Consider the following 110,006-nt stretch of genomic DNA (forward strand, 5'->3'; position numbering starts at 1 on the left):
GCGCCCTGTACCAGCTCCAGCTCATCGCGCAGCTGCTGCGCCAGATCTTCGCCGACGGCCAGATCGAGATCCGGGTTATTCAACCCTTTCACGATCCGCACTTCCTGAATCGTGTGGCCCTTACCGGTCTGATAGAGATAGGTCTCATCTTTGTAGAGATGGTACACGCCCTTAAACAGCTTACCGCAGCCAATCGGCCAGGTGATCGGCGCGCAGGCAATACGCAGTTCGTTCTCCACCTCATCCAGCAGCTCCATCGGATCGCGGATATCACGGTCGAGTTTGTTCATGAACGTCAGGATCGGCGTATCGCGCAGACGGGTAACTTCCATCAGCTTACGGGTACGATCTTCAACGCCTTTTGCCGCATCGATGACCATCAGACAGCAGTCCACCGCCGTCAGGGTACGGTAGGTATCTTCGGAGAAGTCTTCGTGGCCCGGGGTATCCAGCAGGTTAACCAGGCTGTTGTGATACGGGAACTGCATCACCGACGTGGTAATGGAGATACCACGCTGTTTTTCCATCTCCATCCAGTCTGATTTTGCATGCTGGCTGGAACCACGGCCTTTAACGGTACCGGCGGTCTGAATCGCCTGTCCGAACAGTAATACCTTCTCGGTGATGGTCGTTTTACCGGCATCCGGGTGAGAGATAATGGCAAAAGTGCGGCGTTTGGCCACCTCTTGCAGATAAGGAGACAACGTCATAATTGATTCTTCTTAGTAAACGCGGCAACCGGCCACGCATGTGGAATACGAAAAATTGCGGCTATTTTACCCATCAATGGGGGGGAGGCAATCAGTGTTTACACAGGAGCTGCTCCAGGTCGCTTAAAGAGGTCACCGTCCAGTCGGGGTGAAGATCGGCAGGCAATTCACGCTGATGGGCATTCAGCCAGCAGGTGGCAAGGCCGGCATTCACCCCGCCGCGGATATCGGACTCTGCCGTATCGCCGACCATCAGCACGCGGGAACGATCGGGATGACCCGCCTGCGCCAGCGCGTATTCAAAAATGCGCGCGTCCGGCTTCGCCACGCCGACCTCTTCAGAAATAATCAATAAATCAAAGTGATCGCGTAAGCCGGTGCGTTCCAGACGAATCTGCTGCAGCGAGGTAAACCCGTTGGTGATGATCCCCATCTTCACCTTCCCCTGCAGCGCATTCAGCAGCGATATCGCCCCAGGCAGCGGCGAGCAGATCTCGGCCATCGCATTCATAAAGGCGTCGTTGAGTTCGCCCGGCGGCACGCTGAGGCGCTCCGCCCAGCTATTAAAACGCTGATGTTGCAGCTGCAGCGCAGTGATCGTGCCGTTTTGATAGTCCACCCACAGGGGTTTGTTCACGGCCTGATAGTCCTGAAAATCTTCAGCGCTAAAGGTCACGCTATAGTCGAGAAACATTCGCTGCAGACCGGTAAAAGAATCAAATGTAAACAGCGTTTCATCGGCATCAAAGAAAATCCAGTCCCACTTCATCATATCACCCTGTCATTGCCCGCCACACAGGCGTCTTGTTACAGCAGGTCTGAACAGCACAGCGTCAGACTTACCCTTAAAAAAGCCTGGCGAACAGGCCGTTACATACTGACTGGCAACGCCATTATGATCGCATCCTCACGCCCGTCGGCCGTGGGATAATAATTGCGACGAATGGTTGCCTCGTTAAAACCTAAGCTCTCGTAAAGTGCGATAGCGGCTACGTTCGACGCACGCACTTCCAGCCATAGCGTTGCGACCCCGCGTTTCTCGACCTCATCAATCACCTGCTCCAGCAGCGCTCGCCCAAGGCCACGCCGCTGAAAAGCCGGGTCGACGGCGATGTTAAACAGCGTCGCTTCATCGAGGATAATTTGCGTAATCGCGAAGGCCGCCATCTCGCCATCAACCGTTAGTTGAAGGTTGAGATAACGTTCCCCCTGATTGCTGGCAAAGGTTTGTTCGCTCCACGGAAAAGCGTGGGCGCGTTGTTCTATTTGCCAGGCACGGGGCAAATCAGCCGTGTTGAGGGTAGAAATCGTGTTCATGAGCGCAGATTTGTTGCCAGAGCGCCATACGGGCAGGCGCGCTGGTCTGGAGTTCATCAAAAGCGGGCGTCGAAACCTGCGCGCCCGCCAGCAGTAACGGTGCGTCAGTACCCAGCCGCCAGCTGTTGCAGCGGCTATCCTGCGGCAACATAGCCACGCGATCCGGCGTGAGCTGCAGTACCTGATCCGGCGACAGCGCCAAAGCACGTAGAATATCGCTGATGAGCGGTTCAGTCAGCGACGGCGGGTTTTCTGCCACCATCACCAAACGAATATGCCCTGGAAGCGAGATAGCGATTTCACCCTGTAACGCCCCGGGGCGACGCAGCGACCACCGGGTGATACCCAGCTGCTGTAATTGCCACTCTCGTCGGGAAGTCATAGCAAAACACTCCTGTTAATTAAGCGCGCAATATAGCAAATCCCGCTTATCTGCGCCAACAAACTACGAACGACGCGCCCGCCGCTCGCTCAGAGGTGAGGCGTATAGCGTTATCCGCGCGCAGGCGGCGCCAGCAGCGCCAACAAAGAGGCAGCATTCTGGATAACGTGTATAATCGGCGCCAGTCTTAATGAAGGAGTGTTTCATGTCTGCTTTTACCCCGGCAAGTGAAGTCTTGCTGCGCCACAGTGATGATTTCGAACCCGCACGCGTTCTGTTTGCCGGTGACCTGCAGGATGACCTGCCCGCACGTCTGGACACCGCGGCCAGCCGCGCCCACACCCAGCAGTTTCACCACTGGCAAGTCCTGAACGGCCAGATGGGCGAAAACGTACGTTTTAGTCTGGTCGCCGAAGCCAGCGACGTTGCCGATTGCGACACGCTGATTTACTACTGGCCCAAGAACAAACCGGAAGCGCAGTTTCAACTGATGAACCTGCTGTCGCTGCTACCGGTCGGCATTGACGTTTTCGTCGTCGGGGAAAACCGCAGCGGCGTTCGCAGCGCCGAACAGATGCTGGCCGAATATGTCCCTCTGACGAAAGTGGACAGCGCACGTCGCTGCGGGCTGTATCACGGGCGTCTGGAAAAACAGCCGACGTTCGATCCGCAGCAGTACTGGGGCGAATACCCGCTGGAAAATCTGACCATTAAAACGCTGCCAGGCGTATTCAGCCGTGACGGACTGGATATTGGCAGCCAGCTGCTGCTCTCAACGCTGACGCCGCACACCAAAGGTAAAGTGCTCGATGTCGGCTGCGGCGCAGGCGTGCTGGCGACCGTCCTGGCCAGCCACTCGCCGAAGGTCCGCCTGACGCTCTGCGACGTCAGCGCGCCGGCGGTCGAAGCGAGCCGCGCAACGCTCGCTGCCAACGGCATTGAAGGTGACGTGTTCGCCAGCAATGTGTTCTCCGAGGTGAACGGTCGTTTCGACATGATTATCTCCAACCCACCGTTCCACGATGGCCTGCAGACCAGCCAGGAAGCTGCGCAAACGCTGATTCGCGGCGCGATCCGTCATCTGAACAGCGGCGGGGAGCTGCGTATTGTCGCCAACGCCTTCCTGCCGTATCCGGATGTGCTGGATGAAGTCTTCGGCTTCCATGAAGTGATTGCCCAAACCGGTCGCTTTAAAGTTTACCGTACCGTCATGACCCGCCAGGCGAAAAAATAATTTTCATCTTCTCCGGCGGCAGGGCAACCCCGCCGCCGGTTCCCCCCCTCAAATTCGACCATTTTTGCAACAATCAATCCAGGCCACACAATTAACTATTGACGTATAGCTGAAAACCACTAGAATGCGCCTCCGTGGTAACGATACTTTCATAGTGTCGATGGTATGCGAAGGTGGCGGAATTGGTAGACGCGCTAGCTTCAGGTGTTAGTGTCCTTACGGACGTGGGGGTTCAAGTCCCCCCCCCTCGCACCATAAACCACGCAGATATCGCTCGCACTGTGCGAAGGTGGCGGAATTGGTAGACGCGCTAGCTTCAGGTGTTAGTGTTCTTACGGACGTGGGGGTTCAAGTCCCCCCCCTCGCACCAACGAGGCGATATCAAAAATTAAGAATACTGTGCGAAGGTGGCGGAATTGGTAGACGCGCTAGCTTCAGGTGTTAGTGTCCTTACGGACGTGGGGGTTCAAGTCCCCCCCCTCGCACCAATATTCTTACCCTTCTCTGTATTACCCCATCAGCTTCAAATTCAACGCCATCAGCATCATTCCACTGATTAACGCTACGCATGACGGCAACAGTACGAAATGCCGTAAACGCCGGTGCCAGATCATCAATGCCGTCATCAATAGACCGACCGCGATCAGCCCACGCCAGGCATCTACCGACAGGCCAGCCCCTCCCAGTACAGCAACCAGTATCCCAGGCAACAGCACTGCCCATCCACTGCCCAAAGCTCGCTGCAACATGTTCTCACCTTTCCAATCGATAATGATAACCAATATCATATGATAGCGTTTATCATTTGTCATGTTTTGCCCATCAGGATATTTCGTTCTTTACGTTCGGCCTGATGACATAGATTGGTGAAGGTGATAAATTAAACGCGCCGTAGTAATGTATTAAAATATTTGATTATTTCGCAAAAAACCGCACTGTGTGCAGTGCTTTTCATCGTTCATTTTTGGCAGCCATCATTTTGAAATTTAATGACTAATAACGACACGCCCAATATGACTGCACAATCCTGGCAAAAACATTATGATAAAAAATATCAATATTCCTTACGGCTCTTTTTGCTGCTGAATTTTATTTCTGCGGTTTTCTCGCTAATCAGTCCGCTCTATACCCCCGTCAGCTTTACCTTTCCCTGCGCCCTGATCGTTATACTCAGCGCCGCCCTGGCGCTATGGCACTGGAAATTTTCACGGCGTAAAATAAGTATTCCTTTTATTTCTCTGATATTTGGTGTGCTGTGGGCGTCGCATATAACGGAAAAAGCATTGTTACTGCCGGTGCCTCATTTTAACTTTCTGGTCATTGCGTTATTAAGCATATTGTTTATTGGCGCTATCGCATTCCCCAATAATATCATTGCCTTTACCCTGCACTCTTTACCCACGTTTATTGCCTGTCTGTTTCTTGCCGAAGGTGAACAGTGGTTACGTATGTTGTATTGCCTCACGCTCCCCATTGCCGGCATTATGTTGCAGAGCATCATTCAAAAACGCAGCGATGCCTTCACCCAGGGGCTGATGGATAAATTACTGCAGGAACGCAACACCCTGAACGATCTGAGTATGTTGGACCCTCTCACCGGTTTATATAACCGGCGCGGCCTGCAGAACCGCCTGGATACCCTTCTGGCGGTGAGTGACAGTGACCATCATGTGCTGCTGCTGGATATTGACCACTTTAAAGCCTACAACGACCACTATGGTCATATGATGGGCGATCAGGCATTGATTCAGGTCTCCGCTGCGATTCGCAATGCCGTACGATCGCGTGATATCGTCGCGCGCTTTGGCGGTGAAGAGTTTATGGTGCTGTTAACAAACAGCACGGCGGAAGCGGCTTCGCTGGCCGCCGAGCGTATCCGCCAGCAGGTTTACGATTTGAAAATTCCCCATATGTTTAATGAAAGCGTCGCCACCAATGTCACCATTAGTATTGGCATGACGCCCCTCATGGACTCCGATATTGATGGCGCCCTGAAAAGAGCCGATACGGCGCTCTATGAAGCAAAGGGCCAGGGACGCAACATTATCCTCGCCAGCTGATCCCGCCGCCGCGTGGTACAGCGCACGCGACGCAGACAAATATCTTGCCATCGCCCGGACAACTAACTAGTATCACTAATCATTATCATTTAGATTCATATCTGGCGATTTGATGGCTTACCGTTCTGTTTCATTCCGCAATGACATCATCTGGCAGGCTCCGTTGCTGCCGGCCGAAGATGCGTTGGCGAATGCGATTCGGGAAAAAATCACCACCCTTCGTCCCCATCTGCTGGATTTTCTTCGCCTTGATGAAGAGGCCCCGTCTTGCGCATTGACGCTCGCAGAATGGTCAACGCCCACGGTACTCAGCTCTCTGCTGGCAACCTGGTCCGATCATATCTATCGCAACCAGCCGACGATGCCACGTGAACAGAAACCGCTGCTCTCACTTTGGGCGCAATGGTATATCGGCCTGCTAGTGCCACCGCTGATGCTGGCGCTGCTGAGTGAAGAGACCGCCATCAGTGTTGCCCCGGAGCGTTTTCGCGTTGAATTTCATGAAACGGGCCGCGCGGCCTGCTTCTGGATCGATGTCAAAGCAGACTCCTCCGCCAGACCCCATTCGCCGCAAACGCGTATGGAAACGCTGGTGACCCACGCCCTGCTGCCGGTGGTACAGGCGCTGGAAGCGACCGGTGATATCAATGGCAAGCTTATCTGGAGTAATACCGGCTATCTGATCAACTGGTATCTGGGAGAAATGAAAGCGCTGCTGGGGGACGAACAGGTTGCCGCCCTGCGTCAACACTGCTTCTTTGAAAAGCAGTTTGCTGATGGCCAGGACAATCCGCTGTGGCGAACGGTGATTTTGCGGGAAGGATTGCTGGTGCGCCGCACCTGCTGTCAACGTAATCGTCTGCCAGACGTTCTTCAGTGCGGAGACTGCACGCTGAAATAATGCCATTCACGGCGGGCGGCATTCGGGCCGCCCGCCGGTTATCTTATGCTGTCTGCTGACTCTCTTCTTCCAGACGCTGAGCCTCTTCAGCCTCCTGCGCCAACAGCTGTTTCTCATACACCTTAAAGAACGGGAAGTAGATAATCGCGGAGACGCAGGCCAGAATAACCACCAGAATTGCCGCCCGGAAATCCCAGCCCAATGCCCACGCGCCGCCAATGGGCGCCGGAGCCGTCCACGGTACAACTGAAATCACTCGTCCAATCAGATCCAGCTTCATCGCCGCCCAGGCCAATACGGCGTTAACCATCGGTGCCAGCAGGAACGGAATAAAGAAGACCGGGTTCATGACGATAGGCGTGCCGAAAATAACCGGCTCGTTAATATTAAACAGGCTTGGCACGACGCTCAGCCGACCGATTGAACGCAGATGCGCCGACCGGCTGCGCAGATAGCAGAAGACCAGGCCCATTGTGGCGCCAGACCCCCCGATAACAATAAAGAAGGTCCAGAACGCCTCCATAAAGATATGCGGCAGCGGCGCGCCCTGAGCCAGCGCCTGCTGGTTCATCCCGAGGTTAGTCAGCCAGAACATTTGCAGCATGCCAGAGACAATCGCCGCGCCGTGGATCCCGGCGAACCACAGCAGATGGCCGATCAGCACCGCCAGTAAAATCGCCGGCAGCGAGTCCGCTGCGGATACCAGGGGTTTAAAGATGGCCATGATGGCCTGCGGAATAAGCATGTCAAAATGGTGCTGAATAAACAGGCTGAGCGGATAGAGCGTCAACACCACCACCAGCACCGGAATGAGCAGATCAAAGGAGTTTTTGATCATCGGCGGCACCTGATCCGGCAGGCGAATACCGATATTGTGCGCCTTCAGGAAACGCATCATTTCAACGCAGTACACGGCCACCAGAATCGCCGTAAAAATCCCCGTACCGCCGAGGCTATCGACCGGCAGGGTGCCGTTCGTTTTTGGCGCCGCCACCAGCAGAAAAGCCATAATGGACAACATGCTGCACATGAAGGGATCGAGCTGATGGGTCTTCTCATAATGCTTGCCGAGGTTATAAGAGATCGCGGCGCAAATGTAGATAGACATAATGCCCATCGTCATATCAAACGGCGTCAGAATCCGCCCTTCAAACTCTTTCGCCAAATCCAGCCAGGCGCGTGCAAACCCCCAGGTGGTATCAGGCGAAAACGGCGGGTAGGCAAAGACCAGCAGGAATGACCCGACAATCATAAACGGCATTGCCGAGATGAAACCGTCACGGATAGCCATCACGTGGCGCTGCGACGAGATTCGCCCGGCGACAGGGCTTATATAATTTTCTACAAAGCGAAATATCAGATTAAACGCAGCATGGTTAGCAGACATAGCAGCCCTCCTGACAGGCTTTAGATACTGGCCCAACAACGATTATTCTGCCGTTGTGATGAAAGATGTTCTGTGAACGGACAGCCACGCCGGCCATTCCATTCTCTATACTGTTCAAGTCAGCACGATTCATACACGGCTCTTTGTTATATGTGATACAGGGAAGTTACCCATCCAGTATTCATCTGAGCGAGCAGAACAGCAACCGGTTACAGTAACCGGTTACGGTGATTGTGAAGAAGATCCAGAAATTGGAATAATTCCTGATTCTCAATCAACAATATTTACACTCCTCCGGCCTTGTGACAGATTAAATCGGTCATTAATCAGGAGATCCCAATGAGCCTGCAGTCCGTGCGGCAGTTTTTTGCCGAACATGCCCCCGATATCGACATCATCGAGCTAAATCAAAGTACGGCTACCGTTGCCCTGGCAGCCGCCGCGCATCATGTCGAACCCGGGCAAATCGCCAAGACCCTTTCGTTAAAAGTGAAAGAACAGGTCATCCTTGTTGTCGCCAGCGGCAACGCCCGGCTGGATAATAAAAAACTGAAGGACGCATTTGGCGCGAAAGCGCGCATGCTCAGCAGTGATGAGGTCGTGATGTTGACCGGGCATCCGGTGGGCGGCGTGTGTCCTTTCGGGCTGGAAAATCCGCTGGCGATCTACTGCGATATTTCGCTAAAACAGTACCCGGAAGTCTTACCGGCAGCAGGCGCTATCCATAGCGCAGTGCGCATTTCACCGGACAGAATGGCGCAGTTGACCGAAGCGACCTGGATTGATGTTTGCCAGTAGCATACCTGGAGCACGGCTACGCTATCCCTTCCCCCGCAGCGTCCTGGCAGCATGGCGGCGGGAAATGAATCAGAATATCGGCTGCGCTCAGCAGCCCGAGATCGGAGCTGATACCCAGCCTGGCCATCGCATTGCACTTGTGGGCGCGAATGGTTTTGATATTCCGCTCCATCTGCACCGCTATCTCTGACAATGAATAGCCACAGGCTATATAGCGAAGAATTGTTTGCTCCATAGAACTGAGGCGATGACCGTAGAGCGCCTTGCGGCTGGCAGGTTCATTACGGGGGGCTATTTGTTGCTCAAGTAGCCGAAATAGCTGCTCCTGCAGCGTTTCACGGCCGCAGGCTTTATTTAAAACGCCGTGCAGCTGGAATGGCACCAGCTGAGTAATTAAGTCACGCTCTGCTCCGCTATTCGCCAGAATAATTCGCAGAATATTTGGATGGGTATAAGCAGCCTCCTGAAAAAAAAGCAAACTTTCCAGTCGCAGCTGACGATGACCGGAAAGCGAAAAAATAATCGCAGTGACCTGCCTGATATTCATCGTTTGCGTCAATGACTGAACATCTTTGAAAAAATGAATGCCACTATTTTCGTTATAACGATCGTTTAAGATAAAACGAAGCGCCGTCTCCGTCATTACGCACGGTTCGATGACAGCAATGCGTTGCGCTTCGCTACGCTTCTCCATTCCTGCAGCTCTCCATGTTCTGAGTATATATTCAACTCTTTCATCCCTTGTTCACTATTAATCCAGGCATACATCTGCGCATTGCCATTCAAAGATAAACGGCGCATAGCGCTATTTTTTTGCGCGCTAATCGTCTTATTACTTTTTTTCAATAACGAGGCTATTTGATTAATTCCCCAGCCCTTTGCCAGAAGCCGTAAAACCTTGCGCTCAGATAAAGTCAGCGTGCTTATCATCTCCGGGCTCATCGATACCGTATCGGTTGGCGTATTGAGAAAAGTCGCTTTATCATTCGTGACAGACACATCCTCCGGGCACCTCGCTTCTGCCGCGCATATCGCTGCGCCTAAACGTACCACCGGCGCCATGTCGGAAACTAATGTACTGTTATCACGGACTAAAAATATCTGGGCCGCGCGATCGCTGGCGCGCCCGACAATATAAACCCAGTGAATATCTTTATACTGACTCATTAAAAAACAATAATATTCACAAACTTCCTGAGGCTGGCTGAGGTCACCGGACAGGTCGACAATAACCTGCCGGGTTCGACCCAGTTCGGTTAGCGTGAGCTCCTCCGGCGAACGGCAGCAGCTGAATATATAGTCGGGGAGACATTCACTGGTGATGGTTTTTAAGCCGGACTGCATAACCGGTATTTTGCTGATGATGATGCCGCACTGATCATGTCCTGGTAACATAAACCCTCCGTTTTCTGTAGAAGATTCACGTCTGGCATAAAACAGATGGCCCCCCTGGCAACCATAATATTATTTTGCCAGGTGAATCCGTGTCACCCCTGGCGAACGTTTCGGCCTTACGCTCTGTACCAATTTTAGTGTGGGGAATTGCATTGCTGGCCTTAGCAATAAACGACATTAGCATACATAAAGAGCAACAATAAATTAGAAAAAATAAAAGCAGACTTTAGAAAGAATTACGCAAAACCTGTCACATCATATTTTATTTAATTTCATTCCTGAATGTTTTTGGCGATACGCCGCTATAGCGACGAAAAAAACGGGAAAAATAAGTCGCATCTGAAAACCCCAAATAATCAGAAAGTTGAGTCACAGTCATCGTGGTATATTGCAAATTACGCCGCGCCTCCAGCATCAGTCTTTGGTGCAAAACCCCTAAGGCACTGCAGCCATGAAATTCACGACACAAATAATTGAGGTGCGTCGCCGACATCCCAACCTGGCGGGCGTATTCCGCCAGCGGCAGATGTTCGCGGTAATGACTTTCAATAAGACGAGAGAAATGGCGCATGACGCTGCGCTTTCGTTCCGCTTTCCCTTCGGCGACCGACGTCGGGCGGCACTGCCGGTTCAGCCAAACCAGCAGCGCCCCTAAAAGCGAGTGCAGCATCATTTCCCGGGCATCCAGCTCTTCGCAATACTCTTCCCGTAATGCCGTAAACAGCGCACGGATATGCCCGCGGGAGTGCTTAACGGGCACGCACTGCGGCTGGCCGAGGACATCAAGCTGGCGGCCAAACTGGCGTTCAAAATGGCTGAGCAACGGCAGCGCCAGCGACAGAACATAGCCCTGCGTGCCGGGTGAAAAACGAAACCCATGAATGCACAACGCCGGCACCACCTGAATACAGGATTCGGTCATCACGGTGGTAGTCCCTTCAATTTCGATCTCCGCCCTGCCTTTATGCAAATAGAGCAGCTGCACCATCTCCGCATGCTGATGCATGCGGATATGCCACTCATACAGGCTGCTGCGCTGCAAAATCGACTCGCAGTGCAGGAGATCGGGCGTAGGCCAGTCGCGCTCTTCGCCATACAATTTAAAAACGGGAACGGTATTGGTGGCCTGCATGACAACTCCAGCTGTTGATTCCCTACGCCACACGCTCCATGGGCAAACCCACATAGTTTTCCGCTATGGTGGTCAACCCGGCGCGCGATCCGAGGTAATAGCGACGGTCCGCCGCCTGCATTTTTTTATCAAACTCGCTTTGCTGCGGAAAATCATGCAGCAGGCGGGTCATAAACCAGCTGAACCGTTCCCCCTTCCACACCCGATCAAGAGCAAAACGAGAATAGCTCGCCAGCAGATCGGTGCGACCGCGGTGATAATACTCCCGCAGAATGCGCCACAAATAGTTCACATCGGAAGCGGCCAGATTCAGCCCTTTTGCTCCGGTCGGCGGCACGATATGCGCCGCATCGCCCACCAGGAACAGCCGCCCGTACTGCATCGGCTCCACCACGTAGCTACGCAGCGGTGCAATGCTTTTCTCAAGTGAGTGACCAGTCACTAACTTGTCAGACAGCTCATCCGGCAGACGGCGTTTCAGCTCATCCCAGAAACGTTGGTCCGACCATGCCTCAACCTTGTCGCTCAGCGGGACCTGCAGATAGTAGCGGCTTCTTGTTAGTGAGCGCTGACTACACAAAACAAATCCCCGCTCATGGTGAGCATAAATCAGCTCCGGGTTGACCGGCGGCGTGTCCGACAGCAGCCCCAGCCAGCCAAACGGCCAGATGCTTTCATACTCTTTAAGAATGTCACGCGGGATGCTTTGTCGCGAGACACCGTGAAAACCATCGCAACCGGCAATAAAATCACACTCGAGGCGGCAGGTTTCCCCGCCGCTGACGAAGGAGACTGACGGCCGATCGCTCTTCGCATCCTGAATCGTCACGTCGCTGACGCCATAAATAACCGGCGCTCCACAGTCAGCACGCGCCGCCATTAAATCCCGGGTCACTTCGGTCTGGCCGTATACCATCACGCTTTTGCCACCGGTCAGCTCTGTCAGCGCAACCGGTACCCGCTGCCCCTCAAATAAAAACTCAACCCCATGATGCACCAGCCCCTCCGCATCCATGCGCTGCGATACTCCGGCCTCTCGCAGCAGGTCGACGGTACCGCTTTCCAGAATCCCCGCCCGGATGCGCCCCAGCACATATTCCGGCGTTTGCCGCTCGAGAATAACGGTTTCGATCCCGGCTCGATGCAACAGTTGTCCCAGCAGCAGCCCGGAGGGGCCCGCCCCGATAATCGCGACCTGTGTTTTCATAGAATTGCCTCACGCTCGATGGTTAATTATTTGTTTGTTTTTTGTTTAATAAAAGTTCTCTCCTGCATTTTTGATAACCCGGACGAGAAAAAGAAGGCAAAAATTCGTACAAAAAATGCACTTTTCAACAGTTTTAAGAAAGTGTGGCGGAGTTCAAATTCTATTTCGGCCGCCTGCGGCGACTTTTTGCACATTGTTTGATCCGGTCCCCCTCAGAGAAAGCGCGAGTTCAGGTTAAAGTAACAACAGACATGACGGCATCGGATGTGACGGACAGCGGGTATTTATGCAAGCAGATCGGGCAGTTCAGCGCACAATTACGCGACTATGTATTCAGTGTGGACTTTTCTTGTTACAGCATGGCGCAGAGAGCGCGCTGGTTGAGGAGCTCTCGACTCGTCTGGGGCGGGCGCTCGGCATGGACAGCGTTGAAAGCGCCATCTCCTCGAATGCGATTGTGCTCACCACGATTAAAGACGGCGAGTGCCTGACCTCTACGCGTAAAAACATCGATCGCGGCATTAACATGCACGTGGTGACGGAAGTGCAGCATATTGTGATTATGGCCGAGCATAAGCTGCTGGATTATAAAGATGTGGAGAAGCGCTTTACGCAGATTAAGCCGCTGCGCTATCCGCGCTGGCTGGTGGTTCTGATGGTGGGGCTCTCCTGCGCCTGTTTCTGCAAGCTCAACAACGGTGGCTGGGACGGTGCGCTGGTCACCTTCTGCGCCAGCACTATCGCCATGTATATTCGCCAGCTCCTGACCCATCGCTCGATGCATCCGCAGATAAACTTCTGTATCACCGCCTTTGTCGCCACCACCATCTCCGGGCTGATGCTGCGCCTTCCCGCCTTTACCAACACGTCAACGGTGGCGATGGCCGCCAGCGTACTGCTGCTGGTGCCCGGCTTCCCGCTGATTAACGCCGTTGCGGATATGTTTAAAGGGCATATCAATACCGGCCTGGCGCGCTGGGCGCTGGCCAGCCTGCTGACGCTGGCCACCTGCATTGGCGTGGTGATGGCAATGACCATGTGGGGGCTACGCGGATGGGCATAATCTCGTATCTGTGCGCGCTGCTTCAGGATATGGCGCTGTCGGCCATTCCGGCCGCCGGGTTTGCCATGGTGTTTAACGTACCGCAGCGCGCGCTGCGCTGGTGTGCGCTGCTGGGAGCGATCGGCCACGGTTCGCGTATGGTGATGATGACCGCAGGATTCAATATTGAATGGGCGACGTTCCTCGCCGCTCTGCTGGTTGGCAGCATCGGCATTCAATGGTCCCGCTGGTACCTGGCGCATCCCAAAATTTTCACCGTCGCAGCCGTGATCCCGATGTTCCCCGGTATTTCTGCCTATACGGCGATGATCTCGGCGGTGAAAATCAGCCATTTTGGCTACTCGGAAGAGATGATGATCATGCTGCTGAGTAATTTCCTCAAGGCTTCCTCCATCGTTGGCGCCCTCTCTATCGGTCTTTCCATTCCGGGTCTCTGGCTGTACCGTAAGCGCCCGCGGGTATAGCAGGGATTTGGCCCGACGCTGTGCTACTATAGCCAATGGATTTCAGTTTGCTTTACTGCGACAGCCGCGGGGATCCCGATACGCTGCCTGAAACCAGCGGGTCGGATTAACACCCGTAGTCAGCAATGAAGCACCTGAAAAACGACAGGTATCCGGGGGCGATTACCCCTCTCTATTGTTGTTCAGAATTGAGATAGTGTTATGTCTTCGCGAATATTAACCACCGATTTTAGCGGCCTGGATGATTTTATTCAGGACCATGCGGCCGTTCTCGCAAAATCGGCCAGCGGCGCGGTTGCCGTTTTTGCTAACAATGCCCCAGCGTTCTACGCGCTCACGCCGGAACGTCTGGCGCAGCTGCTGGAGCTGGAAGCAAAACTGGCTCGCCCCGGCAGCGATGTTGCGCTCGATACGCAGTTTTTCGACGAACCCGGCGCAGCGCCAACCGCTATCCCCGTGGGGAAATTCGCCATGTATGCCGACTGGCAGCCGGACGCTGATTTCCAGCGCATGGCCGCGCTGTGGGGCATCGCTCTCAGCCAACCGGTGACGCCGGAAGAGCTGGCGGCGTTTGTCGCCTACTGGCAGGCGGAAGGCAAAGTCTTTCATCATGTGCAATGGCAGCAAAAGCTGGCGCGCAGCGTACAGATCGGCCGGGCCAGCAACGGCGGCCAGCCGCGGCGCGATGTGAATACGGTCAGCGAACCAGATAGCCATATTCCACGAGGTTTCAGAGGATGAGCATGAAAAACGTTGGCGACCTGATGAAGCGTCTGCAAAAAATGATGCCAGCCCATGTCGAACCGGCGTTTAAAACCGGCGAAGAGCTGCTGGCCTGGCAAAAAGAGCAGGGCAAACTGCGTTCTGAAGCGCTGGAGCGCGAAAACCGCGCCATGAAAATGCAGCGGACGTTTAACCGCTCCGGCATCCGTCCGCTGCACCAGAACTGTTCGTTTGAAAATTATCGGGTCGAGTGCGAAGGCCAGATGAACGCGCTGTCCAGAGCACGCCAGTACGTTGAAGAGTTTGACGGCAACATCGCCAGTTTTATCTTTTCCGGCAAACCCGGCACCGGCAAAAACCATCTGGCTGCCGCCATTTGCAACGAGCTGCTGCTCCGCGGGAAATCGGTATTGATCATCACCGTCGCTGATATTATGTCGGCGATGAAAGAGACGTTTGGCAATCGGGAAACCAGCGAAGAACAGCTCCTTAACGATCTGAGCAAGGTCGATCTGCTGGTGATCGATGAGATCGGGATGCAGACGGAGTCGCGCTACGAGAAAGTGATCATCAACCAGATAGTCGATCGCCGCTCCTCATCAAAGCGCCCGACCGGGATGCTGACCAACAGCAACATGGACGAGATGAACAAGCTGCTCGGCGAGCGCGTCATGGATCGTATGCGTCTTGGCAACAGCCTGTGGGTCATCTTCAACTGGGACAGCTATCGTCATCGGGTCACCGGTAAAGAGTATTAAGATATTTCCGAACTCTGCCGGGGTTATACTGCAGAAATGCTTAAGTAACCATGATGAGTACACTGATGAAATCTGCAAAATTCTTATTCCGCACCGCCTTGATTGCCGGCGTTTTTTTTGCCGCCGGCGCCCACGCAGCCTCCTGGCAGGACTCTCTTTCCAGCGCCGCCAGCCAGCTTAGCAGCCAGAGCGGCTCTCAGGAAAGCGGCGCCCTGTCGATGTCTTCGCTGACCAGCCTGCTGAACGGTGGCAGTCAGTCCCTGACCGCCAGCAGCATGAACAATGCCGCCGGGATTATGTCCTACTGCGCCAAACAAAAACTGGCCTCGGTCACCAACACGGAAAACGTCAAAAATCAGGTTCTGGATAAACTCGGCCTCAGCACGCCGGAAAAACAGAAAGAGGACACCAGCTATCTGGAAGGGTTGCAGGGGCTTCTGAGCAATAATAGCGGTCAGCAGCTGAACCTCAACACGCTCGGCAGCAGCCCGCTGGCGGAGAAAGTGAAAACCAAAGCCTGCGATCTGGTCTTAAAACAGGGCGTTAACTTCCTCTCCTGATTTTTTTCACTGACGCCGCGTTTAACGCCTTAGCGCTGTTAACGCGGCTCCAGCCATGATTTTCGTCATTCTTCAGCACACGATCCTCGTTGTTCAGGGATGTGACCCCGATCAAAAACGACCATTTCTAAACCAATTCTGAACTACTGCACAGTTTCATGACTCTACAATTGCAGCCATATGGCACTGCAATTACAGTGTAGCGTGGAAAATAGTCTATCCTGCCAGCGGTCAACTGGCGCTAATGAGGATGAATTGTGTCAGAGTTGTTATCCATCGCCTTGTTCCTCACCTCGGTGGTGATTTATGCCTTAAAAGCCGGTCGTAACACCTGGTGGTTTGCCGCCACGTTAACGGTGCTGGGGCTGTTTGTGGTGCTTAATATTACCCTCTATGCCAGCGACTACTTCACCGGGGACGGTATTAACGACGCGGTCCTCTATACGTTGACCAACAGCCTGACCGGGGCTGGCGTCAGTAAATACATTCTTCCCGGCGTCGGGCTGGTAGCGGCGCTGGTGACCGTATTCAGCGCGCTGGGATGGGTGTTGCGCCGTCGCCGCCACCATCCTCATCATTTCGGCTACAGCCTGCTGGCGCTGGTTCTGGCGCTGGCCTCCGTGGATGCCAGCCCGGCGTTTCGTCAAATCAGCGAACTGGTCAAATCGCAGTCCCGCGACGGCGATCCCGATTTTATCGCCTATTACAAAGAGCCGGCGAAGAGCATTCCGAACCCGAAGCTGAACCTGGTCTATATCTACGGGGAAAGCCTCGAACGCACCTATTTTGATAACGACGCCTTTCCCGATCTGACGCCCGAACTCGGCAAACTAAAAAACGAAGGCCTCGATTTCAGCAACACCACCCAGCTTCCGGGTACCGATTACACCATCGCTGGCATGGTGGCTTCCCAGTGCGGTATTCCTCTGTTTGCGCCGTTTGAAGGCAACGCCTCCGCCTCGGTCTCCAGCTTCTTCCCGCAGAATATCTGCCTCGGCGACATTCTGAAAAACTCCGGCTATGAAAACTATTTCGTACAGGGCGCCAACCTGCGTTTCGCCGGCAAAGATGTGTTCCTGAAATCACACGGTTTTGACTACCTGTACGGCGCTGAAGAGCTGAAAACCACGGTTGCCGACCCCGCTTACCGCAATGACTGGGGCTTCTACGATGACACCGTTCTGGATGAAACCTGGAAAAAATTCGAAGAACTTTCTCAATCCGGCAAACGCTTCTCGCTCTTTGCGCTGACGGTCGACACCCATCATCCGGACGGTTTTATCTCCCGCACCTGCCAGCGTAAAAGCTATGACATCGGCGGGAAAAAGAATCTCTCCTTTAGCGCGGTCACCTGTAGTCAGGAGCATATCGCGGCATTGATTGAGAAAATCAAAGCCTCTCCGTATTTCAAAAATACGGTCATCGTGGTCTCTTCCGATCATCTGGCGATGAAAAACACCGCCTGGGACTATCTCAACAAACAGGATCGCAGCAACCTGTTCTTTGTTCTGCGCGGCGACCAGCCGCAGCAGGAGACGCTGGCCGTGAAGCGCAACACCATGGACAACGGCGCCACGGTGCTGGACATCCTTGGCGGCGATAACTTTATCGGTCTGGGCCGCAGCAGCCTGTCCGGGCAATCGCTGTCCGGTATTTTCATGAATATGAAAGAGAAAGTGCTGGCCTGGAAACCGGATATCATCCGCCTGTGGAACTTCCCGAAAGAGATGAAAAACTTCACCATCGACAGCCAAAAGAACACGATCTCATTCTCCGGCAGCCATTTCCGCCTCCCGCTGCTGCTGCGGGTATCCGATAAACGCGTTGAGCCGCTGCCGGAGAGTGAATATTCCGCCCCGCTGCGCTTCCAGCTGGCCGATTTTGCCCCACGGGATAACTTCGTGTGGATCGATCGCTGCTACAAAATGGGCCAGCTGTGGTCCTCTGAGCTGGCGCTCTCCACCGACTGGTGCGTTTCCCAGGGCCAGCTCGGCGGCGAACAGAAGGTGCAGCATGTTGATAAGCCCCGGTGGCAGGGAAAAACGGCGTTTAAAGATACCGTTATCGATATGCAGCGCTACAAAGGCAACGTCGATACCCTGAAGATCGTCGATAACGATATTCGTTACAAAGCCGACAGCTTTGTCTTTAACGTTGCCGGCGCGCCGGAAGAGGTCAGGCAGTTCAGCGGGATCTCCCGCCCGGAATCGTGGGGCCGCTGGTCTAACGCCCAGCTCGGCAGCGAGGTGAAGATTGAATATAAAGAGCCGCTACCGGAAAAATTCGATCTGGTGATTACCGCCAAAGCCTACGGGCCGAACGCCAATAAACCGATCCCGGTCCGCGTGGGCAACAGCGAACAAATCCTCACCCTGGCCAACGAGGTTTCCACCACCACTCTGCATTTCGACAATCCGTCGCGCAGCGATACGTTGATTATCGTTCCGCCGGATCCGCAGTCCACCAACGAAGGGAATATCCTTGGCCACGCGCCGCGTCAGCTGGGAATCGGCATGGTGGATCTTAAAGTGGTAAAAAGCGACGGTTAACGCTGCCGCGCCCCGGCTCATGACCTGAACCGGGGCGCCTTCACGCATTCGCTAGCATTCGGCAGGCGGTAACCCGCTGAACTCCACGCACATCTCATACTGCTTCAGCGCCAGGGTCGCATACCCTGCCGCGCTAAACAGCGGCGTAAATGATTCGGGAATGATCACCGAAGTACTCAGGCCGGGGAACTGGCGGGCCAGCGCCCTCAGCATCTCATGCGCCAGCCCGCGGCCGCGAACGGAGGGCTCAACCCACAAAAACTGTAGCTGCGGCGTGGAGGTTAAGGTTGCCAGCACGGCAAAAGCCTGCTGGTTCAGAGTGAGCGCCCGGCATGGCAGCGTGGCGAAGGTCAACGGATCCATCAGCCACGGCAGACGACCGTTGATCTCCGCTCCGGCTCTGCGCAACAGAGGGAGCACATCCCCCTCTTCCAGCGCCGCCGCGGTATCCTCTGCCCGGGTACTGACAAATCCGCACAGCCCATGATGTACAACAAAGCCTAAAGACTGGTACAGCGCCACCGCCGCATAGTTTTCGCGGATCACCTCCAGCCACATTCGCCGCACGCCCTGCTCCCGCAGCGAGGCCATGAGCGGCGTCATCAGCCGACGGCCCATGCCTTTGCCGCGCCAGGCCGGACGCACCGCAAAAGCCGCCAGTCTCGCCTCATCGCCGCGCCGGGCCACGATGGCGATTGCCGCCGGCGTCCCGCCATCCAGCCAGACGCAGGAGTCGAGCAGGCTCAGTCCCTCGGAACCGAAGCGCTGAACGAACACCGCCACCGGCAGTGAAACCGGCACCAGGTAATCTTCAAAACAGTCGCTGAGGATCGTGCTTAACTGCTCGCTGCTAAAACCGGTAGCTGGGACGGCTATCAATGCCATGCATTTCTCCCGAAAATTGCTATGCTGAAGCGATGAAAAATAACACTATAACCGCCGCAACGACTTTTCGCCTGACTCAGGAGAACGACATTCCTCTCCTGCCCGCGATTGAGCGCTCGGCGGCCCAGTCTTTTCGCCAGATTCCGGCGCTGGCCTGGCTGGCGGAAAGCGAAGTCATAAGCCCCGAGCGCCACCGCCTGTTTCTTGAAACTGACCATAGCCTGCTGGCCGTGGCCGATGAACGACCGATAGGCTTCCTGCTGACCGAACCGCTGGACGATGCCCTGTTTATCGTCGAGATCGCCGTTCATCAGGCGTGGCAGGGGCGAGGCATTGGCCGCATGATGCTGGAGCAGGTCATTGAGAGCGCCCGGCAGGCGGCGTATCCGGCGGTCACCCTCACCACCTTTCGCGACGTGCCGTGGAATGCGCCGTTTTATACGCGCCTGGGGTTTTCAATGCTGAGCGAGCTAAGGCTGCCGGCGGGACTGGCGGCAAAAAGGGCGCTGGAAACGGAGCACGGTCTGCCGCCGGAAACGCGCTGCGCCATGCGCCTGACGCTGTAAGTCGTCTCCGGCCAGGGCTGTGTTTATGGGGTGAATATGGTACAAAGTATCATGCTAACTTTACCGCCTGGTACTCCCTATGGCCTACTCGATCGATATCATTTCCTGCATCACCGATCGCTTTCTCGAACTGACCGTCACCGAAAAGCGCATCGCCCAGTTTATCCTCGATGATGTCGCCGCGGCGGCAGAGTTACCCATCGCCGAAATCGCCCGTTTGACCAACACCAGCCAGGCTTCGGTGACCCGTTTCGCCCGGGCGTTGGGGTGCAAAGATGTCCGTGAGCTGAAGATGAAGCTCGCGCAGTCTCTGGCTGTCGGTCAGCGCTTTATTCTCGATGTGCCGGATCTCGAAGGCGTGCAGGGCATTTACGAATCCATCATCGGCGTGCTGGAAACCAACCGCCGGGCGCTGGATATTGAGGCGCTGAAGCGCGCCGTCTCCTGGCTGAGCGACGCGCGGCAAATTCTGGCCATCGGCATGGGCGGCGGTTCAACCATCTGCGCCCAGGAGATCCAGTACCGCCTGTTCCGCCTCGGCCTGCCGGTCGTCAGTCAGAACGACGGCCTGCTGGTACGGATGATGAGCTCCGCCGTGACGCCAAAAGACGTGGTGATCGTCCTGTCGCTCGGAGGATATACCAAAGAGATGATTGAAAGCGCGGCTATCGCCAGGCAGTACGGCGCGAAAGTGATTGCGATTACGCCAGCGGGAACGCCGCTGGCCGATCAGGCGGACCTCGTCTTACCGCTGCTGGTACGCGAAAACGACTATATCTTCAAACCCAGCACGTCCCGTTATGCCATGCTGGCGATGGTGGATGTGCTGGCCACCGAACTGGCGATGGCCAACAAACCGCAGGCGAAAGATCGGCTGCGCCGTATCAAGCTGGCGCTCGACAGCCACCGCGGCGGCGTCGACCGTCAGCCGCTGGGTGATTAAACCAGGCTCGCAGCGATAAAGCGTCTGGCCTGCTCCCGGGTCTGTTCCGGCGGCTGCCCGGGGCGATAGAGATCGCTGCCTAATCCCGCCCCCGAACAGCCGGCCTGCACCCAGGTTGCCAGGTTTTCCGGCGTCACGCCGCCAACCGCCAGCACCGGCACGTCAGGCGGCAGCACCGCCTTAAGAGCACGAATATAGTCCGGGCCAAAGCTGGATGAAGGGAAAATCTTCAGCCACTGTGCCCCGGCCTCCAGCGCGCTAAAGGCCTCTGTCGCGGTGGCGCAGCCGGCACAAACCAGCATCCCCTGCTCGACCGCCCGGCGAATCACCGCCGGCTGCGTATTGGGCGTCACGATCAGCTTCGCCCCGGCCTGCGCCAGGATATCAACCTGCCCGACGTTAAGCACCGTCCCTGCGCCAATCACCGCCCGGGCGCCGAACTGCGCCACCATCTGCGGAATACTGCGCTGCCACTCCGGCGAGTTGAGCGGGATTTCGATATAGCGAAAGCCGGCGTCAATCAGCATCTCAATATGCTCCGCCGCCTCTTGCGGACCAATGCCGCGCAAAATCGCGACCAGTTTAAACGTGTTCATGGATAATCCTCGCGATGCCGCGCAGAAATGCCTCATCCCCGCGACAGCAGTTGACCGTCACTCCGTGGGCCGCCATCGCCCGACGATAGCGTTCATTTAGCGCCGGTTCCCCCACCAGCGTGATGTGCGTCGCGCGGTAGCGTTCGCGGAGCGCCGCCACCTCCGCGCCAATCAGGAGACCTGAGAGATAGTCGCTGACCGATGTCGGCGACAGCGCGCCCAGTATCCGCGCGGCGCGGGCGCCGAACAGGTCAACCACCAGCGACGGCGCCTCCCTCCCCTTTTCCAGCCCAAGGGTAAATGCCGCCTCATCCGCCTGCTGGTCGGGAAGCTGTTTACCGATCAGCGACTGGCTAAGCAGCAGATGATGCAGCTCTCCGGTCATCGCGGTGGCGAAGTGGCGCACCACGCCCCGTTCAACCTGCACCCATTTACAGTGCGTACCCGGCATCACGTAGCACGTCGCCGGCGCTATCTGCGATGCGCCAAGCAGCTGCGTCTCCTCCCCGCGCATCACGTTGTAATCCCCGCGCTGTTCTACCTTAAGGCCGGGAACAATCCACACGCCGTCAGCAACGGCAAACAGCTGACGCCCCGGTTCATCAATCGCCGCCGGGCAGGCCAGGTAGGGCACCGCCTGCCAGCCCGCATCGCTACCGATCATTCCGGCCATGACTACCGGTAGCTCCGCGGCTGCACGCCACGGCGTCAGATACCGGTGGAAAACCTCCGCCGGCGATTGTCCGTTGAGCCGCGAGACCCCGAGAGGAAGCTGCATTGTCTCCACGCATTTTCCGTCGCGAATCAGCCAGCCGCGCAGCTGTGTCGAGCCCCAGTCGACGGCAATATAGCTCTTCATTACGCCTCCCTTAGCTCTGCGACGGATGGCGTTTGCCAATCGGCAGCGGCGGTGCCGCCGGACGGCTTTCACGTTCGCGGGTGATCATCTCCAGCGCCTCTTCCCGGCTCATGCTGCTGGCCGGCGTGATCAACGTCACCACCACCGACGCGACCAGGCTGGTGAGTACCGACGGGATACACGGATTGCCCCAGAAGGCCAGCCAGTCGCTGTTCATCAGCACTGCCACCGATGCCCCAGCCCCACCAGCCAGAGCGGCTACCGCCCCCTGCCAGTTAAAGCGCGTCCAGAAACGGCCGAGCATGGTGCAGATGAACATGCCGGACATGATCATCGAGATCATTTTGGTGATGTAGCTGATGATGTCGTTAGAGGTCAGCGCAAACACCAGCGCCAGGGCAATAACCAGCACGAGGAACATTCGCGACAGACGAATCGCTTTCTCCGGCGCGGGCATATGGCCGGTCACAAGGGTATAGAGGTCGCGCAGCATAATAGACACCGCGGCAATCGCATCAGAGCTGCCGGAGGACATATTGGCCGACATCCCGGCAATCAGGATCGCCATCGCCAGCACCGGCGGCAGCACCTGAGTGGCAAACAGGAAGGCAAAACCGCTGTTTTCGAGGTTCGCATTCATGGTCCACACCGCCATGCCGATAATCGCCGGCAGGAAGGAGAAACCGAGGTATAGCAGTCCGGTGATGGTGAAGGACTGGCGCACGGAGGAGACGGTTTTCGCCGAGTAGATACGCTGACGATAGGACGGCGTCGCCAGGACGCCCACGCCAATGACGATCGCCAGCGAGAGCGCGGGCAGCACCCCGAGTTTATCGACGGCAAACAGGCTCTGTGCTGCCGGGTCGACGGCCTGCTGAATATGGCTCCAGCCGCCCACGTGCTGGACGGCAAAAATCGCCATCAAAATAAAACCCACGAACAGCACAATCGATTGAACCGTATCGATCCAGACGACCGCGGAATAGCCGCCAATACCGACATAAACCACAAATGCCAGCGCGATAATGACTTTGGCGACATTAATATCAATACCGCTGGCCCATGCCAGATAGAGCCCGCCACCTAATATATGCGCGCCAAGCCAGCCAATTGAGGCAATAAAAATAAGGATCGCTACCAGGTTTTTAATAATTTTACTGCCACCGGTATAATAGGACATCTCTTCGCTCATAGTCATAAAGCGAAATTTACGTACCGGCGCAAATAACCACGCGACCAGTAAAATGCCCACCGCGCCGCCGAGGCCATACAGCATCCCCGCCCAGCCGTTGCTGTAGCCAAAGCCCACGGCACCCACGCTCGAACCGGTGCCGACCATGGTGCCCACCGTCGAACCCAGCGTCAGAAACATCGGCAGAGAGCGGCCGCCCAGTAAAAAATCATCACCGTTTTTTTGCTTGCGAGAAACATACCAACCTAAGGTAATCATGGCGCAGGCATAAACAGAAAACCAAATCAGGAATGACATATTATTCATTGCTCACATCCAGGCGTAATAAATAATATTCGTACCGCTGAATATTATGAGTTAATCGTAACGATGCCAGAAAAAAGGCAAAGCAACCCTGCTCGCGCCGATTGATGGAGTCAATTTGGCACGATTGTCACATTTTTATGGGTCACTCCCCACCCGGCGGTGGGGAATTCTTATTTACACGCGAGCGACGTTATAGCAGGTCACATCCACTTCGACTTTACAATCCACCACCAGATCGGCAACGCAACAAATGCGTGCGGGGGGATTCTCAGCAAAGAACTCGCGGAACACTTTATTGAATGACTGGAAATAGCGTGAGTCGGTCAGAATCACTTTCACATGCACCACATCCGCCAGGCTGTAGCCTGCTTCGGTCATGATATCGACGCAGTTCTGAATCGCCAGCCGCGACTGCTCAACAATGCCGCCTTCTACCACTTCCCCGTTTTTCATCGGCGTCTGGCCGGAGACATACAGCCAGCCCCCGGCTTCAACCGCCCGCGCGAAGGGCAGATGCTGCCCGCCGGTTCCGGTCCCGCCTTCAACGCCATAACGTTTGATACTCATATTCCGCTCCTTAGTCCATCTGGCGACGCAGGAAACGCCCTGCGCGCCCGGTAATTTTTTTATCGCTACCGTAGCTCATGATGCCGTTCACCATCACCGCTTCGATCCCTTCCGCGGGCTGTTTCGGGTCGGAGAAGCTGGCCACATCACGCACCGTCAGCGGATCGAACAGCACCAGATCGGCAAAATAACCGACTTTCACCAGCCCGCGCTGCGCCAGCCGGAAGCGCGCTGCCGACAGGCCGGTCATTTTGTGAATCGCCGTGGTCAGCGGAAACAGCTGCTCATCACGGCTGTAATGGCCAAGCACCCGGGGAAAAGCGCCCCATAAACGCGGATGCGGCATCGGGTCGTTGGGCAACCCATCGGAGCCGATCATCGTGACGGGATAACGCATCACCCGCCGGACATCCTGCTCATCCATGTTGTAGTAGATAGCCCCGGCAGGCATCAGCTGCGCCGCCGCCTCATGCAGGCTCATCTGCCACGCATCGGCAATCTGCTTAAGCGTTTTTCCCGCCTGTTCCGGCCGGGATTCCGACCAGGTGATCACAATATCGAACTCATCGGTGACCTGTTTCATATCCAGCGTTGAGGAGCTGGCGGAATACGGGTAGCAGTCGCAGGCAATCTCCTGGCGCTGGCGCATCTCATCGAAGAAGGCCAGCGTCTCCCGCGTGCGTCCCCAGTTCTTTGCCCCGGCGCATTTATGATGTGAAACCACCACCGGGACGTTGCCGTGACGCCCGATGCGGAACGCTTCGTCGAGAGCATCCAGAATAGGTTCAAATTCAGAACGCAGATGGGTCGTATAAATGCCCTTCTCCGCCGCCAGCTCTTCCGCCAGCGCCATCACCTCTTCGGTGGTGGACTGGAAAGCGCTGGCATAGGCCAACCCGGTGCTCAGGCCAAGCGCTCCCTGGCGTAACGCATCGCGCAGCTGGACGCGCATCCCGGCAATCTCGCCCTCCGTTGCCGGACGGAACAGATCGTCCATATGGTTATTACGCAGCGCGGTATGACCAATCAGCGTCCCGACGTTGAGCGACGGCCGGGCCGCTTCCACAGCGTGCGCGTATGCTTCAACGGTGGGATAGATAAACTGCGCCTGTTCACCCAGCAGGTTCATCGGATCAGGAACATCGCCGCGCATTGTCGCCATCGCCGCGCTGATCCCGCAATTCCCGACAATAACCGTCGTCACGCCCTGGCTCAGTTTTGGCAGATACTCCGGAATACGAATGACGTTGATATCGTCATGGGTATGCACATCAATAAACCCCGGCGCCAGCACGCGCCCCTCGCCGTCAATCTCGCGGTCAGCCGCCACATTCAGCGCCGGCGCGATGTCGACAATACGATCGCCCTTCACCGCCACGTCGCCGCGATACTGCGGTCCGCCGCTTCCATCAATCACCGTGACGTTCTTGAAAAGCCAGTCAACCTTCATTTGCAATTACTCCCTTTCGACTATGCCGACAAGTTAACCATTTACAAGGTGAAAAAACAGTGGAAAACTACGCAAAACCCAGATCATTTTGTGATACTTTTATTCACAACGGATAATATTTAAGTATTAAAACAATTAATATCAACAAGTTATATATGATACCCATCTAAAACCCGTACCTGAACCTTGAAAGGATAGTGTTATGAAATACCACTCCGATACGCTTGTCCCGCATAAATCCGCCGTCATGGCCTGCCCGGCCAACCTGCTGGCTGAAGAGGTCTGCCTGCCCGCGGCGCTGGTGAAAAAAACAGCGCTGGAAAATAACATTGCCTGGATGCAGCGCTATGCCGATACCCGCGGCGTCTCGCTGGCGCCGCACGGGAAAACGACGATGACGCCATGGATTTTTCAGGCCCAGCAGCGGGCGGGAGCATGGGGTATCGGGGTGGGAAGCGCCTGGCAGGCCAGCGCAGCGATGGCCAGCGGAATTGAGCGCGTCTTAATGGTCAATCAGCTGGTCGGTCAGGCCAACATGCAGGTGGTTTCACAACTGAAGGCCCACTACCGGGCGGTGGATTTTCTCTGCTGCGTGGATAGCCTGGCGAATGCCCGCACTCTGTCGGCGTTCTTCAGCGCGCGCCAGCAAACGCTGGATGTTCTCATTGAGCTGGGCGTTCCCGGCGGGCGCTGCGGCTGCCGGAGCGTGGACGCGGCGCTGGCGCTGGCCCAGGAGGTCGCCACGCTACCGGGCCTGACGCTTCGCGGGCTGGAACTGTACGAAGGGGTGCTGCACGGCGACGATCCGCAGCCGCAGGTTGAAGCGCTGCTGCGTCAGGCCGCCGGGCTCGCCTGCCAGATGGCGCCGCTGGTTGAGGGTGAGTTTATTCTGACCGGCGCGGGGACCGTCTGGTATGACGTGGTGTGCAACGTGTGGCTGGCCGCACAGAAGCCGGATCGCTGCCGGGTGGTGATCCGACCGGGCTGTTACATCACTCATGATATGGGGATCTATGAGATTGCCCGGCAGGAACTGATCGCCCGCGATCCGATCGCCTGCGATCTCGGCGGCGACCTGACCTCTGCGCTGGAGCTGATGGCGATGGTGCAGTCGGTCCCGGAGGCGGATCGCGCGGTGGTCAATTTCGGCAAGCGCGACTGCGCCTTCGATGCCGGACTCCCACAGCCTGTCGCCCACTATCGCCACGGCAAAGCATTACCGCTGCAGGCCGACGAGATAGTCAGCGTCGGGATTATGGATCAGCACTGCATGCTGCGCCTGGCGCCGGGCTGCGATGTGCAGGTCGGCGATATTGTGCTGTTTGGCACCTCTCATCCGTGTCTGACCTTCGATAAGTGGAAAACCCTGCTGCTGGTGGATGACGAGTACAACGTGCTCGAGGAGCTGGACACCTTGTTCTGATGACGTTTACGGTTAGCGGCTGACGTCTTATTCGGTTGCCAGAAACCACCGCTCTCCTGTCGCCCAAGGCCCCGATAACTCCGCGGGCGGTTCAACTACTCGCTCAACGCGGAAATCTCATCAAACAACGAACGGCTAATGGTGACGCCCTGGCATTCACTCTCCTGGCGGCAGAGATAGCGCCGTTCGCCCGGGAGTCTCGCCCCTTGCGCCTGCATGCTGTTAAACAGCGTCTCCGCGCGAGCCAGATGTGCATCAGCCTCCGCACCGAGGAACCGCTGCGGATCCAGCGCCAGAATCAGCTCGCCGCCGTAGGGTAGCCCGCCCGCGCCACCGTCCCACGCCAGCGATTCCGCGCTGGTCATGTCGCCAATCAGCGGCCCGGCAAGCAGCTCGACCATCGCCGCCAGCGCCGATCCTTTATAGCCACCAAAGGTCAGCATCGCCCCGGCCAGCACCGCTCCGGCGTCCGTAGTCGGCTGGCCCTGACGATCAATCCCCCATCCTTTCGGCAACGCTTTCCCGGCACGTTGATGCAGTTGAATCTCGCCGCGCGCCGCCACGCTGGTGGCCATATCAAAAATAAACGGCGGCTTATCCCCCCGCGGCCAGCCAAAGGCGACAGGATTGGTGCCAAACAGCGGCAGGCTGCCGCCTGCAGGCGCCACCCATGCATGGCCCGGCGTGCAGGCCAGCCCGACCAGGCCGGCATCCGTCAACGGTTCGATATCGGCAAACAGCGCCGAAAAATGCACGCAGCGGTTGATGGCCAGCGCGGCGATACCGCTGCGGCGCGCCTTCTCCACCAGCAGCGGCAGTGCCCGCTCAAACGCCAGCAGCGAAAACGCGCCGCCGGCATCGACGCGCACAATCCCCGGCGCCCGATCGTCAATCTGCGGTTCGGCATCCGGGGAGACCTTACCTTTACGCAGGGTGTCCACGATCCCCAGTAGCCGCCACAGGCCGTGGGAAGCGCAGCCATCACGCTCCCCGCCGGTGACGTTGCGTGCTACCGCCGCCGCGTGATCCTCGCTGAATCCATTAGCGCTCAGCGCCCGCATCGCCAGCGCATAAGCTTCGGGTAACGACAGGGTTACCGTTTCCATGACCTTCTCCTCTACTCTTCTTCGTCTCCGCTAAAATTAGCCTGGGGGAGACAGCTGCGCGCGCCCCAGTAATAAATTCCCAGCGACATCACCGCTACCAGCACCGTATCCCAGGGGTGAGCTATCTCATTAGTACCACCAAAACTGCCCAACCAGGAAAAGAGCATGATCAGCGCATAGAAGACGATCAGCCACAGCGAGGATTTCACCTGTTGCGCCAGGCTGACGGTATGTACCGGCACTTTGCCTTTGCACAGGATGTAGACCACAAACATGACGATTTGCAGCCCCAGCAGCCAGGAGAGCGTGGTCCAGCCGGACCAGTAGACGATCAGCGCGGAGATCATAAACGACACCGGTCCAATAATCGCGAACGCCCGCACGCGGAAGGGACGCGGCAGATCCGGCGCGTTACGGCGCAGCCCTGCGGCGGTCACCGGCGCGATCGCATAGCTCAACACCAGCGCGGCCGAGACCACGCTGATCAGCTGCTCCCAGGAGGGGAACGGCAGCGTCCAGAAGATGGACAGACCGAAGGTCAACCACAGGGCCGGACGCGGAATGCCGGACTCTTTATCAATGTGGGTAAAGGCTTTAAAAAAGGTTCCGGCTTTCGCCCAACCGTAGATAACGCGCGGCGTGGCGTTCATGTAAATATTGCCGGTGCCGCTCGGGGAGATGATCGCGTCGCTAATCACCATAAAGGCCAGCCAGCCCATACCGAGAGTGATAGCGATATCGCGATACGGCAGCGAGAACTGTTTACTCACTTCCGCCCAGCCGCCGCTTAACATTTCCGTCGGAATGCTGCCGAGAAACGCCAGCTGCAGCAGCACATAGATAATGGTCGATAGCACCACCGACAGAATCAGCGCCACCGGGATCGTGCGCTGCGGATGCTGAACCTCGCTGGCAACGGAAATAATCGGCGTCAGCCCCAGATAGGCAAAGATAATCCCGCCGGCGCTGATCGCCGCTTCCACCCCGGACATCCCAAACGGCGCAATCCCCTGAGTATGCAGGTTTTCCGGCTTAAAGAAGGTGAACAGGGTAATCACTACCAGCAGCGGCACCAGAAACTTCAGCACGCTGATAAAGTTATTCGAGCGGGCAAAGGTTTTGACGCTGTAGTAGTTAAGCGCAAAGAAAAAGCACAGCAGCAGGAACTGCACCACCCAGCCCAGCAGAGTCGGCGAGCTGGATCCCGGCTGGGTCAGCGCCGGGAACCAGGCGGCGGCATACTGACGGGCGGCGACAATTTCGATAGAAATCAGGCTTGAGAAGGCAATCAGCGTAATAAAGCCGAGCAGATACCCCATCAGCTCACCGTGCGAAAAGACCGGATAACGGATAATCCCCCCTGCGCGCGGCAGCGCCGCCCCCAGTTCGCAGTAAACGATGCCCAGCAGCAAAACCGCAAAGCCGCCGATCACCCAGGAGGCGATCCCGGCGGGCCCGGCAATCGACGCGACGTGGCTGGCGGCAAAGAGCCAGCCGGAACCAAAAATCGCCCCCAGGCCAATAAACGTCAGATCGGTTAAGGTCAGCTGCTTTTTAAACTTACCCGACTCAGCAACGCGGGTTTGACTGTTATGCGTAGTGTGAATAGTCATCGTGATGCCCTTCCGTCAACATGAGGGGGAAATCGCTTCCCGGGTCCACTGGCCGTTCACCAGGCGCAGCAGGTTTAAAGGGTTAGCATCCTGCAAGGCCGGCGGCAGCAACGCGGCAGGGGCGTTCTGCAGACAAACCGGCCGCAGAAAACGTTCGATCGCCCGGGTCCCAACCGATGTGCCGCGCGCGTCGGTGGTGGCCGGCCAGGGGCCGCCGTGCACCATCGCATCGCACACTTCCACGCCGGTGGGATAGCCGTTGAACAGCACCCGTCCGGCTTTATCGCTGAGCAGCGGCAGCAGACGCGCCGCCAGGGGACGATCGTCCGCATCGGCATGCAGCGTCGCCGTCAGCTGTCCCTGCAGCGTACTGACCAGCGCCATCATCTGCGTCTCGTCCGCCACTTCCACCAGTACCGACAGCGGGCCAAACACCTCGGTTTGCAGCACGCTATCCGGCGCCATGAACGCCTCCGCCGTCGCCAGGTACAACAACGCCTGCGCCCGCGGGCCGCCGGCCGCTTCACCGCTGGCCAGCCGCTGCACACCCGGACAGGCGTCGAGCGTCTCGACACCGGCGCGATAGTGTTGCAGGGTCGGCGCATTGAGCAGAACCTGAGCGGGCGCGGCCTGAACCTGTTCACATAACGCGGCAGTAAAGCGCGTCAGCCCTTCGCCCTTGAGCGCCAGAATCAACCCTGGGCGAGTACAAAATTGCCCGCCGCCGAGGGTAAACGACGCCACCAGATCTTTGGCCAGCGACGCCGCGCGCGCGGCGAGCGCCTGGGGCAGAATAATCAGCGGATTAATCGCCGACATTTCCGCAAACAGCGGGATTGGCTGCGGGCGCTGCTGCGCCAGCTGGAGTAGCGCTTTCCCCCCCGTCAGCGAGCCGGTGAATCCCACCGCCTGAATCGCCGGATGGCGCACCAGTTCGGCCCCGATATCGGTACCAAAAATCATGTTGAACACCCCGCCGGGCAAGGCGCATTTCTCCACCGCCCGCACAATGGCCTGCGCCGTCTGCTCTGCAGTTGCCATATGTCCGGGATGAGCCTTAACCACCACCGGGCAACCGGCCGCCAGCGCCGAGGCGGTATCGCCGCCGGCGGTAGAAAAGGCCAACGGAAAGTTGCTGGCGCCGAATACCGCAACCGGGCCAAGCGCCACCTGATACTGGCGCAGATCCGCTCGCGGTAAGGGTTGACGCGCCGGCAGCGCCGTATCAATGCGCGCCCCCAGAACATCGCCGCGGCGTAACAGACCGGCAAACATCCGCAGCTGACCGCTGGTGCGTGCCCGCTCGCCCTGTAAACGCGCCAGCGGCAGCGCGGTCTCAGCATGGGCAATGGCAAAAAAGCTCTCGCCCAGCCCGTCCAGTTCATCGGCAATGGTCTCCAGAAAGCGCGCGCGCGTCTCTGGCGAGGTTCCGGAATAGGCGGCAAAAGCCTGCGCCGCCGCCTGCGCCGCCAGTGCGGCCTCCTCCCGGGAGGCCGGATAAAAACGGTGGCCGGTGGCCTCGCCGTCCGCAGCCTTCAGGCTGAGGAGCGTGGCTTCGCCGCTGGCGACGCGGCGCCCGGCGATAAACTGCCGACCCACCGTCATTTCTGTTTCGCTCATCGTCGCTCCCCGCCTCACAGGCCCACGTCCGGCAGCACAGGACGCGTCGCCAGCGCCTGTTCCACGATGTTCACCACCTGCTGACGGGTCTCCCCTTCCAGCGCCAGACGCGGCGGACGGGTGACGGCGCTGCCGCGTCCCAGCAGCTCTTCGCACAGCTTGATGCACTGCACCAGATCCGGACGCGCATCGAGGTGCAGCAGCGGCATAAACCAGCGATACAGCGCCATGGCTTCGTCATAGCGTTTCTGTGCGGCAAGACGGAACAGGGTTTCGCCTTCGCGCGGGAAAGCGTTCGACATGCCGGAAATCCACCCTTCCGCGCCCACGGCGATGCTCTCCACCACCACATCATCCAGCCCGGCAAACAGCACGAAGCGGTCGCCGACGGTGTTACGCAGATCGACGAAACGACGGGTGTCCCCGGATGAGTCTTTGAAGCAGACGATATTGTCGCAATCGGTGAGGGTGGCGAGGATATCTGGCGTGACATCGTTCTTGTAAATCGGCGGGTTGTTATAAACCATAATCGGCAGGTCGGTGGCGGTGGCCACGCTGCGGAAGTGGGCGGCGGTTTCGTGCGGCTTCGAGGAGTAGACCAGCGCCGGCATCACCATAATTCCGTCGACGCCAACGCGCTCGGCCTCTTTCGCCATCTTCTGCGCAAACGCGGTAGTGAACTCGGCGACCCCGGCGATCACCGGAATTTTGCCGCCCGCCGCATCCTTCGCCACTTCAATAATCTGCAGTTTTTCCTCGGTTGTCAGCGAGGTGTTTTCCCCGACGCTGCCGCACACCACCAGCCCGGAGACGCCGTCTCTGACCAGGTTTTTCATCACCGCATGGGTGGCATCTAAATCGAGGGAGTAATCTTGACGAAACTGCGTGCTGACTGCCGGAAATACGCCGCTCCAGTGAATCGCTTTTTTGCTCATGCTCGGTTCCTTGTCGTCATTTTGTTAAGTCAAAGTGAATGAATGGTGAATTTTCACTGACAGATTGACGTTTCATGGACCCGGCGGCTTGTCGGTTTTCTTCCAATACGATGACGAAATTAGCACAGTCGCAAAAAGTGTGAGCCGACGATTATCCCGCCAGCGTCAGGCGAAAATCGCGCGGCGTGGAGCCGGTCATCGCTTTAAATTGACGGCTGAAGGCGCTGTGATCGGTATAGCCGCACTGCAGCGCAATATCGGTAATCGGCGTCTCTCCCGCCAGCAGCTCGGTGGCTTTTTCGAGGCGGACCTTGTGGATCATTTGCCGCGGCGTGAGGTGAAAGATCCGTTTGCAATAGCGTTCGATCTGCGCCACGGACATGCCGCTTAACCCGGTCAGCTCTTCCATGGTGATCGGGCGATGGTAGTGGCGACGAATATGATCATCGACGATCGCCAGCCGCTGCCAGGCAGGATGTCGGGCATGCGCCTCCTGAAGATCGTGCGAGATCCCTGCCATGCCGATCACCTGGCCGTGAACATCGCGCAGCGCCAGCTTTTGCGTCAGACACCAGCCGCGTTCACGCCCGTTATAGAGGTGCATTTCGAGCTGGTCGCGCAGGGTCACCCCCTCTCTCAACACCCGCAGATCCTGTTCGGTATAGCCCTGCCCCAGCGCCGATGGAAAGACGTCGGCCGAGGTTTTGCCTAACAGCGAGGAGACGCTTTTAAAGCCGCAGCGACGAGCCAGCGTCAGGTTCGCCAGCAGGTAGCGCGCCTGGGCATCTTTGATAAAAAAAACCACATGGGGAATCGCGTTCAGCAGCGGCGCGATGAGCGCCAGCGCATTGAGCAACGATGGCATGTTTTCCGGGCGCTGGCGCGCCAGCCCTTCGCAAATCTGGCTCAGCTCATCCACGGCCAGATCCGTATCCTCAACCGGAGCGTGCTCCGAAGCAGCAGCAGTAACACAGAACATAAGGCTTCCTCATGGCGGGTGACGGGAGGATATTTATTCACCTTTTGGTAACACATCAAGCGGCAATACCGCGTTTTGCGATCCTGACTCCGGTTTATATTTTCCCCTGAGTACGCCGCTGGCGCGATCGCGACTTTCGGTTTACCACAGCAATAAGCGAATGATTAATAAGAAATAACTATGTCATTCATAAACAGGCGCCGCCGTTTATTGTGCCGATTTCGTCATTTTCTCTGGCGAAAGCGTTCAAGCCGGAGGCGGTCTGTTGCGCCAGCATGATGAAACAAATCATTAACCTCCGGAGATAGCCATGACTGCGCCACGTCACCCCATTGAACTCAGAGCCATTGATTCTCATACCGGCGGCGAACCGACCCGCCTGATTGTGGACGGTTTTCCGGATCTCGGTAACGGCAGCATGGCGGAGCGCCGCGAACGTTTCGCCCGCGAATTCGATCGCTGGCGCCAGGCGGTTATCCTGGAGCCGCGCGGCAACGATGTGCTGGTGGGGGCGCTGCTGTGCAAGCCGGTCTCACCGCAGGCAACCGCCGGGGTGATTTTCTTCAACAATGCCGGCTTTCTGAACATGTGTGGGCATGGCACCATCGGGCTTATCGCTTCGCTGGCATGGCTTGGTCGCATCAAGCCTGGCACCCATCTGATTGAAACGCCGGTGGGCAACGTCAGCGCAACGCTACATGAAGATGGCAGCATCTCGGTGGAGAATGTTCCGGCCCGGCGCGGTAAAAAACAGCTCAGCGTCAGCACATCGGTGGGAACCGTCACCGGTGATATTGCCTGGGGAGGCAACTGGTTTTTCCTCATCAACGATCATCCCTTCACCCTCGAACCCGCCCAAATTCCGCAGCTTACCGAGTATGCGTGGGCCGTACGTGCAGGGCTGGAAGCCGCCGGGATCCGCGGCGATGACGGCGGCGAAATCGACCATATCGAACTCTTTGCCGACGCCGCCGATGCCGACAGCCGCAGTTTCGTACTGTGCCCGGGGAAAGCCTGGGATCGCTCGCCGTGCGGCACCGGAACCAGCGCCAAACTGGCCTGTCTGGCCGAAGATGGCAAGCTGCAGCCCGGCGAACTCTGGCGCCAGGCCAGTATTATCGGCAGTCAGTTTACCGCCAGCTATACGCGCAGCGACGCCGGTATCATTCCGACGATCCGCGGCGAAGCCTGGGTTTGCGGCGATACCCGGCTGATCCTCAACCCGGACGATCCCTTCTGCTGGGGGATCGTGTCGTGAACCACGGCGATGTCATCGTGATCGGTGCCGGGATCGTCGGCGCCGCCTGCGCATGGCAGCTGGCGAAACGCGGGCAAAAAGTGATTTTGCTCGACGATCGCCAGCCGGGCGCCACTGCAGCCGGCATGGGCCATCTGGTGTGTATGGATGACGATCCCGCCGAACTCGCGCTCTCCGCCTGGTCACTGGCATGCTGGCGCACCCTCACGCCGCGGATGCCCGAGCGCTGCGCCTGGCGCGGCTGCGGCACTCTGTGGCTGGCGGAAACTCCCCAGGAGCTGGAGATTGCCCGGGAGAAGCAGCGGCGAATGGCCGCATATCAGGTCTCCAGCGAGATGCAGACCCCCACACAGTTGATGCAGCGAGAACCGCTGCTGCGTGCCGGCCTGCAGGGTGGGCTGTGGGTGCCCGGCGACGGTATCGTCTATGCCCCTGAAGTCGCGCGCTGGTTTATCGCCGACGCGGGAGACAACCTGACCTGTCTCAGCGAAGGCGCCACGGAAATCGCCGAGCCGGCGGTGACGCTGACCAGCGGAAAACGGCTGCGGGCGCCGGCTATCGTGGTCGCCTGCGGCCTCGGCGCCAATGGGCTGCTGGGGGAAAACTGGCTGCGGCCCAAGAAAGGTCAGCTGGCGATCACCGACCGCTACGGCCCGTTACTCCATCATCAGCTGGTCGAACTGGGCTACGGCGCCAGCGCCCACGGCGGCGGCACCTCGGTGGCGTTTAACGTGCAGCCGCGCCCCACCGGACAGCTGCTGATCGGCTCTTCGCGGCAGTTTGATCACTCAGAACGCCAGCTGGATTTGCCGCTGCTGGCACAGATGCTCGACCGTGCCCGGCACTTCCTGCCCCCCCCTCGCCGGGCTGAATATTATCCGCTGCTGGAGCGGCTTTCGCGCCGCATCAGAGGACGGAAATCCTCTGATTGGTCCCCACCCGTCACGTCCCGGTCTGTGGCTGGCGCTGGGTCATGAAGGGCTCGGCGTCACCACCGCCCCCGCCAGCGCGGCGCTACTCGTCGCCCAGCTATTGGGCGAACGCAGTCCGTTAGCCCCCGACGCGTGGCTCCCGGCCCGCCTGCTGAAAAAAGAGGCTATCGCATGAGCCAGACTATCCCGGTGATGATTGAAGGTGAAAAACGCGATGTGCCGGTGGGAATCAGCGTCGCGGCAGCGCTGTCATTGACGGCGAATCCCACCACACGCATAGCCGTCGGCGGCCAGCCCCGCGCCCCTTTTTGCGGCATGGGCATTTGCCAGGAGTGTCGGGTGACCGTCAACGGACGGCGGGTACTGGCCTGCCAGACGCTGTGCCAGCCCGGAATGACGATTGAAAGGAGCTGCCATGCAAACCCTGCGTTGTGACATTCTGATTCTCGGCTCCGGCCCGGCGGGTCTCGCCGCCGCGCTGGCGGCCGCATCCTGCGGTAAGCAGGTCGTGATCCTCGACGATAATCCGCGCCCCGGCGGGCAGATCTGGCGCGAGGGTCCGCAGGTGCAGCTCCCTGCTCTGGCACGCCGCTACCGGGAAGCCGTTGCCGCGGAGAAAAACATCACCTCGCTGAACGGCGCCCGGCTTATCGCCCGCCCTTCGGCACATCGCGTCCTGTTCGAAACCGCCGACGACAGCGGGGTTGTCGAATGGCAAAAACTGATCCTCTGCTGCGGCGCACGCGAACTCTCGCTGCCTTTCCCCGGCTGGACGCTGCCCGGCGTCACCGGCGCCGGGGGGTTACAGGCGCAAATTAAACACGGTCTGACGCTGCGGGGGCAAAAGGTGGTGATTGCCGGCAGCGGTCCGCTGCTGCTGGCGGTGGCCGCAACGGTGAAAAAAAGCGGAGGTGAAGTTCGACAAATTGTTGAGCAGGCCCCGCTCAGCGCCTTACTGCGTTTTGGCAGCAGCCTGTGGCGCTGGCCGGAAAAACTTCGCCAGCTGGCCACCCTCGCCCCGCGACGCTATCTCAGCGGTAGTCAGGTGATTCGCGCCCATGGCGAGACGCAGCTTGAAGCCATTACGCTGCGCGATGCTCGCGGCGTAGAGCGGACAATCGCCTGCCAGCGGCTGGCTATCGGTTACGGCCTGGTACCCAATATTGAAACCGCGCTGCACTTCGGCTGCACGATAGCTGACGAGGCAATAGCGGTGAATCGCTGGCAGCAGACCAGCGTCGCCAACATCTACGCCGCGGGCGAATGCACCGGCTTCGGTGGCAGCGAACTGGCGCTGGCAGAGGGTGAAATTGCCGGCTTTGCGGCAGCTGACGCCGAGGCTTGCGCCCAGGCCCACTTTGCCCGTCGCGAGCGCTGGCAGACATTTGCTCAGGCGGTCAACCGCACATTCACCCTGGCAGAGAGCCTGAAAAACGCCTCCACGCCGGATAGCCTGCTGTGCCGCTGTGAAGATGTGCGCTGCGGCGAAGTAGCCGATGCCGATAGCTGGCACCAGGCAAAACTGACCCGCCGCTGCGGAATGGGCGCCTGTCAGGGGAAAACCTGCGCGACCACCGCCCGCTGGCTGTACGGCTGGCCGCTACCGCAGCCGCGCGAACCGCTCTCTCCCGCCAGAACCGAAACCCTTATCGCGCTGGCCGACCCCCGAACGATGCGCTGATCTACTCTTCCTCATCACTTTCATCACTGCGCCCGGCGCCCTGACGGTTGCCGAGCGCAATAAACTCTTCCAGCAGCGCGGTCAGCTGCTGCATCTTTTCACTGGTGAACTGCGCTTCAATCAGGCGATAGGCCTCTTCCACCTGCGCCTGCGCGCTTTCATACAGCGTGTAGCCCGCCGGCGTCAGCGAAATATACAACTTGCGCTGATCGTTGACCGGCTTGAGACGCAGCACCAGACCGTCGCGCTCCATACGGGTCAGAATACCGGTCAGGCTGGGGCGCAGGATGCAGGCGCGGAACGCCAGATCGTGAAAGTCCATCGACGGATTTTCCGCAAGGATGCGCACAATACGCCACTGCTGCTCGGTGAGATTATGGCGTTTAACGATCGGTCGGAAATGGCCCATCGCCGCTTCCCGCGCCTGCAACAACGCAATGGTTAACGAATCATGCATCACATACCCTCAACATCGCACTCTTATGTTTATTAATAAGTTAATAATTAGCGCCTATCCTGCCATGACGCAACCGGTTTCTGCACCTGAAAAGTACCAGCCGAGACAACAAAAAACCATAACAAACTGATTAATAACATATAAAATTTTATACTGTAAATTTATTGTTAATCAGATCACAAAACATTCACTTCTGTTTGCCAAACCCCGCCACAAGGAATAAAAGATGATCATTAACATATTAATGAATATCCCTTAGCATCCGACATCAGTACCAGAGGAGTGGTGAATGAAAGGTACCATCTTCGCCGTTGCGCTCAACCATCGCAGCCAGCTTGACGCCTGGCGCGATGCGTTCCAACAGGCCCCTTACAAAACGCCGCCGAAAACCGCGGTCTGGTTTATCAAACCCCGCAATACCGTCATCGGTGCCGGCGAGGCAATTCCCTATCCGCAGGGTGAAACCGTGCAGAGCGGCGCAACCGTCGCGCTGATTGTCGGCAAAACCGCGCGTAAGGTTTCCGCCGACGCCGCCGCCTCTTTTATCGCCGGCTATGCGCTGGCCAATGACGTCAGCCTGCCGGAAGAGAGTTTTTACCGCCCGGCGATTAAGGCCAAATGCCGCGATGGCTTCTGCCCGATCGGTTCCCTCGCCCCGGTGGATAGCGTGGACAATCTGACCATCATCACTGAAATCAACGGCCGCGAGGCCGACAGCTGGAATACCGGCGATCTACAGCGCAATGCCGCCGAACTGTTAAGCGCGCTGAGCGAGTTTGCCACCCTGAATCCCGGCGATGCCATTCTGATCGGCACCCCTCACGCCCGCGTCACGCTGCAGCCCGGCGATCGCGTGCGGATCCTCGCCGAAGGTTTCCCGGCGCTGGAAAACCCGGTTGTTGCAGAAGGAGAGCTGGCATGAAACAGGCACGTATTGAATGGCAAGGCGCTCGCTACGACGTACAGGTCGATGAACGCGACCAGGTTCGCCTCGCCGATGGCACCCTGCTTCAAGCAGGCGACTTTCGCTGGCTGCCTCCCGCCGACGGAACGCTGTTCGCGCTGGGTCTGAACTATGCCGACCACGCCAGCGAGCTGGAGTTTAAGCCGCCGGAAGAGCCGCTGGTCTTTATCAAAGCGCCGAACACCTTTATCGGTCATGAACAAGAGTCGGTACGCCCGGACAACGTGGAGTACATGCATTACGAAGCCGAACTGGTGGTGGTGATAGGCAAAACCGCGCGCCGCGTCGCCGAAGCCGATGCCATGGACTATGTCGCCGGCTACACCGTCTGTAATGACTACGCCATTCGCGACTATCTGGAAAATTACTACCGGCCGAATCTGCGGGTAAAAAGCCGCGACACCCTGACCCCCATCGGGCCGTGGATCGTGAGCAAAGAGGCGATCCCGGATCCGCATAACCTGACTCTGCGCACCTGGGTCAACGGCGAGCTGCGCCAGCAGGGCACGACGGCCGATCTGATCTTCAGCATCCCGTTCCTGATCGCTTACCTGAGTGAATTCATGACCCTGCAACCGGGCGACATGATCGCCACCGGCACGCCGAAAGGGCTGTCCGACGTGGTGCCGGGTGACGAAGCGATCGTCGAAGTCGAAGGCGTCGGCCGCCTGGTCAACCGCATCATCAGCCAGCAAGCGTATGAGGAGAAGCTGTCATGAAAAAAATTAACCATTGGATCAACGGCAAAAACGTCGCGGGCGCAGAATATTTCCATACCACCAACCCGGCCACCGGCGAAGTGCTGGCGGAAGTCGCCTCCGGCGGTGAAGCCGAAGTGAATCAGGCCGTTGCCGCCGCGAAAGAAGCGTTCCCGAAATGGGCCAACCTGCCGATGAAAGAGCGCGCGCGCCTGATGCGCCGCCTGGGCGATCTGATTGACCAGAACGTCCCGGAGATCGCGGCGATGGAAACCGCCGATACCGGCCTGCCGATTCATCAGACCAAAAATGTGCTGATCCCGCGCGCTTCGCACAATTTCGAGTTTTTCGCCGAAGTGTGCCAGCAGATGAACGGCAAGACCTATCCGGTTGACGACAAGATGCTCAACTACACCCTCGTGCAGCCGGTCGGCGTATGCGCGCTGGTGTCGCCGTGGAACGTGCCGTTTATGACCGCCACCTGGAAGGTCGCGCCGTGCCTGGCGCTGGGCAATACCGCGGTGCTGAAGATGTCTGAGCTGTCGCCGTTGACCGCCGATCGTCTGGGCGAACTGGCGCTGGAAGCCGGTATTCCGGCCGGCGTACTCAACGTGGTGCAGGGCTACGGCGCCAGCGCCGGCGATGCCCTGGTGCGTCATCACGACGTCCGCGCAGTGTCGTTTACCGGTGGTACCGCCACCGGGCGCAACATCATGAAAAATGCCGGCCTGAAGAAGTACTCCATGGAGCTGGGCGGTAAATCACCGGTGCTGATTTTTGAAGATGCCGATATCGAGCGCGCGCTGGATGCCGCCCTGTTCACCATCTTCTCAATCAACGGCGAACGCTGTACCGCCGGGTCGCGCATCTTCATTCAGCAGAGCATCTACCCGGAATTCGTTAAACGCTTTGCCGAACGCGCTAACCGCCTGCGCGTCGGCGATCCGACCGATCTGAATACCCAGGTCGGGGCGCTGATCAGCAAGCAGCACTGGGAAAAAGTCTCCGGCTATATTCGCCTCGGCATCGAGGAAGGCGCCACCCTGCTGGCCGGCGGCCCGGACAAGCCGTCCGATCTGCCTGCGCATCTGCAAGGCGGCAACTTCCTGCGTCCGACGGTGCTGGCGGACGTCGATAACCGCATGCGCGTCGCGCAAGAAGAGATTTTTGGCCCGGTGGCCTGCCTGCTGCCGTTTAAAGACGAAGCGGAAGGGCTGCGCCTGGCGAACGACATCGAGTATGGCCTGGCGTCCTACATCTGGACCCAGGACATCAGCAAAGTGCTGCGTCTGGCGCGCGGTATTGAAGCCGGCATGGTGTTCGTCAATACCCAGAACGTCCGCGACCTGCGCCAGCCGTTTGGCGGCGTGAAAGCCTCCGGCACCGGCCGCGAAGGCGGCGAGTACAGCTTTGAAGTGTTCGCCGAAATGAAAAACGTCTGTATTTCCATGGGTGACCATCCGATCCCGAAATGGGGCGTATAACCGTCATCCGTCGAGCCGCACCCTGGCGGGTTGCGGCTCATACTATTCAGGTTATGTAAGGAGAACACCGCATGGGCAAATTAGCGTTAGCCGCCAAAATCACTCACGTGCCGTCAATGTATCTCTCTGAACTGCCGGGGAAAAATCATGGTTGTCGTCAGGCTGCCATCGACGGCCATAAAGAAATTGGCAAGCGCTGCCGAGAAATGGGCGTCGATACCATTATCGTTTTCGATACCCACTGGCTGGTCAACAGCGCCTACCACATTAACTGCGCCGACCATTTCAAAGGCGTCTATACCAGCAACGAACTGCCGCACTTTATCCGCGATATGACCTACGACTACGACGGCAACCCGGAGCTGGGTCAGATGATTGCCGACGAAGCGGTCAAACTGGGCGTGCGGGCGAAAGCGCACAACATCCCCAGCCTGAAGCTGGAGTACGGCACGCTGGTGCCGATGCGCTACATGAACAGCGATAAGCATTTCAAAGTGGTGTCGATTTCCGCGTTCTGCACGGTTCACGATTTTGCCGACAGCCGCAAGCTGGGCGAAGCCATCGTTAAAGCCATTGAAAAGTATGACGGTACCGTGGCGGTCTTCGCCAGCGGCTCACTGTCGCACCGCTTTATCGACGACCAGCGCGCCGAAGAGGGGATGAACAGCTACACCCGCGAGTTTGATCATCAGATGGATGAACGCGTGGTCAAGCTGTGGCGTGAAGGCAAGTTCAAAGAGTTCTGCACCATGCTGCCGGAATATGCCGACTACTGCTACGGCGAAGGCAATATGCACGACACGGTGATGCTGCTCGGCGTGCTCGGCTGGGATAAATATGACGGCAAGGTGGAGTTTATTACCGACCTGTTCGCCAGTTCCGGCACCGGCCAGGTCAACGCTGTGTTCCCGCTTCCGGCCCAGGCGTAAGGAGCCACCATGCCGCATTTTATCGCTGAGTGTACCGACAACATCCGCGAACAGGCTGATTTACCCGGCCTGTTCGCCCAGGTCAATCAGGCGCTGGCCGCTACCGGCATCTTCCCGCTGGGTGGCATCCGCAGCCGCGCCATCTGGCTGGACACCTGGCAGATGGCCGACGGCAGGCAGGATTACGCCTTCGTGCATATGACGCTGAAAATCGGCAGCGGGCGTAGCCTGGAGAGCCGTGAAGAGGTCGGCGAAATGCTGTTTGGGCTGATAAAAAGCCACTTCGCCGCTCTGATGGAGAGCCGCTATCTGGCGCTGTCATTTGAGATTGAAGAACTGCACCCGACGCTGAACTACAAACAGAATAATGTCCACGCCTTGTTTAAATAGCGCGCCACCGGGTCGACAACGGCCAGAACAATGTACCAACCGTAGGCCGGGTAAGCGTAGCGCCACCCGGCGCCGCGACACCGCGACACCGCGACACCGAACGAGGTAACAGGAAGCCACTATGCTCGATAAACAAACCCGCACCCTGATCGCCCAGCGACTGAATCAGGCCGAAAAACAACGTGAGCAGATCCGCGCGATCTCGCTGGATTATCCGTCGATCACCATTGAGGACGCCTACGCCGTCCAGCGCGAGTGGGTTGAGATGAAGATCGCCGAAGGGCGGGTGCTGAAGGGCCATAAGATCGGCCTGACCTCAAAAGCGATGCAGGCCAGTTCGCAAATTAGCGAGCCGGACTACGGCGCGCTGCTCGATGATATGTTTTTTCACGACGGTAGCGACATTCCGACCGACCGTTTTATCGTGCCGCGGATTGAAGTCGAGCTGGCTTTCGTGCTGGCGAAACCGCTGCGTGGTCCGAACTGCACCCTGTTCGACGTCTATAACGCCACCGACTATGTGATCCCGGCGCTGGAGCTGATCGACGCCCGCTGCCACAACATCGATCCGCAAACCCAGCGCCCGCGCAAAGTCTTCGACACCATCTCCGATAACGCCGCCAACGCCGGGGTGATCCTCGGCGGGCGGCCGATTAAGCCCGACGAGCTGGATCTGCGTTGGATCTCCGCCCTGCTGTACCGCAACGGGGTGATCGAAGAGACCGGCGTTGCCGCCGGGGTGCTCAACCATCCGGCAAACGGCGTCGCCTGGCTGGCGAATAAGCTGGCGCCATACGATGTCCAGCTGGAAGCCGGGCAGATCATCCTCGGCGGCTCGTTTACCCGCCCGGTACCGGCGCGTAAGGGTGATACCTTCCACGTCGATTACGGCAACATGGGCGCAATCAGCTGCCGCTTTGTGTAAGGGGAAGATGATGAATAACACGTTTAAAGAGGCGCTGCAGGCCGGACGGCCACAAATCGGCCTGTGGCTGGGGCTGTGCAGCAGCTACAGCGCCGAACTGCTGGCCGGCGCCGGGTTTGACTGGCTGCTGATTGACGGCGAACACGCGCCGAATAATGTACAAACGGTGTTGACCCAACTGCAGGCGATCGCCCCCTACTCCAGCCAGCCGGTGGTTCGCCCGTCGTGGAATGACCCGGTGCAGATTAAGCAATTGCTGGATATCGGCGCACAGACACTGCTGGTGCCGATGGTACAAAACGCCGAAGAAGCGCAGCTGGCGGTGAAAGCCACCCGCTATCCGCCGGCCGGTATTCGCGGCGTCGGCAGCGCCCTGGCGCGCGCTTCTCGCTGGAACCGCGTTCCGGACTATATCCATCAGGCCAACGATGCCATGTGCGTGCTGGTGCAGATTGAAACTCGCGAGGCGTTGAAAAATCTACCGCAGATTCTCGCGGTAGAAGGCGTCGACGGCGTGTTTATCGGCCCGGCGGATCTGAGCGCGGATATGGGCTTCGGCGGTAATCCGCAGCATCCTGAGGTGCAGGCGGCCATTGAAAGCGCCATCGTCCTGATTCGCGAGGCGGGTAAAGCCCCGGGCATTCTGATGGCCAATGAACAGCTGGCGAAACGCTACCTCGAGCTGGGGGCGCTGTTCGTCGCCGTCGGTGTCGATACCACCCTGCTGGCCCGCGGCGCAGAAGCGCTGGCAGCACGGTTTACCGACGCAATCACCACCACAACTGATAACAATAAATCCGTCTACTGAACGGATAATGTGGAGTGCATCATGACAACCTCTACCCTGCAACACAATGAAAATAAAGTCGTTGAAGTAGAAAACCGGGTGATCAAAAAGCTGTTCCGCCGCCTTATCACCTTCCTGTTCGTGCTTTTTGTTTTCTCATTTCTGGACCGCATTAATATCGGCTTCGCCGGGCTGACGATGGGCAAAGATCTCGGTCTGACCTCCACCATGTTTGGCCTGGCGGCGACGCTGTTTTACGTCACCTACGTGATGTGCGGGATCCCCAGCAATATCATGCTGGCGAAGGTCGGTGCCCGCCGCTGGATCGCCGGGATCATGGTGGTGTGGGGGATCGCGTCAACCTGTACGATGTTTGCCACCAACCCGCATACGCTGTATATCCTGCGCATGCTGGTTGGTATCGCTGAAGCCGGCTTCCTGCCAGGGATCCTGGTCTACCTGACCTGGTGGTTCCCGGCCTATCACCGCGCCCGCGCCAACGCCCTGTTTATGATAGCGATGCCGGTGACCATGATGCTTGGCTCTATCCTCTCCGGCTATATTCTGGCGCTTGATGGCCTGTGGAACCTGAAGGGCTGGCAGTGGCTGTTCCTGCTGGAAGGGCTGCCGTCGGTGGTGCTCGGCGTGGTGACCTGGTTCTTCCTCAACGATACCCCGGATCAGGCCAGCTGGCTGGATAAGGAGGAGAAGCAGGCGCTGAAAACGATGATTGCACGCGAGCGCGAAAGCGCCACCGTGATTCCAGCCTCCGGACGCTCTACCCTGCGGGAAGTGCTGACGCCGGCGGTGCTGATGTACACGCTCGCCTACTTCTGTCTGACCAATACCCTAAGCGCTATCAATATCTGGACTCCGCAGATCCTGCAAAGCTTCAACACCGGCAGTAGCAACATTGTGATCGGGATGCTGGCGGCGATTCCGCAGTTCTGTACGATTTTCGGGATGATCTGGTGGAGCCGGCGATCCGATCGGCGAAAAGAGCGCAAGATGCATACCATCCTGCCCTATCTGTTCGCCGCTGCCGGATGGCTGCTGGCCTCCGCCACCCACCACGCGCTGATCCAGCTGATCGGCATCATTATGGCCTCCGTGGGCTCTTTTACCGCCATGGCGATTTTCTGGACCACCCCGGATCGGGTGATCAGCCTGCAATCGCGGGCGGTGGCGCTGGCGGTCATCAACGCTATCGGCAATATCGGATCCGCCGTCAGCCCGCTGCTGATCGGTATTTTGCGTGATGCTACCGGTAGCTTTAGCTCCGGACTGTGGTTTGTCGCCGGACTGCTGGTCGTCGGCGCGCTGGTACTGACCCGAATTCCGATGAGTGCGCGGGAAGACGCCGCCGCTGAGGCAGGACTCGCCGCCCAGAAAAGTCATTAAGGAGTGCCCATGTGTCAGCCCTCAATCGCTAATATCGATATCAACAAAGATTACGATGAGAGTCTGGGGACCGAGGATGTGCACTATCAGTCGTTTGCCCGCATGGCGGCCTTTTTTGGCCGCGACATGCAGGCGCATCGACACGACCAGTACTTTCAGATGCACTTTCTCGATACCGGGCAGATTGAACTGCAGCTCGACGATCACCGCTATTCGGTGCAGGCGCCGCTGTTTGTCCTGACGCCGCCGTCGGTGCCGCACGCTTTTATCACCGAGTCCGACAGCGACGGGCACGTGTTGACCGTGCACGAAGATCTGATCTGGCCGCTGCTGGAGGTCCTCTATCCCGGAACGCGGGAAGCGTTCGGGCTGCCGGGTATGTGTCTGTCGCTGGCGGATAAACCCGATGAACTGACGGCGCTGGCGCACTACTGGCAGCTGATTAAACGCGAATCGACCGCGCAGCTGCCGGGGCGCGAACATACCCTGGCGCTGCTGGCGCAGGCGGTGTTCACTCTGCTGCTGCGTAACGCCAGGCTCGACGATCATGCCGCCAGCGGTATGCGCGGCGAGCTGAAGCTGTTTCAGCGCTTTAACCAGATGATCGACAGTCACTACCACCAGCACTGGGCGGTACCGGACTATGCCAACGAGCTGCACGTTACCGAATCACGGCTGACCGACATCTGCCGCCGCTTTGCCAACCGACCGCCGAAGCGGTTGATCTTCGACCGCCAGCTACGTGAGGCCAAACGGCTGCTGCTGTTTTCCGATAGCGCGGTCAACGAGATAGCCTGGCAATTGGGGTTTAAAGACCCCGCCTATTTCGCTCGTTTTTTTAATCGCCAGGTCGGCTGTTCGCCCAGCAGCTACCGTGCGCAAAAAGTACCGGTGTCTTAATTTCCCGCTGGCGCTACGCTTAGCGAAGCGACGGCCCGCAGGTCGGGTAAGCGCAGCGCCAGCGGCCGAAATACCGCCAGGGACATCACCCGGCCAGCGTAGCTACGCCGGGAAAAAGGCTGGCCTCTGCAGCGAAAACACCACCTCGATCACAGAACCACACTCCCCCTGAAAAGTACCTGCCGTTGTCGCAAACGTCCCTTCACGAATGACGCAATAACCGCTTCAATTGAACAACAAAAACAAAACATAAATTTAACATTAATGCCCGAAATCATTCGCAGGCAGCCACCAGACAGGCAGCCCGAAGCAGGACGGGATATTCCGATAAATACTGAAGAGGCCCCTATGAAACCTGAAGATTTCCGCACAGACGCGAAACGCCCGTTAACCGGTGAAGAGTACCTGAAAAGCCTGCAGGATGGCCGCGAGATTTACATCTACGGCGAACGCGTCAAAGACGTCACCACGCATCCGGCCTTCCGCAACGCCGCCGCCTCCGTCGCCCAGCTGTACGATGCGCTGCATAAACCGGAAATGCAGGACTCCCTGTGCTGGAACACCGATACCGGCAGCGGCGGCTATACCCATAAATTCTTCCGCGTGGCGAAAAGCGCCGACGATCTGCGCCAGCAGCGCGATGCGATTGCCGAGTGGTCGCGCCTGAGCTACGGCTGGATGGGCCGTACCCCGGATTACAAAGCCGCCTTCGGCTGCGCGCTGGGTGCGAACCCGGCTTTCTACGGCCAGTTCGAACAGAACGCCCGCAACTGGTACACCCGCATTCAGGAAACCGGCCTGTACTTTAACCACGCCATCGTCAACCCGCCGATTGACCGTCATAAACCGGCCGACGAAGTGAAAGACGTCTACATCAAGCTGGAAAAAGAGACCGATGCCGGGATCATCGTCAGCGGCGCGAAAGTTGTCGCCACCAACTCGGCGCTGACCCACTACAACATGATCGGTTTTGGTTCTGCGCAGGTGATGGGGGAAAACCCGGACTTCGCCCTGATGTTCGTCGCGCCAATGGATGCCGAAGGCGTCAAACTGATCTCCCGCGCCTCCTATGAGATGGTTGCCGGGGTCACCGGATCGCCGTACGACTATCCGCTCTCCAGCCGCTTTGATGAAAACGATGCGATCCTGGTGATGGATAAGGTACTGATTCCGTGGGAAAACGTATTGATCTATCGCGATTTCGATCGCTGTCGTCGCTGGACGATGGAAGGCGGCTTTGCGCGTATGTATCCGCTGCAGGCCTGCGTACGCCTGGCGGTCAAACTCGACTTCATCACCGCCCTGCTCAAACGCTCGCTGGAATGTACCGGCACCATGGAGTTCCGCGGTGTACAGGCCGATCTCGGCGAAGTGGTCGCCTGGCGCAATATGTTCTGGGCGCTGAGCGACTCCATGTGTTCCGAAGCGACGCCGTGGGTGAATGGCGCCTGGCTGCCGGATCACGCCGCGCTGCAGACCTACCGCGTGATGGCGCCGATGGCCTATGCCAAGATCAAAAATATTATCGAACGTAACGTGACCAGCGGCCTGATCTACCTGCCATCCAGCGCACGCGATTTGAACAACCCGCAGATCGACCAGTATCTGGCGAAATACGTTCGCGGCTCCAACGGCATGGACCACGTTGAACGTATCAAGATCCTCAAGCTGATGTGGGACGCGATCGGCAGCGAATTCGGCGGCCGCCACGAGCTGTATGAAATCAACTATTCCGGAAGCCAGGACGAAATCCGCCTGCAGTGTCTGCGTCAGGCGCAAAGCTCCGGCAACATGGACAAAATGATGGCGATGGTCGACCGCTGCCTGTCCGAGTACGACCAGAACGGCTGGACGGTGCCACACCTGCACAACAACTCTGATATCAATATGTTGGATAAGCTGCTGAAGTAATTCGCAGCGGGAGGTCACAATGCAATTAGATGAACAACGACTGCGTTTTCGCGATGCCATGTCCAGCCTGTCGGCTGCGGTCAACGTCATTACCACCGAGGGTGACGCCGGCCGCTGCGGCATCACCGCCACCGCCGTGTGCTCGGTCACCGATACGCCGCCGTCGGTCATGGTGTGTATCAATGCCAACAGCGCGATGAACCCGGTATTCCAGGGCAACGGCAAACTGTGCGTTAACGTGCTGAACCATGAGCAGGAAGTGATGGCCCGCCATTTCGCCGGCATGACCGGGATGGCTATGGAAGACCGCTTTAGCCTCTCCTGCTGGCAAAAAGGGGCCCTGGGACAGCCGGTTCTGAAAGGGTCGCTGGCCAGCCTTGAAGGGGAGATAAGCCAGGTACAGACCATCGGTAGCCACCTGGTCTATCTGGTCGAGATCAAGAACATCACTCTGAGCCAGGAAGGCCATGGGCTGATTTACTTTAAGCGCCGTTTCCATCCGGTGATGATGGAAATCGAGGTCGCGGTATAACGTTCTGCCACCTTCGCTTCTGACATTCTCTTTTCTGTGCCCTGTTCTCTGTTCTCCTCTCTTTTTCCTCTCCCCTGCGGGGAGGAAAAAGAGGTGGAAAAAAATCTTGTGATCTCAATCACATGTTTACCCGCTGCTCATTTCCTGCCCAACCGCTTATCCCGCCTGGCAACCGCTTAACCCCACATATAACCACTCACAGATTTACCCAACTTTACGCGCGCGGAGTTCTGGCAAGATCGTCTCCAGCATAGCTAACCAATACCTCCTCAAACCCTAACTTAAACCCAGACGGCTTCGGCCCATTATTCATCTTATTAACGCCAGGTTTTACTATGGATACTAAAAAGTTATTCAAGCACATACCCTGGGTGATTCTTGGAATCATCGGGGCATTTTGCCTCTCAGTCGTCGCTCTGCGCCGCGGTGAGCACGTCAGTGCGCTGTGGATCGTGGTGGCGTCAGTTTCCGTCTACCTCGTCGCCTACCGTTATTACAGCCTGTATATCGCGCAAAAGGTGATGAAGCTCGATCCTACGCGTTCTACGCCGGCGGTGATTAACAACGATGGTCTGAACTACGTCCCGACCAACCGCTACGTGCTGTTCGGCCACCACTTTGCCGCTATCGCCGGTGCCGGTCCGCTGGTGGGTCCGGTTCTCGCCGCGCAGATGGGCTACCTGCCGGGTACCCTGTGGCTGCTGGCGGGGGTGGTACTGGCCGGGGCGGTACAGGACTTTATGGTGCTGTTTATCTCCTCGCGTCGTAACGGTGCCTCGCTGGGTGAGATGATCAAGCAAGAGATGGGGCCGGTTCCGGGTTCCATTGCGCTATTCGGCTGCTTCCTGATTATGATCATCATCCTCGCGGTGCTGGCGCTGATCGTGGTAAAAGCGCTGGCAGAAAGCCCGTGGGGCGTCTTCACCGTCTGTTCGACCGTCCCGATCGCCCTGTTTATGGGGATCTATATGCGCTTCCTGCGCCCGGGTCGCGTGGGTGAAGTGTCGGTGATTGGTATCGTCCTGCTGGTGGCTTCCATTTACTTCGGCGGCATCATTGCCCACGACCCGTACTGGGGTCCGGCGCTGACCTTTAAAGACACCACCATCACCTTTACCCTGATCGGCTACGCGTTTATCTCCGCGCTGCTGCCGGTGTGGCTGATTCTGGCGCCGCGTGATTACCTCGCGACCTTCCTGAAAATCGGCGTTATCGTTGGCCTGGCGCTGGGCATCGTGATCCTCAACCCGGATCTGAAAATGCCGGCGGTCACCCAGTACATCGATGGTACCGGTCCGCTGTGGAAAGGTGCGCTGTTCCCGTTCCTGTTTATCACTATCGCCTGTGGCGCGGTATCTGGCTTCCACGCGCTGATCGCCTCCGGCACCACGCCGAAGCTGCTGGCTAATGAAACCGACGCCCGCTTTATCGGCTACGGCGCGATGCTGATGGAGTCCTTCGTGGCGGTGATGGCGCTGGTTGCGGCGTCGATCATCGAGCCGGGCCTCTACTTCGCGATGAACACCCCGCCGGCAGGCCTGGGCATCACCATGCCGAACCTGCACGAAATGGGCGGTGAAAACGCCGCGTTGATTGCCGCACAGCTGAAAGATGTGACCGTCCACGCCGCGGCGACCGTCAGCTCCTGGGGCTTTGTGATTTCACCTGAGCAGATCCTGCAAACGGCGAAAGATATCGGCGAGCCGTCGGTACTGAACCGCGCGGGCGGCGCGCCGACTCTGGCCGTTGGTATCGCTCACGTGTTCCACAAAATCATGCCGATGGCGGATATGGGCTTCTGGTACCACTTCGGTATTCTGTTTGAAGCGCTGTTTATCCTTACCGCGCTGGATGCCGGTACCCGTGCAGGCCGCTTTATGCTGCAGGATCTGCTGGGCAACTTCGTGCCGTTCCTCAAGAAAACCGACTCGCTGGTGGCCGGCATTATCGGTACCGCGGGCTGCGTCGGACTGTGGGGCTACCTGCTGTATCAGGGCGTGGTCGACCCACTGGGCGGCGTGAAGAGCCTGTGGCCGCTGTTCGGTATCTCTAACCAGATGCTGGCCGCCGTGGCGCTGGTGCTTGGTACCGTGGTACTGGTCAAAATGCAGCGTACTAAATACATCTGGGTTACGGTGATCCCGGCCGCATGGCTGCTGCTGTGCACCACCTGGGCGCTGGGTCTGAAACTGTTCAGCACCAACCCGCAGATGGAAGGCTTCTTCTTCATGGCTCAGCAGTATAAAGAGAAGATTGCTTCCGGCGGCGAACTGACCGCGCAGCAGATTGCTAACATGAACCATATCGTGGTGAACAACTACACTAACGCCGGTCTGAGTATTCTGTTCCTGGTGGTGGTTTACAGCATCATCTTCTACGGCATCAAAACGTGGCTCAACGTGCGTAACAACAAAGTCCGCACCGACAAAGAGACCCCGTACGTGCCGGTACCGGAAGGCGGCGTGAAAACCTCTTCCCATCACTAAGCCTTAATACCGGATAGCGCTACGTTTATCCGGTCTGCAAAGGTCCTGTAGGCCCGGTCAGCGTAGCGCCACCGGGCTTTTTCTATCTGGAACTCACGATGTTTGGTAACTTAGGCGAAGCAAAAAAATACCTGGGTCAGGCAGCCAAAATGCTGATTGGCATTCCGGACTACGACAATTACGTCGAGCATATGAAAGCCAACCATCCGGATAAGCCTTACATGACCTATAACGAATTCTTCCGCGAACGCCAGCAGGCCCGCTACGGCGGCGACGGCAAAGGCGGCGTACGCTGCTGTTAATGGAGGCAAACATGGCACCGATTGCAGTCACCCTGTTGACCGGGTTTCTTGGCGCGGGTAAAACCACCCTGCTGCGCCATATTCTTAACGAACAGCACGGCTTTAAAATCGCCGTTATCGAAAATGAATTTGGCGAAGTCGCCGTTGACGATCAGCTGATTGGCGACCGCGCCACGCAGATCAAAACCCTGACCAACGGCTGCATCTGCTGCACCCGTTCCAACGAGCTGGAAGACGCGCTGCTCGACCTGCTCGACAGCCGCGATCGCGGCGACATTGATTTTGACCGGCTGGTGATTGAGTGCACCGGCATGGCCGACCCTGGCCCGATTATTCAGACCTTCTTCTCTCATGAGATTCTCTGCGAACGCTATCTGCTCGACGGGGTGATTGCGCTGGTGGATGCGGTCCATGCCGACCAACAGATGAACCAGTTCACCATCGCCCAGTCGCAGGTGGGCTACGCCGATCGTATCCTGCTGACAAAAACGGACGTGGCGGGCGACAGCGACAAGCTGCGCGAACGGCTGGCACGGATCAACGCCCGGGCGCCGGTTTATACCGTAGTCCACGGTGATATCGACCTGAGCCAGCTGTTTAATACCAGCGGCTTTATGCTGGAAGAGAATGTCGTGAGCAGCGTGCCGCGCTTCCACTTTATCGCCGATAAGCAAAACGACGTCGCGTCTATCGTGGTCGAGCTGGATTACCCGGTCGATATCAGCGAAGTGTCGCGGGTGATGGAAAACCTGCTGCTCTCTTTCGCCGAACAGCTGATGCGCTACAAAGGGATGCTGTGGATTGACGGCGAGCCAAATCGCCTGCTGTTCCAGGGCGTCCAGCGCTTATACAGCGCCGACTGGGATCGCCCGTGGGGCGATGAAGCGCCTCACAGCACGCTGGTGTTTATCGGCATTAATTTGCCGGAAGAGGAGATTCGCGCGGCGTTTGCCGGCTTGCGCAAATAACGGTTTGGGCGTTCCCTCTTCCTGGGGGAGAGGGGCAACGCGAGGGCATCAGGCGGTACAAAATTCCTTTCGGGTATCACGATAAATAATGTTCCCTTCGGTGTACTTCCAGACGATGGCTTCATGATGCAATTCAGGCTTTCACTTAAGATATTAGAGTCAGTTTTAATCACAAAAATGTAAATTTAAGTATTTACTTATAACTATAGAAATATTTCTGGAAATTATTAGAAAGCAAATTAGTTCAGCCCCAATCAATATCTCCCCTCTGTTCAATTGCTGTTTAGGCAAAAAATTAAACTGACCCTAAACGGCAAAACGTTAATCGTTGACGCGGCGACAAGGTAACGCATTCACAACATCAAAAAAGTTTTTCAATAACATTTACGGTATAAAACATCGATTAACATCACATTTGCAGCCGTAAATATCACCTGTTAGGGTATCTGCAGATTAATTTGATGACGAGGCATAAACCATGAAAAAGCTCAATATCCTTATCCTTTCTGCGCTGACCGCAGTTTCCGGCTCCGCAATGGCGATGGGCTTTACCGTCGAGCAGGGGAAAAACTTTACCAACCTTAATATGGAACTGGGTAAATCCTCCTCCGGTCTTTATGCCGAAAGTCACTGGCTCAAAAATACCGACGATGGTACTCAGACCGGCGGCGTTGGCGCAGGTTATAACCTGGAAGTTGGCCCGGTGATGCTGAATGCCGGCGCGAAAGCCATCTACCTTGGGCCGAAAAAAGGCGATAACGGCGTGGCGTTCCCAATCGGTGGCGGCGTTAACGTTGCGCTGACCGACAGCATCCACGTATTTGGCGAAGGTTATGCCGCGCCGGAAGGCCTGAATAACAGCGTGAAAAACTACGTTGAAGCCAACGGCGGCGTGAGCTGGACTCCGATTACCCCGGTAACGCTGAAAGTGGGTTACCGTCACGTGAGCGTCGACGGGAAAGACGGCCGTCCAAACCACACCCTGATTGACGGCGCCTATATTGGCGGTGGTGTCACCTTCTGACCCGCCGATAAGCGTAAAAAAACCTGCCATCCGGCAGGTTTTTTCTTTTAGCATCCTAATCTTACCGGCGAATCACCACCAGCTTCTGGTTCACAAACTCTTTAATCCCCAGATCGGACAGCTCGCGGCCAAAGCCAGAGCGCTTCACGCCGCCGAACGGCAGCTCCGGCGCGGTATCGGTTAACCAGTTGATATAGACCATCCCGGTTTCGATCCGCGACGCCATCCGTTTCGCCCGTTCGATATCCTGGCTGAACACGGCGCCCCCCAGACCATAGTGCGAATCGTTCGCCAGCTTCACCGCCTCGTCGTCGTCCTTCACTACGTAGATTTGCGCCACCGGGCCGAAAAACTCTTCAAAGTACGCCGGGTTATCGCGAGTAATGCCGGTCAGTATGGTTGGCTCGAAAAAGCTGCCTTCCCGCGGCGCCGGTTTGCCGCCCAGATGCACTCTGGCGCCGTTTTTCACCGCCTCATCCACCTGTCTGGTCAGCGTTTCCAGCGCATCTTTCGAGGAGAGCGGACCCAGCGTCGTACTCTCGTCCAGCGGATCGCCGATTTTCACCTGGCGGAAGGCTTCAGTAAATTGGCTCAAGAACTGGTCGGCAATTTTTTCGTGCAGGATAAAACGTTTCGCCGCAGTGCACACCTGACCGGCATTGTTGAGCCGTGCCTGTACGCCAGTCTTCACCGCCTTCTCCAGACTGGCATCGTCCAGTACCACAAACACATCGTTGCCGCCCAGTTCGAGGGTTGCCTTTTTGATGTATTTTGCCGCCTGGGACGCCACCACGCTGCCGGCCTTTTCCGAACCGGTCAGCGCCGCCCCCTGGACGCGATCGTCGGCAATAATTTTCGCCACCTGCTCCTGGGAGATAAAGAGGTTGGTCCACGCGCCGTCCGGCGCTCCCGCCTCACGCACCAGATGGGCGAAGGTCTCCGCACAATGCGGAACGATGCTGGCATGTTTGGCGATAACCGGGTTCCCCGCCGCCAGATTTGGCGCCAGTACCCGCATCAGCTGGTAGTAAGGAAAGTTCCAGGGTTCCACGGCCATCAGCACGCCGATGGGATGGTGTTCAACCCAGGCCTCGCCGATGGCGGAAGGATATTTCACCGGAGCCAGAAACGATTTCGCATTATCGGCATAGTAGCGGGCGATTTGCGCACAGAGCTTCACCTCGCCGCGGCTTTGCGCAATCAGTTTCCCCATCTCCTGACTGGCGATTTTCTCCAGTTCTTCAACCCGGCTGTCGATCAGATCCGCCAGCCTGTGCAGAACGGGTAAACGCCGGTCGATATCCCCCTTCGACCACGCGGAATGGTAGAGCGCATCCGCCTTCTGCAGCGCCGCTTCGACGTCCGCATCGCTGTGCGCAGCATACTGTTTAATCAGCTGATTATTTGCAGGATTCACCGTCTGATAAGCCATATCGTATGTCTCCTTGTTATCGCTATTTACGTAGTCATAAAAACTACTCAGGGTATTAAGGTTAGTAGAGATGGCTGGGCATGAAGGTAAAGTTAGGTATTTACGGAGGATTCTGGCCGGAGATCGTCAGACGATATCCGGCGCGGAACAGGCTTAACGAGGAAGTCAGTAATAGCGGCCAGGCCGCCTGATCAGGCCATGTGGCGACACAATTAACGCTTAGCGGCGGTAATCTCCTCTTCTGACAGGCCGGTGATACGCAGCACCGTCTCCAGAGCGATGCCATTCGCCAGCATCGTACGGGCAATGCGTAGCCCTTCGGCTCGCTGGCCTTCGCGGCGCCCTTCAAGCTTACCTTTTCTACGCCCAACTTCCTGGAGTCTTTCCGCAATAGTCATCAGCCCCTCCTTATGATGCTGCGGCGCCCGCCGGGCAAGCTCACGAATAAACCTGCCAAAACGGGGGGCATCGCCGGAATATACCAGGTAATTAAACAACGTTTTTAGCTGGCCGTCATTAGTATATTCCTTAACCAAAATGACAATTAGCTGCTCAACCAGCCCCGTCAAATCGCGCTGGCGGATATGCTTTTGCATGAACTCCAGCAACGCTACGCGTCGGTGCTGGACGATCTCGTCATCCGGGATCACCGTAATATCCACCAGCGGAAAAGCGGTCGCATATAATCCGCGGGCATGAGCCGGGTGGGTAAAGCCATCCAGCCAGCACAACGAATAAGGGTAAGGCGTGGCGATACCGTGATAGAACAGCATGGGTATCACCAGCGGCAGGCGTTTATGTCCGGCATCCAGATGACGCTGCATCGCCGCAATGGCATAGCGCATCAGCCTGAAGGCCATATGGGCATCCGGCGAGCTTTGGTGCTCAATAACGACGTAAATATAGCCCTCGCCGGCGGTGGTTTTTAGCGACCAAAGCACATCGGAGTAGCAAGCACGCAGGTCCTCCTCAATAAAACTTGCGGATTCAAGCCGTAGCGTCTCCAGCTCGCAAAGCTGGCGTAGCGAGGACGGCAGATGGATATCCAAAAAATCTCGCGCGGTATCCGTATGCCGGAGAAACTTTTTGAAAACCGCATCATGCGGCGTCGACGTTGAGCCTTTTTGCATGGTCAATAGCCTGCGCGGAGGGACACTAAAACGACTCTACCCGCCGCTAGCCCAGCGCACACGCCGCCGCTTATCTCTTTGCGCGCCGGGACGGAAGATATTTTTATCCGGCGGTAACAACGACAATTTTTTTCCTGCCCGCTCGCAGAACGCCCCGCAGACAGGCGTCAGCGGGCGTGCTATAAACCCCTATCCCCTTCGCTAAGGAGTCTTTCGTGAACCATACGCGCGATATCCTACAAACCTTCTGGCGCGACGAGCAGCTGCCCTGGCTGGAACTACGCAGCACCCGGCAAAGCCGCCAGGCCTATAAACGGCACCGCCATTCGCAGCTCTCTGTGGGGGCGATTATCGAAGGGGAAACGTGCTGTCTGTGCAACGGGCGGGAATATCTGCTGCGTCCCGGCGATCTGATCATTATCCCCGCTCAAGCGCCGCACAGCTGTAACCCGCGCGATGGCCGGCCGCGCAGCTACCATATGCTGTACCTCGATATGACGTGGTGCCGGCAACAGCTGCCGCTTTTCCCGAGTCAGGCGCAGGTACACGCGCCGCAGCCCGTGATCCGCGATCCTGAGCTTTTCAAACGATATCAGCAGATTGTGGCGCTGATGGAGCGGCAGAAAACGGCAGCGCTCCCCGAACAGGTCGCGCAACTGCTGCGGGCGCTCCCGCTATCCGCCGCCCCGCCACTACCGCTGCGCGCGACCAGTTCACGGATCTTCAGTCGCCTGGCGGCCGATTTACAAGAACCGCCCTCTCTTGATGCGCTGGCCCACGAGTTCGCCCTGCGCAAAGAGACGTTGATTCGCACCTTTAAGCAGGACACTGGCCTGACGCCCGCCAGCTTTATGAATATGGCACGCATCGAATTTGCCAAAACGCGCCTGCGCGCCGGAGATGAGATCGCCGACGTCGGCTACCAGGCCGGGTTTGCCGACCAGAGTCATTTCCACAAAACCTTTGTCAGCTACACCGCCGCTACGCCGCGCCAGTATGCACTTGGCCGATCAATATCAGACAATAATTAGCGCCCCGCTTGCCATAGGCTGATCTCAGGTTCTTTGTGAGGTCGCTATGGACATGCTTACGTCGTTTTTCCCGCCCGCGTTTCCGGCGCTGGCGCTCTCCCACTTCGTTGCTCTGCTTAGCCCGGGGCCAGATTTCTTTTTACTGATGGGCTACGCCATTCGCTATCGCCTGCGCGGCAGCGTCGGCCTGTGCGTCGGTATTGCCGCCGGGAACGGGCTGTACATTATGCTGGCGATTATCGGCTGGGGCGTACTGCGTCAGGCGCCGCTGCTGTTCACCGTCGTCGAGCTGCTGGGCGCCGCATATCTGCTGTGGATTGGCAGCCTGCTGCTGAGAAGCCGCCCGACGACGCTGGATGTCCGCAGCGTCTCGGCTTCACGCCCGTCGCGGGTAAAACAGCTTCTTCTCGGGCTGGGTTCTTCGCTACTCAATCCTAAAAACGCCCTGTTTTATCTGGCGCTGATGACCTCGTTGCTGGGTCCGGACGTCACGTTGATGCAGCAGGCCGTCAGCGGAGTCTGGATGACCAGTATCGTGCTGCTGTGGGATCTCTTACTGGTGACGATGATTGCCCTGCCGGCGGTGCAGCGTCGCCTTTCCACCGTCGTCTGGCGCGTTGAGCGGGCGGCCGGCGGCGTACTGATGGCTTTTGGCTGCTGGATTGTGTGGCAGTTTTTGCACGAGTCCGCCGTCAGGCTATATGCTTAAGCCTATGGAAAAAATCGCTGAACTGAAACGCGCCAAACTGCTGGCGCTGTCGCTACTGCTGATTGCGGTCGCCATTTTTATCACCACCCTGCTGCTACCGCCGACGCCGTGGGTCAGCGCACTCAAAGCCATCTCCGAAGCGGCGATGGTCGGGGCGCTGGCCGACTGGTTCGCGGTGGTGGCTCTGTTTCGCCGTATCCCGCTGCCGTTTATCTCCCGACATACGGCGATTATTCCCCGCAATAAGGACAGGATCGCCGATAATCTTGGTTATTTCGTGCAGGAAAAATTTCTCGATACGCCCTCGCTGGTGGCGCTCATCCGTCGCTATGAACCTGCCCTGATGCTCGGCAACTGGTTCAGCCAGCCGGAAAACGCCCGCCGAGTGGGCCATCATCTGCTGCAGGTCATGAGCGGTTTTCTGGAACTGACCGACGACGCCCGTATCCAGCGTCTGCTGCGCCGGGCGGTACATAAGGCGATTGATAAGGTCGATCTGACGCAGACCAGCGCCATGATGCTGGAGGGATTAACCCGCAACAATCGCCATCAGAAGCTGCTGGACTCGCTCATTACCCAGCTCATTGCGTTGCTGCAGCGCGACAGTTCGCGCGCGTTTATTGCCCGCGGTATTGTCCACTGGCTGGAGACCGAGCATCCGCTGAAGGCCAAAATTCTGCCCACCGAATGGCTGGGCGAGCACAGCGCCGACATGGTGACCGACGCGGTGAATACGCTGCTCGACGAAGTCACCCAGGATCGCAGCCATCAGATCCGCCAGGCGTTCGATCGCGCCACCTTAAAACTGATCGATAACCTGAAAACCGATCCGCTGCTGGCGGAAAAAGCGGAGGGCATCAAGGCGTACCTGAAAAATGATGAGGCCTTTAACCGCTATCTCAGCGAGGTATGGGCCGACCTGCGGGCGTGGATCAAGAACGATGTCACCCGCGACGACTCGCGGATTCAACAGCGGATTGCCGATGCCGGGCAGTGGTTTGGCGAAACGCTGCTCCACGATGACGCGCTGCGCGAGTCGCTAAACGAACACCTGGAGCAGGCGGCCCATCGGGTGGCGCCAGAGTTTGCCGCCTTCCTGACTCGTCATATCAGCGATACGGTCAAAAGCTGGGATGCGCGGGATATGTCGCGGCAAATTGAACTCAATATCGGCAAAGACCTGCAGTTTATCCGTATCAACGGCACCCTGGTCGGCGGCTCTATCGGCCTGATACTGTGGCTGTTCTCGCAGATCCCGACCCTGTTTCTGCATTAAGCGAGCGCAAAACAGCGGCCCCGCGCGCTGGCGGGGCCCTGTGTTTAGCCGATGCGGGTAAACCCGGCCTCCAGATCGGCAATCAAATCGCCGACATCCTCCAGCCCGATATGTACCCTGACCAGCGTCCCGCTGAAATCCACCTCGCCGGCCGGACGAATACTGTTCAGCTCTTCCGGCTGGTTTGCCAGAATCAACGACTCGAACCCGCCCCACGAGTAGGCCATATGGAACAATGAGAAGTTATCGAGGAACGTCGACATTTGCTCATCCGTCAGGCGCTTTTTCAATACGAAGGAGAACAGGCCCGAGCTGCCGGTAAAATCCCGCTGAAAATATTCGTGGCCCGGACACTCTGCTAAAGCCGGATGATTCACCCGCGCCACTTCCGGCCTCGCCGACAGCCAGCGAGCAATGTGGATACTGCTCTCTTGATGCTGTCTGAGGCGCACCGCCAGCGTGCGCAGCCCGCGGCTGCCGTTATAGGCGGTATCCGCATCCAGCGTCTGGCCCATCAGATAGGAGTTTTCGCGCAGACGATCCCAGCTGCGGGCGTTGGAGACCGCCGTGCCCAGCATGGCGTCGGAATGGCCAATGGTGTACTTGGTGCCAGCCTGAATCGAAATATCCACCCCGTAGTCCAGCGCCTTAAACAGCACTCCCGCCGCCCAGGTGTTATCGATCATGATAACGATCTGCGGATTTACCGCGCGGATCGCGTTGACCATTCCCGGCACATCCTGGACTTCCATGGTGATTGAGCTGGGGGACTCGAGAAAGACCACTTTCGTCTCCGGGCGGATCAATTCGGTAATCCCGGCGCCGATCAGCGGATCGTAATAGGTGGTTTCAACGTTGAATTTGCTGAGGATCTTATTGCAGAAGTCCTGGGTTGGCTCATAGGCCGCGCCGGTCATCAGGATATGGTCGCCGCTTTGCACGAACGCCAGAATCGCATTGGTCACCGCCGCTGCCCCGCACGGATAGAGCGCGCAGCCCGCGCCGCCTTCCAGTTCACTCATCGCTTTCTGAAATGCGAAATGGGTGTAGGTCCCGCGGCGGCCATAGAACAGCTCGCCGTTGGCGCGATTGGCGGTAGCAAACTTTTTATCTTTTACCGTCTCAAAGACCAGCGAAGAGGCGCGCTGGATAACCGGGTTTACCGCCCCCTGAGTGTAGCGTTTGTCGCGTCCGGCGATAATTAACTGCGTGTCGAGCTTGAGTGAGTTCTTCATAACGTCTCCTGTAACATCCTTATATCCGTGCGAAAGCTTATACGGCGGCAGCCGTGGATTTCAGTTCAGCCTGTGCCGGCTTTTTTCCGGCGAAGCGTTCCACAATCTGCGCGGCGTTCAAATCATGAATCACGTTGATCAGGGTCGCCGGGGCATCGGTGATGGTGCCCAATACCACCAGCATCGGGATCGCCTCCATCGGCAGCCCCAGCGTGGTGACGATAAAAATTTCACCGAGGAATGCGCCGCCCGGTACGCCGCCGACGATAATGGCGGAGAGCACGGCGATCAGCATGGTCAGGAAGAAGGTCTCGGTGGTGAATTCCATCCCCAGCACCGAATAGATAAAAACAATCTTCAGTGCGGCGATCATGGCCACGCCGCCCTTATTCAGGTTAACCAGCAGCGGAATAGAGACATCGACGATTTCCGGGTTAATGCCCATCGCTTTACCGGCGCGCAGGGTGACGGGCAGCGTCCCTAATGAGGAGCAGGTCCCGAGCGCGGTCGCCGATGGTTCAACCGCATTACGCCAGAATGCTTTCACCGCCGGCATGCCGCCGCCGATCCAGGAATAGAGAATCGAACCGAAAATAAAATAGGCCAGCGTGGCAACCATAAACAGGCCGATCGCCCGGGCAAAGGTCAGCAGCAGCCCCGAGTCCTGGCTGGCCATCGTCGCGGCAAAATAGCAGCCCAGACCTATCGGCGCGACTTTCATAATGATCGAGACGATCTTCATGATGACGGTATTGGCATCTTCCAGCAGCGAGGCAATACGTTTACCCGCCTGTTCCGATTGCCCGATGGCCACACCGGCAATAATCGCCATCACGATCAGCGCCAGAATATTGGACTTCGAGAACAGCCCGAGAAAATCGCTGGTGGTGATCATACTGACAAAATCCATCTTCCCGCTGCCCGCCTGCACCGACTGCGACAGATCGATGGTGACCCCCTGCGCCGGGTTGTACCATAAGGCGAGCGCGACGATGCCGGCCGCGGGAATAAAGGCCATCGCAATCGAGACAATAAAGATAATCGCCATAATGCGTCCCAGCCTTTTCAGGTCGGTCATACTGGCGATCGATGACATCACGCTGATTCCCACCAGCGGGACAATAATCATGAATAGCAGGTTAAGGAATATCTGACCTATCGGCTGTAATTTACCCGCCAGTCCCGGGGCGTAAATACCTGTCAGGCCGCCGATCACCAGGGCAATTAATAAAATAATAGAGGATTTGTAGGGTTCGAGTCGTGACCACATAACCGGTACCTTTTAATTAAAATTATATTAAATGAGATTAAATTCACAATTTAATGACTTTATGCGACGCCTCCTTTTATTTTGTGATGCAACTCACTTAAGTTGTTATTTTTTCATTTTGCCAGCAAGTTGTTTCCTGTGATTCAATAGTTACATGTTTCAGATACGAATGTAACGGCTCATTCGTACCGTTTTTGCAAATCACTTGTGAATTAAAGGAAAAAATGAGCACGCCAATTTCACTCAAGCATCTGGAGTTTTTTATCAAAATTGTCGACTGCGGGGGATTATCTGAGGCCGCCGTACAGCTTAACGTCTCGCCCTCTGCGGTCAGTAAAAGCCTCTCGGCAATGGAAGATACGCTGGGCACAACATTAATTAAGCGTACCACCCGCAGTATTACGCTGACCGATGCCGGGCAATATCTCTTTAATCGCGCCAATAAGTTACTAAAAGAGTTTGATGATACGTTAAATACCACGTCCGGCTATTATCACAACCCGCAGGGTGAATTACGAATTACCTGCTCCATTGCCTTTGGCTACTCCCGGTTAGTCAACCTGGTGGATAAATATCGCCAGCAATACCCGGATGTGAATCTGTATATCGATTTGAACGATAATTTCGTCAACCTCAATGAAACCGACTTCGATATCGCTCTGCGTATCTCCACCGCACCGCCGCAAAACTACGCCATGCGCAAACTGGTTTCGATTCGCTGGGCCTATTGTGCATCCCCCGGCTATCTGGCTAAAAAAGGGATGCCGGTGCGGCGCAGCGATCTGGTGAATCATGATTGCCTGGTTTATCCCGGTTTAACGCCGGTGCTGAAGGTGACCGACGAACACGATCGCCCGCATCAGCTCAAGCTGCACATGCCTATCCAGGCCAACAGCAGCCTGGTGCTGTTAAAATCGGTGCTGGAAGATCAGGGCGTTGCCTACCTGCCGACCTACCTGATCGGCGATCATATTCAGAAAGAGGAGATCACGCCGCTGATTCTCGATGGGACGATCGCCTGCGAAACCCACGCACTGTATGCGCTCTATTTCCCCAGCAAATACAGCAATCCTAAAGTACGATCGTTTATCGATTTCCTGGTGGCAGAACTCGGCCCGGTGCCCACGTGGGATAGCTGGATCCCCAGCTAGCCTTATCTCCTCTGCCATTTGATTTATTCAGAGTCCATTTAAGGAGCAAAAATGGCTGATATTACCCTGACGACCGGCGAGCGCGATCTGCTGCGCGAAAAGCTATGCGCATACTGCGAACAGAATTTTGACTTTGAACTGGAGCAGTTTGACGCCGAGTTCTTTGTCGATTTTATCGCGAAAGAGCTCGGCCCTATGTTCTATAACGCCGGGATTGAGGAGGCGATCCGCACCCACGTGGCTTACAGCGAGCGCATTCAGGAAGAGATGGATTTGAAGAAGGTCTACTAACACCGCGGGATGGGTGGAAGATCAACAAATACACACAAACAACATGGTTATAATGGCGACTCTTTCATCATCTCCCGTGTACGGGGAAGGAAAATCATGTCGCTCATCACCGATCTACCCGCCATCTTCGACCAATTCTCGGACGCTCGTCAGAAGGGTTTTCTCACCGTCATGGACCTTAAAGAACAGAATGTGCCGCTAGTCGGCACCTACTGTACCTTTATGCCACAGGAGATAGCCATGGCGGCGGGCGCTGTCGTCGTCTCGCTGTGTTCCACTTCCGATGAGACCATTGAAGAGGCGGAGAAAGACCTGCCGCGCAACCTCTGCCCGCTGATTAAAAGCAGCTATGGCTTCGGCAAAACCGATAAATGCCCCTACTTTTATTTCTCTGACCTGGTGGTTGGCGAAACCACCTGCGATGGCAAAAAAAAGATGTACGAATACATGGCCGAGTTCAAGCCGGTGCACGTGATGCAGCTACCGAACAGCGCCAGCGACGCCGCCTCCCGGGCGTTGTGGAAAGCGGAGATCAAGCGTCTGCAGCAGGTGATTGAAACGCGTTTCGCAACACCAATCAGCGAAACGGCGCTGCGTGAAGCCATCGTGTTGAAAAATCGCGAACGCCGGGCGCTGGCCAATTTCTATCGCCTCGGGCAGTTAAATCCACCGGCGCTCAGCGGCGGCGAGATACTGAAAGTGGTTTACGGCGCGACCTTCCGTTTCGACAAAACCGCGCTGATTGATGAACTCAACGCGATGGCAGAACGTATCCATCAACAATGGCGGGAAGGTCAACGACTGGAGGCCCGCCCGCGTATTCTGATCACCGGCTGCCCGATCGGCGGAGCGGCGGAAAAAGTGGTCCGCGCCATCGAAGACAACGGCGGCTGGGTGGTGGGTTATGAGAACTGCACCGGCGCGAAAGCTACCGAGCACTGTGTGGCGGAAGATGGCGACGTCTACGATGCCTTAACCGATAAATATCTCGCTATTGGCTGCTCCTGCATTTCGCCCAACGATCGGCGCCTGCAGCTGCTGAGCCAGATGGTCGAGGAGTATCAGGCCGATGGCGTGGTCGACGTCATCCTGCAGGCCTGCCATACCTACGCCGTTGAATCGCTGGCGATTAAGCGTCACGTACGTCAGCGGCACGACATCCCCTATATCGCGATTGAAACCGACTATTCGACGGCAGATCTCGGCCAGCTCAGTACCCGCGTCGCCGCATTTATCGAAATGCTGTAAGGAGCGCGCGTGATCTACACGGTAGGTATTGACTCTGGTTCCACCGCGACAAAAGGCATCCTGCTGGCAGACGGCGTCATTACGCGCCGTTTCCTCTGCCCGACCCCTTTTCGCCCCGCCGACGCCATCAACGACGCCTGGGAGACCCTGCGCGCGGGCCTCGCGGACCCCCCTTTTTTAACCCTCACCGGCTATGGTCGCCAACTGGTTGATTTTGCCGATAAACAGGTGACGGAGATTTCCTGTCACGGGCTCGGCGCACGCCTGCTGGCGCCGGAAACCCGCACGGTTATTGATATCGGCGGCCAGGACAGCAAAGTCATCCAGCTGGATGCGCAGGGCAACCTCAGCGACTTTCTGATGAATGACAAATGCGCGGCCGGCACCGGTCGCTTTCTGGAGGTGATTTCGCGAACCCTCGGCACCAGCGTCGAGCAGCTGGACGCCATTACCGAAGGCGTTGAAGCGCACGCCATCACCAGCATGTGCACGGTATTCGCCGAATCGGAAGTTATCAGCCTGCGTTCAGCCGGAGTCGCGCCGGAGGCGATTCTGGCCGGGGTGATCAACGCCATGGCCCGGCGCAGCGCAAACTTTATCGGCCGCTTGTCCGCGCAGGGGCCATTGCTGTTTACCGGCGGCGTCAGCCACTGCGCCGCCTTCGCCCGCATGCTGGAGACGCATGTCGGTATGCCGGTCGCCACCCATCCCGACGCCCAGTTCGCCGGGGCGCTCGGCGCGGCGCTAATCGGCCAGCGTCTGCGGAGGCGCGAATGAGCAGTTGGCTGTATCTGTTTCATTCAACCGTTGGCGTGGTACAGACCCGCAAGGCGCTGCAGGCCGCCGGGGTTGCCTTTCAAATCAAAGATATTCCGCGCCAGCTGCGCAGCGGCTGCGGTCTGTGCGTGTTGATTGAGGGAACGGAAGACGCGGCGCGAAGCTGGATAATCGCGGGGCATACGGCGGCGCTGTATCAGCAGAGTGGGGAAGCGTGGCAGTGCATCGCCAGCTTCCCGCAGAAGGATTAATCGGTAATCACGAACCGCGTCGGCGCAAAACAGTTCAGAATCCGGTGCACGAGGAAAACCAGCGTCAGCGTGACGATAAGCGAGGTGGTCACCGAGGTAATCCGGTATAGATCGCTGAAGATCAGATCCTGGTCCGGATGCAGGTTCTGGCCGAACATGATCCCGATGGTGGTGATGCTGGCGAAACCCACCCCGGCGCCTACCTTTTCCATCACGTGCAGGCGAGCGCTAAAGGCCAGACCCAGGCCAATCAACGGCATCATCAATACCATATGATTGCTGAAATCGTAGATAAGCAGCTGCACCACCAGAATATACAGGCAGGACAGCACCACCCCCGCGACGCGCCACACCGAGCTTATCACCGCGCCGCGGTAGTGCATCGGGAACAGGATCAGGATCCCCGCCATCAGCGCCGAAAGGGAATCGCTGAGATCGCAGATCTGGAAGACCACGAAAATCAGGGTGGCAACGGTGCCGGAGAGCAGCGATTCATGCCGCACCCTGGCGGCGTCTTTCTCGATTCGCGGCGGCGGCTTACGCGGTTCGACGTCCGGAATCAGGTAATTCATTAACGCGCTGAGCGCCACCGCCATCACGCAGGCTTCCATATTAGAGAACAGCAGCGTGTGCCAGTTGCTGGTGGGATAGCTCATAAAGTTGAGCATCGTGCTCTGACAGACCACCCCCATCGATCCCAGCAGAAACAGCGGTCCCTGGCTCATGAAGCGAAAACGCATCACGTAGAGGCCAAAAACCACCAGCGTCATCACAATCGGCCATTGCGACAGATAGCCGACGATCAATACCATTTCAACGCAGTTTACTGCCGCACTAAAGATAAACTGCCTGGCGACGTGACGATTAAAAACCGGCACCAGCGACAGCAGCATCAGCGGATAGACCACAAAGAAGACGCCGTACTGCACATCGTAGAAGGTCGAGATACTCAGCGCTATCATCCCGGCAAAGGCGATCCGCAGCGTCTGACGAAAGTCATTCGCCGTGTAAACGATATTACCGTGCGGGGTGAAAACGCGAGCCAGCGTATTAATAGACATAGTGCAGCAGGCTCACCAGATGGATCTGCAGGCCGGCAAAGGTGCGGGCGAACGGACCCTCGCTGTTATAGAGCTGAACCGTGGCACGGGCGCCGGTCGGCAGCGGTTTGTCCAGCGGTTCATCAAGCGCGACGTGGATCCGCATCCGCTGGGCATCGCGCACCCAGCGGGTGGACTGCTCCGGCTGCGACAGCTGGCCGTTAACCTCTTCCTGGCCGGCTAAAATCCCGGCGTCGCTGCTGGTCACGTGCGCCGGAAATACTCTCCCCGGCAGCGCATCGAAAACCACCGCAGCGTCGGTATTCACCCCGGTGTGGCGCAGGCTCTTCTCACGAAAATCAGCGACGATATCGGTATGGTTGCTGACCAGCGCCAGCAGCGGCGTGGCGGCGGTAGCATACAGACCCGGATTGAGCTGCAGGTTGCTCACCATCCCGTCCGTTTCGGCATAGACTTTGCTCCAGCCAAGGTTGAGCTGCGCCTCTTCCAGCGCGTTGCGGTATTTTTGCAGCGTCACGTTACGGTTATCGTCGCGCTCTCCGCGCTGGATCAGCAGATTCTGGATGCTGGCATTCAGCGCGCTGACCGACTGTTCACTGGTCTGCCAGGTTGTGCGCACCTTATCGAGATCCGATTGCGAAACGTTCTGCATGGTGCTCAGCCGCTGATAGCGATCCAGAGTCACTTTATCGTTGCGGGCGGTGAACTGCGCGGTGCGCAGGTTGGCGCGTGCGGCGGCAAGCTGGGCATCAAGCTGCTGATTACTCAGTTTTGCTTGCTCATAGGCGATCTGCGCGGCCTGGACTTTGTTGATAAACGGCGTCGGATCCAGCTCATAGAGCAGATCCCCTTTCTTCACCTGGCTATTGTTGTGCACATAGACCTGCGACACATAGCCGGAGACACGTGGTGAAACGGGCGTCACGACCCGCATGACGGTCGAGTCCGGCGTCAGCGGGATCCAGATATCGGCAACGATAAACCAGGCGAATATCGTCAGGAACGCGACAATACTTACCCTTACCCAGCGGGCAAATTTTTGTTCAGGGGTCATCATAGTTTTTTAGATCTTGTTATCTTCTTCGCGGATTGTCCGCAAATTGCAGGCGATGTGATTTAAGGTGGCGCTGAAGGTGGCGAGATCCGCCGCAGGAATGGTCCGGGTGACGCGGGATTGATAGGTCTCAATCACACGATTCAGTTCTTCCAGTATCGACCGGCCTTCCGCCGTCAGCGTCAGCAGGCGTATGCGTTTGTCATATGGCGATGTGGAACGCACCAGATAGCCCTGGTTTTCCAGCTGCGTGAGGGTGCGCATCAGCGGCGGCAGTTCAATACCCTGCACCTCCGCCAGTTCGCTGACCGAGACGTTATCCCCCAGCTGATGCAGCTGCATCAGCACCGTCCAGCTTGACTGGGTCAGGCCGGTATCGGTGATAGCAGAGTCAATAGTCGCGCGCCACTGGCGTACCACCATCGCCATCCGCATTCCCATCGGGCGGCGGGCGAACAGTTCGTCTTCGGTCATGTTTCTTTCCTCAGTTAGCTGAGAAGAAAATAATACTTATCAGGATAAGTATCAAGAAACGGTGGACGCAGAAGCATTAATTGATAAATATTGTGAATGTAATAACCCTGGCGGACATTTCCCCGGTCGCGCTACCGCTTGCCGGGGCTATGGCCTCGTGCGGTTTTGTCGCCCGGACAGGTGCTCAGCAGCGCCTCCGGGAAAATCCCGGTCGCGCTGCGCTTACCGGGGCTATGAATTGGTCGCCCGGATAGCACGTTTACGCCGTCATCCGGGGAAAAGCGCATTTTTTAATTGAGCTGATCTCGCCTCAGCCCGACATCCTTGAGCTGTTCATCGCTCATTCGCTGCAAAATCCGTCGCGTTTGCTGCCGTAACCACCATTTTCTTATCATTCGGCCCAGTAATACGAAGCCGATAAACGGCTGTTTTGCCCGGTTCTCGTGAAATTCCATCCTCTACCTCCTCGCCTTGCCAGAGGCTTTATCTTCGCGGATCTGAAGCCCAACAATACAGATGCACAAAATACTTTTCTTTAACATACAGATTGATTAAAACGATATCTGCGTGGCTTTTTTTTCATCCATCTGTACTGGTTTATCTATCTGTATGGCGGCAATAAAGGATACAGCATGACGCGTTACCAACATCTGGCCAGTCTGCTGGCAGAACGTATTGAGCAAGGGCTGTATCGCGACGGCGAAAAACTGCCGTCGGTACGCAGCCTGAGTCAGGAGCACGGGGTGAGCATCAGCACCGTCCAGCAGGCCTACCAGACGCTGGAACAGCAGCGGCTGATCACCCCGCAGCCGCGTTCCGGCTATTTTGTCGCCCCGCGTAAAGCCCAGCCGCCGGTACCGCCGATGTCGCGCCCGGTTCAGCGCCCGGTGGAGATCACCCAGTGGGATCAGGTGCTGACCATGCTCGACGCGCGCAATGATAAAACCATCATCCCCTTCGGCGGCGGCTCGCCGGACGTCACTCAGCCCAGCCTGAAACCGTTGTGGCGTGAGCTTAGCCGGGTGATTCAGCATAACCTCAGCGAGGTGCTGAACTACGACGAGCTGGCCGGGCGCCGCGAACTGCGTGAACAAATTGCCCGCCTGATGCTCGACGGCGGTTCCGTGGTGACCGCCGATGATTTAGTGATCACCAGCGGCTGCCATAGCGCCCTGTCGCTGGCCCTGCTGTCGGTGTGCCAGCCCGGCGATATCGTTGCCGTCGAATCTCCGTCCTATTACGGTACCATGCAGCTGCTGCGCGGTCTGGGGATCAAAGCCATTGAGATCCCTACAGATCCGGACAGCGGGATCAGTATCGAAGCGCTGGAGCTGGCGCTGGAGCAGTGGCCGATCAAAGGCGTTATCCTGGTGCCGAACTGCAATAACCCGCAGGGTTTTATCATGCCGGATGCCCGCAAGCGCGCGGTGCTGACCCTCGCCCAGCGTCACGATATTGTCATTTTCGAAGATGATATTTACGGCGAGCTGGCCACCGACTACCCGCGTCCGCGCACCATTCACTCGTGGGATATCGACGGCCGGGTGATGCTCTGCAGCTCGTTTACCAAAACTATCGCGCCGGGCCTGCGCATCGGCTGGATCGCGCCAGGCCGCTACTACGATCGTCTGCTGCAGATGAAATACGCCGCCAGCGGGACCAACGTTCCTTCAACCCAGCTGGCCGCCTGTAACTTCATCCGCGAAGGCCACTACCATCGCCACGTGCGGCGGATGCGGCAGATCTACCAGCGCAATATGGAGATCTACACCTGCTGGCTGCGGGAATACTTCCCCTGCGGCATCTGCGTTACCCGGCCGAAGGGCGGCTATATGCTGTGGGTTGAGCTCCCCGAGCACGTCGATATGGTCTGCGTCGCGAAGCAGCTGTGCCGCCTGAAAATCCAGGTCGCGCCGGGCTCGCTGTTCTCGGCGTCCGGGAAATACCGCAACTGTTTAAGGATCAACTGCGCCCTGCCGCCGATCGACAAGCACCGGGAGGTGATGGTGAAGCTGGGGGAGGCGGTGAAGGTGGCGATGGAGTGAGTTTTTATTTCAACTAATTGGAACAATATATGCCCAGTAACCTAAAGTCATTCCTGATAAATGCATTAAGTATTATGCCAGGATATGATTTCCTTTCGGAAATGTATATATTCATTAAACACCCGGAGATATATGATGGCACTCATGAATATGCTCCACTGGTAAACTCTGGCGCTAATCTTTTCAAGTCAATACTAATTGTAGGATCCTTGATAGCGGCATTCAGTTTCCTTTCAATAAAAGTAGCCCCCATAGCTAGTTTTAAATTAATATTTAATCAACTATACTGGTACACTCTTTTGTTAATTCAACCTATAAAGTTTGGTGTATTTTTCTGGCTGTGTATGTCTACAGTAACCAGATTCAAAAAAAAAGTGTGGCACAGTGTTTACTTCTTTCAAGTAATTCAAACCTACGCGGTTATCAACATAATAGTTTTTTTCTTATTTTGCATCGCAATCAACAGGGTTTTCCTTACTGGACATTTTAACAAACCATCCGGAAATATTGATCTAGTCATAGGTTTTATACTGTCGATGCTTGCTCTTATACTTACATACAGATTATTAATAGTCCCATCATTCCATTACTTATCGATATACTACAAAAGACCAGCCAGTGCAGTTATCCTACTTTTATCACTAAGCATTTCTTATTATTTATCCAGTCAAATAAGATTGGTAGACGGAAAGGAAATAATAAACAAAAAAGAATTTTGCGAATTATCTTATCATTTAAAAACCAATCCATTACACATTAATGAAATCAATAAAAACTTATTCTTGAATGCGTGTATAAATATCTTCTCCCGGTATTGATAATTATGTAAAATCAGAAAGTTCCTGTTCACGTAAAGAGAGCACTATGGCCGACCTGAACCTGAGTACCCTGACGGAAGCAGACATCATCACCAAACGCGTTATACCCGCCATCCTCGATGCTGGCTGGAACGACACAACGCAAATCAGACAAGAAGTCAAACTCCGGGACGGCAAAGTCATCGTGCGCGGTAAGGTTGCAGCGCGTAGAACGGTGAAATCCGCCGATATCGTGTTGTATCACAAGCCGGGCATTCCGCTGGCAGTCATTGAAGCCAAAGCCAACAAGCACGAAATCGGCAAGGGGATGCAGCAGGGCATCGAGTACGCGCGCCTGCTGGACGTTCCTTTCGTCTTCGCCACCAACGGCGACGGTTTTATTTTCCGCGATGCCACGGCAGCCGAAGGCGAGCTGCTCGAAAAACATATTACTCTGGACGAGTTTCCGTCGCCAGATGAACTCTGGCATAAGCTCTGCGTCTGGAAAGGCTACACCGCAGCCCAGCTCCCGGTGATTACCCAGGACTACTACGACGACGGCAGCGGTAAATCGCCGCGTTATTACCAGCTACAGGCCGTCAATAAAACCATTGAAGCCGTCTCTGCCGGGCAAAACCGCGTTCTACTGGTGATGGCTACCGGGACGGGGAAAACCTATACCGCTTTCCAGATCATCTGGCGCTTATGGAAAGCGAAAAGTAAGAAGCGGATCCTGTTCCTCGCCGATCGCAACATTCTGGTCGATCAGACCAAAAATAACGACTTCCTGCCGTTTGGCGCGGCGATGACCAAAGTCACCGGGCGCACTATCGATCCGGCATTTGAAATTCACCTCGCACTATACCAGGCCATCACCGGCCCGGAAGAAGATCAAAAAGCCTTTAAACAAGTGGCGCCGGATTTCTTTGATCTGATTGTGATCGACGAATGCCATCGCGGCAGCGCCTCGGAAGACAGCGCCTGGCGCGAAATCCTCGACTACTTCAGCGCCGCCACGCAGGTTGGTTTAACCGCCACGCCGAAAGAGACTCATGAAGTCTCCAGCACCGATTACTTCGGTGATCCGGTGTATATCTATTCGCTTAAAGAAGGTATCGAAGACGGCTTCCTCGCCCCGTATAAAGTGGTGCGCGTCGATATCGACGTCGATCTTCAGGGCTGGCGTCCCACCAAAGGCCAGACGGATAAAAACGGCGAGCTGATCGACGACCGTATCTACAACCAGAAAGATTTTGACCGCACGATGGTGATTGATGAGCGCACCGAACTGGTGGCAAAAACCATCACGGATTACCTCAAGCGCACCAACCCGATGGATAAAACCATCATCTTCTGTAACGACATCGATCACGCGGAGCGCATGCGCCGTGCGCTGGTCAATCTCAACCCGGAACAGGTGAAAAAGAACGACAAGTACGTGATGAAAATCACCGGCGATGACGACATCGGCAAAGCCCAGTTGGATAACTTTATTAACCCTAAAAAAGCCTATCCGGTTATCGCCACCACCTCCGAGCTGATGACCACCGGCGTGGATGCCAAAACCTGCAAACTGGTAGTGCTGGACCAAAACATTCAGTCGATGACCAAATTCAAGCAGATCATCGGCCGCGGCACCCGTATCGATGAACGCTATGGCAAGCTGTGGTTCACCATCCTCGATTTCAAAAAGGCCACCGAACTGTTCGCCGATGAGCGCTTTGACGGCATCCCGGAAAAGGTGATGGAGACCACGCCGCAAGATATCGCCGACCCGGAGTCTGATTTTGAAGAGCAGTTCGACGAGCACGAGGAAGAGGCCGACGACGACATCACCGGTGCCGATGAAGATCCCGCGCCTTATACCACCACCGGTTCAGACGATGTCGGTCCGTTGCCAGAAGACGACGAGAACAAGGTACGCAAGTTCCACGTCAACGGCGTCGCCGTCGGCGTGATCGCCCAGCGCGTGCAGTATTACGACGCCGACGGCAAGCTGGTCACCGAATCCTTCAAAGACTACACCCGTAAAACGCTGCTCAAAGAGTACGCCTCGCTGGATGATTTCACCCGCAAATGGCAGGGCGCCGAGCGCAAACAGGCCATCATCAAGGAGCTGGAACAGCAGGGTATAATCTGGGAAGTGCTGGCGGAAGAGGTCGGTAAAGAGCTCGACCCGTTCGACATGCTGTGCCACGTGGTGTATGGTCAGCCGCCGTTAACCCGCAAAGAGCGGGCGGAGAACGTGCGTAAGCGCAACTACTTCACCAAATACTCCGACGCCGCGCAGGCGGTGCTGAATACGCTGCTGGATAAATACGCCGACACGGGCGTGCAGGAAATAGAGAGTATTCAGGTGTTGAAGCTCAAGCCGTTCGACAGCATGGGTACGCTGCCGGAGATCATTAAAAGCGGTTTCGGCGACCGTAACGGGTATAATCAGGCCATCAGCGAGCTGGAGAGCGAAATCTACCACCTACCGCCCCGCTCCGCGTAACCACTCCCCTTTTGTGCCTTCTGCTGCCACCGCGTAGCAGAAGGCCTTATTGTTAATGAAACATGGAACACATCATGTCGATCAGTTCAGTTATCAAATCATTACAGGACATTATGCGCAAAGACGCCGGCGTGGACGGCGATGCGCAGCGCCTCGGCCAGCTCTCCTGGCTGCTGTTTCTGAAAATCTTTGACGCCCAGGAAGAGGCGCTGGAGCTGGAACAAGATAACTACCAGTATCCGATCCCGCAGCGCTACCTGTGGCGCACCTGGGCGGCAAATGCCGAGGGCATTACCGGCGATTCCCTGCTGGAGTTCGTCAACGATGACCTGTTCCCGACGCTGAAAAACCTTACCGCGCCGATTGATAAGAACCCGCGCGGCTTTGTGGTCAGGCAGGCGTTCAGCGATGCCTATAACTACATGAAAAACGGCACCCTGCTGCGTCAGGTGATTAACAAGCTGAACGAAATCGACTTTACCAGCGCCAGCGAGCGCCACCTGTTCGGCGATATTTACGAACAGATCCTGAAAGATCTGCAATCGGCAGGCAATGCCGGTGAATTTTATACCCCGCGCGCCGTCACCCGCTTTATGGTCGATCGCGTCGATCCGAAGCTCGGTGAGTCGATTATGGATCCGGCCTGCGGCACCGGCGGCTTCCTCGCCTGCGCGTTCGATCACGTAAAAAATAACTACGTGCAGAACGTGGCCGATCACCAGACGCTGCAACAGCAGATCCACGGCGTGGAGAAAAAACAGCTCCCGCACCTGCTGGCAACCACCAATATGCTGCTGCACGGCATTGAAGTGCCGGTGCAAATTCGTCACGACAACACCCTCAACAAGCCGCTGTCGTCGTGGGATGAACAGCTGGATGTCATCGTCACCAACCCGCCGTTCGGCGGCACTGAAGAGGATGGCATCGAGAAGAACTTCCCGGCAGAAATGCAGACCCGTGAAACGGCGGATCTGTTTCTGCAGTTGATCATTGAAGTGCTGGCGAAAAACGGCCGCGCGGCGGTGGTGCTGCCGGACGGCACGCTGTTTGGCGAAGGGGTGAAAACCAAAATTAAAAAGCTGCTCACCGAGGAGTGCAACCTGCACACCATCGTGCGTCTGCCGAACGGCGTGTTTAACCCGTACACCGGGATTAAAACCAACCTGCTGTTCTTTACCAAAGGCCAGCCGACCAAAGAAATCTGGTTCTACGAGCACCCGTACCCGGCGGGCGTGAAGAACTACAGCAAAACCAAACCGATGAAGTTTGAGGAGTTCCAGGCCGAGATCGACTGGTGGGGTAACGAGGCCGACGGCTTCGCCAGCCGTGTCGAAAACGAGCAAGCGTGGAAGGTCAGCATCGACGAGGTGATTGGCCGCAACTTTAACCTCGATATCAAGAACCCGCATCAGGCGGAAACCGTCAGCCACGATCCGGACGAACTGCTGGCGCAGTACGCAAAGCAGCAGGAAGCGATCCAGACCCTGCGCCACCAATTGCGCGATATCCTCGGCGCGGCGCTCGCCGGTAAGGAGGCCAACTGATGGCGGTGGAAAAACTGATTGTCGACCATATTGATACCTGGACCACGGCGCTGCAAACTCGCTCTACGGCCGGGCGCGGCAGCTCCGGCAAGATCGATCTGTATGGGATTAAGAAGCTGCGCGAGCTGATTCTGGAACTGGCGGTGCGCGGCAAGCTGGTGCCGCAGGATCCGCACGACGAACCGGCGTCAGAGTTGCTGAAACGCATTGCAGCGGAAAAAGCCGAGCTGGTGAAGCTGGGGAAAATTAAAAAGCCCAAGCCGCTGCCGGAGATTAGCGAGGAAGAGAAGCCGTTTGAGCTGCCAGAGGGGTGGGAGTGGGTACGGCTGGGTGATTTTACCAATATTATTCGCGGTATAACTTTCCCTGGAAGTGAAAAAGCTCAAACTTATTCTCAAGGTAAAATAGCCTGTTTAAGAACAGCAAACGTTCAGGAACAAATTGATTGGGATGATTTAATATATATTTCAGACAGTTTTGTAAAAAGAGAAGATCAATTTCTTCAAGAAAACGACATCGTAATGTCTATGGCTAATAGTCGGGAATTAGTTGGTAAAGTTGCATTAGCTTCTCTGCCTAACCATAGCAAATTCACCTTCGGCGGTTTTCTGAGTGTGCTTAGACCATTATTTGTGAATGAGCAATACCTAATGGCTCTACTCAGATGCGAGACGTATAAATCACAACTAATTGAATCTGCTAGCCAAACTACAAATATTGCTAATATATCATTAGCAAAACTGAATCCCTTACTTGTATGTCTTCCCCCAGCTAACGAGCAAAATTGTATTGCCAAAAAACTGAGTGAACTCATGTCCCTCTGCGACCAACTGGAACAGCACTCCCTGACCAGCCTGGACGCCCATCAACAGCTGGTTGAAACCCTGCTAACCACGCTAACCAACAGCCAGAACGCCGATGAACTGGCCGAAAACTGGGCGCGTATCAGCGAGCATTTCGACACACTGTTTACCACCGAAGCCAGCATTGACGCCTTAAAACAAACCATTCTGCAACTGGCGGTGATGGGTAAACTGGTTCAAAGCACTGATGTTGTCGAATATAAAAAGCTAAAAACGTTTCTTTCTTTTGGCCCAAGAAATGGGTTTTCTCCTGTAGAATCAAAAAATAATACTCGGTTCAAAGCCTTAAAGCTTGGTGCAACTTCTTATGGAGAACTAAATATACAAGAATCCAAGTTTGTAGATATTGACATCGATAATAACAGCCATCTGTATATTAAAGAGGGTGACATTTTAATTCAAAGGGGAAACTCTGCAAATTTTGTTGGCTGTAATGTTTTGGTAAAAGAAAATCACAAAAATATCATTTATCCAGATCTAATGATGAAAATAAGAACAAATGAAGATCTCTTACCCGAATATGCTTCTATTTGGCTATCATCACCTTTAGCCAGGGGATTTATGTGGGACAGAATGACCGGAACATCGGGAACAATGCCTAAAATCAGCAAGAAAGTAGTCGAAGAAATTCCGATTATAGTTCCATCTATTGCTACCCAGCAAAAATGCATAGCATTCGTGAATCTGGCTACCAAGATTTGCTCTGATCTTAAAACTCGTCTGCAAACCAGCCAACAAACCCAGCTCCACCTGGCCGACGCCCTCACCGACGCCGCCATAAATTAACCCGCCCCCAGAAACCAATAAAGCGGCTAAATAGCCGCTTCGTTCCCATCACCAGAAATAATGCATCCCCGCATCCACACCATTATTTTCATTCATTTTCAGCTGGACTTTTCTTCTATTCCCTGATGATATGTACAGGTATTTATATCCGTCATACTTCAAGTTGCCTGTGCGTTGGCTGCGCTCGTTCACCCCAGTCACGTACTCATTTACGCTCCTGGGGATTCACTCCCTGGCCGCCTTCATGCAACTCGAATTATTTTGGGTATAACGCAAGACGCCCGTGCAGCAACACGAGCGTCCCGCTAATCACAATCACTATTTCTAGAGGAATAGCCATCATGACTACCCCGCATTCTATTGCAGAATTCACCGATCCAGAAGTCTCTCCAACGAATAACCGTCATTTAACCGTGAGCTATGCGACGCGTCATCCTGATTACCAGCGTATTCCGGCGTTGACCATGAAGGGTCAGTGGCTGGAGGCGGCGGGTTTTGCCACCGGCACCGAAGTGGATCTTAAGGTGATGAACGGCTGTATCGTCATTACCGCCAGGCAGCCGGAGCCGGAACTCACCGCCTCTCTGCGCCAGGTCAGCAAGCTGTCGGCACGCAAGCAGAAACAGGTGCAGGTGTTAATCGACGTGATCGTCGGGCAAAAACCTAAGCTGGCATAAGCTCAATCCCCGGGAGCACTGCGCTAGCCGGGGCTACAAGTTTACCACCATCTGCAGGTTCAGAATCCCTGACAGGTGCGCAACCCCACCTCAAGGAAGCCTGGTTTCCCTGGGCCCAAGCTCGTATATCCCTCCGCTGACACAACGAGCGCTTTTTCTTTTTTTCCTAAAGGGTATGCTTCGTATGATAAAAACCATTTGTAAAACGGATATCACTCGGGGAGAACGGAATGGAGTCACATCAGCAGACTTTGGCACTATTTTTTAAGTCACTGACTCAGAAAAATAGTGAGTTTGACCCCGAATGGGGGGCTGGATACCGGGACATAACCTCCCGGGTGCGGCGTGAAAATCCAGATTTTAGCCACCGGGCCATCCAGGATTTGTGGTACACCCGCGACAACAGAGTGGCCAGCCTAAAACAGGGTGGTATGTCTTATGAAGAATTTAATCAAGCACAGGACCAGCTTCGTGAATTAACAAAAATTATTGCCTCGGGCTGTACAGCGGAAAATTTTGATCGTGCCTATCAGTTTTTACAACAGCTAAAAGAATATGGCATCGTGAAGAAGTTTTATCGTGCGCTTCTTTGCCGCACCTTTTCCGCATTTTACCCTGACCAGTTAACCAGTATCATTAAGGAAGATGTTTTCTTCCGGGTTTATAATTACTGCAACAATAAATTCAGTCTCGGACTCCCGGAAGACTATAACTGGGATACGGCAACCTGGTTCAGGTTAAATCTGTTACTAAAAAAAGAGCTTCGGCAGCAGCTCCATGATGAGCAGGATGATATTGAGTTAAATATGTCTCTCTGGCATCTGTATAACCTGGAAATTGCCGAAGAAAGCAATGTTGCAATCGAAGCGAGTATTACAGAATCGACGACGGCAGAGCAAGATGATGAGCCAATCGATATTTTACCGCCAAAAAACTTAATCCTTTACGGCCCTCCGGGAACCGGTAAAACCTACAAGACCATTGAAATTGCGGTACGTGCCTGCGAACCTCAGGCATTCTCCCGTCTCGATGGTAAAGAAAGAACCGAACGTCGGGTAGAGCTCAAAAAACTCTACGATGCGCTGGTTGAAGAGAAGCGCATTCGCTTTATCACATTCCATCAAAGCTTTGGTTATGAAGAATTTATTGAAGGATTAAGAGCGGAAACCAGCGACGATGGCAGCGTGCGCTATGATATTAAACCGGGTGTGTTTAAGCAGATCTGTGAAGACGCTTCTTTCGGTGACTCTGGAATGCAGCTCGCGCTGGACGAAGCCGTAGAAAAGCTTAAAGAGCAATGCGCCGAGCAAAATGGCGTGACGCTCAAAACGACAAATGGCAGTATGTTCAAAGTGACCTACGCCAATAACAGCACCTTCCGTATCTTCCCTTCACAATCGAAGAACGACCGACTTGAAAGCGGCTACCCGGCGTCTATCGAGAATATTCGTCGCTTATATCATGGTGAGACCGAAAATATTTACAACATCTCCTACGTTCGCGGCATTCTTAATTATCTCATTCATCATTTCAATATTCCCGACACGCCACGGACAATAACAGAAAAGAAAAAACAAAACTACGTCCTCATTATTGATGAAATAAACCGCGGGAATATTTCTAAGATTTTCGGCGAGCTCATTACGCTGATTGAGACATCAAAGCGAGCGGGAGAAGCCGAAGCGCTGAGCGTAAGTCTCCCCTACTCCGCTAAACCGTTTTCTGTTCCTGGCAATCTCTTCATTGTTGGCACCATGAATACCGCAGACCGTTCTCTAACCGCTTTGGATACAGCGCTGCGTCGACGCTTTGAATTTGAAGCGCTGATGCCCGATGCCTCGGTGCTGAATGATACTCATATTCATGGTATCGACCTCAAAGCGCTGCTGATTACCCTGAACGCACGTATCCAGGCCCTCTACGACAGTGAACATACGCTAGGGCATGCCTTTTTCATTCCGGTGGTGCAGGCAAAAGATAATCCCGTCGAGGCGCTAAAAAGATTAAAACGCGTAATGAAAAATAAGGTTCTTCCGTTACTGGAAGAGTATTTCTACAACGACTGGCAGAAAATCCGTCTGGTCCTTGGCGATAATCAAAAAGCGGATCAGACGCTGCGCTTCATCCGTTCCGTCGCTAATCAGAACGACGTGTCAACGCTGTTTGGCCAGACGGCAATTGAGGACCTTGAAGAAGCCGGCGTGAGCTATCAGCTATGCAAGGATAATGATCCGGTATGGGATAACCCGCAGGCTTACCAGCAGATTTACCAACCGCAGGCTAAAGCCGCGGAGCAGCGCTGATGGCGGGCACCTCGTACTCCATTTTCGAATACGGCTATCTGGTTAATGAAGAGGACAGCGGCAAATTAACCGATTCGGTGTCTTTACCCGCATCGGCGTTTCATTGGCTGGAACAACGCTGCCTGAACGATGAAGACAGTGAGGATCGGCGTTTACTATCCTTACGCGCCCTGAACGGCATCAAAGTCATCCAGGTGAAGAATTATGTTGGCGTCATCGCACTCCCCCAGCAGAGAATGATTGAAGTTCTGCCGAAGGCGGATAAGAGACAGGAAAACGCATCGCACGCGCGTTCTCGACTGCTGATGATGCTGTCGACATTACAAAATTTTCGTCATATCGAGACCACGGCAGCGAGCATCATGACGTCGAAGATGACCTTAATGGATATCTTCGTTCAGCAATTTGTGACCAGTCTCGAAGCTATCGTCCGCAAAGGTCTCAAACACGATTATCTTCGTCAGCAGAACAATTTGCCGTGGCTGAAGGGAAAACTTCTGGTCAGCGAGCAGCTGAAAAAAAACAGCGTCCGCCGCGATCGTTTTTATGTCGAATATGATGAATACCGCGTCGAGCGGCTTGAAAACAGATTGCTAAAAACCGCGATCGATAAGGTGTATGGCTACACCAGTAGCCCCGCGCTGCTGCAGAAATTGAATCGTCTACAAGCGCTATTTGAACCCATCCCCGGGATCGGTAATGTTGATATGGCTTTCCGGCAGGTTCACCTCGATCGCCACATGCAGCATTATTCTCCGGCGCTGGAGTGGGCAAAGCTCATTCTAAAAGGTCATTCACCGCACTGTATGCAGGGGCATGCTCAGGCCATTTCACTTCTCTTTCCAATGGAGGCCGTGTTTGAATCCTTTGTCACTGCCTGGCTGCGCTATCGTTGCCATGCTCACTGGCAGGTGAAGCCGCAATCAAAGTCACATTATCTTGTCCACCAGGGTGAAACGCCCAGATTTCAGCTCCGGCCAGATGTATGGCTTATCCCGCGTAACGGCCCGGAGGTCTCTGCCGTCATTTGCGATATGAAATGGAAAATAGTGGATGCCACGCAAGATAAGCTTAACCTCGCGCAAAGCGATTTGTACCAGATGCTGGCATACGGGATAAATCATCTACGCGGCGAGGGGGATATGTTGCTGATCTACCCGCACCATAAAGGCTTCACGGCGCCGCCGATTCACCCGTATGAGTTCCGCCATTCCGAGAGTAAAACGCTACGGCTGTGGGTCGTTCCCTTTGAAACAGGAACCAGCCTGGATACCTCAATGCTGCATATGCCTGAAAACTTTACCCTTGCGGGCGTAAACTAACTCCGGCACCGCCGCGATTACCGGGGCACGCGGGTTGCTCGTCCGGATAAGGCGCGACAGGCTCAAGCGCCGGGAACGCGCAGGCATGGCCGGTAGAGGCTTATTTCTCACCCAGATCGCGGTTCATCGCTTCTCTTAAAATCGCGTTCAGCCGGGTTTGATAACCTTTTCCCGGGCGTTTAAGCCACTCCATCACATCAGCGTCGATGCGGACAGAGGCCTGGGTTTTCAACGGTCGGTAGAATTTACCGCGTACCGCGTCCGGCCACTGTTCATCACCTGAAGCGGGGATATCGCTGTAATCAATTTCGCCATCCGCTTTGTTCGCCAGCGCTCTGAGCTCGTCTTCACGCTGAGCGCTAAGCCCGGCCGGATTGTCGCGCTTATATTTAACTGTGCTCATAACGACTCCTCTCTTTGCCGTCCGCCTTCCGGGCGCTGATGATACGAATCACCTCAGCCCCGCTTTCAAAGCGGACCGAATGCACCACAAGAATAACGATAATTCCATGAACGAGGCCGATGGTTTGCCATCGATGCTCACCGTTTTCATAACGATCCTGGCGGGAAAGATGCTGCGGATCGTCAAAAACCAGTACCGCCTCCTCGAATCGAATCCCATGTTTTCTTAGATTGCTTGCTGCCTTGTTTGCATCCCATTCAAACTCCATTGGCATAGCATTTATCCCGATTGTATATACAAAAACGTATATACAATTATCAGGCAAGTATACGATCAATGCTGGAAAAAACCTCACATTTTCAGGGGCTGATTTGTAAAGGTTATGCCCTGTTCACTCGTCGAAAAACACCATCCCCCTATACGGCTGCTCGCGACACGCCGCCAGGCGCCGGGCGAGGCTGCCGACGTGCAGCTCCAGCTTGTGGCCGTCCGGGTCGAGGAAATAATACGACGCCCCTTCGCTGCGGTTCACCTTCCACACCGCCACGCCGGCCGTTTCCAGCCGCGCGCTGAACCCGGCGAAATCGGCCTCTGCGATGCTAAACGCGTAGTGGGTGTAGTCGCTCTCCTCCGGCGGGGTAATGCGCCGCTGCGGATCGAGGGACAGGCACAGCCACAGGTCGCCGCAGGAGAGATAGGCGCCGCTATCCCAGCGCGCGTGCAGCCTCATTCCCAGCAGCTGCTGATAAAACGCCACGCTCGGCGCCAGGCTGCTGACCGCCAGGGTCAGGTGATTCAATCCGCTTAACATGGCTCAATCCTCCAGTGAACTCACAATTTGCTGGCGCAGCCAGCGGTGCGCCGGGTCGCGGTGCCAGCGCTCGTGCCACAGCATCAGCATATCAAACCCGGCAATCGCCAGCGGCGGCTCGATAACCGTCAGCCCGCTCATCCCGCGCAGCAGCCGCTCCGGCAGCATGGCGACCAGATCGCTGCTGCGCAGCGTTTCCAGCATAAACAGGAAATGTGGCACCGAGAGGACAACCCGCCGCGAAAGCCCGAGGTTGGCCAGCGCGATATCGGTCGCCGCGCTGAAGCCGCCGCCGTCCGGGGAGACCATAACCTGATCCAGCTGGCAAAACTGCGCCAGGCTCAACGGCGCCCGCAGCGCCGGATGCCCCGCTCTGCCCGCCAGCACGTAGCGCTCGCTGAACAGCAGCCGCTGATGCAGCTCCGGCGGAGCGCCGTCTCGGGTATGAAAGAACAGATCGACCTCGTCGCGCTCCGCCTGCTGCACCAGGCGCGAAGGCTGGAGCTCAAAGACCGCCAGCCGGCTCGACGGGGACGCGCGGCGCAGGATATTCAGCGCCGGCAGCAGGATCGCCGAGGCCATATAGTCCGTCGCCGCTATGCGCCAGGTCTGCGCCGCCGTCAGCGGGTCGAAACTGTCGGCGGGGGCGACCGCCAGCTCCAGCGCCTGCAGGGCATCACGCAATGGCCCGCGTAGCGCATCGGCGCGGGCGGTGGGCAGCATCCCGCGCGGGCCGGGCAGCAGCAGCGGATCGGCAAAAATTTCCCGCAGGCGCGCCAGCTGGATGCTGACCGACGGCTGAGACAGGTTCAGCCGCTGCGCCGCTCGCGTAACGTTATGCTCACTCAGCAACACGTCGAGGGTGCGCAGCAGGTTGAGATCCAGACGATGTAAATTAATCACGGCTATACCTGAGATTTAAGTAATTAATTTCTACTATAACGGCCAGCCGCCTACTCTGCAGCTCTCCACGACTCAGAGGTGATTCTCATGAAAGTACTGCTGATTTACGCCCATCCGGAACCGCGCTCCCTGAACGGCACGCTAAAGGATTTTGCCGTCCAGCATCTGCACAATGCCGGCCACGAGGTGCAGGTTTCCGATCTCTACGCCATGCGCTGGAAAGCGGGCTTTGATGCCGACGACAGCAGCGCCCCGCCGGTCGGCGAGTTCTGGCGCTCGACCCTCGATTCAAAGCAGGCCTTTGAACAGGGAACCCAAAGCGCGGATATCGTTGCGGAACAGGAGAAGCTGCGGTGGGCGGATACGGTGATTTTCCAGTTTCCGCTGTGGTGGTTCTCGATGCCCGCCATTATGAAGGGCTGGATCGACCGGGTGTACGCCTACGGTTTCGCCTACGGCGTCGGGGAGCACAGCGACCGCCACTGGGGCGATCGCTACGGCGAAGGCACCCTGGCGGGCAAACGGGCGATGCTGGTTGTCACCACCGGCGGCTGGGAGGAGCACTACGCCCCGCGCGGCATTAACGGGCCGATTAACGATATCCTGTTTCCGATCCAGCACGGGATGCTGTTTTATCCCGGCTTCGAGGTGCTGCCGCCGCTGGTATTCTACCGCACCGAGAAAACGGACGAGCAGCGCTTTGCGCAGCAGTGCCGGGAACTCGGGCAACGGCTGGATACGCTGGCTAGCACCGCGCCAATCCCCTTCCGCCGGCAAAACCACGGCGACTATCTGATCCCGTCCCTGACGCTGCGCCCGGAGCTGGCGCCTGGCGAACGCGGGTTTGCGCTGCATCAGACGACAAAGTAATGCCTTTCCGGTGGTCGCTGAGATGCCGCAGATACCACCGGAATTCATATGACGAATTGTGACCCCCCGCGCAATAACGACAATTCACTGCGCGACACCGCCCCGCATCTTGATCGCTATCAAAAATAATCATACCGTCTGGTCGGTATGATTCGGGCCATGAATATGGAAGCCCAGCACCGAAAAAAAGATCCTGCACGCCTGCATCAGCAGCTGCTGGAGTCGGCGGCAATGATTGCCGGCCGGGATGGCATCGCGTCGCTCTCGCTGAATGCCGTCGCGCGTGAAGCAGGCGTCAGTAAAGGCGGGTTGCTGCACCATTTCCCCAACAAGCAGGCGCTCATTTTTGCGCTGTTCGCCCGTCTGCTGGCCATTATGGAAGAGGCCATCTCGGGGCTGATGGCGGCCGATAATGTCTCTTATGGCCGTTTTACCCGCGCCTACCTGCACTATCTCTCTGACCTGACGGATACCCACGAAAGCCGGCAGCTGATGGTGTTGTCCCTGGCGATGCCGGATGAGCCGGTGCTGAGAAAATGCTGGCGAGACTGGATGCTGGGGCATCTGGCACAGGGTGATGCGCTGGATAATAGCCATACCGGCACCCTGGTGCGCTATGCGGCGGACGGTATCTGGCTGTCGGAACTGACGGAGGGACGCACCATGGGCGCCGACCACCGCCGATCGCTGGTGCGCGATCTGACGCGGATGACGCTGCCGGCGTGATGCCGGAAAAGCCTGCCCCGTCAGGCGTTATGGATGGTTGCAGGCCGTCTGGAGCACCCGGGCATACGTGAAATACGTAGACGCTCCCTGGACCAGACTGACAAATAAAATAGCCTCATGTAGGCTCTTAGATTGAGGCCGCGATGCGCTACAACATCAATGCCCGTCTCATTTATGATGCAACGGACGGCACACTCACCCTACCGGGAAGCACCGAACCTGACAGCCAGCTGTCTATCACTGCCAGCGCGCTGCTCTACTATTTCCTGCGCCATACCGATGTTATCAGCCGCGATGAGGTACTAAAAAAAGTGTGGGATGACAACGGATTAACGTCATCCAACAGCAACCTCAACCAGTATCTGAGCATGCTGCGCAAAACCTTCCGTCATTACGACATCGAGAACATCATCGTCACGGTGTCGCGCGGTATGCTGCAGCTCAACCCCGAATTAACCATCGCCATTATTGACGACATAGCGGAGGCGCCGTCTGAGCCCGCGGCAGAAGTCGCGCCGATGCAGGAGTCCGGGGCCCCCTTCACCCGCGCCGAGGAAGATCCCGCCCCCTCCCGGCATGCGCGAGGCACCTGCTGGTATATGGCCGGCGCCAGTCTGCTGGCCATCGCGCTGCTGTTGCTGGCGTTTGCTTTCGTCGGCGGCGGCGAATCCCGTCCCATCACCCTGACGCAGATGACCCACAGCCAGTGCGAACTGCTGGCCAGTGACGAGATGCTGCGTTCGGTCTCCGCCACCGCCTACGCCAGGAATTTTGATGAGGTACGCCAGCGGCTGAAGCTGGAGTGCAAACCCGGCGAACGCTTCGTCTTCTTCTATGGCGACAGGCTGGAAACCAACGGGCTGGGCCGGGTGTTCCTCGCCCACTGCGCCATGCATGAAGACAACCCGTTCAGCTACTGCGATAACTATTTCTACTACTCCTGGAAGCCGCAATGAGACTCGCTCCTCGCCCCTTTTTCGCCCTCTCTACGCTGGTATTTATCGTCGCGGCCGGGGTCAGCGCCTGGAAACTGCTGCCCGTTGAAAAAGACGGGGTGATGAGCTGCTCGACCAAAGCCATCATGCGTTTTGAGAACATGGAGAAGGAGAACGTCAACGGTAATATTCATTTTAATTTTGCCGCCAACGGCAAGGGCTCGATGGTCGTCGAGGGCTATACCGACTCCGCGGCCGGCTGGCTCTATCTGCAGCGCTACGTCAAGTTTAACTGGACCAGCCAACGCATCTCATCGACCGAACGCCACTACCGCATCAGCAAGTGGGAATCCAGCGCCTCGTCAATCGATGAGTCACCGGACGTTATCTTTGCCTACTTTATGCGAGAAATGTCCGACAGCCATGATGGCCTGTTTCTCAACGCCCAGAAGCTCAACGAGAAAGCAATTCTGCTGAGCTCCATTAACTCCCCGCTCTATGTCTGCACCCTGAAATCCGGCAGTCAGTTCGATTAATCTCCCTCCCCTGCTTTCCCGGTATCGCCCTCGCCGCGAAAGCGCACTTTTTGCATTTATCTGGCGCTAAAAAACATGACCATACCCACATTTAAATGAGGGATATATTACCCCGCGTCCGCAATAAATTAGCACCCCGTTAACATTCCCCGCGGCGCGTCTCAACGCGCAAAAAACCGCGCGAGGTAACGCCAAATCCCTTACGTCACATCAGCACAAACAGATAAAAAAGCGGCAACAAAAGGCTAAATCACAGAGTAAAAACCTAAAAACAAACATTTCACGGATTTAAATTTCACTCCATCTTCATTTCCCTATAGTGGACGTCGAACGCCGCTGCCGCGTGTTGACGCCGTTACGCGGACGGTTTTCCCGAATCACAAAACCTGTTCTGGAGGAGATCACAATGGGTGATGCATTGGGGCTTATTGAAACCAAAGGCCTGGTGGCCTGCATTGAAGCAGCGGATGCCATGTGCAAATCCGCCAACGTCGAGCTGATTAGCTATGAAAACATCGGCTCCGGCCTGGTCACCGTCATGGTGAAAGGCGATGTCGGCGCGGTGAAAGCAGCGGTGGATTCCGGCGTGGAATCGGCGCAGCGCATCGGAGAAGTGGTGACCTCGCTGGTGATTGCACGTCCGCATAACGACATCAACAAAATCGTCATTAAACACAAGGCTTAAGGCCAGGAGAACGCAAATGGGTGATGCATTAGGTCTGATTGAAACCAAAGGTCTGGTGGCTTGTATCGAAGCGGCGGATGCGATGTGTAAAGCCGCCAACGTCGAGCTGATCGGCTATGAAAACGTCGGTTCCGGCCTGGTCACCGCGATGGTGAAAGGCGACGTCGGCGCGGTGAAAGCGGCGGTGGATTCCGGCGTGGAATCGGCACAACGCATTGGGGAAGTGGTGACCTCGCTGGTTATCGCCCGTCCGCATAACGACATCAACAAGATCGTCGCACATTACAAAGTGACGGAATAACGGGAGACAACATGATGAAAGAAGCGCTTGGTCTGATCGAAACCAAAGGTCTGGTGGCCTGTATTGAAGCCGCCGATGCGATGTGTAAAGCCGCCAACGTCGAGCTGATTGGCTATGAAAACGTCGGCTCCGGGCTGGTCACCGCGATGGTAAAAGGCGACGTCGGTGCGGTCAATGCGGCCGTTGACTCCGGCGTGGAGGCGGCAAAACGCATCGGTGAAGTGGTCACCTCTCGCGTCATTGCGCGTCCGCATAACGATATCGAAAAAATCGCGTCGCAGCATAAAGCATGACCTGACAGGGCGCGCCCCGTCTCCACTCTTTTAGTCTGATGAAGGATAGACTCATGATTGAACTGGATAACGATTTGCAGTCCCGCCAGAACGCGCGGGAACTGGTGCGCAGCGCCAAAAAGGCTCAGGCGATTCTGGCCACCTTTTCGCAGCAACAAATCGACGCCATCGTGAAAAACGTGGCCCAGGAAGCCGCGCACCACGCCGAAGCGCTGGCGAAAATGGCTGCGGAAGAGACCGGATTTGGCAACTGGCAGGATAAAGTGCTGAAGAACCGTTTCGCTTCGCTGCGCGTTTACGACGCCATCAAAGATATGAAGACCGTCGGCATCATTCATGACGATCCGCTAAAAAAAGTGATGGACGTGGGCGTGCCGCTGGGCGTGATTTGTGCGCTGGTCCCGTCAACAAACCCAACCTCTACCGTGATCTACAAAACGCTGATTGCCCTGAAAGCCGGCAACGCGATTATCTTCTCCCCGCATCCGGGCGCACGTCAGTGTAGCTGGAAGGCGATCGAGATCGTCAAGCGCGCCGCCGAAGCCGCAGGCGCACCGGCAGGCAGCGTTGACGCCATTAGCCAACTGACCCTCGAAGCCACTTCAGAACTGATGCACAGCAAAGACGTCTCGCTGATTCTGGCGACCGGCGGCGAAGGCATGGTTCGCGCGGCCTACGCTTCCGGCACCCCGACCATTAGCGGCGGCCCGGGAAACGGACCGGCCTTTATCGAGCGCAGCGCCGATATTCATCACGCGGTGAAAGATATTATCACCAGCAAAACCTTCGATAATGGCGTGATCTGTGCCTCCGAGCAGTCAATCATCGTCGAACGCTGCATTTATAACGATGTGCATCGTGAACTCGAAGCCCAGGGCGCCTACTTCATGAATGAAGGTGAAGCGGCCAAAATGGCGGCTCTGCTTCTGCGCCCGAACGGCACCATCAATCCGAAAGTGGTGGGTAAAACCGCACTGTATCTCAGCCAGCTTGCCGGTTTCAGCGTTCCGGCCAGCACCAAAGTGCTGATCGCCGAACAGACCACCGTCTCTCACCAGAACCCTTACTCCCGCGAAAAACTGTGTCCCATTCTCGGCCTGTACGTGGAAGAGGACTGGAAAGCGGCCTGTCACCGGGTGATGGAACTGCTGACCAACGAAGGCCTCGGCCATACGCTGGTTATCCATACCCGCAATCAGGATGTGATTCGCCAGTTCTGCCTCGAAAAACCGGTTAACCGCATTTTGATTAACACCCCGGCGGCGCTGGGAGGCATCGGAGCCACCACCAATATCACGCCGGCGCTGACGCTCGGCTGCGGCGCAGTTGGCGGCGGTTCCAGCTCCGATAACGTCGGACCGATGAACCTGCTCAACATCCGCCGGGTCGGCTACGGCATACGCTCCATCGATGAACTGCGCGCCCCGGGCAGCCGCCCTGAACCGCAGCCGACCATCGTCACGCCGACAGATAACCCGCAGCGCAGCATTCTCGACGACGTGCGCTTCACCTCTCCAGGCGCCGCGACCCCGGTCGCTACCGCCGGCGATACAGGGGCTGATAACCGCTTTGCTGTCGCCGCCGCCGTCGAAGCGGAAGGCGAGATCAACGAGCAGAACGTGGAACGCATCATCCGCCAGGTGCTTGAGCGCTTAGGCCAGCAATGCATTGAAATAAGGCGATAAAAACAATGATTCTCGCAAAGGTAGTCGGACATGTCGTCGCCACGCAGAAATGCGCAGAGCTACGCGGCAGTAACCTGCTGCTGATCGTCAAACTGGACGATGACCAGCAGCCCATGAAGGACCAGACCTGGGTCGCCGTCGATAGCGTCGGCGCCGGCATGCACGACATCGTCCTGGCTGAAGAGTATTTCGCGCTCAACGCCGAGCGCTACAAAGCCATGTCGGTGGTCGCCATTGTCGAGAACGTGTTTCGGGACGCTTAAGGAGTGAATAACCCAATGAGTGAATTTTTGCTGAAACCCCGGATCCGCTTTGGTCAGGACGCGCTAGCGGTTCTGGACGAGCTCCCCGCCCGCAACGTCCTGCTGGTGACCGACAAGGCGATGGTCAAATTTGGCCTCGCCGATCGCGTGACTGGCCCCTGGCGCCAGCGCGGCATCGCTTTCCAGGTCTGGGATGACGTGGTGGCGGATCCGGATATCGCCACCATCGTACGCGGGATGAAGTTGATGGATGCCAGCTATCCGGATCTGGTGGTGGCGCTGGGCGGCGGGTCGGTCATTGACGCGGCCAAAGCGGTTATTTTCGCCCTTGCGCAGACCCGTCCGCAGGCCGGGCGCCAGCGTCCCTGCTTCGTGGCGATCCCGACCACCAGCGGTACCGGCTCAGAAGTGACCGCCTTTTCGGTCGTCAAGGCCCATGCTGAAAAACTGGTGCTGGTGGATCCGACGCTGCTGCCGGATATCGCCATTCTCGACCCGGCGCTGGTGGCCTCGGTCCCGCCGTCCATCACCGCCGATACCGGGATGGACGTCCTGTGCCACGCGCTGGAAGCCTACGTCTCCCGCGCCGCCAGCGATTTTTCCGATGCGCTGGCGGAAAAAGTGGTGCAGCAGGTTTTCCGCTATCTGCCCACCTGCTGGCGCAGCGGCGACAACCTGCTGGCCCGCGAAAAGATGCACAACGCCTCCTGTATGGCGGGCATGGCGTTTACCAACGCTTCGCTGGGTATCACCCACAGCCTGGCCCATGCGCTTGGCGGCGTCTTTCGCGTCCCCCACGGCCGCGCGAACGCGCTGTTAATGGCCGAGGTGGTGGCCTGGAACGCCGATTATCACGGGCAGTGCGCGACCGATGCCGCGCGCAAATATGCGCGCTTAGCCCATCTGCTGGATCTGCCGGCGGCCAATACCCGCCAGGGCGTCGCCAGCTTACTGGTCGCGATTCAGACATTAAAAGACGAAATGACGATGCCGGCCGGCATTAGTGATACCGGCATTTCCAGCGCTGAGTTTGAACAACGCCTGGCGGAGATGGTTGGCCAGGCGCTACGCGACAGCTGTACACCGACCAACCCACGTACGCCGGACGCTCACGCTTTAAGCGAACTCTATCGCCGGGCGTGGACCGGTCACCTGGAATCGACCGGCGTCGCTCCGCTTGCGCGGGCCTGCGGGTAACAGATAACCGGTTGATCATTGAGTGATTTGTAGGCCGGGTCAGACGACAGCCGCCCCCCTGCAAGCAGGCGGACACAGCATCCACAGCCGGGTTGTTAATCAGCCGCGGAACAGAACATCTGGAGAATACTACATGGCACACTACAGCTTAACGCCGCGCGTCCACGTGCTGGCTGAACGTTTACTCTCACATAAAAGCACCCTGTGCACCGAGCATGCCGCCACGTTGAACGCCCTTGATGGCGATATCGCGGGCATTCCCGCCGCCGTCAAGCCGGCGCGTCGTTTCTATGAGTTGATGCGCCAGCTGCCGCTGTGCATCAGCCCCGATGAGCTCATTGTCGGCGACCAGACCCGCAAACCGCACGGGGCAATTTTTCACGATGAAAGCGCCGCGCAGCGTCCGTCGGCGTTCCGTTTCCTGAATCTCAGCAGCGACCTGGACTCCCCGGATTACCGGCTGATTGTTGAAAAAGGCGCGCTAGCGATTAAACACCAGCTGGAAGAGAAAACCCGCAGCCTGGGTAGCGCCGTCAGCCGCAGCGGTATGGATGAAGTCAACGGCTGCCGGGCCGCCATTTACGCCTGCGACGCCCTCCTCGCCCTGGCGCAGAATCTGGCCACCAGCGCCGAAACGCTCGCGGCGGCGGAAAGCAACCCGTACCGCCAGGCCGAGCTGCTGGAGAGCGCGGCGATTCTGCATCACGTTCCGGCCCACCCGGCACGTAACTTCAAAGAGGCCTGCCAGGCATTTTATCTGTTTCAGCTGGCGCTGCAGCTGGACAACGGCAGCTATGCGGTAAACCCGGAAGGTGCCGATAAGGCTCTGCTGCCGTGGTATCAGCGCGACATCGCCAACGGCACCCTGACGCCGCAACGGGCCTATGAAATCGTTGAGTGCCTGTGGTTCAAACTGGCACAGCTGAGCGAAGTCCGCGCCGCCTGCGCCATCGACGGCTACCCGATGTTCGACGCCCTGCGCCACGGCGCCAGCCTCGATGACCCCAGCACAATCATCAACGAACTTTCCGCACTGTTCCTCTGCGCACAGCGGAATCTGAGCGCGCTCAATCTGCCGGTGCGTCTGTTCCACGGCGAACAAAAGGTCTCCGCCGCGCCGTTTGCCGCCTGTAGCGAAACGACAACAGCAGAAGGGCTGACTCCGCGCATGCAGCGCCTGCGCAACCACTACCTGACGGTACGCCCGAGCGTCTCTATCTATCGCGCGCTGGCCTTTACCGAGGTGGTGAAAGCAAATCCGGGTATGCCGACCATTCTGCTGCGCGCCAAAGCTTTCCGTCACGCCTGCGAAACCGCGCCGATCCTGATTCAGGACGATGAGCTGATCGTCGGCCATCCGTGCGGCAAGCCGCGCGCCGGGGCCTTCTCGCCGGATATCGCCTGGCGCTGGGTGCGCGACGAACTCGATACCATGAGCACCCGACCGCAGGATCCGTTTGAGATCAGCGAAGAAGATAAGAAAACCATCCGCGAAGAGATCGTCCCGTTCTGGGAAGGCCGCTCGCTGGATGAGATCTGTGAAGCCCAGTACCGCGAAGCGGGCGTGTGGGCGTTCAGCGGCGAAACCTTCGTCAGCGACCTCTCCTACCATCAGATCAACGGCGGCGGCGATACCTGCCCGGGCTATGACGTGCTGCTGTTCACCAAAGGGATGAACGGCATTAAAGCCGACGCGGAGGCGCATCTTGCCAGCCTGAGCATGGAAAACCCGGAAGATATCGACCGCATCTACTACTACAAGGCGGCGATTGAAACCTGCGAAGGGGTGATTAACTATGCGCATCGCATCGCCGCGCGCGCCCGTGAGCTGGCCGCTATTGAGCAAAACGCCCAGCGTCGCGCCGAGCTGCTGACCATTGCCGAAGTGAACCAGAACGTCCCGGCGAACCCGCCGAAGACTCTGCAGGAAGCGCTGCAAAGTATCTGGACCGTGGAGTCGCTGTTTGAAATTGAAGAGAACCAGACCGGCCTGTCGCTGGGCCGCGTGGACCAGTACTGCTACCCGATGTTTGAAGCCGATATTCGCGAAGGCCGCCTGACTCACGAAGCTGCGCTGGAGCTGCTGCAGGCTTTTATTATCAAATGCGCCGAACTGATGTGGATGTCGAGCGAGCTGGGGGCGAAATACTTCGCCGGTTATCAGCCGTTTATCAACCTGACCGTTGGCGGTCAGAAACGCTCCGGCGGCGATGCCTGTAACGACCTGACTTATCTGATTATGGATGCCGTGCGCTTTGTGAAGGTTTACCAGCCGTCGTTGGCCTGCCGTATTCACAACCAGTCGCCGCAGAAGTACATGGAAAAAATCGTCGACGTCGTCAAGGCGGGGATGGGCTTCCCGGCCTGCCACTTCGATGACTCTCATATCAAGATGATGCTGCGTAAGGGCTTCGATTTCGAAGATGCCCGCGACTACTGCCTGATGGGCTGCGTCGAACCGCAGAAATCCGGCCGCATCTATCAGTGGACCTCCACCGGCTACACCCAGTGGCCTATCGCCATCGAGTTCGTCTTAAACCGCGGCCGGATGGTGCTGTTCGATAGCTATCAGGGGCTGGATACCGGCGACCTGCGTGAGCTGCGCACCTTCGAAGAGTTTGACGCGGCGGTGAAACAGCAGATTGCCCATATCGTCCGTCTGTCGGCAATTGGCACGGTGATCAGCCAGCGCGTGCACCGCGACGTGGCGCCGAAACCGCTGATGTCGCTGCTGGTGGAAGGCTGCATGGAGAGCGGCAAAGACGTCGCCGCCGGCGGCGCGATGATCAACCACGGCCCGGGGCTGATCTTCTCCGGTCTGGCGACCTACGTCGATTCGATGGCGGCGATTCGTAAGCTGGTGTTCGAAGATAAGAAGTACACCCTCGAACAGATGCGCGATGCGATGCTGGCGAACTTTGAAGGCTTTGAGGCCCTGCGCCGCGACTGCCTGAACGCGCCGAAATACGGTAACGACGATAACTACGTTGACCAGTACGCGCTGGATATTACCGAGTGGACCGAGCGCGAGTGCCGCAAGTACAAAATGCTCTACTCCACGCTGAGCCACGGCACCCTCTCTATCTCCAACAACACGCCGATTGGCGAGCTGACCAACGCCACGCCGAACGGCCGTCTGGCATGGATGCCGCTTTCCGATGGTATCAGCCCGACACAGGGGGCGGATAAGCAGGGTCCAACCGCCATCATCAAGTCAGTCAGCAAGATGAACGTGGAGACCATGAATATCGGCATGGTGCATAACTTCAAGTTCCTCAAAGGGTTGCTGGACACACCTGAGGGTCGCCATGGCCTGATTACCCTGCTGCGCACGGCATCGATTCTCGGCAACGGTCAGATGCAGTTCAGCTACGTCGATAACGAAGTGCTGAAAAAAGCCCAGCAGGAGCCGGAAAAATATCGCGACCTGATCGTCCGCGTCGCCGGCTACAGCGCCTACTTCGTTGAGCTGTGCAAAGAGGTACAGGACGAAATCATCAGCCGTACGGTGATTGAGAAGTTCTGATAAACACGGACGTTTTTGGACACGGATGTCCCGATCGTTTTACTGGAGGTATGTGTGAGCGCAAAACAAGAATTAACCGGACGAATATTCAATATTCAGAAATATTCGATCTACGACGGCGATGGCATTCGCACGCTGGTTTTTTTCAAAGGCTGCAATATACGCTGCCCATGGTGCGCTAACCCGGAGGGGCTGAATAGCCAGTTCCAGGTCATGTTCTCGCACGACAAATGCATTAACTGCGGCGACTGCGTCAATGTCTGCCCGGCCGGCATTCACTATCGGGCAGAAGAAAACGGCGAGATGAAGCATTTTGTCGACCGTAATAAAGACTGTATTGGCTGCCGCAAATGCGAAGAGATTTGTACCCAGAACGCGCTGGATATTATGGGTAAAGACGTCACCGTCAGCGAGCTGATGGACATCATCATGCAAGATTATGACTTCTACATTGCTTCCGGCGGCGGCGTGACCATCGGCGGCGGTGAAATGAGCCTGCAAACCGATTTTGCCGTGGCGCTGTTCAGCGAATGCAAAAAGATGATGCTCAATACCGCCATCGAAACCCAGGGCACGACCCCGCTGGCCAATTATCAAAAGCTGGCGCCGGTGACCGACACCTTCTTATTCGATATTAAGCAAATAAACAGCGAACACCATAAAGCGTTATTTGGCATCGGCAATGAAGGTATTCGCCGCAATCTGGAATGGCTGGTGGACTCCGGCGCTAACGTGATTATTCGCATGCCGCTGGTTCGCGGATATAACGACTCATTTGATGCCATTACCGGGGCTATTGATTACGTGCAGAAACTGGCGAAGCGCGGAAATATCCGCCGCATCGACATGCTGCCGTACCACCAGCTGGGCCGCAAAAAATACGAGCGCCTGGATATGCCCTACCCCATTACCCAGGACCCGTCTTATTCGTCCGAAGAGCTGAACCAGCTGGAGACGTTCTTCACGCAGTTTGATTTTGATATTCGCTTAGTCCGCCATTAACAGGAGCCGACAATGAAAAGTTTAGGCGTAATTGAAACGCGAGGGCTGGTCACCGCCATTCAGGCCGTAGACGCCGCCTGTAAAGCCGCAGGCGTGACCTGCATTGGCTATCGCAAAATCGGATCGGGGCTGGTCAGCGTCTGCTTCGAAGGCGAGATCAGCGCCATCCACACCGCCATTGAGCGCGGCGTCGAGGTGGCGGGCGCTGCGCAGCACGTCAAGTCGCTGGTCATCGCCCGTCCGGAACCCAGCGTGGTGGCGGCGCTGAGTCATCTGAAAGGCCGCCCGGAGGCAAAACCGGTCGCGAACCACGCCGACATGAAAAACGCAGTGCCGGCTGCGATGGAAAAAGTCGAGCCGCAGACGCCGCCTTCCCCGCCAGCGCCGGGGGAGCCGGAAGATAAAAATGCCGCGATGAAGAAAGGGAAGAAGGCATGATCGACACCCTGCTACATGAAAAAATCACCGCCCGACTGACGCGCTCCGCGCCCGATATCCCGGTCGGTATCTCTAACCGTCACGTTCATCTGTCTCAGCAGGATGTCGAGGCGCTGTTTGGCCAGGGTTATACGCTGACGCCGTTTAAACCCCTACGCCAGCCGGGGCAGTTTGCCGCCCAGGAGTGCGTGACCGTCGTCGGCCCGAAGGGCTCGCTCGCTCAGGTTCGCGTCCTCGGGCCAACCCGCCCGGTGACTCAACTGGAAATCTCCCGCGCCGACTGCTTTACCCTCGGCATCAAAGCGCCGGTTCGCGAATCTGGCCAGCTGGAGAACGCGGGTAACGCGCTGCTGATCGGCCCGGCCGGCCACGTCGAACTGCGCTCTCAGGTGATCTGCGCCTGGCGGCATATCCATATGTCGCCGCAGGATGCGCGGCAGTTGAATGTCGCCAATGGCCAGAAGGTGAGCGTCCGCAGCAACGGCGAACGCCAGCTGACCTTCGACGAAGTGGTGGTGCGGGTGCGCGATGACTTCGCGCTGGAGTTTCATATTGATACCGAAGAAGCCAACGCCGCCGGACTGAAAAACGGCGCGCAGGTCACGCTCATCGCTTAACGGAGGCCAGCCATGACCGACGAACAGATGGAATACCTGGTGGAACGCATTATCCAGCGTCTGCGGCCGCCGGTGCTGGTGATGGTTGGTCCGGCCGCGGGCTATCGCCAGGCCATCCGCAGCCGTCTGGCGGGATGCGGACAGCGTCTGCAGCTGGCGCTGGACGAAAGTGTGACGGATGCCGCGCTGTGGCAGGCGGTCGGTGAAACGCTGCCGTCCAACGCCTGGCAGGAAGCGCTGCCGTCGACAGCCTGGCGGGCCGTAGTGGTGCCGTTTCTCGACTATCCGCTGGCGGCCGATCTGGTTAACGGCACCTTGCAAAACCCGCAAGCCAGACGATTGCATGCTGCTCTGCTTACCGGCATGCCGGTAATGGCGCTGCGCTATCACTGCGATCCGGCCAGCGAGTTAAACCAGCTGCGCGGAGCAGATAGCACGACGCCCTACGCCGGACATATGCAGTCCACGTTGACCCGGCTGACGGCATGCGGTGTCACGCTGTGCACCATGAATGAGCTACTGGCGAAGCTGGCAGCAGGAACGGAGGCGCCCGCTCAGGCACCGACCGCCGGCGCGCGGCGTTATCTCACTGTCACAGACATCGTGAATAATCCGGCGCTGGCCTGTGCCCCCGCAGCGCAGTTAACCGATGCCGCTATCGATTTTTTGAAAAACAGAAAAAAAGAACCCTACCTTAATAAATAGATCCGGAGTTTATTATGTCTTCAAAAACAAAATGTTGGCTATGGATGCTGTTGGTTATCCTTTCGGAAACCTCGGCCACTTCCACCCTGAAAATGTTCGGTAGCAGCGAAGGGACCACCAAAATGCTGCTGCTCGGGCTGCTGGTGCTGCTGTACTGCACCTGCTACTACTCCCTTTCCCGCGCGGTGAAAGATATTCCCGTTGGCCTGGCGTACGCCACCTGGTCCGGTACCGGGATTCTGGTGGTTTCGACGCTGGGGATGGCATTTTACGGTCAGCATCCGGACACCGCGGCGATTATCGGCATGGCCGTTATCGCCAGCGGCATCGTTATCATGAATCTGTTTTCCAAAATGGGTAGCGAAGAGAGCGAAGATACGCCAGTTAAACCAGTTGCTTCACCCTCATCCCTGGACAAAAAAGTCGCCAACTAACGAAAAAGGAATCGCATATGTTTAATCTCGGATTTTTATGGTTGGCGCTGTCTATCGGCTCCGAAATCACCGGTACCTCGATGATCAAAAAGACCAACGGCTTTAGTAAACTGGCGCCGTCGGTACTGGTGGTCTGCGCCTACGGCCTGTGCTACTTCGCCCTCACTCGCGCGATGAGCACCATTCCGGTGGGCGTCGCCTACTCGCTATGGTGCGGCTTTGGCATCGTCGGCGTCACCATCTGCTCGATGATCCTCTACAAGCAAAAACCGGATCTGCCGGCGATCCTCGCCATGGTGCTGATTATTTCCGGCGGCATCATCATGAACGTCTTCTCCAGCATGTAAGTTTCGCCTGCGCCTTCATTGAGTTCGATGAGGGCGCAAAAACCGCACTCAATAACATGTTATTGCCGCAATAAAAAAAACAAAAAACCATCGCCTGCTAATCAAATAATCAATAACGCTAAAAACACGACCAACGTCAAATTTTGCTGCTCCGTTTAGCCATAAATAACTTTTTGTGATTTTAATCGTAGTTATTTTCTCATTTTGCCTTATTTTTATCACATCCCTTCACCTACAGAGGACGATGTAATGACGCAAAAATCGATTTATCGCCTCATTGCCCAGGGCGGCCTGGACGACTGGTATAATTTGGATCACCGTATCTCCAACGACTTCCCTCGTTAATTCTCCGCTGCTGTTTACCCTCTAAATAAAATTAATTTAGCACTGCGTTTAGTCGCTATTTGTTGCGCCTGTTATTTGTCGCCGAATAGCCAAACGCGGCACAGCATTCCCATGGAGAAAATAAATGAAACGCATCCCTGAGCCGTTCCGCATTAAAATGGTCGAAAACATTCGCATGACCACCTTTGACGATCGAGTCAAAGCCCTGGCAGAAGCAGGCTATAACCCGTTTTTGCTCAATAGTCAGGACGTTTATATCGACCTGCTGACCGACTCCGGCACCGGCGCGATGAGCGACCATCAGTGGGCCGGGCTGATGATGGGCGATGAGGCTTACGCCGGGTCGCGTAACTATCAGCACCTGTGCGAGAAGGTCAAAGAGATTATCGGCTATCCGTACACCATTCCGACCCACCAGGGGCGGGGCGCAGAGCAGATTCTGTTCCCGAGCCTGATTGCCCGCCGCAAGTCGGCGCATCCGGTGTTTATTTCTAACTTCCATTTCGATACCACCGCCGCCCACGTCGAACTCAACGGCGCGAAAGCGATTAACGTAGTGACGCCAAAAGCCTTCGACACCACGTCGTGGTACGACTGGAAGGGCAATTTCGACATTGATTTGCTGAAAGCGACCATCGCCGAACATGGCGCAGAAAATGTGGCGGCCATCATTACCACCGTCACCTGTAACAGCTCTGGCGGCCAGCCGGTATCGCTGGCGAATATGCGCGAGGTATATCAGATTGCCCGCCAGAATAATATTCCGGTGGTGATCGACTCCGCCCGCTTCTGCGAAAACGCCTGGTTTATCAAACAGCGCGAAGAGGGTTACGCCGATAAATCGGTGAAAGAGATTATTCTCGAGATGTACCAGTACGGCGATATGCTGACCATGTCTGCCAAGAAAGACCCGATGGTGAATATCGGCGGCCTGTGCTGTTTCCGCGATGACGAAGAGCTATTCAACGAAGTGCGTATTCGCTGCGTACCGATGGAAGGCTTTGTCACCTACGGTGGTCTGGCGGGACGCGATATGGAGGCGCTGGCTATTGGTCTGGAAGAAGGTACCAACGAGGATTACCTCGCTTATCGTATCAATCAGGTGGAATACCTTGGCGAACGCCTGCGCGAAGGCGGCATTCCGATTCAATATCCGACCGGCGGTCATGCGGTATTCGTTGATGCGAAACTGCTGCTGCCGCATATCCCGGCGGAGCAGTTCCCGGCGCACGCGTTAAACAACGAGCTGTATCTGGAGGCGGGTATCCGCAGCGTGGAAATCGGCTCCCTGCTGCTCGGCCGCGACCCGGAAACCGGCAAGCAGAAGGCCTCGCCGATGGAGCTGCTGCGCCTGACCATTCCGCGCCGCGTTTATACTAACGATCATATGGACTATATCGCTGATGCGCTGATTGCCGTTAAGGCCCGCGCCGCCACGATTAAGGGCCTGACCTTTACCTATGAGCCGCCGGTATTACGCCACTTCGTCGCCAGACTGAAACCGGTGAAATAACCCCCCGGGCGCTCTCGCAACGGGAGCGCCTTTAATTTCGCATACAGAAAAATAAGCTCAATCGCTCGGGTTGCGTCTCGGTAGCCGTTTTCCCGCAACCTGTTACTTAATATATAGCCACGTGAGGAATAACCTTATGGCTACATTATCGGTCGCAAAAGCGGTCTCAACAAATACGCCATCGCTTATTGGCGGGGCGATGATTATCGGCGGCACTATTATTGGCGCAGGCATGTTCTCATTACCAGTGGTCATGTCCGGCGCCTGGTTTTTCTGGTCTCTGCTGGCATTGGTATTTACCTGGTTTTGTATGTTGCATTCGGGGTTAATGATCCTCGAGGCGAATCTGAATTATCATATTGGCGCCAGCTTCGACACTATTACGAAAGATTTACTGGGCACCGGCTGGAATATTATTAACGGCCTGACCGTGGCCTTCGTATTATATATTTTAACCTATGCCTATATATCCGCCAGCGGTTCGGTTATTCAGCATACTTTTGCGCAAATGCATCTCGCGGTTCCCGCGCGCTCAGGCGGCCTGGCGTTCGCGCTGGTCGTCGCCTTTATCGTCTGGCTGAGCACTAAAGCGGTCAGCCGGATGACCACCATCGTACTGGGCGCCAAAATTCTCACCTTCTTTATGACCTTTGGCGGTCTGATGTGGCACGTGGAGCCCGCGATTCTGTTCAATCGCGCGGAAGCGAATGCGTCGTATCTGCCCTACGTGCTGATGACGCTGCCGTTCTGTCTGGCGTCCTTTGGCTATCACGGCAATGTCCCCAGCCTGATGAAGTACTACGGTAAAGACCCGCAGGTCATTCGCCGCTGCCTGCTGCTCGGCACGCTGATGGCACTGGTGCTGTATATTATCTGGCTGGTCGGTACGATGGGCAATATTCCGCGTCCGGCGTTTATCGATATCGCCGGGAAAGGCGGCAATATCGACGTGCTGGTGCAGACGCTAAGCGGCCTGCTGAACAGTTCAAGCCTGGATTTACTGCTAACCGTCTTTTCCAACTTCGCCGTCGCCAGTTCGTTCCTTGGCGTCACGCTTGGCCTGTTTGATTATCTGGCGGATCTGTTTAAGTTCGACGATAGCCGTCAGGGGCGCTTTAAAACCGCGCTGGTCACCTTCCTGCCGCCCATTGTCGGCGGGCTGCTGTGGCCCAACGGTTTTATCTATGCCATCGGTTTCGCCGGTCTCGCCGCCACCGTCTGGGCCGCTATTGTTCCCGCCCTGCTGGCGCGCGCCTCGCGCAGACGTTTTGGTAGCCCTGCCTATCGGGTCTGGGGCGGCAATACCATGATTATCCTGATTTTATGTTTCGGTGGCGCCAACGCGATCATTCATATTTTATCCAGCTTTAACCTGCTGCCGGTGTATCGCTAACTAAAAACCGCTTTCACTGCCGCCGCGTTTCGTGGCAGGATAGTCCGATGAACAGAATCGTCGTCATTGTCCGCCCATATCGTTGGTGGCTGCCTGCATAACAGGCGGCACGATTCACATATCCATTTTAAAGCCGCCGGAAGGCGGCTTTATCGTTTCTCAGCGACGTCTTTCGGCTTAACAGCATCGTAAGGAGTCTCTGATGAATACCAACCCGACCATTCTTACCGGCGATCGCCCCACCAGCCAGCTGCATCTCGGCCACTACGTGGGATCGCTCCGCCAGCGCGTACAGCTGCAGCACGATCATCAACAGTTTATCCTGATCGCCGATCTGCAGGGATTAACCGATAACGGCAGCGACCCGCAGAAAATCAGCAGCAATATCTTTGAAGTGATGGCCGATTATCTGGCGGTAGGTATCGATCCGCACAAAACCACGATTTGCCTGCAATCAGCGCTGCCTGCCCTGGCGGAACTGAGCGCGCTGTATATGAATATCGTCACCGTCGCCCGCGTCGAGCGTAACCCGACGGTCAAAAGTGAAATCGCCCAGAAGGGATTCTCCCGTTCACTACCGGTCGGTTTTCTGGCCTATCCCATTAGTCAGGCGGCCGATATCACCGCGTTTAAGGCCGGTCTGGTACCGGTTGGCGACGATCAGCTGCCGATGATCGAACAGACCAATGAGATCGTCCACAAAATGAATAGCCTGACCACGACGCCGGTACTGCAGCACTGCCGGGCGCTGCTCAGCGATGTCAGCCGCCTGCCGGGCATTGACGGCGGCGCCAAGATGTCAAAATCGCTGGGCAATACGCTCACGCTCTCGGCCAGTGAAGAGCAGATTCATCGTGCGGTCGGCGCCATGTATACCGACCCGACCCATCTGCGGGTCAGCGATCCAGGCCGAATCGAAGGCAATGTTGTCTTTACTTACCTCGATGCTTTCCATCCCAATCCTGCCTTTGTCACCGAGATGAAGGCGCATTATCAACGCGGCGGGCTGGGTGACCGACAGTGCAAAAACGCGCTGGAGGAGTGTCTGCAGACGCTGCTGGCGCCCATTCGCCAACGCCGGGCAACGTATATAGCGGATAAAGGAATGTTGCTGGAGCTGCTGCGTCAGGGGAGCGAGCGGGCGCATCGCCTCACGCAGCAAACGTTGCATGAGGTGATGCGCGGATTAGGATTGCCGGTTCTGTTCTGAGCGCCGGGGGGCGACGCTTTAATGCTGCGGGTCCTGCTCAACCTGGTGCATCTTCACGCAGTCGCGTCCGCTGCGCTTGGCCACGTACAGCGCACTGTCAGCGTCGCGCAGCAGCCGATTATAGTCCGGATGGCCGGTATGCACGGCGAAGCCGGCGCTGGTGGTAATGGCGATATTCGTCTCGCCGCCGACATTAAACGGGAGCTGGCTGATGCTTTTACGTAAGCGCTCAAGGAGCGCAAAAGCCTCGGCCGCGCCGGTTTCCACCAGAACCAGCAGAAACTCTTCGCCGCCGTAGCGAAAGATATAATCGCTGGAGCGGATGTTATTGCTGAGCAGATCGGCAACGTGCTTGATTGCCCGGTCGCCCACCATATGACCCCAGTTATCATTAATCTCTTTAAAATGATCGATATCGACAATCGCCACCGTCATCGGCAGTTCATGCTCCATGGCGAGCGTGACCTCATGCTTGAGGACGACCGGCAGATAGCGGCGGTTGAGCAGGCTGGTCAGGGAGTCTTTACCGTTCTGCATCTGCGACAGACTGCTGAAGATGACCCCGAGCTGGCTGCTGATTTTCTGGCAAAGGATGTGGATGCTCTGGAGCAAAGTTTGCGTATTTTTATATTCAGCGCCGCTGTCTGAGGATTTCCAGCCGATGATCAAATTGTCTACCTGCGTAATCAAGTCGGCGATCTCTTCCATCTGCGCGTTCTTGTTAAAATAACGCACGCATTTATGACGGAACCACAGGCCAAACTCAGATTCAGATAATAACGTCCCGTTAATATCGTTCTTATTTTCACTGACAATATTAAAAATCGCACTATTTTCCCAGCCGGAGAGCGAGGCCTGCTGTTTGCCATATTCCATTGGCACATTATCCATCAGGCTATACAGACGATAGGCTTCTTCATTTTTCGTCGCCCGATAGTGCGATAAGGTGTAGGCATGGCACATCATCTCGATCGCCATATTAATCGCCATCACCGCGTAGTGGATGGTCGCAAGGCCGGTCTGGTGGTCAATCTTATCGTTATCCCGCACATATTCAATCAGCCCGGCCTTAAGCTGGCGTGCGCCGCGCAGTACGGCCTCAGCGGGGATGCCGATGCGCGCATGAATACTGCCGATATGATATTGCCTTTCTGCCAGCGCCTGCAGCTGATCTTTCTCGCTGGTCAAAATGTCGTTGACCCACACGGCCAGTGAACGGCTAAGACGTTCCTGAACCAGATCGTAAGTCAGGTGGCGGGCGATATCGGGATCCTGAAAAATGAAGTCATAAAAACGAGCGGCCAGAGCTTCAGACTGCTCAGCGGCAATATTTTTAAGAATCGCCTTCACTTCCGGCTTCAGGCCGTCATACAACGGCAACCACTCCTTAAAAATAACTGAGATATATTTTTTGCTTTCATCGCTCATGAAATAAAGCACTCGCCGACATAGGTCTATTTTCAAGGCCGCAAATCATACAACAGTTCGCCCAGGTCAACCAGATTAAAAATGCAGCAGCCGGGCTTTCCCCTCTCCTGTCCGACCGTTTGCGGTGATTGGCGCTGCGACATCAATAACCCATGTTTATCGTATGGACATACTCACGGTAAATGCTAGTATCCCATAGACAGTAGCTATATTTATGCGTGTTTCATTTAAGGCCAGGATTGCTGATGATGACCACATTCGTAGCACATCTATTTCACCGGGTAGTCGCGCAGCTGGACGTGCGCGCCGGTCGGCCTTGCCCCTCCCCACCTCTGCCTTACAAAGGGATAACGCTCCGTACAACGGAGGGAAGAGACGCGCATCACTCAGCAATATGGAACAGAGCGAGTAGCGTATGGACAAAATCAAACAGCACTGGGCCTGGTGCCTTATCGGCCTGCTGGCGGTTATCGCCGCCCTGATATGGTGGGCATTACGTCCGCCGGGACTTCCGCAGGGCTTTGCCAGCAGCAACGGCAGAATAGAAGCCACTGAGGTGGATATCGCCACCAAAACTGCCGGACGCATCGACGCCATTCTGGTCAAAGAGGGGCAGTTTGTTCACAAGGGCGAGGTGCTGGCGCGGATGGATATTCGGGTGCTGAACGAACAGCGCCTCGAAGCGGCCGCCCAGATTAAAGAGGCGCAAAGCGCGGTCGCCGCCGCCAAAGCGCTGCTCGATCAGCGACAAAGCGAAATGCGCGCCACCGAAGCGGTGGTGAAACAGCGGCAGGCGGAGCTGAACTCCACCGCGAAACGCCACGTGCGCTCCAGCGCGCTGTCGCAGCGCGGCGCGGTGTCAGCCCAGCAGCTTGACGACGATCGGGCGGCAGCGGAAAGCGCCCGGGCAGCGCTCGAATCCGCCAGAGCCCAGGTCTCAGCGGCAAAAGCGGCAATTGAAGCCGCCCGTACCAGCATTATTCAGGCCCAGACCCGCGTTGATGCCGCTCAGGCAACCGAACGGCGCATCCTTGCCGATATTGACGATAGTGAACTCAAAGCGCCACGCGACGGCCGCATTCAGTATCGCGTCGCCGAACCGGGCGAAGTGCTGGCCGCCGGCGGTCGGGTGCTGAATATGGTTGACCTCTCCGATGTCTATATGACCTTCTTCCTGCCTACCGAGCAGGCAGGCTTGCTGGCACTGGGTAGCGAAGCACGCATCGTGCTCGACGCGGCCCCGGGCCTGGTGGTGCCTGCTCATATCAGCTTTGTCGCCAGCGTCGCGCAGTTTACGCCAAAGACGGTAGAAACCAGCGATGAACGCCTGAAGCTGATGTTCCGCGTGAAGGCCCGCATCCCGCCGGAGCTGCTGGAGCAGCATCTGGAGTATGTGAAAACCGGTCTGCCCGGCATGGCGTATGTTCGCCTGGATAGCCAGCGGGCGTGGCCCGATACGCTCACGGTGAGGTTACCGCAATGAGAGGCGTTCAGCAGGATACTCACCCACCGGTCGCCCTGCTGGAACACGTCGGCCAGCGCTTTGGTGCCACCGTCGCGCTGCGGGATATCACGCTAAGCATCCCCGCTCGTCAGATGGTCGGTCTGATCGGCCCTGATGGCGTCGGTAAATCCAGCTTACTGTCGCTGATTTCCGGTGCGCGGGTCATTGAACAGGGTAACGTGATGGTGCTCGGTGGCGATATGCGCGATGCGCGTCACCGCCGGGATGTTTGCCCCAAAATCGCCTGGATGCCGCAGGGGCTGGGCAAAAACCTCTATCACACTCTGTCGGTATATGAAAACGTCGATTTCTTTGCCCGTCTGTTTGGTCATGACAAAGCCGAACGCGAGAACCGCATCGATGAACTCCTGCGCAGCACCGGACTGGCCCCTTTCCGCGATCGCCCTGCCGGGAAATTATCCGGCGGGATGAAGCAGAAGCTCGGCCTGTGCTGCGCGCTGATCCATGATCCGCAGCTGTTGATCCTTGATGAACCGACGACCGGCGTTGACCCGCTTTCTCGCGCCCAGTTCTGGGAGCTGATTAACAGCATCCGCCAGCGCCAGCCGGAGATGAGCGTACTGGTCGCTACGGCCTATATGGAAGAGGCGGAACGCTTCGACTGGCTGGTAGCCATGAACGCGGGGGAAGTACTGGCAACCGGCAGTGCCGAAGAACTTAAAGCGCAAACCCACAGTCAGACCCTGGAGCAGGCGTTTATCGCCCTGCTGCCGGAAGCCCAGCGCAAGGCGCATAAAGAGGTGATCATTGCGCCGCGTAACGCTCAGGAAAATGACATCGCGATTGAAGCCCGCGGCCTGACCATGCGCTTCGGCAACTTCGTGGCGGTCGATCACGTGAACTTCCGCATCGCGCGCGGCGAGATTTTTGGTTTCCTCGGTTCGAACGGTTGCGGTAAATCAACCACCATGAAAATGCTGACCGGCCTGCTGCCCGCCAGCGAAGGCGAAGCCTGGCTATTTGGTCAGCCGGTCAATCCCAGGGATATCGAAACCCGTCGCCGCGTCGGCTATATGTCGCAGGCGTTCTCCCTCTACAGCGAATTGACCGTCAGGCAGAACCTCGAACTGCACGCCCGTTTATTTCACATTCCGGATGCCGAGATCCCCGCTCGGGTGGCGGAAATGAGCCAGCGTTTTATGTTAACGGAGGTCGAAGATGCGCTGCCCGCCTCTCTGCCGTTAGGCATTCGTCAGCGCCTTTCGCTTGCCGTGGCGGTGATCCATCGTCCGGAAATGCTGATCCTTGATGAACCGACTTCCGGCGTCGATCCGGTCGCCAGGGATATGTTCTGGCAGCTGATGGTCGATCTCGCCCGTCAGGATCGGGTAACGATTTTTATCTCGACCCACTTTATGAATGAAGCCGAGCGCTGCGATCGCATTTCGCTAATGCACGCCGGGAAGGTACTGGCCAGCGACACGCCGCAGGCGCTGGTTGCGCAGCGCGGCGCGGCGAACCTTGAAGAGGCGTTTATCGCCTGGCTGCAGGATGCCCAGCGGCCCGTCGAACAAATACCGCCCGCCCCGCCGGTTAGCTCTCCCGCCGGAACGACGGCCCCGCGCCAGGCGTTCAGCCTGCGGCGACTGTTTAGCTACAGCCGACGTGAAGCGCTGGAGCTGCGGCGCGATCCGGTACGTTCGACTCTGGCGCTGTTGGGTACCGTGATTCTGATGTTCATCATGGGATATGGCATTAGTATGGATGTGGAAGATCTGCGCTTCGCGGTCCTCGATCGCGATCAGACTCTCAGCAGTCAGGGCTGGTCGCAGAATATCGCCGGTTCGCGCTACTTCATTGAGCAACCGCCGCTGCAGAGCTATGACCAACTGGACAGGCGGATGCGCAACGGCGAACTGGCCGTCGCCATTGAAATTCCACCTGATTTCGGCCGCAATATTGCCCGCGGTACGCCGGTAAAAATTGGCGTCTGGGTGGACGGCGCGATGCCTAACCGGGCTGAGACGGTACGCGGCTACGTCCAGGCGATGCATCTGGCCTGGCTGCAGGAGATGGCCGGACGGCAGGCGACGCCCGGTCGCGATACGTCGCTGATATCCATTGAGACGCGCTATCGCTATAACCCGGACGTGAAAAGCCTGCCGGCCATTGTTCCGGCGGTGATCCCGCTGCTGTTGATGATGATCCCAGCGATGCTCAGCGCGCTGAGCGTGGTCCGTGAAAAAGAGCTTGGTTCAATCATCAATCTGTACGTCACGCCGACAACCCGCAGCGAGTTTTTACTGGGCAAGCAGCTGCCGTATATCGCGCTGGGTATGTTTAACTTCCTCCTGCTGTGCGCGCTGTCAGTCGTGGTGTTTGGCGTGGCGCATAAGGGCAGTTTTCTGACCCTGACGCTGGCGGCGCTGCTCTATGTCACCATCGCCACCGGGTTGGGGCTGCTGATCTCGACCTTTATGAAAAGCCAGATTGCGGCCATCTTCGGCACCGCCATTATTACGCTGATACCGGCCACGCAGTTTTCCGGCATGATTGACCCGGTCGCTTCGCTGGAGGGGCCAGGGCGCTGGATTGGGCAGATTTACCCGACCAGCCACTTCCTGACCATTGCCCGCGGCACATTCTCAAAAGCCCTGAGCCTGACCGATCTGTGGGCGTCCTTTATACCGCTGCTGATTGCCATCCCGCTGGTGCTCGGCCTCAGCGTGTGGCTGCTGAAAAAACAGGAGGGATGATGCGCGGATTACGCAATATTTATAATCTCGGCGTCAAAGAGCTGCGCAGTCTACTTGGCGATAAGGCGATGCTGACCTTAATCCTGTTCGCCTTCACCGTGTCGGTCTATTCCTCAGCGACCGTGATGCCGGGGTCGCTGCATCTGGCGCCTGTCGCGATTGCCGATATGGATAAATCGCAGCTCTCTTCGCGTATTATCAACGGCTTTTATCGGCCGTGGTTTTTACCGCCTGAGCTGATCAATGAAGATGAGATGGATGCCGGGCTGGATGCCGGGAACTATACTTTTGCCATTAATATTCCGCCCAACTTTCAGCGTGATGTGCTCGCCGGACGGCAGCCGGAAATTCAGGTGAACGTCGATGCCACGCGTATGAGTCAGGCGTTTACCGGCAATGGCTATATCCAGAATATCATTAGCGGGGAGGTGAACAGCTTCGTGGCTCGCTACCGGGGTAATGATACCCTGCCGGTCGAGCTGGCGGTGCGCATGCGCTTTAACCCCAATCTCGAACAGGAGCGTTTTGGCGCGGTCATGGCCATCATCAATAACATCACCCTGCTGGCCATCGTGCTGACCGGCTCGGCGCTGATCCGCGAGCGCGAGCACGGGACAATCGAACACCTGCTGGTCATGCCGGTCACGCCATTCGAAATTATGCTGGCAAAAATCTGGTCGATGGGACTGGTGGTCCTGGTTGTTTCCGGGCTGTCGCTGCTGCTCATGGTCCAGGGGGTGCTACAGGTGCCGATTGAAGGCTCCATCCCGCTGTTTATGCTGGGCGTGGCCCTGAGCCTGTTTGCCACCACCTCAATCGGTATCTTTATGGGAACGCTGGCTCGCTCGATGCCGCAGCTGGGGCTGCTGATGATTCTGGTGCTGCTGCCGCTGCAGATGCTGTCTGGTGGGTCGACCCCGCGGGAAAGCATGCCGCAGGCGGTGCAGGATATTATGTTAACCATGCCGACCACGCATTTTGTCAGCCTGGCGCAGGCGATTCTGTATCGGGGAGCTGACTTTGCTATCGTCTGGCCGCAGTTTTTAACCCTGATGGCCATCGGCGGCGTGTTCTTTACTATTGCACTGCTACGTTTTCGTAAAACGATTGGCACAATGGCATGAGTGATGCGCGGTGGCCGTACGTCAGGTGACGGCCACCGGCGATAAGGGACGAGGTTAGTGCTTGCGGTTTATCACGCGACGTAGCAGCCAGGTAAAACCCATCGCCATGCTGAACAGGATAAAGAGCAGAACCACCCAGCTCAGCGAAATACGCACTAACGCGCTGAACGTCATCAGCGGCTGCAGGTAGACGGTAAAGGATTCGCTTACCGGTTTCCCCATCAGCAGCATTGCGCTGTCAACGGCCCAGACGCACACCCGGCAAGCAACCCAGATAATCGCCGGCCAGCACAGCAGAACCAAAAAGGTGAAGCGTTCCTGCAGGTAACGGATGAACCGTCGCAAAGGCGACCATTTTAAAAGGATCTTCATTTATATTCTCATCGTGTCGCTCGATAACATTGATGCCACACCCATGAGACTGCGTGGAGTAGAGGAGGATCTCAGCGACATCGGGATAGCATTAATACTGATCGTACGCGCTACATTATATCGATATTACAGTGACACGAACTCGATCGAGTTAACAAACTGTTAATGACACTAAAACATTTTCCCTCGAAAGTCCAGTTACAACAGCACATGTCGTTAAATACAAACAAACTATTTTAATATATTGATTAGTAATGATTAAAATTAAAAATATAAATCAATCAAATACTTTTAAATATAAATATGGATTTTTGGCTTTATTTATTACGACAATAACAAACTCAGGAAATAATATTTAATATTAATAAATAAAGCGTCATAAAGAGAAGCGGGATATATTCTGCACCACGAGAGATGAAAAGCAGTATTTTCGAAGATGAGCGTTGCAGTGAATCTCTCGTTGCGCAGTGCCTGAGTGAGGTATGACGCCTGTTTCACCATCCTGAAGGGGGGTTACGCGTGACATCTGTCCGGGATGCCCGATCGCACCTGTCTGTCAGGCCAGATTGTGTACCGACAAAAACGCAAAAAGCCCGTCGGTGAGGACGGGCTTCTGACTGATTTGGTGCCTGGCCGTTTATGGCGGGCTTTCCTGCCCGCCACCCTTCGGGCCGTTGCTTCGCAACGTTCAAATCCGCTCCCGGCGAATTTGTCCTGCTCAAAGAGTCACTCACCGACAAACAACAGATAAAACAAAAGGCCCAGTCTTTCGACTGAGCCTTTTGTTTTA

General features: G+C 56.6%; 106 protein-coding genes, 3 tRNA genes and 2 pseudogenes (1 of these 111 running past the window's edge). 75 read left to right on the forward strand and 36 right to left on the reverse strand.

All coding sequences use genetic code 11. The features are described from left to right. The 4 genes from prfC to ROR01S_RS14205 form a co-directional block, all read right to left on the reverse strand. Window positions 1-710, reverse strand: the 5' portion of a protein-coding gene (gene prfC, locus ROR01S_RS14190; RefSeq protein WP_004857644.1) for a peptide chain release factor 3. 880 nt of this gene lie to the left of the window's left edge; only the first 710 of its 1,590 coding nucleotides appear in the window; it begins with the start codon at window positions 708-710; its stop codon lies beyond the left edge, outside the window. Window positions 711-801: 91 nt separating this feature from the next. After that, complete coding sequence (gene yjjG / locus ROR01S_RS14195; RefSeq protein WP_004857643.1) at window positions 802-1,479, reverse strand: pyrimidine 5'-nucleotidase; 678 nt, start codon at window positions 1,477-1,479, stop codon at window positions 802-804. A 101-nt stretch (window positions 1,480-1,580) separates the two neighbouring features. Beyond that, entirely contained in the window at window positions 1,581-2,027 is a 447-nt protein-coding gene (gene rimI / locus ROR01S_RS14200; RefSeq protein WP_054829012.1) for a ribosomal protein S18-alanine N-acetyltransferase, read from the reverse strand. Then, a complete protein-coding gene (locus ROR01S_RS14205; protein WP_004857639.1) occupies window positions 1,996-2,409 on the reverse strand; it encodes a DNA polymerase III subunit psi in 414 nt (137 codons plus the stop codon). Before ROR01S_RS14205 ends, rimI begins: the two co-directional genes overlap by 32 nt. Window positions 2,410-2,614: 205 nt before the next feature. On the opposite strand from ROR01S_RS14205, the gene rsmC reads away from it, so the two are divergent. The 4 genes from rsmC to ROR01S_RS14225 all read left to right on the forward strand — a co-directional run bounded on the left by rsmC (window position 2,615) and on the right by ROR01S_RS14225 (window position 4,131). Then, the gene (gene rsmC / locus ROR01S_RS14210; RefSeq protein ID WP_064359595.1) at window positions 2,615-3,643 is read left to right on the forward strand and encodes a 16S rRNA (guanine(1207)-N(2))-methyltransferase RsmC; all 1,029 of its coding nucleotides are present in this window, start codon (window positions 2,615-2,617) and stop codon (window positions 3,641-3,643) included. A 167-nt stretch (window positions 3,644-3,810) separates the two neighbouring features. After that, window positions 3,811-3,898: transfer RNA gene (locus ROR01S_RS14215), tRNA-Leu, on the forward strand. Window positions 3,899-3,926: 28 nt separating this feature from the next. Continuing rightward, window positions 3,927-4,013 (forward strand) — tRNA-Leu (locus ROR01S_RS14220). A 31-nt stretch (window positions 4,014-4,044) separates the two neighbouring features. After that, window positions 4,045-4,131: transfer RNA gene (locus ROR01S_RS14225), tRNA-Leu, on the forward strand. A 21-nt stretch (window positions 4,132-4,152) separates the two neighbouring features. On the opposite strand, the gene ROR01S_RS14230 is transcribed toward ROR01S_RS14225, so the two are convergent. Then, the gene (locus ROR01S_RS14230) at window positions 4,153-4,392 is read right to left on the reverse strand and encodes a DUF1435 domain-containing protein (protein ID WP_032716607.1); all 240 of its coding nucleotides are present in this window, start codon (window positions 4,390-4,392) and stop codon (window positions 4,153-4,155) included. A 264-nt stretch (window positions 4,393-4,656) separates the two neighbouring features. Between ROR01S_RS14230 and ROR01S_RS14235 the strand changes: the two genes are divergently transcribed. Together ROR01S_RS14235 and fhuF are read left to right on the forward strand one after the other, a co-directional pair. Beyond that, complete coding sequence (locus ROR01S_RS14235; protein WP_015585190.1) at window positions 4,657-5,703, forward strand: GGDEF domain-containing protein; 1,047 nt, start codon at window positions 4,657-4,659, stop codon at window positions 5,701-5,703. A 112-nt stretch (window positions 5,704-5,815) separates the two neighbouring features. Continuing rightward, window positions 5,816-6,604, forward strand: a complete 789-nt coding sequence (fhuF, locus tag ROR01S_RS14240; protein ID WP_004857631.1) for a siderophore-iron reductase FhuF — start codon at window positions 5,816-5,818, stop codon at window positions 6,602-6,604. Between the two features lie 43 nt (window positions 6,605-6,647). Here the strand turns inward: fhuF and ROR01S_RS14245 are convergent, their stop codons facing one another. Beyond that, window positions 6,648-7,991 carry a PTS cellobiose transporter subunit IIC gene (locus ROR01S_RS14245; protein WP_004857629.1) on the reverse strand — a complete coding sequence of 448 codons (1,344 nt, stop codon included), beginning with the start codon at window positions 7,989-7,991 and terminating at the stop codon, window positions 6,648-6,650. Window positions 7,992-8,330: 339 nt separating this feature from the next. Here ROR01S_RS14245 and ROR01S_RS14250 point away from each other — a divergent pair, with 339 nt between their 5' ends. Next, the gene (locus ROR01S_RS14250; RefSeq protein WP_004857627.1) at window positions 8,331-8,789 is read left to right on the forward strand and encodes a YbaK/EbsC family protein; all 459 of its coding nucleotides are present in this window, start codon (window positions 8,331-8,333) and stop codon (window positions 8,787-8,789) included. A 16-nt stretch (window positions 8,790-8,805) separates the two neighbouring features. Here the strand turns inward: ROR01S_RS14250 and bglJ are convergent, their stop codons facing one another. From bglJ to pobA, 4 genes are all read right to left on the reverse strand, one after another. Further along, on the reverse strand, window positions 8,806-9,483 hold the full coding sequence (gene bglJ, locus ROR01S_RS14255) for a DNA-binding transcriptional activator BglJ (protein ID WP_073972305.1): 678 nt from the start codon (window positions 9,481-9,483) through the stop codon (window positions 8,806-8,808). Beyond that, window positions 9,432-10,184 (reverse strand): helix-turn-helix transcriptional regulator, encoded by a 753-nt coding sequence (locus ROR01S_RS14260; protein WP_064359597.1) that lies wholly within the window; start codon window positions 10,182-10,184, stop codon window positions 9,432-9,434. Before ROR01S_RS14260 ends, bglJ begins: the two co-directional genes overlap by 52 nt. Window positions 10,185-10,446: 262 nt before the next feature. Beyond that, window positions 10,447-11,316 carry a helix-turn-helix domain-containing protein gene (locus ROR01S_RS14265; protein WP_064359598.1) on the reverse strand — a complete coding sequence of 290 codons (870 nt, stop codon included), beginning with the start codon at window positions 11,314-11,316 and terminating at the stop codon, window positions 10,447-10,449. A 22-nt stretch (window positions 11,317-11,338) separates the two neighbouring features. After that, the gene (gene pobA / locus ROR01S_RS14270; protein ID WP_064359599.1) at window positions 11,339-12,523 is read right to left on the reverse strand and encodes a 4-hydroxybenzoate 3-monooxygenase; all 1,185 of its coding nucleotides are present in this window, start codon (window positions 12,521-12,523) and stop codon (window positions 11,339-11,341) included. A 286-nt stretch (window positions 12,524-12,809) separates the two neighbouring features. Between pobA and ROR01S_RS14275 the strand changes: the two genes are divergently transcribed. The 6 genes from ROR01S_RS14275 (at window position 12,810) to opgB (ending at window position 18,640) form a co-directional block, all read left to right on the forward strand. After that, on the forward strand, window positions 12,810-13,586 hold the full coding sequence (locus ROR01S_RS14275; protein WP_015585194.1) for a threonine/serine exporter family protein: 777 nt from the start codon (window positions 12,810-12,812) through the stop codon (window positions 13,584-13,586). Further along, complete coding sequence (locus ROR01S_RS14280; RefSeq protein WP_004857614.1) at window positions 13,577-14,050, forward strand: threonine/serine exporter; 474 nt, start codon at window positions 13,577-13,579, stop codon at window positions 14,048-14,050. The genes ROR01S_RS14275 and ROR01S_RS14280 overlap by 10 nt, the downstream gene beginning before the upstream one ends. Before the next feature lie 201 nt (window positions 14,051-14,251). Continuing rightward, a complete protein-coding gene (gene dnaT, locus ROR01S_RS14285; protein ID WP_004857612.1) occupies window positions 14,252-14,791 on the forward strand; it encodes a primosomal protein DnaT in 540 nt (179 codons plus the stop codon). Window positions 14,792-14,793: 2 nt separating this feature from the next. Next, a complete protein-coding gene (dnaC, locus tag ROR01S_RS14290) occupies window positions 14,794-15,531 on the forward strand; it encodes a replicative helicase loader DnaC (protein ID WP_015585195.1) in 738 nt (245 codons plus the stop codon). Window positions 15,532-15,596: 65 nt separating this feature from the next. Next, complete coding sequence (locus ROR01S_RS14295; protein WP_004857608.1) at window positions 15,597-16,091, forward strand: YjjA family protein; 495 nt, start codon at window positions 15,597-15,599, stop codon at window positions 16,089-16,091. Window positions 16,092-16,348: 257 nt separating this feature from the next. Next, entirely contained in the window at window positions 16,349-18,640 is a 2,292-nt protein-coding gene (gene opgB, locus ROR01S_RS14300) for a phosphatidylglycerol--membrane-oligosaccharide glycerophosphotransferase (protein ID WP_015585196.1), read from the forward strand. Between the two features lie 51 nt (window positions 18,641-18,691). Here the strand turns inward: opgB and ROR01S_RS14305 are convergent, their stop codons facing one another. Continuing rightward, a complete protein-coding gene (locus tag ROR01S_RS14305) occupies window positions 18,692-19,525 on the reverse strand; it encodes a GNAT family N-acetyltransferase (protein WP_044347499.1) in 834 nt (277 codons plus the stop codon). Window positions 19,526-19,557: 32 nt separating this feature from the next. Here ROR01S_RS14305 and ROR01S_RS14310 point away from each other — a divergent pair, with 32 nt between their 5' ends. Together ROR01S_RS14310 and ROR01S_RS14315 are read left to right on the forward strand one after the other, a co-directional pair. Next, window positions 19,558-20,091 carry a GNAT family N-acetyltransferase gene (locus ROR01S_RS14310; RefSeq protein ID WP_032716524.1) on the forward strand — a complete coding sequence of 178 codons (534 nt, stop codon included), beginning with the start codon at window positions 19,558-19,560 and terminating at the stop codon, window positions 20,089-20,091. A 79-nt stretch (window positions 20,092-20,170) separates the two neighbouring features. Next, complete coding sequence (locus ROR01S_RS14315) at window positions 20,171-21,034, forward strand: MurR/RpiR family transcriptional regulator (protein ID WP_004857599.1); 864 nt, start codon at window positions 20,171-20,173, stop codon at window positions 21,032-21,034. On the opposite strand, the gene ROR01S_RS14320 is transcribed toward ROR01S_RS14315, so the two are convergent. The 5 genes from ROR01S_RS14320 to ROR01S_RS14340 all read right to left on the reverse strand — a co-directional run bounded on the left by ROR01S_RS14320 (window position 21,031) and on the right by ROR01S_RS14340 (window position 26,004). Continuing rightward, on the reverse strand, window positions 21,031-21,630 hold the full coding sequence (locus ROR01S_RS14320; RefSeq protein ID WP_004857598.1) for a 2-dehydro-3-deoxy-6-phosphogalactonate aldolase: 600 nt from the start codon (window positions 21,628-21,630) through the stop codon (window positions 21,031-21,033). The two genes, ROR01S_RS14315 and ROR01S_RS14320, sit on opposite strands and share 4 nt — an antisense overlap. Beyond that, a complete protein-coding gene (locus ROR01S_RS14325) occupies window positions 21,617-22,489 on the reverse strand; it encodes a 2-dehydro-3-deoxygalactonokinase (RefSeq protein ID WP_048024224.1) in 873 nt (290 codons plus the stop codon). Before ROR01S_RS14325 ends, ROR01S_RS14320 begins: the two co-directional genes overlap by 14 nt. Window positions 22,490-22,499: 10 nt before the next feature. After that, window positions 22,500-23,987: a sodium:solute symporter family protein gene (locus tag ROR01S_RS14330; RefSeq protein WP_004857593.1), complete on the reverse strand. Its 1,488-nt coding sequence runs from the start codon at window positions 23,985-23,987 to the stop codon at window positions 22,500-22,502. Between the two features lie 174 nt (window positions 23,988-24,161). After that, window positions 24,162-24,554 (reverse strand): RidA family protein, encoded by a 393-nt coding sequence (locus tag ROR01S_RS14335; protein ID WP_004857591.1) that lies wholly within the window; start codon window positions 24,552-24,554, stop codon window positions 24,162-24,164. Window positions 24,555-24,564: 10 nt separating this feature from the next. Beyond that, a complete protein-coding gene (locus ROR01S_RS14340; RefSeq protein WP_048024221.1) occupies window positions 24,565-26,004 on the reverse strand; it encodes an N-acyl-D-amino-acid deacylase family protein in 1,440 nt (479 codons plus the stop codon). On the opposite strand from ROR01S_RS14340, the pseudogene ROR01S_RS27255 reads away from it, so the two are divergent. Then, window positions 25,982-26,127: pseudogene (locus ROR01S_RS27255) on the forward strand (hypothetical protein). The gene ROR01S_RS14340 and the pseudogene ROR01S_RS27255 overlap by 23 nt on opposite strands. 79 nt (window positions 26,128-26,206) lie before the next feature. Beyond that, window positions 26,207-27,427 (forward strand): amino acid deaminase, encoded by a 1,221-nt coding sequence (locus ROR01S_RS14345; RefSeq protein WP_015585202.1) that lies wholly within the window; start codon window positions 26,207-26,209, stop codon window positions 27,425-27,427. Between the two features lie 95 nt (window positions 27,428-27,522). On the opposite strand, the gene ROR01S_RS14350 is transcribed toward ROR01S_RS14345, so the two are convergent. The 5 genes from ROR01S_RS14350 to ROR01S_RS14370 form a co-directional block, all read right to left on the reverse strand. Beyond that, window positions 27,523-28,533, reverse strand: a complete 1,011-nt coding sequence (locus tag ROR01S_RS14350; RefSeq protein ID WP_032716520.1) for an Ldh family oxidoreductase — start codon at window positions 28,531-28,533, stop codon at window positions 27,523-27,525. Window positions 28,534-28,544: 11 nt separating this feature from the next. Then, complete coding sequence (locus tag ROR01S_RS14355; RefSeq protein ID WP_004857583.1) at window positions 28,545-30,146, reverse strand: APC family permease; 1,602 nt, start codon at window positions 30,144-30,146, stop codon at window positions 28,545-28,547. Between the two features lie 15 nt (window positions 30,147-30,161). Continuing rightward, entirely contained in the window at window positions 30,162-31,766 is a 1,605-nt protein-coding gene (locus ROR01S_RS14360; protein ID WP_064359600.1) for an aldehyde dehydrogenase (NADP(+)), read from the reverse strand. Window positions 31,767-31,780: 14 nt separating this feature from the next. Next, entirely contained in the window at window positions 31,781-32,701 is a 921-nt protein-coding gene (locus ROR01S_RS14365) for a dihydrodipicolinate synthase family protein (RefSeq protein WP_004857580.1), read from the reverse strand. A gap of 151 nt (window positions 32,702-32,852) precedes the next feature. After that, window positions 32,853-33,680, reverse strand: a complete 828-nt coding sequence (locus tag ROR01S_RS14370) for an AraC family transcriptional regulator (protein WP_004857578.1) — start codon at window positions 33,678-33,680, stop codon at window positions 32,853-32,855. Between the two features lie 310 nt (window positions 33,681-33,990). Between ROR01S_RS14370 and ROR01S_RS14375 the strand changes: the two genes are divergently transcribed. The 4 genes and pseudogenes from ROR01S_RS14375 to ROR01S_RS14390 all read left to right on the forward strand — a co-directional run bounded on the left by ROR01S_RS14375 (window position 33,991) and on the right by ROR01S_RS14390 (window position 37,551). Further along, a complete protein-coding gene (locus ROR01S_RS14375; RefSeq protein WP_064359601.1) occupies window positions 33,991-34,938 on the forward strand; it encodes a 4-hydroxyproline epimerase in 948 nt (315 codons plus the stop codon). After that, window positions 34,935-36,045: pseudogene (locus ROR01S_RS14380) on the forward strand (NAD(P)/FAD-dependent oxidoreductase). Before ROR01S_RS14375 ends, ROR01S_RS14380 begins: the two are co-directional and overlap by 4 nt. Then, window positions 36,042-36,305: a 2Fe-2S iron-sulfur cluster-binding protein gene (locus ROR01S_RS14385; protein WP_015585206.1), complete on the forward strand. Its 264-nt coding sequence runs from the start codon at window positions 36,042-36,044 to the stop codon at window positions 36,303-36,305. Before ROR01S_RS14380 ends, ROR01S_RS14385 begins: the two are co-directional and overlap by 4 nt. Continuing rightward, complete coding sequence (locus tag ROR01S_RS14390; RefSeq protein WP_048024215.1) at window positions 36,286-37,551, forward strand: FAD-dependent oxidoreductase; 1,266 nt, start codon at window positions 36,286-36,288, stop codon at window positions 37,549-37,551. Before ROR01S_RS14385 ends, ROR01S_RS14390 begins: the two co-directional genes overlap by 20 nt. Before the next feature lies 1 nt (window position 37,552). Here the strand turns inward: ROR01S_RS14390 and hpaR are convergent, their stop codons facing one another. Beyond that, window positions 37,553-38,008 (reverse strand): homoprotocatechuate degradation operon regulator HpaR, encoded by a 456-nt coding sequence (gene hpaR / locus ROR01S_RS14395; RefSeq protein WP_004857572.1) that lies wholly within the window; start codon window positions 38,006-38,008, stop codon window positions 37,553-37,555. A gap of 289 nt (window positions 38,009-38,297) precedes the next feature. Between hpaR and ROR01S_RS14400 the strand changes: the two genes are divergently transcribed. The 15 genes from ROR01S_RS14400 (at window position 38,298) to ROR01S_RS14470 (ending at window position 53,709) form a co-directional block, all read left to right on the forward strand. Then, window positions 38,298-38,930 carry a fumarylacetoacetate hydrolase family protein gene (locus ROR01S_RS14400; protein WP_015585208.1) on the forward strand — a complete coding sequence of 211 codons (633 nt, stop codon included), beginning with the start codon at window positions 38,298-38,300 and terminating at the stop codon, window positions 38,928-38,930. Next, a complete protein-coding gene (locus ROR01S_RS14405; protein ID WP_004857570.1) occupies window positions 38,927-39,691 on the forward strand; it encodes a fumarylacetoacetate hydrolase family protein in 765 nt (254 codons plus the stop codon). The genes ROR01S_RS14400 and ROR01S_RS14405 overlap by 4 nt, the downstream gene beginning before the upstream one ends. Then, entirely contained in the window at window positions 39,688-41,154 is a 1,467-nt protein-coding gene (gene hpaE / locus ROR01S_RS14410; protein WP_064359602.1) for a 5-carboxymethyl-2-hydroxymuconate semialdehyde dehydrogenase, read from the forward strand. Before ROR01S_RS14405 ends, hpaE begins: the two co-directional genes overlap by 4 nt. A 71-nt stretch (window positions 41,155-41,225) precedes the next feature. Next, window positions 41,226-42,083, forward strand: a complete 858-nt coding sequence (hpaD, locus tag ROR01S_RS14415; protein ID WP_004857568.1) for a 3,4-dihydroxyphenylacetate 2,3-dioxygenase — start codon at window positions 41,226-41,228, stop codon at window positions 42,081-42,083. A gap of 9 nt (window positions 42,084-42,092) precedes the next feature. After that, a complete protein-coding gene (locus ROR01S_RS14420; RefSeq protein ID WP_032716515.1) occupies window positions 42,093-42,473 on the forward strand; it encodes a 5-carboxymethyl-2-hydroxymuconate Delta-isomerase in 381 nt (126 codons plus the stop codon). 121 nt (window positions 42,474-42,594) lie between these two features. Further along, the gene (hpaH, locus tag ROR01S_RS14425; RefSeq protein WP_004857566.1) at window positions 42,595-43,398 is read left to right on the forward strand and encodes a 2-oxo-hept-4-ene-1,7-dioate hydratase; all 804 of its coding nucleotides are present in this window, start codon (window positions 42,595-42,597) and stop codon (window positions 43,396-43,398) included. 10 nt (window positions 43,399-43,408) lie between these two features. Continuing rightward, on the forward strand, window positions 43,409-44,206 hold the full coding sequence (gene hpaI, locus ROR01S_RS14430; RefSeq protein WP_004857565.1) for a 4-hydroxy-2-oxoheptanedioate aldolase: 798 nt from the start codon (window positions 43,409-43,411) through the stop codon (window positions 44,204-44,206). 21 nt (window positions 44,207-44,227) lie between these two features. After that, a complete protein-coding gene (gene hpaX / locus ROR01S_RS14435) occupies window positions 44,228-45,586 on the forward strand; it encodes a 4-hydroxyphenylacetate permease (protein ID WP_004857564.1) in 1,359 nt (452 codons plus the stop codon). A 9-nt stretch (window positions 45,587-45,595) separates the two neighbouring features. Further along, a complete protein-coding gene (hpaA, locus tag ROR01S_RS14440) occupies window positions 45,596-46,486 on the forward strand; it encodes a 4-hydroxyphenylacetate catabolism regulatory protein HpaA (RefSeq protein WP_004857563.1) in 891 nt (296 codons plus the stop codon). Between the two features lie 348 nt (window positions 46,487-46,834). Next, window positions 46,835-48,397 carry a 4-hydroxyphenylacetate 3-monooxygenase, oxygenase component gene (hpaB, locus tag ROR01S_RS14445; RefSeq protein WP_004857561.1) on the forward strand — a complete coding sequence of 521 codons (1,563 nt, stop codon included), beginning with the start codon at window positions 46,835-46,837 and terminating at the stop codon, window positions 48,395-48,397. Window positions 48,398-48,416: 19 nt separating this feature from the next. Further along, window positions 48,417-48,929: a 4-hydroxyphenylacetate 3-monooxygenase reductase subunit gene (locus tag ROR01S_RS14450; protein WP_004857559.1), complete on the forward strand. Its 513-nt coding sequence runs from the start codon at window positions 48,417-48,419 to the stop codon at window positions 48,927-48,929. Window positions 48,930-49,264: 335 nt separating this feature from the next. Further along, window positions 49,265-51,415, forward strand: a complete 2,151-nt coding sequence (gene btsT / locus ROR01S_RS14455) for a pyruvate/proton symporter BtsT (RefSeq protein WP_004857557.1) — start codon at window positions 49,265-49,267, stop codon at window positions 51,413-51,415. A 98-nt stretch (window positions 51,416-51,513) separates the two neighbouring features. Further along, window positions 51,514-51,717 (forward strand): YbdD/YjiX family protein, encoded by a 204-nt coding sequence (locus tag ROR01S_RS14460; protein ID WP_004857555.1) that lies wholly within the window; start codon window positions 51,514-51,516, stop codon window positions 51,715-51,717. Between the two features lie 11 nt (window positions 51,718-51,728). Then, entirely contained in the window at window positions 51,729-52,685 is a 957-nt protein-coding gene (gene yjiA, locus ROR01S_RS14465; RefSeq protein ID WP_004857553.1) for a GTPase, read from the forward strand. A gap of 478 nt (window positions 52,686-53,163) precedes the next feature. Next, entirely contained in the window at window positions 53,164-53,709 is a 546-nt protein-coding gene (locus ROR01S_RS14470) for a YfaZ family outer membrane protein (protein ID WP_004857551.1), read from the forward strand. Between the two features lie 61 nt (window positions 53,710-53,770). Here the strand turns inward: ROR01S_RS14470 and ROR01S_RS14475 are convergent, their stop codons facing one another. Both ROR01S_RS14475 and ROR01S_RS14480 read right to left on the reverse strand, forming a co-directional pair. Continuing rightward, window positions 53,771-55,141, reverse strand: coding sequence for an NAD-dependent succinate-semialdehyde dehydrogenase (locus ROR01S_RS14475; RefSeq protein WP_064359603.1), 1,371 nt, complete (start codon window positions 55,139-55,141; stop codon window positions 53,771-53,773). A gap of 212 nt (window positions 55,142-55,353) precedes the next feature. Beyond that, on the reverse strand, window positions 55,354-56,271 hold the full coding sequence (locus ROR01S_RS14480; RefSeq protein WP_044350018.1) for an Rpn family recombination-promoting nuclease/putative transposase: 918 nt from the start codon (window positions 56,269-56,271) through the stop codon (window positions 55,354-55,356). A gap of 215 nt (window positions 56,272-56,486) precedes the next feature. Between ROR01S_RS14480 and ROR01S_RS14485 the strand changes: the two genes are divergently transcribed. From ROR01S_RS14485 to ROR01S_RS14495, 3 genes are read left to right on the forward strand one after another with little or no spacing between them, the layout of a single operon-like run. Next, window positions 56,487-57,302: an AraC family transcriptional regulator gene (locus ROR01S_RS14485; protein ID WP_015585215.1), complete on the forward strand. Its 816-nt coding sequence runs from the start codon at window positions 56,487-56,489 to the stop codon at window positions 57,300-57,302. Window positions 57,303-57,348: 46 nt separating this feature from the next. Continuing rightward, window positions 57,349-58,011 (forward strand): LysE family translocator, encoded by a 663-nt coding sequence (locus ROR01S_RS14490; protein WP_064359604.1) that lies wholly within the window; start codon window positions 57,349-57,351, stop codon window positions 58,009-58,011. Beyond that, the gene (locus ROR01S_RS14495) at window positions 58,004-59,287 is read left to right on the forward strand and encodes a DUF445 domain-containing protein (protein WP_004857542.1); all 1,284 of its coding nucleotides are present in this window, start codon (window positions 58,004-58,006) and stop codon (window positions 59,285-59,287) included. The genes ROR01S_RS14490 and ROR01S_RS14495 overlap by 8 nt, the downstream gene beginning before the upstream one ends. A gap of 44 nt (window positions 59,288-59,331) precedes the next feature. On the opposite strand, the gene metC is transcribed toward ROR01S_RS14495, so the two are convergent. Together metC and ROR01S_RS14505 are read right to left on the reverse strand one after the other, a co-directional pair. Next, a complete protein-coding gene (metC, locus tag ROR01S_RS14500; RefSeq protein ID WP_064359605.1) occupies window positions 59,332-60,522 on the reverse strand; it encodes a cystathionine beta-lyase in 1,191 nt (396 codons plus the stop codon). A gap of 37 nt (window positions 60,523-60,559) precedes the next feature. Then, complete coding sequence (locus ROR01S_RS14505) at window positions 60,560-61,792, reverse strand: dicarboxylate/amino acid:cation symporter (protein ID WP_004857539.1); 1,233 nt, start codon at window positions 61,790-61,792, stop codon at window positions 60,560-60,562. Between the two features lie 224 nt (window positions 61,793-62,016). On the opposite strand from ROR01S_RS14505, the gene ROR01S_RS14510 reads away from it, so the two are divergent. The 5 genes from ROR01S_RS14510 to ROR01S_RS14530 all read left to right on the forward strand — a co-directional run bounded on the left by ROR01S_RS14510 (window position 62,017) and on the right by ROR01S_RS14530 (window position 65,510). Then, window positions 62,017-62,943 carry a LysR family transcriptional regulator gene (locus tag ROR01S_RS14510; RefSeq protein ID WP_004857536.1) on the forward strand — a complete coding sequence of 309 codons (927 nt, stop codon included), beginning with the start codon at window positions 62,017-62,019 and terminating at the stop codon, window positions 62,941-62,943. Between the two features lie 51 nt (window positions 62,944-62,994). Further along, window positions 62,995-63,234 carry a DUF2164 domain-containing protein gene (locus tag ROR01S_RS14515; protein WP_015585219.1) on the forward strand — a complete coding sequence of 80 codons (240 nt, stop codon included), beginning with the start codon at window positions 62,995-62,997 and terminating at the stop codon, window positions 63,232-63,234. 96 nt (window positions 63,235-63,330) lie between these two features. Next, window positions 63,331-64,482 (forward strand): double-cubane-cluster-containing anaerobic reductase, encoded by a 1,152-nt coding sequence (locus ROR01S_RS14520; protein ID WP_004857532.1) that lies wholly within the window; start codon window positions 63,331-63,333, stop codon window positions 64,480-64,482. Window positions 64,483-64,491: 9 nt separating this feature from the next. Then, window positions 64,492-65,259 carry a putative 2-hydroxyacyl-CoA dehydratase activator YjiL gene (yjiL, locus tag ROR01S_RS14525; RefSeq protein ID WP_064359606.1) on the forward strand — a complete coding sequence of 256 codons (768 nt, stop codon included), beginning with the start codon at window positions 64,492-64,494 and terminating at the stop codon, window positions 65,257-65,259. Continuing rightward, window positions 65,256-65,510, forward strand: coding sequence for a putative Se/S carrier protein (locus ROR01S_RS14530; protein WP_004857528.1), 255 nt, complete (start codon window positions 65,256-65,258; stop codon window positions 65,508-65,510). The genes yjiL and ROR01S_RS14530 overlap by 4 nt, the downstream gene beginning before the upstream one ends. On the opposite strand, the gene ROR01S_RS14535 is transcribed toward ROR01S_RS14530, so the two are convergent. The 4 genes from ROR01S_RS14535 to ROR01S_RS26250 form a co-directional block, all read right to left on the reverse strand. After that, on the reverse strand, window positions 65,507-66,571 hold the full coding sequence (locus ROR01S_RS14535; RefSeq protein WP_004857527.1) for a DUF2955 domain-containing protein: 1,065 nt from the start codon (window positions 66,569-66,571) through the stop codon (window positions 65,507-65,509). The genes ROR01S_RS14530 and ROR01S_RS14535 overlap by 4 nt on opposite strands. After that, on the reverse strand, window positions 66,561-67,628 hold the full coding sequence (locus tag ROR01S_RS14540) for an HlyD family secretion protein (RefSeq protein ID WP_004857525.1): 1,068 nt from the start codon (window positions 67,626-67,628) through the stop codon (window positions 66,561-66,563). Before ROR01S_RS14540 ends, ROR01S_RS14535 begins: the two co-directional genes overlap by 11 nt. Before the next feature lie 6 nt (window positions 67,629-67,634). Next, window positions 67,635-68,099, reverse strand: a complete 465-nt coding sequence (locus tag ROR01S_RS14545) for a MarR family winged helix-turn-helix transcriptional regulator (protein WP_004857523.1) — start codon at window positions 68,097-68,099, stop codon at window positions 67,635-67,637. Window positions 68,100-68,389: 290 nt separating this feature from the next. Then, a complete protein-coding gene (locus ROR01S_RS26250) occupies window positions 68,390-68,554 on the reverse strand; it encodes a DUF1127 domain-containing protein (RefSeq protein ID WP_004857521.1) in 165 nt (54 codons plus the stop codon). A 177-nt stretch (window positions 68,555-68,731) separates the two neighbouring features. Between ROR01S_RS26250 and ROR01S_RS14550 the strand changes: the two genes are divergently transcribed. From ROR01S_RS14550 to ROR01S_RS14585, 7 genes are all read left to right on the forward strand, one after another. After that, entirely contained in the window at window positions 68,732-70,144 is a 1,413-nt protein-coding gene (locus ROR01S_RS14550) for an aminotransferase-like domain-containing protein (protein ID WP_015585221.1), read from the forward strand. Window positions 70,145-71,008: 864 nt separating this feature from the next. Further along, window positions 71,009-73,438, forward strand: a complete 2,430-nt coding sequence (gene hsdR / locus ROR01S_RS14560) for an EcoAI/FtnUII family type I restriction enzme subunit R (RefSeq protein ID WP_064359607.1) — start codon at window positions 71,009-71,011, stop codon at window positions 73,436-73,438. Window positions 73,439-73,512: 74 nt separating this feature from the next. After that, complete coding sequence (locus ROR01S_RS14565; RefSeq protein ID WP_064359608.1) at window positions 73,513-74,982, forward strand: N-6 DNA methylase; 1,470 nt, start codon at window positions 73,513-73,515, stop codon at window positions 74,980-74,982. After that, window positions 74,982-76,631, forward strand: a complete 1,650-nt coding sequence (locus ROR01S_RS14570; protein WP_064359609.1) for a restriction endonuclease subunit S — start codon at window positions 74,982-74,984, stop codon at window positions 76,629-76,631. The genes ROR01S_RS14565 and ROR01S_RS14570 overlap by 1 nt, the downstream gene beginning before the upstream one ends. Window positions 76,632-76,972: 341 nt before the next feature. Further along, entirely contained in the window at window positions 76,973-77,308 is a 336-nt protein-coding gene (gene symE / locus ROR01S_RS14575) for an endoribonuclease SymE (RefSeq protein ID WP_064359610.1), read from the forward strand. A 230-nt stretch (window positions 77,309-77,538) separates the two neighbouring features. Next, window positions 77,539-79,611 (forward strand): McrB family protein, encoded by a 2,073-nt coding sequence (locus ROR01S_RS14580; RefSeq protein ID WP_064359611.1) that lies wholly within the window; start codon window positions 77,539-77,541, stop codon window positions 79,609-79,611. Continuing rightward, window positions 79,608-80,933: an McrC family protein gene (locus ROR01S_RS14585; RefSeq protein WP_439951164.1), complete on the forward strand. Its 1,326-nt coding sequence runs from the start codon at window positions 79,608-79,610 to the stop codon at window positions 80,931-80,933. Before ROR01S_RS14580 ends, ROR01S_RS14585 begins: the two co-directional genes overlap by 4 nt. Window positions 80,934-81,033: 100 nt before the next feature. Here ROR01S_RS14585 and ROR01S_RS14590 read toward each other — a convergent pair whose 3' ends face one another. The 4 genes from ROR01S_RS14590 to ROR01S_RS14605 form a co-directional block, all read right to left on the reverse strand. Continuing rightward, complete coding sequence (locus tag ROR01S_RS14590) at window positions 81,034-81,336, reverse strand: BrnA antitoxin family protein (RefSeq protein ID WP_044348936.1); 303 nt, start codon at window positions 81,334-81,336, stop codon at window positions 81,034-81,036. After that, window positions 81,323-81,610, reverse strand: coding sequence for a BrnT family toxin (locus tag ROR01S_RS14595; protein WP_015585223.1), 288 nt, complete (start codon window positions 81,608-81,610; stop codon window positions 81,323-81,325). Before ROR01S_RS14595 ends, ROR01S_RS14590 begins: the two co-directional genes overlap by 14 nt. A gap of 117 nt (window positions 81,611-81,727) precedes the next feature. Then, a complete protein-coding gene (locus ROR01S_RS14600) occupies window positions 81,728-82,147 on the reverse strand; it encodes a FosA family fosfomycin resistance glutathione transferase (protein ID WP_064359613.1) in 420 nt (139 codons plus the stop codon). A 3-nt stretch (window positions 82,148-82,150) separates the two neighbouring features. Continuing rightward, window positions 82,151-83,050, reverse strand: coding sequence for a LysR family transcriptional regulator (locus ROR01S_RS14605; RefSeq protein WP_064359614.1), 900 nt, complete (start codon window positions 83,048-83,050; stop codon window positions 82,151-82,153). A gap of 87 nt (window positions 83,051-83,137) precedes the next feature. Between ROR01S_RS14605 and ROR01S_RS14610 the strand changes: the two genes are divergently transcribed. From ROR01S_RS14610 to trpS, 21 genes are all read left to right on the forward strand, one after another. Continuing rightward, window positions 83,138-83,920 carry an NAD(P)H-dependent oxidoreductase gene (locus tag ROR01S_RS14610; RefSeq protein ID WP_064359615.1) on the forward strand — a complete coding sequence of 261 codons (783 nt, stop codon included), beginning with the start codon at window positions 83,138-83,140 and terminating at the stop codon, window positions 83,918-83,920. Between the two features lie 147 nt (window positions 83,921-84,067). After that, the gene (locus ROR01S_RS14615; protein WP_004857495.1) at window positions 84,068-84,646 is read left to right on the forward strand and encodes a TetR/AcrR family transcriptional regulator; all 579 of its coding nucleotides are present in this window, start codon (window positions 84,068-84,070) and stop codon (window positions 84,644-84,646) included. 143 nt (window positions 84,647-84,789) lie between these two features. Then, window positions 84,790-85,602: a winged helix-turn-helix domain-containing protein gene (locus tag ROR01S_RS14620; RefSeq protein ID WP_004857492.1), complete on the forward strand. Its 813-nt coding sequence runs from the start codon at window positions 84,790-84,792 to the stop codon at window positions 85,600-85,602. Next, the gene (locus tag ROR01S_RS14625) at window positions 85,599-86,117 is read left to right on the forward strand and encodes a FidL-like protein (RefSeq protein WP_015585229.1); all 519 of its coding nucleotides are present in this window, start codon (window positions 85,599-85,601) and stop codon (window positions 86,115-86,117) included. Before ROR01S_RS14620 ends, ROR01S_RS14625 begins: the two co-directional genes overlap by 4 nt. A gap of 406 nt (window positions 86,118-86,523) precedes the next feature. Next, window positions 86,524-86,802: a BMC domain-containing protein gene (locus ROR01S_RS14630; RefSeq protein WP_010634659.1), complete on the forward strand. Its 279-nt coding sequence runs from the start codon at window positions 86,524-86,526 to the stop codon at window positions 86,800-86,802. A gap of 16 nt (window positions 86,803-86,818) precedes the next feature. Further along, window positions 86,819-87,103, forward strand: coding sequence for a BMC domain-containing protein (locus ROR01S_RS14635; RefSeq protein WP_004857488.1), 285 nt, complete (start codon window positions 86,819-86,821; stop codon window positions 87,101-87,103). A gap of 14 nt (window positions 87,104-87,117) precedes the next feature. Next, window positions 87,118-87,396, forward strand: a complete 279-nt coding sequence (locus ROR01S_RS14640; protein WP_015585230.1) for a BMC domain-containing protein — start codon at window positions 87,118-87,120, stop codon at window positions 87,394-87,396. 53 nt (window positions 87,397-87,449) lie between these two features. Then, window positions 87,450-89,081, forward strand: coding sequence for an acetaldehyde dehydrogenase (acetylating) (locus tag ROR01S_RS14645; protein WP_064359616.1), 1,632 nt, complete (start codon window positions 87,450-87,452; stop codon window positions 89,079-89,081). A 5-nt stretch (window positions 89,082-89,086) separates the two neighbouring features. Next, the gene (locus tag ROR01S_RS14650) at window positions 89,087-89,344 is read left to right on the forward strand and encodes a EutN/CcmL family microcompartment protein (protein WP_004857483.1); all 258 of its coding nucleotides are present in this window, start codon (window positions 89,087-89,089) and stop codon (window positions 89,342-89,344) included. Between the two features lie 15 nt (window positions 89,345-89,359). Then, on the forward strand, window positions 89,360-90,541 hold the full coding sequence (locus ROR01S_RS14655; protein WP_004857481.1) for a 1-propanol dehydrogenase PduQ: 1,182 nt from the start codon (window positions 89,360-89,362) through the stop codon (window positions 90,539-90,541). Window positions 90,542-90,674: 133 nt separating this feature from the next. Continuing rightward, window positions 90,675-94,067, forward strand: a complete 3,393-nt coding sequence (gene cutC / locus ROR01S_RS14660; RefSeq protein WP_004857480.1) for a choline trimethylamine-lyase — start codon at window positions 90,675-90,677, stop codon at window positions 94,065-94,067. A gap of 54 nt (window positions 94,068-94,121) precedes the next feature. Continuing rightward, window positions 94,122-95,069, forward strand: a complete 948-nt coding sequence (cutD, locus tag ROR01S_RS14665) for a choline TMA-lyase-activating enzyme (RefSeq protein ID WP_004857478.1) — start codon at window positions 94,122-94,124, stop codon at window positions 95,067-95,069. Between the two features lie 12 nt (window positions 95,070-95,081). Next, window positions 95,082-95,507 carry a BMC domain-containing protein gene (locus tag ROR01S_RS14670; RefSeq protein ID WP_064359617.1) on the forward strand — a complete coding sequence of 142 codons (426 nt, stop codon included), beginning with the start codon at window positions 95,082-95,084 and terminating at the stop codon, window positions 95,505-95,507. Further along, entirely contained in the window at window positions 95,504-96,124 is a 621-nt protein-coding gene (locus ROR01S_RS14675; protein ID WP_064359618.1) for a phosphate propanoyltransferase, read from the forward strand. Before ROR01S_RS14670 ends, ROR01S_RS14675 begins: the two co-directional genes overlap by 4 nt. Before the next feature lie 12 nt (window positions 96,125-96,136). After that, complete coding sequence (locus ROR01S_RS14680; RefSeq protein ID WP_064359619.1) at window positions 96,137-96,829, forward strand: hypothetical protein; 693 nt, start codon at window positions 96,137-96,139, stop codon at window positions 96,827-96,829. Window positions 96,830-96,843: 14 nt separating this feature from the next. Then, entirely contained in the window at window positions 96,844-97,263 is a 420-nt protein-coding gene (locus tag ROR01S_RS14685) for a DMT family transporter (RefSeq protein ID WP_004857468.1), read from the forward strand. Between the two features lie 17 nt (window positions 97,264-97,280). Next, a complete protein-coding gene (locus tag ROR01S_RS14690) occupies window positions 97,281-97,610 on the forward strand; it encodes a DMT family transporter (RefSeq protein WP_004857466.1) in 330 nt (109 codons plus the stop codon). A 249-nt stretch (window positions 97,611-97,859) separates the two neighbouring features. Further along, window positions 97,860-97,955, forward strand: coding sequence for a tryptophanase leader peptide (gene tnaC / locus ROR01S_RS14695; RefSeq protein ID WP_004098218.1), 96 nt, complete (start codon window positions 97,860-97,862; stop codon window positions 97,953-97,955). 124 nt (window positions 97,956-98,079) lie between these two features. Then, window positions 98,080-99,468 (forward strand): tryptophanase, encoded by a 1,389-nt coding sequence (tnaA, locus tag ROR01S_RS14700; RefSeq protein WP_004857462.1) that lies wholly within the window; start codon window positions 98,080-98,082, stop codon window positions 99,466-99,468. 136 nt (window positions 99,469-99,604) lie between these two features. Further along, entirely contained in the window at window positions 99,605-100,861 is a 1,257-nt protein-coding gene (mtr, locus tag ROR01S_RS14705) for a tryptophan permease (protein ID WP_032716496.1), read from the forward strand. A 202-nt stretch (window positions 100,862-101,063) separates the two neighbouring features. After that, window positions 101,064-102,071, forward strand: a complete 1,008-nt coding sequence (trpS, locus tag ROR01S_RS14710) for a tryptophan--tRNA ligase (RefSeq protein WP_064359620.1) — start codon at window positions 101,064-101,066, stop codon at window positions 102,069-102,071. An 18-nt stretch (window positions 102,072-102,089) separates the two neighbouring features. Here trpS and ROR01S_RS14715 read toward each other — a convergent pair whose 3' ends face one another. Beyond that, the gene (locus ROR01S_RS14715) at window positions 102,090-103,499 is read right to left on the reverse strand and encodes a diguanylate cyclase (RefSeq protein ID WP_015585235.1); all 1,410 of its coding nucleotides are present in this window, start codon (window positions 103,497-103,499) and stop codon (window positions 102,090-102,092) included. Between the two features lie 415 nt (window positions 103,500-103,914). Between ROR01S_RS14715 and ROR01S_RS14720 the strand changes: the two genes are divergently transcribed. From ROR01S_RS14720 to ROR01S_RS14730, 3 genes are read left to right on the forward strand one after another with little or no spacing between them, the layout of a single operon-like run. Further along, a complete protein-coding gene (locus ROR01S_RS14720; RefSeq protein ID WP_004857450.1) occupies window positions 103,915-104,982 on the forward strand; it encodes an HlyD family secretion protein in 1,068 nt (355 codons plus the stop codon). Further along, window positions 104,979-107,720, forward strand: a complete 2,742-nt coding sequence (gene rbbA / locus ROR01S_RS14725; protein WP_064359621.1) for a ribosome-associated ATPase/putative transporter RbbA — start codon at window positions 104,979-104,981, stop codon at window positions 107,718-107,720. Before ROR01S_RS14720 ends, rbbA begins: the two co-directional genes overlap by 4 nt. Continuing rightward, the gene (locus ROR01S_RS14730) at window positions 107,720-108,844 is read left to right on the forward strand and encodes an ABC transporter permease (protein ID WP_004857446.1); all 1,125 of its coding nucleotides are present in this window, start codon (window positions 107,720-107,722) and stop codon (window positions 108,842-108,844) included. Before rbbA ends, ROR01S_RS14730 begins: the two co-directional genes overlap by 1 nt. Window positions 108,845-108,898: 54 nt before the next feature. Here the strand turns inward: ROR01S_RS14730 and ROR01S_RS14735 are convergent, their stop codons facing one another. Further along, window positions 108,899-109,216 carry a hypothetical protein gene (locus ROR01S_RS14735; protein ID WP_004857445.1) on the reverse strand — a complete coding sequence of 106 codons (318 nt, stop codon included), beginning with the start codon at window positions 109,214-109,216 and terminating at the stop codon, window positions 108,899-108,901. Between the last annotated feature and the right edge of the window lie 790 nt (window positions 109,217-110,006).

This window comes from Klebsiella ornithinolytica NBRC 105727 = ATCC 31898 (assembly GCF_001598295.1).
Taxonomy (GTDB): Bacteria; Pseudomonadota; Gammaproteobacteria; order Enterobacterales; family Enterobacteriaceae; genus Klebsiella; species Klebsiella ornithinolytica.

Excerpts from the sequence above, each read along its gene's own strand:
- ROR01S_RS14645 (WP_064359616.1), top strand. The coding sequence starts at position 87,450 with ATGATTGAACTGGATAACGATTTGCAGTCCCGCCAGAACGCGCGGGAA.
- ROR01S_RS14565 (WP_064359608.1), top strand. The coding sequence starts at position 73,513 with ATGTCGATCAGTTCAGTTATCAAATCATTACAGGACATTATGCGCAAA.
- ROR01S_RS14385 (WP_015585206.1), top strand. The coding sequence starts at position 36,042 with ATGAGCCAGACTATCCCGGTGATGATTGAAGGTGAAAAACGCGATGTG.
- ROR01S_RS14735 (WP_004857445.1), bottom strand. The coding sequence starts at position 109,216 with ATGAAGATCCTTTTAAAATGGTCGCCTTTGCGACGGTTCATCCGTTAC.
- tnaC (WP_004098218.1), top strand. The coding sequence starts at position 97,860 with ATGACGCAAAAATCGATTTATCGCCTCATTGCCCAGGGCGGCCTGGAC.
- ROR01S_RS14505 (WP_004857539.1), bottom strand. The coding sequence starts at position 61,792 with ATGTGGTCACGACTCGAACCCTACAAATCCTCTATTATTTTATTAATT.
- ROR01S_RS14680 (WP_064359619.1), top strand. The coding sequence starts at position 96,137 with ATGACCGACGAACAGATGGAATACCTGGTGGAACGCATTATCCAGCGT.
- ROR01S_RS14515 (WP_015585219.1), top strand. The coding sequence starts at position 62,995 with ATGGCTGATATTACCCTGACGACCGGCGAGCGCGATCTGCTGCGCGAA.
- ROR01S_RS14275 (WP_015585194.1), top strand. The coding sequence starts at position 12,810 with ATGCAAGCAGATCGGGCAGTTCAGCGCACAATTACGCGACTATGTATT.
- ROR01S_RS14690 (WP_004857466.1), top strand. The coding sequence starts at position 97,281 with ATGTTTAATCTCGGATTTTTATGGTTGGCGCTGTCTATCGGCTCCGAA.
- yjjG (WP_004857643.1), bottom strand. The coding sequence starts at position 1,479 with ATGAAGTGGGACTGGATTTTCTTTGATGCCGATGAAACGCTGTTTACA.
- hsdR (WP_064359607.1), top strand. The coding sequence starts at position 71,009 with ATGGCCGACCTGAACCTGAGTACCCTGACGGAAGCAGACATCATCACC.
- ROR01S_RS14360 (WP_064359600.1), bottom strand. The coding sequence starts at position 31,766 with ATGAGCGAAACAGAAATGACGGTGGGTCGGCAGTTTATCGCCGGGCGC.
- ROR01S_RS14355 (WP_004857583.1), bottom strand. The coding sequence starts at position 30,146 with ATGACTATTCACACTACGCATAACAGTCAAACCCGCGTTGCTGAGTCG.
- rbbA (WP_064359621.1), top strand. The coding sequence starts at position 104,979 with ATGAGAGGCGTTCAGCAGGATACTCACCCACCGGTCGCCCTGCTGGAA.
- ROR01S_RS14670 (WP_064359617.1), top strand. The coding sequence starts at position 95,082 with ATGAAAAGTTTAGGCGTAATTGAAACGCGAGGGCTGGTCACCGCCATT.
- ROR01S_RS14235 (WP_015585190.1), top strand. The coding sequence starts at position 4,657 with ATGACTGCACAATCCTGGCAAAAACATTATGATAAAAAATATCAATAT.
- ROR01S_RS14460 (WP_004857555.1), top strand. The coding sequence starts at position 51,514 with ATGTTTGGTAACTTAGGCGAAGCAAAAAAATACCTGGGTCAGGCAGCC.
- ROR01S_RS14490 (WP_064359604.1), top strand. The coding sequence starts at position 57,349 with ATGGACATGCTTACGTCGTTTTTCCCGCCCGCGTTTCCGGCGCTGGCG.
- ROR01S_RS14655 (WP_004857481.1), top strand. The coding sequence starts at position 89,360 with ATGAGTGAATTTTTGCTGAAACCCCGGATCCGCTTTGGTCAGGACGCG.
- ROR01S_RS14520 (WP_004857532.1), top strand. The coding sequence starts at position 63,331 with ATGTCGCTCATCACCGATCTACCCGCCATCTTCGACCAATTCTCGGAC.
- ROR01S_RS14370 (WP_004857578.1), bottom strand. The coding sequence starts at position 33,680 with ATGTTCTGTGTTACTGCTGCTGCTTCGGAGCACGCTCCGGTTGAGGAT.
- ROR01S_RS14205 (WP_004857639.1), bottom strand. The coding sequence starts at position 2,409 with ATGACTTCCCGACGAGAGTGGCAATTACAGCAGCTGGGTATCACCCGG.
- rsmC (WP_064359595.1), top strand. The coding sequence starts at position 2,615 with ATGTCTGCTTTTACCCCGGCAAGTGAAGTCTTGCTGCGCCACAGTGAT.
- ROR01S_RS14530 (WP_004857528.1), top strand. The coding sequence starts at position 65,256 with ATGAGCAGTTGGCTGTATCTGTTTCATTCAACCGTTGGCGTGGTACAG.
- ROR01S_RS14720 (WP_004857450.1), top strand. The coding sequence starts at position 103,915 with ATGGACAAAATCAAACAGCACTGGGCCTGGTGCCTTATCGGCCTGCTG.
- ROR01S_RS14715 (WP_015585235.1), bottom strand. The coding sequence starts at position 103,499 with ATGAGCGATGAAAGCAAAAAATATATCTCAGTTATTTTTAAGGAGTGG.
- ROR01S_RS14620 (WP_004857492.1), top strand. The coding sequence starts at position 84,790 with ATGCGCTACAACATCAATGCCCGTCTCATTTATGATGCAACGGACGGC.
- tnaA (WP_004857462.1), top strand. The coding sequence starts at position 98,080 with ATGAAACGCATCCCTGAGCCGTTCCGCATTAAAATGGTCGAAAACATT.
- ROR01S_RS14630 (WP_010634659.1), top strand. The coding sequence starts at position 86,524 with ATGGGTGATGCATTGGGGCTTATTGAAACCAAAGGCCTGGTGGCCTGC.
- hpaX (WP_004857564.1), top strand. The coding sequence starts at position 44,228 with ATGACAACCTCTACCCTGCAACACAATGAAAATAAAGTCGTTGAAGTA.
- hpaR (WP_004857572.1), bottom strand. The coding sequence starts at position 38,008 with ATGCATGATTCGTTAACCATTGCGTTGTTGCAGGCGCGGGAAGCGGCG.
- ROR01S_RS14685 (WP_004857468.1), top strand. The coding sequence starts at position 96,844 with ATGTCTTCAAAAACAAAATGTTGGCTATGGATGCTGTTGGTTATCCTT.
- ROR01S_RS14350 (WP_032716520.1), bottom strand. The coding sequence starts at position 28,533 with ATGGAAACGGTAACCCTGTCGTTACCCGAAGCTTATGCGCTGGCGATG.
- ROR01S_RS14450 (WP_004857559.1), top strand. The coding sequence starts at position 48,417 with ATGCAATTAGATGAACAACGACTGCGTTTTCGCGATGCCATGTCCAGC.
- ROR01S_RS14495 (WP_004857542.1), top strand. The coding sequence starts at position 58,004 with ATGCTTAAGCCTATGGAAAAAATCGCTGAACTGAAACGCGCCAAACTG.
- pobA (WP_064359599.1), bottom strand. The coding sequence starts at position 12,523 with ATGAAAACACAGGTCGCGATTATCGGGGCGGGCCCCTCCGGGCTGCTG.
- ROR01S_RS14675 (WP_064359618.1), top strand. The coding sequence starts at position 95,504 with ATGATCGACACCCTGCTACATGAAAAAATCACCGCCCGACTGACGCGC.
- ROR01S_RS14330 (WP_004857593.1), bottom strand. The coding sequence starts at position 23,987 with ATGAATAATATGTCATTCCTGATTTGGTTTTCTGTTTATGCCTGCGCC.
- ROR01S_RS14400 (WP_015585208.1), top strand. The coding sequence starts at position 38,298 with ATGAAAGGTACCATCTTCGCCGTTGCGCTCAACCATCGCAGCCAGCTT.
- ROR01S_RS14580 (WP_064359611.1), top strand. The coding sequence starts at position 77,539 with ATGGAGTCACATCAGCAGACTTTGGCACTATTTTTTAAGTCACTGACT.
- metC (WP_064359605.1), bottom strand. The coding sequence starts at position 60,522 with ATGAAGAACTCACTCAAGCTCGACACGCAGTTAATTATCGCCGGACGC.
- ROR01S_RS14250 (WP_004857627.1), top strand. The coding sequence starts at position 8,331 with ATGAGCCTGCAGTCCGTGCGGCAGTTTTTTGCCGAACATGCCCCCGAT.
- ROR01S_RS14610 (WP_064359615.1), top strand. The coding sequence starts at position 83,138 with ATGAAAGTACTGCTGATTTACGCCCATCCGGAACCGCGCTCCCTGAAC.
- hpaB (WP_004857561.1), top strand. The coding sequence starts at position 46,835 with ATGAAACCTGAAGATTTCCGCACAGACGCGAAACGCCCGTTAACCGGT.
- ROR01S_RS14470 (WP_004857551.1), top strand. The coding sequence starts at position 53,164 with ATGAAAAAGCTCAATATCCTTATCCTTTCTGCGCTGACCGCAGTTTCC.
- ROR01S_RS14640 (WP_015585230.1), top strand. The coding sequence starts at position 87,118 with ATGAAAGAAGCGCTTGGTCTGATCGAAACCAAAGGTCTGGTGGCCTGT.
- ROR01S_RS14340 (WP_048024221.1), bottom strand. The coding sequence starts at position 26,004 with ATGAAGGTTGACTGGCTTTTCAAGAACGTCACGGTGATTGATGGAAGC.
- rimI (WP_054829012.1), bottom strand. The coding sequence starts at position 2,027 with ATGAACACGATTTCTACCCTCAACACGGCTGATTTGCCCCGTGCCTGG.
- ROR01S_RS14540 (WP_004857525.1), bottom strand. The coding sequence starts at position 67,628 with ATGATGACCCCTGAACAAAAATTTGCCCGCTGGGTAAGGGTAAGTATT.
- ROR01S_RS14510 (WP_004857536.1), top strand. The coding sequence starts at position 62,017 with ATGAGCACGCCAATTTCACTCAAGCATCTGGAGTTTTTTATCAAAATT.
- symE (WP_064359610.1), top strand. The coding sequence starts at position 76,973 with ATGACTACCCCGCATTCTATTGCAGAATTCACCGATCCAGAAGTCTCT.
- dnaC (WP_015585195.1), top strand. The coding sequence starts at position 14,794 with ATGAAAAACGTTGGCGACCTGATGAAGCGTCTGCAAAAAATGATGCCA.
- ROR01S_RS14405 (WP_004857570.1), top strand. The coding sequence starts at position 38,927 with ATGAAACAGGCACGTATTGAATGGCAAGGCGCTCGCTACGACGTACAG.
- hpaD (WP_004857568.1), top strand. The coding sequence starts at position 41,226 with ATGGGCAAATTAGCGTTAGCCGCCAAAATCACTCACGTGCCGTCAATG.
- hpaH (WP_004857566.1), top strand. The coding sequence starts at position 42,595 with ATGCTCGATAAACAAACCCGCACCCTGATCGCCCAGCGACTGAATCAG.
- ROR01S_RS14635 (WP_004857488.1), top strand. The coding sequence starts at position 86,819 with ATGGGTGATGCATTAGGTCTGATTGAAACCAAAGGTCTGGTGGCTTGT.
- ROR01S_RS14375 (WP_064359601.1), top strand. The coding sequence starts at position 33,991 with ATGACTGCGCCACGTCACCCCATTGAACTCAGAGCCATTGATTCTCAT.
- ROR01S_RS14730 (WP_004857446.1), top strand. The coding sequence starts at position 107,720 with ATGCGCGGATTACGCAATATTTATAATCTCGGCGTCAAAGAGCTGCGC.
- hpaE (WP_064359602.1), top strand. The coding sequence starts at position 39,688 with ATGAAAAAAATTAACCATTGGATCAACGGCAAAAACGTCGCGGGCGCA.
- ROR01S_RS14390 (WP_048024215.1), top strand. The coding sequence starts at position 36,286 with ATGCAAACCCTGCGTTGTGACATTCTGATTCTCGGCTCCGGCCCGGCG.
- ROR01S_RS14595 (WP_015585223.1), bottom strand. The coding sequence starts at position 81,610 with ATGCCAATGGAGTTTGAATGGGATGCAAACAAGGCAGCAAGCAATCTA.
- ROR01S_RS14305 (WP_044347499.1), bottom strand. The coding sequence starts at position 19,525 with ATGGCATTGATAGCCGTCCCAGCTACCGGTTTTAGCAGCGAGCAGTTA.
- ROR01S_RS14325 (WP_048024224.1), bottom strand. The coding sequence starts at position 22,489 with ATGAAGAGCTATATTGCCGTCGACTGGGGCTCGACACAGCTGCGCGGC.
- btsT (WP_004857557.1), top strand. The coding sequence starts at position 49,265 with ATGGATACTAAAAAGTTATTCAAGCACATACCCTGGGTGATTCTTGGA.
- ROR01S_RS14550 (WP_015585221.1), top strand. The coding sequence starts at position 68,732 with ATGACGCGTTACCAACATCTGGCCAGTCTGCTGGCAGAACGTATTGAG.
- cutC (WP_004857480.1), top strand. The coding sequence starts at position 90,675 with ATGGCACACTACAGCTTAACGCCGCGCGTCCACGTGCTGGCTGAACGT.
- ROR01S_RS14260 (WP_064359597.1), bottom strand. The coding sequence starts at position 10,184 with ATGTTACCAGGACATGATCAGTGCGGCATCATCATCAGCAAAATACCG.
- ROR01S_RS14315 (WP_004857599.1), top strand. The coding sequence starts at position 20,171 with ATGGCCTACTCGATCGATATCATTTCCTGCATCACCGATCGCTTTCTC.
- mtr (WP_032716496.1), top strand. The coding sequence starts at position 99,605 with ATGGCTACATTATCGGTCGCAAAAGCGGTCTCAACAAATACGCCATCG.
- ROR01S_RS26250 (WP_004857521.1), bottom strand. The coding sequence starts at position 68,554 with ATGGAATTTCACGAGAACCGGGCAAAACAGCCGTTTATCGGCTTCGTA.
- hpaA (WP_004857563.1), top strand. The coding sequence starts at position 45,596 with ATGTGTCAGCCCTCAATCGCTAATATCGATATCAACAAAGATTACGAT.
- dnaT (WP_004857612.1), top strand. The coding sequence starts at position 14,252 with ATGTCTTCGCGAATATTAACCACCGATTTTAGCGGCCTGGATGATTTT.
- ROR01S_RS14280 (WP_004857614.1), top strand. The coding sequence starts at position 13,577 with ATGGGCATAATCTCGTATCTGTGCGCGCTGCTTCAGGATATGGCGCTG.
- ROR01S_RS14245 (WP_004857629.1), bottom strand. The coding sequence starts at position 7,991 with ATGTCTGCTAACCATGCTGCGTTTAATCTGATATTTCGCTTTGTAGAA.
- ROR01S_RS14600 (WP_064359613.1), bottom strand. The coding sequence starts at position 82,147 with ATGTTAAGCGGATTGAATCACCTGACCCTGGCGGTCAGCAGCCTGGCG.
- ROR01S_RS14650 (WP_004857483.1), top strand. The coding sequence starts at position 89,087 with ATGATTCTCGCAAAGGTAGTCGGACATGTCGTCGCCACGCAGAAATGC.
- ROR01S_RS14230 (WP_032716607.1), bottom strand. The coding sequence starts at position 4,392 with ATGTTGCAGCGAGCTTTGGGCAGTGGATGGGCAGTGCTGTTGCCTGGG.
- ROR01S_RS14475 (WP_064359603.1), bottom strand. The coding sequence starts at position 55,141 with ATGGCTTATCAGACGGTGAATCCTGCAAATAATCAGCTGATTAAACAG.
- fhuF (WP_004857631.1), top strand. The coding sequence starts at position 5,816 with ATGGCTTACCGTTCTGTTTCATTCCGCAATGACATCATCTGGCAGGCT.
- ROR01S_RS14335 (WP_004857591.1), bottom strand. The coding sequence starts at position 24,554 with ATGAGTATCAAACGTTATGGCGTTGAAGGCGGGACCGGAACCGGCGGG.
- trpS (WP_064359620.1), top strand. The coding sequence starts at position 101,064 with ATGAATACCAACCCGACCATTCTTACCGGCGATCGCCCCACCAGCCAG.
- ROR01S_RS14345 (WP_015585202.1), top strand. The coding sequence starts at position 26,207 with ATGAAATACCACTCCGATACGCTTGTCCCGCATAAATCCGCCGTCATG.
- yjiA (WP_004857553.1), top strand. The coding sequence starts at position 51,729 with ATGGCACCGATTGCAGTCACCCTGTTGACCGGGTTTCTTGGCGCGGGT.
- ROR01S_RS14625 (WP_015585229.1), top strand. The coding sequence starts at position 85,599 with ATGAGACTCGCTCCTCGCCCCTTTTTCGCCCTCTCTACGCTGGTATTT.
- ROR01S_RS14480 (WP_044350018.1), bottom strand. The coding sequence starts at position 56,271 with ATGCAAAAAGGCTCAACGTCGACGCCGCATGATGCGGTTTTCAAAAAG.
- ROR01S_RS14545 (WP_004857523.1), bottom strand. The coding sequence starts at position 68,099 with ATGACCGAAGACGAACTGTTCGCCCGCCGCCCGATGGGAATGCGGATG.
- ROR01S_RS14615 (WP_004857495.1), top strand. The coding sequence starts at position 84,068 with ATGATTCGGGCCATGAATATGGAAGCCCAGCACCGAAAAAAAGATCCT.
- ROR01S_RS14535 (WP_004857527.1), bottom strand. The coding sequence starts at position 66,571 with ATGTCTATTAATACGCTGGCTCGCGTTTTCACCCCGCACGGTAATATC.
- hpaI (WP_004857565.1), top strand. The coding sequence starts at position 43,409 with ATGAATAACACGTTTAAAGAGGCGCTGCAGGCCGGACGGCCACAAATC.
- bglJ (WP_073972305.1), bottom strand. The coding sequence starts at position 9,483 with ATGGAGAAGCGTAGCGAAGCGCAACGCATTGCTGTCATCGAACCGTGC.
- ROR01S_RS14420 (WP_032716515.1), top strand. The coding sequence starts at position 42,093 with ATGCCGCATTTTATCGCTGAGTGTACCGACAACATCCGCGAACAGGCT.
- ROR01S_RS14365 (WP_004857580.1), bottom strand. The coding sequence starts at position 32,701 with ATGAGCAAAAAAGCGATTCACTGGAGCGGCGTATTTCCGGCAGTCAGC.
- ROR01S_RS14590 (WP_044348936.1), bottom strand. The coding sequence starts at position 81,336 with ATGAGCACAGTTAAATATAAGCGCGACAATCCGGCCGGGCTTAGCGCT.
- ROR01S_RS14310 (WP_032716524.1), top strand. The coding sequence starts at position 19,558 with ATGAAAAATAACACTATAACCGCCGCAACGACTTTTCGCCTGACTCAG.
- ROR01S_RS14265 (WP_064359598.1), bottom strand. The coding sequence starts at position 11,316 with ATGCAGGCCACCAATACCGTTCCCGTTTTTAAATTGTATGGCGAAGAG.
- ROR01S_RS14295 (WP_004857608.1), top strand. The coding sequence starts at position 15,597 with ATGAAATCTGCAAAATTCTTATTCCGCACCGCCTTGATTGCCGGCGTT.
- ROR01S_RS14570 (WP_064359609.1), top strand. The coding sequence starts at position 74,982 with ATGGCGGTGGAAAAACTGATTGTCGACCATATTGATACCTGGACCACG.
- ROR01S_RS14320 (WP_004857598.1), bottom strand. The coding sequence starts at position 21,630 with ATGAACACGTTTAAACTGGTCGCGATTTTGCGCGGCATTGGTCCGCAA.